General features: G+C 71.2%; 99 protein-coding genes (2 of these 99 running past the window's edge). 50 read left to right on the top strand and 49 right to left on the bottom strand.

The features are described 5' to 3' along the window. Together ACQEU8_RS06860 and ACQEU8_RS06855 are read left to right on the top strand one after the other, a co-directional pair. Window positions 1-1864 carry the 3' portion of a catalase gene (locus ACQEU8_RS06860; RefSeq protein WP_433097887.1) on the top strand. The gene continues 383 nt to the left of window position 1, outside the view, so only the last 1864 of its 2247 coding nucleotides appear in the window; its start codon lies off the left edge, out of view; its stop codon occupies window positions 1862-1864. Between the two features lie 103 nt (window positions 1865-1967). Next, window positions 1968-2870 (top strand): SDR family oxidoreductase, encoded by a 903-nt coding sequence (locus ACQEU8_RS06855; protein WP_433097885.1) that lies wholly within the window; start codon window positions 1968-1970, stop codon window positions 2868-2870. Window positions 2871-2921: 51 nt separating this feature from the next. Here the strand turns inward: ACQEU8_RS06855 and ACQEU8_RS06850 are convergent, their stop codons facing one another. Together ACQEU8_RS06850 and ACQEU8_RS06845 are read right to left on the bottom strand one after the other, a co-directional pair. Then, entirely contained in the window at window positions 2922-3257 is a 336-nt protein-coding gene (locus tag ACQEU8_RS06850) for a CDGSH iron-sulfur domain-containing protein (protein WP_433097883.1), read from the bottom strand. Next, complete coding sequence (locus tag ACQEU8_RS06845) at window positions 3238-3891, bottom strand: HemK2/MTQ2 family protein methyltransferase (protein WP_433097881.1); 654 nt, start codon at window positions 3889-3891, stop codon at window positions 3238-3240. The genes ACQEU8_RS06850 and ACQEU8_RS06845 overlap by 20 nt, the downstream gene beginning before the upstream one ends. A 146-nt stretch (window positions 3892-4037) precedes the next feature. Between ACQEU8_RS06845 and ACQEU8_RS06840 the strand changes: the two genes are divergently transcribed. From ACQEU8_RS06840 to ACQEU8_RS06800, 9 genes are all read left to right on the top strand, one after another. Next, on the top strand, window positions 4038-4604 hold the full coding sequence (locus tag ACQEU8_RS06840) for a hemerythrin domain-containing protein (protein WP_433097879.1): 567 nt from the start codon (window positions 4038-4040) through the stop codon (window positions 4602-4604). Between the two features lie 386 nt (window positions 4605-4990). Continuing rightward, on the top strand, window positions 4991-6433 hold the full coding sequence (locus ACQEU8_RS06835; RefSeq protein WP_433102197.1) for a hypothetical protein: 1443 nt from the start codon (window positions 4991-4993) through the stop codon (window positions 6431-6433). Beyond that, window positions 6405-7010 (top strand): hemerythrin domain-containing protein, encoded by a 606-nt coding sequence (locus ACQEU8_RS06830; RefSeq protein ID WP_433097877.1) that lies wholly within the window; start codon window positions 6405-6407, stop codon window positions 7008-7010. The genes ACQEU8_RS06835 and ACQEU8_RS06830 overlap by 29 nt, the downstream gene beginning before the upstream one ends. Continuing rightward, the gene (locus ACQEU8_RS06825) at window positions 7007-8098 is read left to right on the top strand and encodes a hydrogenase expression protein HypE (RefSeq protein ID WP_433097875.1); all 1092 of its coding nucleotides are present in this window, start codon (window positions 7007-7009) and stop codon (window positions 8096-8098) included. Before ACQEU8_RS06830 ends, ACQEU8_RS06825 begins: the two co-directional genes overlap by 4 nt. An 86-nt stretch (window positions 8099-8184) precedes the next feature. Further along, window positions 8185-10011, top strand: a complete 1827-nt coding sequence (locus ACQEU8_RS06820; RefSeq protein WP_433097873.1) for a nickel-dependent hydrogenase large subunit — start codon at window positions 8185-8187, stop codon at window positions 10009-10011. Continuing rightward, complete coding sequence (locus ACQEU8_RS06815; protein WP_433097871.1) at window positions 10004-10549, top strand: NifU family protein; 546 nt, start codon at window positions 10004-10006, stop codon at window positions 10547-10549. Before ACQEU8_RS06820 ends, ACQEU8_RS06815 begins: the two co-directional genes overlap by 8 nt. Beyond that, window positions 10546-11136, top strand: coding sequence for a DUF5947 family protein (locus ACQEU8_RS06810; RefSeq protein ID WP_433097869.1), 591 nt, complete (start codon window positions 10546-10548; stop codon window positions 11134-11136). The genes ACQEU8_RS06815 and ACQEU8_RS06810 overlap by 4 nt, the downstream gene beginning before the upstream one ends. A gap of 10 nt (window positions 11137-11146) precedes the next feature. Further along, the gene (locus ACQEU8_RS06805) at window positions 11147-11353 is read left to right on the top strand and encodes a hypothetical protein (protein WP_433097867.1); all 207 of its coding nucleotides are present in this window, start codon (window positions 11147-11149) and stop codon (window positions 11351-11353) included. 16 nt (window positions 11354-11369) lie between these two features. Continuing rightward, entirely contained in the window at window positions 11370-11579 is a 210-nt protein-coding gene (locus tag ACQEU8_RS06800) for a hypothetical protein (protein ID WP_433097865.1), read from the top strand. Window positions 11580-11582: 3 nt separating this feature from the next. Here ACQEU8_RS06800 and ACQEU8_RS06795 read toward each other — a convergent pair whose 3' ends face one another. Beyond that, window positions 11583-12650: a YihY/virulence factor BrkB family protein gene (locus tag ACQEU8_RS06795; protein ID WP_433097863.1), complete on the bottom strand. Its 1068-nt coding sequence runs from the start codon at window positions 12648-12650 to the stop codon at window positions 11583-11585. Window positions 12651-13119: 469 nt separating this feature from the next. Next, window positions 13120-13557 carry an SPW repeat protein gene (locus ACQEU8_RS06790; RefSeq protein ID WP_433097861.1) on the bottom strand — a complete coding sequence of 146 codons (438 nt, stop codon included), beginning with the start codon at window positions 13555-13557 and terminating at the stop codon, window positions 13120-13122. Window positions 13558-13925: 368 nt separating this feature from the next. Here ACQEU8_RS06790 and ACQEU8_RS06785 point away from each other — a divergent pair, with 368 nt between their 5' ends. Beyond that, window positions 13926-14192 (top strand): WXG100 family type VII secretion target, encoded by a 267-nt coding sequence (locus tag ACQEU8_RS06785; protein ID WP_433097859.1) that lies wholly within the window; start codon window positions 13926-13928, stop codon window positions 14190-14192. Between the two features lie 140 nt (window positions 14193-14332). Here the strand turns inward: ACQEU8_RS06785 and ACQEU8_RS06780 are convergent, their stop codons facing one another. Beyond that, entirely contained in the window at window positions 14333-18814 is a 4482-nt protein-coding gene (locus ACQEU8_RS06780) for an FtsK/SpoIIIE domain-containing protein (RefSeq protein WP_433097857.1), read from the bottom strand. 235 nt (window positions 18815-19049) lie between these two features. Between ACQEU8_RS06780 and ACQEU8_RS06775 the strand changes: the two genes are divergently transcribed. The 4 genes from ACQEU8_RS06775 to ACQEU8_RS06760 all read left to right on the top strand — a co-directional run bounded on the left by ACQEU8_RS06775 (window position 19050) and on the right by ACQEU8_RS06760 (window position 23643). Next, a complete protein-coding gene (locus ACQEU8_RS06775; RefSeq protein WP_433097855.1) occupies window positions 19050-19361 on the top strand; it encodes a hypothetical protein in 312 nt (103 codons plus the stop codon). Then, a complete protein-coding gene (locus tag ACQEU8_RS06770) occupies window positions 19361-21082 on the top strand; it encodes a hypothetical protein (protein WP_433097853.1) in 1722 nt (573 codons plus the stop codon). Before ACQEU8_RS06775 ends, ACQEU8_RS06770 begins: the two co-directional genes overlap by 1 nt. 226 nt (window positions 21083-21308) lie before the next feature. After that, window positions 21309-21620: a hypothetical protein gene (locus tag ACQEU8_RS06765; RefSeq protein WP_433097851.1), complete on the top strand. Its 312-nt coding sequence runs from the start codon at window positions 21309-21311 to the stop codon at window positions 21618-21620. A 40-nt stretch (window positions 21621-21660) separates the two neighbouring features. Next, window positions 21661-23643 carry a hypothetical protein gene (locus ACQEU8_RS06760; protein WP_433097849.1) on the top strand — a complete coding sequence of 661 codons (1983 nt, stop codon included), beginning with the start codon at window positions 21661-21663 and terminating at the stop codon, window positions 23641-23643. Window positions 23644-23723: 80 nt separating this feature from the next. Here the strand turns inward: ACQEU8_RS06760 and ACQEU8_RS06755 are convergent, their stop codons facing one another. From ACQEU8_RS06755 to ACQEU8_RS06735, 5 genes are read right to left on the bottom strand one after another with little or no spacing between them, the layout of a single operon-like run. Beyond that, window positions 23724-25238 (bottom strand): serine/threonine-protein kinase, encoded by a 1515-nt coding sequence (locus ACQEU8_RS06755; RefSeq protein WP_433097847.1) that lies wholly within the window; start codon window positions 25236-25238, stop codon window positions 23724-23726. Further along, entirely contained in the window at window positions 25235-27754 is a 2520-nt protein-coding gene (locus tag ACQEU8_RS06750) for a DUF3488 and transglutaminase-like domain-containing protein (RefSeq protein WP_433097845.1), read from the bottom strand. Before ACQEU8_RS06750 ends, ACQEU8_RS06755 begins: the two co-directional genes overlap by 4 nt. Next, entirely contained in the window at window positions 27751-28926 is a 1176-nt protein-coding gene (locus ACQEU8_RS06745) for a DUF58 domain-containing protein (RefSeq protein ID WP_433097843.1), read from the bottom strand. Before ACQEU8_RS06745 ends, ACQEU8_RS06750 begins: the two co-directional genes overlap by 4 nt. After that, on the bottom strand, window positions 28926-29933 hold the full coding sequence (locus tag ACQEU8_RS06740; RefSeq protein WP_433097841.1) for an AAA family ATPase: 1008 nt from the start codon (window positions 29931-29933) through the stop codon (window positions 28926-28928). Before ACQEU8_RS06740 ends, ACQEU8_RS06745 begins: the two co-directional genes overlap by 1 nt. After that, window positions 29924-32281 carry a fibronectin type III domain-containing protein gene (locus ACQEU8_RS06735; RefSeq protein WP_433097839.1) on the bottom strand — a complete coding sequence of 786 codons (2358 nt, stop codon included), beginning with the start codon at window positions 32279-32281 and terminating at the stop codon, window positions 29924-29926. The genes ACQEU8_RS06740 and ACQEU8_RS06735 overlap by 10 nt, the downstream gene beginning before the upstream one ends. Before the next feature lie 122 nt (window positions 32282-32403). Between ACQEU8_RS06735 and ACQEU8_RS06730 the strand changes: the two genes are divergently transcribed. Genes ACQEU8_RS06730 through ACQEU8_RS06720 form a run of 3 tightly spaced genes read left to right on the top strand, consistent with a single transcriptional unit; the run spans window position 32404 to window position 35545 of the window. Continuing rightward, on the top strand, window positions 32404-33057 hold the full coding sequence (locus ACQEU8_RS06730; protein ID WP_433097837.1) for a GNAT family N-acetyltransferase: 654 nt from the start codon (window positions 32404-32406) through the stop codon (window positions 33055-33057). Between the two features lie 11 nt (window positions 33058-33068). Continuing rightward, window positions 33069-33827, top strand: a complete 759-nt coding sequence (locus ACQEU8_RS06725; protein ID WP_433097835.1) for an ABC transporter ATP-binding protein — start codon at window positions 33069-33071, stop codon at window positions 33825-33827. Continuing rightward, entirely contained in the window at window positions 33824-35545 is a 1722-nt protein-coding gene (locus ACQEU8_RS06720; protein ID WP_433097833.1) for a hypothetical protein, read from the top strand. The genes ACQEU8_RS06725 and ACQEU8_RS06720 overlap by 4 nt, the downstream gene beginning before the upstream one ends. A gap of 13 nt (window positions 35546-35558) precedes the next feature. Here the strand turns inward: ACQEU8_RS06720 and ACQEU8_RS06715 are convergent, their stop codons facing one another. The 3 genes from ACQEU8_RS06715 to ACQEU8_RS06705 form a co-directional block, all read right to left on the bottom strand. Continuing rightward, complete coding sequence (locus ACQEU8_RS06715) at window positions 35559-36407, bottom strand: metallophosphoesterase family protein (protein ID WP_433097831.1); 849 nt, start codon at window positions 36405-36407, stop codon at window positions 35559-35561. A gap of 168 nt (window positions 36408-36575) precedes the next feature. After that, the gene (locus ACQEU8_RS06710; RefSeq protein ID WP_433097829.1) at window positions 36576-37829 is read right to left on the bottom strand and encodes a PP2C family protein-serine/threonine phosphatase; all 1254 of its coding nucleotides are present in this window, start codon (window positions 37827-37829) and stop codon (window positions 36576-36578) included. A 113-nt stretch (window positions 37830-37942) separates the two neighbouring features. After that, entirely contained in the window at window positions 37943-38443 is a 501-nt protein-coding gene (locus ACQEU8_RS06705) for an STAS domain-containing protein (protein WP_433097827.1), read from the bottom strand. A 552-nt stretch (window positions 38444-38995) separates the two neighbouring features. Between ACQEU8_RS06705 and ACQEU8_RS06700 the strand changes: the two genes are divergently transcribed. Further along, on the top strand, window positions 38996-39418 hold the full coding sequence (locus ACQEU8_RS06700; protein WP_433097825.1) for an ATP-binding protein: 423 nt from the start codon (window positions 38996-38998) through the stop codon (window positions 39416-39418). Between the two features lie 251 nt (window positions 39419-39669). On the opposite strand, the gene ACQEU8_RS06695 is transcribed toward ACQEU8_RS06700, so the two are convergent. Beyond that, the gene (locus ACQEU8_RS06695; protein WP_433097823.1) at window positions 39670-40653 is read right to left on the bottom strand and encodes a Ku protein; all 984 of its coding nucleotides are present in this window, start codon (window positions 40651-40653) and stop codon (window positions 39670-39672) included. 382 nt (window positions 40654-41035) lie between these two features. Here ACQEU8_RS06695 and ACQEU8_RS06690 point away from each other — a divergent pair, with 382 nt between their 5' ends. After that, window positions 41036-42283 carry a polyprenyl synthetase family protein gene (locus ACQEU8_RS06690; protein ID WP_433097821.1) on the top strand — a complete coding sequence of 416 codons (1248 nt, stop codon included), beginning with the start codon at window positions 41036-41038 and terminating at the stop codon, window positions 42281-42283. Here ACQEU8_RS06690 and ACQEU8_RS06685 read toward each other — a convergent pair. After that, window positions 42270-43199 carry a CPBP family glutamic-type intramembrane protease gene (locus tag ACQEU8_RS06685; RefSeq protein WP_433097819.1) on the bottom strand — a complete coding sequence of 310 codons (930 nt, stop codon included), beginning with the start codon at window positions 43197-43199 and terminating at the stop codon, window positions 42270-42272. The genes ACQEU8_RS06690 and ACQEU8_RS06685 overlap by 14 nt on opposite strands. 233 nt (window positions 43200-43432) lie before the next feature. On the opposite strand from ACQEU8_RS06685, the gene ACQEU8_RS06680 reads away from it, so the two are divergent. Next, entirely contained in the window at window positions 43433-44731 is a 1299-nt protein-coding gene (locus tag ACQEU8_RS06680) for a CapA family protein (RefSeq protein WP_433097817.1), read from the top strand. A 260-nt stretch (window positions 44732-44991) separates the two neighbouring features. Here the strand turns inward: ACQEU8_RS06680 and ACQEU8_RS06675 are convergent, their stop codons facing one another. The 9 genes from ACQEU8_RS06675 to ACQEU8_RS06635 form a co-directional block, all read right to left on the bottom strand. Next, window positions 44992-46119: a S8 family peptidase gene (locus ACQEU8_RS06675; RefSeq protein WP_433097815.1), complete on the bottom strand. Its 1128-nt coding sequence runs from the start codon at window positions 46117-46119 to the stop codon at window positions 44992-44994. After that, complete coding sequence (locus ACQEU8_RS06670) at window positions 46116-46922, bottom strand: hypothetical protein (protein ID WP_433097813.1); 807 nt, start codon at window positions 46920-46922, stop codon at window positions 46116-46118. The genes ACQEU8_RS06675 and ACQEU8_RS06670 overlap by 4 nt, the downstream gene beginning before the upstream one ends. A gap of 503 nt (window positions 46923-47425) precedes the next feature. After that, window positions 47426-48838, bottom strand: a complete 1413-nt coding sequence (locus ACQEU8_RS06665; protein WP_433097811.1) for an APC family permease — start codon at window positions 48836-48838, stop codon at window positions 47426-47428. A gap of 283 nt (window positions 48839-49121) precedes the next feature. Further along, window positions 49122-50783 carry a GntP family permease gene (locus ACQEU8_RS06660; RefSeq protein WP_433097809.1) on the bottom strand — a complete coding sequence of 554 codons (1662 nt, stop codon included), beginning with the start codon at window positions 50781-50783 and terminating at the stop codon, window positions 49122-49124. A 276-nt stretch (window positions 50784-51059) separates the two neighbouring features. Beyond that, entirely contained in the window at window positions 51060-52055 is a 996-nt protein-coding gene (meaB, locus tag ACQEU8_RS06655; protein ID WP_433097807.1) for a methylmalonyl Co-A mutase-associated GTPase MeaB, read from the bottom strand. A gap of 4 nt (window positions 52056-52059) precedes the next feature. Beyond that, window positions 52060-54297 carry a methylmalonyl-CoA mutase gene (scpA, locus tag ACQEU8_RS06650; protein WP_433097805.1) on the bottom strand — a complete coding sequence of 746 codons (2238 nt, stop codon included), beginning with the start codon at window positions 54295-54297 and terminating at the stop codon, window positions 52060-52062. Continuing rightward, a complete protein-coding gene (locus ACQEU8_RS06645; protein ID WP_433097803.1) occupies window positions 54294-56195 on the bottom strand; it encodes a methylmalonyl-CoA mutase family protein in 1902 nt (633 codons plus the stop codon). The genes scpA and ACQEU8_RS06645 overlap by 4 nt, the downstream gene beginning before the upstream one ends. 180 nt (window positions 56196-56375) lie before the next feature. Further along, a complete protein-coding gene (locus ACQEU8_RS06640; RefSeq protein ID WP_433097801.1) occupies window positions 56376-57020 on the bottom strand; it encodes a response regulator in 645 nt (214 codons plus the stop codon). Further along, window positions 57017-58249, bottom strand: a complete 1233-nt coding sequence (locus ACQEU8_RS06635; protein WP_433097799.1) for a sensor histidine kinase — start codon at window positions 58247-58249, stop codon at window positions 57017-57019. The genes ACQEU8_RS06640 and ACQEU8_RS06635 overlap by 4 nt, the downstream gene beginning before the upstream one ends. A 262-nt stretch (window positions 58250-58511) precedes the next feature. On the opposite strand from ACQEU8_RS06635, the gene ACQEU8_RS06630 reads away from it, so the two are divergent. After that, on the top strand, window positions 58512-59357 hold the full coding sequence (locus ACQEU8_RS06630; protein ID WP_433097797.1) for a class I SAM-dependent methyltransferase: 846 nt from the start codon (window positions 58512-58514) through the stop codon (window positions 59355-59357). Here ACQEU8_RS06630 and ACQEU8_RS06625 read toward each other — a convergent pair. After that, a complete protein-coding gene (locus tag ACQEU8_RS06625; RefSeq protein WP_433097795.1) occupies window positions 59330-60034 on the bottom strand; it encodes an endonuclease V in 705 nt (234 codons plus the stop codon). The two genes, ACQEU8_RS06630 and ACQEU8_RS06625, sit on opposite strands and share 28 nt — an antisense overlap. Before the next feature lie 21 nt (window positions 60035-60055). Then, entirely contained in the window at window positions 60056-60571 is a 516-nt protein-coding gene (locus ACQEU8_RS06620; protein ID WP_433097793.1) for a hypothetical protein, read from the bottom strand. Between the two features lie 343 nt (window positions 60572-60914). Between ACQEU8_RS06620 and ACQEU8_RS06615 the strand changes: the two genes are divergently transcribed. Continuing rightward, window positions 60915-61688 (top strand): MerR family transcriptional regulator, encoded by a 774-nt coding sequence (locus ACQEU8_RS06615; RefSeq protein WP_433097791.1) that lies wholly within the window; start codon window positions 60915-60917, stop codon window positions 61686-61688. A 1-nt stretch (window position 61689) separates the two neighbouring features. Here the strand turns inward: ACQEU8_RS06615 and ACQEU8_RS06610 are convergent, their stop codons facing one another. Continuing rightward, window positions 61690-62691 carry an ArsR/SmtB family transcription factor gene (locus tag ACQEU8_RS06610; RefSeq protein WP_433097789.1) on the bottom strand — a complete coding sequence of 334 codons (1002 nt, stop codon included), beginning with the start codon at window positions 62689-62691 and terminating at the stop codon, window positions 61690-61692. Between the two features lie 200 nt (window positions 62692-62891). Between ACQEU8_RS06610 and ACQEU8_RS06605 the strand changes: the two genes are divergently transcribed. From ACQEU8_RS06605 to ACQEU8_RS06585, 5 genes are all read left to right on the top strand, one after another. Next, the gene (locus ACQEU8_RS06605) at window positions 62892-63497 is read left to right on the top strand and encodes a peptidase inhibitor family I36 protein (protein ID WP_433097787.1); all 606 of its coding nucleotides are present in this window, start codon (window positions 62892-62894) and stop codon (window positions 63495-63497) included. 62 nt (window positions 63498-63559) lie between these two features. Then, the gene (locus ACQEU8_RS06600) at window positions 63560-64339 is read left to right on the top strand and encodes a hypothetical protein (protein ID WP_433097785.1); all 780 of its coding nucleotides are present in this window, start codon (window positions 63560-63562) and stop codon (window positions 64337-64339) included. Then, entirely contained in the window at window positions 64336-65694 is a 1359-nt protein-coding gene (locus ACQEU8_RS06595) for a nucleotidyl transferase AbiEii/AbiGii toxin family protein (protein WP_433097783.1), read from the top strand. Before ACQEU8_RS06600 ends, ACQEU8_RS06595 begins: the two co-directional genes overlap by 4 nt. An 81-nt stretch (window positions 65695-65775) precedes the next feature. Further along, window positions 65776-66408, top strand: a complete 633-nt coding sequence (locus ACQEU8_RS06590) for a hypothetical protein (RefSeq protein ID WP_433097781.1) — start codon at window positions 65776-65778, stop codon at window positions 66406-66408. 157 nt (window positions 66409-66565) lie between these two features. Then, window positions 66566-68068 carry a hypothetical protein gene (locus ACQEU8_RS06585; protein WP_433097779.1) on the top strand — a complete coding sequence of 501 codons (1503 nt, stop codon included), beginning with the start codon at window positions 66566-66568 and terminating at the stop codon, window positions 68066-68068. 155 nt (window positions 68069-68223) lie between these two features. Here ACQEU8_RS06585 and ACQEU8_RS06580 read toward each other — a convergent pair whose 3' ends face one another. Beyond that, window positions 68224-68613 (bottom strand): ATP-binding protein, encoded by a 390-nt coding sequence (locus tag ACQEU8_RS06580; protein WP_433102195.1) that lies wholly within the window; start codon window positions 68611-68613, stop codon window positions 68224-68226. Between the two features lie 204 nt (window positions 68614-68817). Here ACQEU8_RS06580 and ACQEU8_RS06575 point away from each other — a divergent pair, with 204 nt between their 5' ends. Both ACQEU8_RS06575 and ACQEU8_RS06570 read left to right on the top strand, forming a co-directional pair. Then, window positions 68818-69666 (top strand): helix-turn-helix domain-containing protein, encoded by an 849-nt coding sequence (locus ACQEU8_RS06575; protein WP_433097777.1) that lies wholly within the window; start codon window positions 68818-68820, stop codon window positions 69664-69666. Continuing rightward, a complete protein-coding gene (locus ACQEU8_RS06570) occupies window positions 69663-69911 on the top strand; it encodes a DUF397 domain-containing protein (RefSeq protein ID WP_433097775.1) in 249 nt (82 codons plus the stop codon). Before ACQEU8_RS06575 ends, ACQEU8_RS06570 begins: the two co-directional genes overlap by 4 nt. Window positions 69912-69968: 57 nt before the next feature. On the opposite strand, the gene ACQEU8_RS06565 is transcribed toward ACQEU8_RS06570, so the two are convergent. Both ACQEU8_RS06565 and ACQEU8_RS06560 read right to left on the bottom strand, forming a co-directional pair. Further along, window positions 69969-70517, bottom strand: a complete 549-nt coding sequence (locus tag ACQEU8_RS06565; protein WP_433097773.1) for a hypothetical protein — start codon at window positions 70515-70517, stop codon at window positions 69969-69971. A 102-nt stretch (window positions 70518-70619) separates the two neighbouring features. Next, a complete protein-coding gene (locus ACQEU8_RS06560) occupies window positions 70620-70964 on the bottom strand; it encodes a hypothetical protein (protein WP_433097771.1) in 345 nt (114 codons plus the stop codon). 250 nt (window positions 70965-71214) lie between these two features. Here ACQEU8_RS06560 and paaK point away from each other — a divergent pair, with 250 nt between their 5' ends. Together paaK and ACQEU8_RS06550 are read left to right on the top strand one after the other, a co-directional pair. Further along, the gene (paaK, locus tag ACQEU8_RS06555) at window positions 71215-72525 is read left to right on the top strand and encodes a phenylacetate--CoA ligase PaaK (protein ID WP_433097769.1); all 1311 of its coding nucleotides are present in this window, start codon (window positions 71215-71217) and stop codon (window positions 72523-72525) included. 76 nt (window positions 72526-72601) lie between these two features. Then, complete coding sequence (locus ACQEU8_RS06550) at window positions 72602-74218, top strand: hypothetical protein (RefSeq protein ID WP_433097767.1); 1617 nt, start codon at window positions 72602-72604, stop codon at window positions 74216-74218. Window positions 74219-74258: 40 nt separating this feature from the next. Here ACQEU8_RS06550 and ACQEU8_RS06545 read toward each other — a convergent pair whose 3' ends face one another. Further along, entirely contained in the window at window positions 74259-75449 is a 1191-nt protein-coding gene (locus tag ACQEU8_RS06545) for a zinc-dependent alcohol dehydrogenase (RefSeq protein ID WP_433097765.1), read from the bottom strand. 42 nt (window positions 75450-75491) lie between these two features. Beyond that, window positions 75492-76418: an SDR family NAD(P)-dependent oxidoreductase gene (locus ACQEU8_RS06540; RefSeq protein ID WP_433097763.1), complete on the bottom strand. Its 927-nt coding sequence runs from the start codon at window positions 76416-76418 to the stop codon at window positions 75492-75494. Window positions 76419-76564: 146 nt separating this feature from the next. On the opposite strand from ACQEU8_RS06540, the gene ACQEU8_RS06535 reads away from it, so the two are divergent. Further along, window positions 76565-77524: a TIGR03557 family F420-dependent LLM class oxidoreductase gene (locus ACQEU8_RS06535; protein ID WP_433097761.1), complete on the top strand. Its 960-nt coding sequence runs from the start codon at window positions 76565-76567 to the stop codon at window positions 77522-77524. Window positions 77525-77595: 71 nt separating this feature from the next. Beyond that, window positions 77596-78003, top strand: a complete 408-nt coding sequence (locus ACQEU8_RS06530) for a RidA family protein (protein WP_433097759.1) — start codon at window positions 77596-77598, stop codon at window positions 78001-78003. 64 nt (window positions 78004-78067) lie between these two features. On the opposite strand, the gene ACQEU8_RS06525 is transcribed toward ACQEU8_RS06530, so the two are convergent. Both ACQEU8_RS06525 and ACQEU8_RS06520 read right to left on the bottom strand, forming a co-directional pair. Continuing rightward, a complete protein-coding gene (locus tag ACQEU8_RS06525) occupies window positions 78068-79384 on the bottom strand; it encodes a DUF1266 domain-containing protein (protein WP_433097757.1) in 1317 nt (438 codons plus the stop codon). A gap of 68 nt (window positions 79385-79452) precedes the next feature. After that, window positions 79453-80286, bottom strand: a complete 834-nt coding sequence (locus tag ACQEU8_RS06520) for a helix-turn-helix transcriptional regulator (protein WP_433097755.1) — start codon at window positions 80284-80286, stop codon at window positions 79453-79455. A 111-nt stretch (window positions 80287-80397) separates the two neighbouring features. Here ACQEU8_RS06520 and ACQEU8_RS06515 point away from each other — a divergent pair, with 111 nt between their 5' ends. Both ACQEU8_RS06515 and ACQEU8_RS06510 read left to right on the top strand, forming a co-directional pair. Then, the gene (locus tag ACQEU8_RS06515; protein WP_433097753.1) at window positions 80398-81132 is read left to right on the top strand and encodes an SDR family NAD(P)-dependent oxidoreductase; all 735 of its coding nucleotides are present in this window, start codon (window positions 80398-80400) and stop codon (window positions 81130-81132) included. Window positions 81133-81152: 20 nt separating this feature from the next. Next, window positions 81153-81761, top strand: coding sequence for a DsbA family oxidoreductase (locus ACQEU8_RS06510; protein WP_433097751.1), 609 nt, complete (start codon window positions 81153-81155; stop codon window positions 81759-81761). 71 nt (window positions 81762-81832) lie between these two features. Here the strand turns inward: ACQEU8_RS06510 and ACQEU8_RS06505 are convergent, their stop codons facing one another. After that, window positions 81833-83191: an NAD(P)/FAD-dependent oxidoreductase gene (locus tag ACQEU8_RS06505; protein ID WP_433097749.1), complete on the bottom strand. Its 1359-nt coding sequence runs from the start codon at window positions 83189-83191 to the stop codon at window positions 81833-81835. 336 nt (window positions 83192-83527) lie between these two features. Between ACQEU8_RS06505 and ACQEU8_RS06500 the strand changes: the two genes are divergently transcribed. Both ACQEU8_RS06500 and ACQEU8_RS06495 read left to right on the top strand, forming a co-directional pair. After that, a complete protein-coding gene (locus ACQEU8_RS06500; protein ID WP_433097747.1) occupies window positions 83528-84208 on the top strand; it encodes a TetR/AcrR family transcriptional regulator in 681 nt (226 codons plus the stop codon). 65 nt (window positions 84209-84273) lie between these two features. Continuing rightward, a complete protein-coding gene (locus ACQEU8_RS06495; protein ID WP_433097745.1) occupies window positions 84274-84813 on the top strand; it encodes a TerD family protein in 540 nt (179 codons plus the stop codon). Window positions 84814-85173: 360 nt separating this feature from the next. Here the strand turns inward: ACQEU8_RS06495 and ACQEU8_RS06490 are convergent, their stop codons facing one another. Further along, window positions 85174-87150 (bottom strand): OmpL47-type beta-barrel domain-containing protein, encoded by a 1977-nt coding sequence (locus tag ACQEU8_RS06490; RefSeq protein ID WP_433097743.1) that lies wholly within the window; start codon window positions 87148-87150, stop codon window positions 85174-85176. Continuing rightward, a complete protein-coding gene (locus tag ACQEU8_RS06485; protein WP_433097741.1) occupies window positions 87147-89636 on the bottom strand; it encodes a ThuA domain-containing protein in 2490 nt (829 codons plus the stop codon). Before ACQEU8_RS06485 ends, ACQEU8_RS06490 begins: the two co-directional genes overlap by 4 nt. Before the next feature lie 217 nt (window positions 89637-89853). Here ACQEU8_RS06485 and ACQEU8_RS06480 point away from each other — a divergent pair, with 217 nt between their 5' ends. Both ACQEU8_RS06480 and ACQEU8_RS06475 read left to right on the top strand, forming a co-directional pair. Further along, window positions 89854-90891, top strand: a complete 1038-nt coding sequence (locus ACQEU8_RS06480; RefSeq protein WP_433097739.1) for a multicopper oxidase domain-containing protein — start codon at window positions 89854-89856, stop codon at window positions 90889-90891. Between the two features lie 214 nt (window positions 90892-91105). Beyond that, complete coding sequence (locus tag ACQEU8_RS06475; protein ID WP_030405997.1) at window positions 91106-91309, top strand: cold-shock protein; 204 nt, start codon at window positions 91106-91108, stop codon at window positions 91307-91309. Window positions 91310-91431: 122 nt separating this feature from the next. Here the strand turns inward: ACQEU8_RS06475 and ACQEU8_RS06470 are convergent, their stop codons facing one another. Beyond that, window positions 91432-93123, bottom strand: a complete 1692-nt coding sequence (locus tag ACQEU8_RS06470; RefSeq protein ID WP_433097736.1) for an L-lactate permease — start codon at window positions 93121-93123, stop codon at window positions 91432-91434. Window positions 93124-93268: 145 nt separating this feature from the next. On the opposite strand from ACQEU8_RS06470, the gene ACQEU8_RS06465 reads away from it, so the two are divergent. Then, the gene (locus ACQEU8_RS06465) at window positions 93269-93736 is read left to right on the top strand and encodes a YchJ family protein (protein ID WP_433097734.1); all 468 of its coding nucleotides are present in this window, start codon (window positions 93269-93271) and stop codon (window positions 93734-93736) included. Between the two features lie 12 nt (window positions 93737-93748). Here ACQEU8_RS06465 and ACQEU8_RS06460 read toward each other — a convergent pair whose 3' ends face one another. The 4 genes from ACQEU8_RS06460 to ACQEU8_RS06445 all read right to left on the bottom strand — a co-directional run bounded on the left by ACQEU8_RS06460 (window position 93749) and on the right by ACQEU8_RS06445 (window position 96800). After that, window positions 93749-94165, bottom strand: a complete 417-nt coding sequence (locus ACQEU8_RS06460) for a VOC family protein (protein WP_433097732.1) — start codon at window positions 94163-94165, stop codon at window positions 93749-93751. Between the two features lie 18 nt (window positions 94166-94183). Then, entirely contained in the window at window positions 94184-95389 is a 1206-nt protein-coding gene (locus tag ACQEU8_RS06455; protein WP_433097730.1) for a saccharopine dehydrogenase family protein, read from the bottom strand. 63 nt (window positions 95390-95452) lie between these two features. Next, complete coding sequence (locus ACQEU8_RS06450; protein WP_433097728.1) at window positions 95453-96334, bottom strand: Fpg/Nei family DNA glycosylase; 882 nt, start codon at window positions 96332-96334, stop codon at window positions 95453-95455. 40 nt (window positions 96335-96374) lie between these two features. Beyond that, window positions 96375-96800, bottom strand: a complete 426-nt coding sequence (locus tag ACQEU8_RS06445; RefSeq protein ID WP_433097726.1) for an OsmC family peroxiredoxin — start codon at window positions 96798-96800, stop codon at window positions 96375-96377. A gap of 240 nt (window positions 96801-97040) precedes the next feature. Here ACQEU8_RS06445 and ACQEU8_RS06440 point away from each other — a divergent pair, with 240 nt between their 5' ends. After that, window positions 97041-97610: a glycoside hydrolase family 25 protein gene (locus ACQEU8_RS06440; protein WP_433097724.1), complete on the top strand. Its 570-nt coding sequence runs from the start codon at window positions 97041-97043 to the stop codon at window positions 97608-97610. A 69-nt stretch (window positions 97611-97679) separates the two neighbouring features. Continuing rightward, complete coding sequence (locus tag ACQEU8_RS06435) at window positions 97680-98369, top strand: hypothetical protein (protein ID WP_433097722.1); 690 nt, start codon at window positions 97680-97682, stop codon at window positions 98367-98369. Between the two features lie 4 nt (window positions 98370-98373). Here the strand turns inward: ACQEU8_RS06435 and ACQEU8_RS06430 are convergent, their stop codons facing one another. Both ACQEU8_RS06430 and ACQEU8_RS06425 read right to left on the bottom strand, forming a co-directional pair. Beyond that, window positions 98374-100116: a CoA transferase gene (locus tag ACQEU8_RS06430; RefSeq protein WP_433097721.1), complete on the bottom strand. Its 1743-nt coding sequence runs from the start codon at window positions 100114-100116 to the stop codon at window positions 98374-98376. A 185-nt stretch (window positions 100117-100301) separates the two neighbouring features. After that, entirely contained in the window at window positions 100302-101231 is a 930-nt protein-coding gene (locus tag ACQEU8_RS06425) for a LysR family transcriptional regulator (protein ID WP_433097719.1), read from the bottom strand. Window positions 101232-101316: 85 nt separating this feature from the next. Between ACQEU8_RS06425 and ACQEU8_RS06420 the strand changes: the two genes are divergently transcribed. Then, window positions 101317-102414 carry a LysE family transporter gene (locus ACQEU8_RS06420; protein WP_433097717.1) on the top strand — a complete coding sequence of 366 codons (1098 nt, stop codon included), beginning with the start codon at window positions 101317-101319 and terminating at the stop codon, window positions 102412-102414. 12 nt (window positions 102415-102426) lie between these two features. Here the strand turns inward: ACQEU8_RS06420 and ACQEU8_RS06415 are convergent, their stop codons facing one another. Continuing rightward, window positions 102427-104001 carry an acyl-CoA synthetase gene (locus tag ACQEU8_RS06415; RefSeq protein ID WP_433097715.1) on the bottom strand — a complete coding sequence of 525 codons (1575 nt, stop codon included), beginning with the start codon at window positions 103999-104001 and terminating at the stop codon, window positions 102427-102429. A gap of 649 nt (window positions 104002-104650) precedes the next feature. Between ACQEU8_RS06415 and ACQEU8_RS06410 the strand changes: the two genes are divergently transcribed. Together ACQEU8_RS06410 and ACQEU8_RS06405 are read left to right on the top strand one after the other, a co-directional pair. Beyond that, complete coding sequence (locus ACQEU8_RS06410) at window positions 104651-106261, top strand: MFS transporter (RefSeq protein WP_433097713.1); 1611 nt, start codon at window positions 104651-104653, stop codon at window positions 106259-106261. 307 nt (window positions 106262-106568) lie between these two features. Continuing rightward, window positions 106569-106916, top strand: coding sequence for a VOC family protein (locus tag ACQEU8_RS06405; protein WP_433102193.1), 348 nt, complete (start codon window positions 106569-106571; stop codon window positions 106914-106916). A 118-nt stretch (window positions 106917-107034) separates the two neighbouring features. On the opposite strand, the gene ACQEU8_RS06400 is transcribed toward ACQEU8_RS06405, so the two are convergent. The 4 genes from ACQEU8_RS06400 to ACQEU8_RS06385 all read right to left on the bottom strand — a co-directional run bounded on the left by ACQEU8_RS06400 (window position 107035) and on the right by ACQEU8_RS06385 (window position 110422). Then, the gene (locus ACQEU8_RS06400) at window positions 107035-107838 is read right to left on the bottom strand and encodes a DeoR/GlpR family DNA-binding transcription regulator (protein WP_433097711.1); all 804 of its coding nucleotides are present in this window, start codon (window positions 107836-107838) and stop codon (window positions 107035-107037) included. Further along, window positions 107825-108697: a class II fructose-bisphosphate aldolase gene (locus ACQEU8_RS06395; RefSeq protein ID WP_433097709.1), complete on the bottom strand. Its 873-nt coding sequence runs from the start codon at window positions 108695-108697 to the stop codon at window positions 107825-107827. Before ACQEU8_RS06395 ends, ACQEU8_RS06400 begins: the two co-directional genes overlap by 14 nt. 147 nt (window positions 108698-108844) lie before the next feature. Next, window positions 108845-109738, bottom strand: a complete 894-nt coding sequence (locus ACQEU8_RS06390; protein WP_433097707.1) for an SIS domain-containing protein — start codon at window positions 109736-109738, stop codon at window positions 108845-108847. Between the two features lie 132 nt (window positions 109739-109870). Next, entirely contained in the window at window positions 109871-110422 is a 552-nt protein-coding gene (locus ACQEU8_RS06385) for a DUF1203 domain-containing protein (RefSeq protein WP_433097705.1), read from the bottom strand. A gap of 223 nt (window positions 110423-110645) precedes the next feature. On the opposite strand from ACQEU8_RS06385, the gene ACQEU8_RS06380 reads away from it, so the two are divergent. From ACQEU8_RS06380 to ACQEU8_RS06370, 3 genes are all read left to right on the top strand, one after another. Further along, the gene (locus tag ACQEU8_RS06380; RefSeq protein ID WP_433097703.1) at window positions 110646-111824 is read left to right on the top strand and encodes a CaiB/BaiF CoA transferase family protein; all 1179 of its coding nucleotides are present in this window, start codon (window positions 110646-110648) and stop codon (window positions 111822-111824) included. 8 nt (window positions 111825-111832) lie between these two features. Then, a complete protein-coding gene (locus ACQEU8_RS06375) occupies window positions 111833-112975 on the top strand; it encodes an acyl-CoA dehydrogenase family protein (protein WP_433102191.1) in 1143 nt (380 codons plus the stop codon). 63 nt (window positions 112976-113038) lie between these two features. Beyond that, on the top strand, window positions 113039-113588 hold the 5' portion of the coding sequence (locus tag ACQEU8_RS06370) for an acetyl-CoA C-acetyltransferase (RefSeq protein WP_433097701.1). The gene runs 665 nt beyond the window's last position; 550 of the gene's 1215 nt are visible here — the first part of the coding sequence; its start codon is at window positions 113039-113041; the stop codon falls past the right edge of the window.

The raw sequence follows: 113588 nt of genomic DNA, 5'->3' as shown, positions 1-113588 counted from the left end.
CCGCGGCTACGGCACCGCGTCGAAGATCTGCAAGGCGGCCTTCCTCGGCAAGGACGTCGAGACGCCGGTCTTCGTCCGCTTCTCCACCGTGCTCGGCTCCCGCGGCTCCGCCGACACGGTTCGCGACACCCGCGGCTTCGCCACGAAGTTCTACACCTCGCAGGGCACCTTCGACCTCGTCGGGAACAACATCCCGGTCTTCTTCATCCAGGACGCCATCAAGTTCCCCGACGTCATCCACGCCGGCAAGCCGCATCCCGATCGGGAGATCCCGCAGGCGCAGAGCGCGCACGACACCTTCTGGGACTTCGTCTCGCTGCACACCGAGGCCGCCCACCACACCATCTGGAACATGTCCGACCGAGGCATCCCGCGCTCGTTCCGGATGATGGAGGGCTTCGGCGTGCACACCTTCCGGCTGGTCGACGAGCAGGGCGGCACCACGCTGGTGAAGTTCCACTGGAAGCCCAGGCTCGGCGTGCACTCGATGACCTGGGAGGAAGCCCAGATCACCAACGGCATGGACCCGGACTTCCACCGCCGGGACCTGGCGGACGCCATCGAGGCGGGTGCCTTCCCGGAGTGGGAGCTGGGCGTCCAGACGTTCCCCGACACCCCGGAACAGACCTTCCAGGGCGTCGATCTGCTCGACCCGACCAAGATCGTGCCCGAGGAGTGGGCACCGGTGCAGCCCATCGGCCTGCTGACACTCACCGCCAACCCCTCCAACTTCTTCGCCGAGACCGAGCAGGTCGCCTTCCACCCCGGCCACCTGGTGCCGGGCATCGACATCACCGACGACCCGCTGCTGGCCGGCCGGCTCTTCTCGTACATCGACACCCAGATCACCCGGCTGGGCGGTCCCAACTTCGCGCAGCTGCCCATCAACCGGACCCACGCCCCGGTCAACGACATGATCAGGGACGGTATGCACCAGACCGCGGTGCACAGCGGCGTTGCGCCCTACCGCCCCAACTCGCTGGACGGCGGCTGCCCCTTCCTGGCCGGCGCCGGTGAGGGCGCTTACGTGGAGAGCCCGGTCACCGTGCCCCAGGCGGCGAAGGTACGGGCCGCCCCCGCGTCCTTCAGCGACCACACCAGCCACCCGCGGCGCTTCTACCTCAGCCTCAGCCCCGTCGAGCGGGAGCACGTCATCGCCGCGTACACCTTCGAGCTGAGCAAGTGTTACGAGCAGTCCATCAAGGAGCGCCAGCTGCGGGTGCTCGCCGACATCGATCCGGAGCTGTGCGCCGGGGTGGCGGCCGGCCTCGGCCTGCCGGCGCCCGAGCCCTCCGGCCCGCTCGCCGACGTAGAGCCCAGCCCGGCGCTCTCCCAGCTCGGCCGCAGCTGGCCGACCGACGGCCGGGTCATCGGCATCGTCGCCGACGAGAACAGCGACCTGGCGGCGCTGTCCACCCTGCGCTCCACCGTCCACGAAAGCGGCATGGTCCCGCTCGTCATCGCGCCGCACGGTGGTGAACTCGCGGGCGCGGGCGGGCCCGTCGTCGTCCAGCGCACCTTCGCCAACGCCCGCTCCATCGAGTTCGACGCCGTACTGATCGCCGCGGCACCCGGCGTCGGCGCCGACGCCTACGGCGCCCGCGACGCCAAGGCGGGCCTGCACACCGGCAGCGGCGGCATCGACCCCCGTGTCCTGCTGCTGGTCTCCGAGGCGTTCCGGCACGCCAAGGCGCTGGGTGCGTGGGGAGCCGGCGTCGACGTACTCGCGGCGGCGGGATGCCCGCAGGACGCGGCGGGCGTCGTGGTGGCCGACGACCCGCGGTCCGTGTTCTCCCAGGTCACCGAGGTGCTGTCGGAACACCGCGCCTGGGCCAGGTTCCCCGCCGGAGCGTCCGCCGGCTGACCCGGCCGGACTCGGGGCCAACGCCTCCCCGCCCGCCCACCCCGCTCGGAGGCGGTGGGCGGGCCCTGGCGCCGACCGTGATCCGCGAACCGGAGGAGGAAACATGAGCGCAGACGGCAACGGCACCCCGCCGACCGGCGGCCACCCGGCAGACAAGCACCCCAAGCCGGAGTTTCCGCAACAGGAGCAGACCCATCCGGGTGACACCGAAGCCATGCAGCCGCGCCCCGACCACGGCGAGCGCACCTACCGGGGCAGCGGCCGGCTGACCGGCCGGCGCACCCTGATCACCGGCGGCGACTCGGGCATCGGACGCGCCGTCGCCCTCGCCTACGCCCGCGAGGGCGCCGACGTCGCCTTCAGCCATCTGCCGGAGGAGGAGAACGAGGCGCAGGAGACCACACGGCTGGTGGAGGAGGCGGGCCGGCGCGCGGTGGCCGTATCCTGCGACATCCGCCAGGAGGCCGAGTGCCGCCGCCTGGTGGACCGGGCGGCGGGGGAGTTCGGCGGGATCGACGTACTCGTCAACAACGCGGCCTTCCAGATGGCGCAGTCCGGCGGTATCGACGACATCAGCACCGAGCAGTTCGACCGGGTGGTGCGCACCAACCTCTACGGGATGTTCTGGATCACCAAGATGGCGCTCGCCCACATCCCGGAGGGCGGCTGCATCATCAACAGCACCTCGGTACAGGCGTATCAGCCCAAGCCGTATCTGCTCGACTACGCCATGACCAAGGGCGCCATCGTCACCTTCACCCAGGGCCTCGCGCAGAACCTGGCCGAGCGGGGCATCCGCGTCAACGCGGTGGCGCCCGGCCCTGTATGGACGCCGCTGATCCCCTCGACGCTGCCGGACACCTCCGAATTCGGCGCGAAGAGCCTGCTGCAACGGCCCGCGCAGCCCGCCGAGATGGCGCCGGGCTACGTCTTCCTCGCCTCGGAGGACGCCAACTATGTGACGGCGGAGATCCTCAACGCGACAGGCGGCACCCCGCTGCCTTGAGCCTCCGGCCGCTGCCCTGAGCTTCCGGTGAGGTCAGCGGCTCCGGTGAGGTCAGCGGCGAGGTTCCCGCCTGTGCCCCATGTCCTCCCTGCCCGCCTGGTCCTGCCGACCCTGCCCGTCCTGCCGGTCCGTCGGCTCCTGGGCGTCCCGCGTCCGGGAACCGGGGCGGGGACGGGCGCGGCGGCGGTGGCTGGTGTCGCACCAGGGGTAGGTGCGGCTGCGGCGGCAGGTGCACAGGGCCACCGTGAAGCGGTCCGAGGTGAGTGTCCGCCCGTCGTCGAGGCGGACCTCCACGGGGCCCTCCACCAGCATCGGCCCGCCCTGCTCCAGCGTCACGCGCCGTCGGTCGCGGCGCGGCTGGTTCTCCTCAGCGGGTGAGGTCGGCACGGATGACCACCAGTTCCTCGTGTCGTTGTCCGGGAGCGATCAGTTGCTGCTGCTCCAGCCAGTGCGCCCGCTCGCGCAGCACCGGGCCGAAGGGCTGGGTGCGGCGCGCGGTCACCGCCGCCTTCAGCCCCGCCCGGTGCAGCAGGTCCAGGGTGCGCGGGGGGTCGCTCACCGCGGAGTGCACCACGAGCAGGACGCCGTTGTCGGCGAGCAGCCCGGGCGCGGCCTCGCAGATCCGGTCCAGCACCTTGCGCCCGTCCCGCCCGGCGTTCCAGGCGCGGGCCCGGCGTCCGGCATCGCCGCCCGTCCCCATGTGCGGCACATACGGGGGGTTGGCCGTCACGACGTCGAAGCGGCCCCGGGCGGCTGCCATGAAGTCACCGCGGTGTGCCCGTACGGGCAGTCCGCGCAGCCGGGCGTTCCAGGCCGTGGCCAGTGCGGCGCGGGCCGAGAGGTCCACGGCGTGCACCTGGCGGGCTCCCAGCCGCGCACCGGCGAGGGCGACCACGCCGGTGCCGGTGCAGATGTCCAGCATCCGTGCGCCGCGCGGTACGGCCGCGTCGGCCAGCGCTTCGACCAGCAGTTCGGAATCGCCTTGCGGGGCGTACACCCCTGGCGGTCTCAGGAGCCACACGCGTCACCGGGTTCCATGACCGCTGTCCGCTAAACGCCTTTCCTCCCGCATGTCCGGTCGGCGGCGCCGGAGGTTAGGCGGGTGCGCCCGGTGGGGACCCGGTGGCGGCGAGCCGCGGAACAGCTGCCCGCCCGGGAGGAGACGCCATGGGACACGGTGGAACGGTCATCGAGGAACTCACCGCCGACCACCGCGAAGTGGAGGAGCTCTTCGCCAAGATCGAGGCTCTGCCACCCGTCCACGAAAAGCGCAAGCAGTACGCCGACCAGGCCACGATCGCGCTGGTACGGCACTCCGTCGCGGAAGAGGAATACCTCTACCCGGCCGTACGCTCCCACGTGGTCGGCGGGGAGGCCCTCGCGGCCAAGGAGCTGGCGGACAACGAGGGCACCGAGCGGCTGCTGAAGGATCTTGAGGGCCTGGGCGGCGAGGATCCGGCATTCGACCACATCCTGACCAGCCTGATCCAGGAGATCCGCACCCATGTGAGGGACCAGGAGGGCAATCTCTTCCCCCGGCTCGACGAGGCCCTGCCGCAGCCGGTGCTCGCCGAACTCGGTGACAAGGTCCGGCGCGTCAAAAAGCACGCTCCCACCCGTCCGCACCCCGCAAGCCCCCACAAGCCTCCGGCCGTCAAGCTGGTCGCCCCGGGCATCGGCCTCGTGGACCGCACCCGAGACGCGCTCTCCGGCCGCGGCAAGGTCAAGGACTGAGCGCACTCCGCGGACCCGCTCACGCCACACCGACAGTCGCAGAATGGGCAAACCTTAAAAACTGGTGCAAATATGGACGTCGGTGTGTGCGACGGCGCGGTGGCGCCGGTGGCCCGGGAGGCGTGCGAGTGGACGATCCGGCTCAGACCGATCCGGCACGGGCGGAGTGCTGTGCACCGCCTGCTGACGCGTCCGCGAACGGGTGCGTGCACGAGCCGGCGAACGAGACAGCCGACGACTCCGCGTACGAGCCCGCGCACGCGTCCGCGTACGAGTCGGCGAACGAGCCCGCGCACGGGTCCGTGAACGACCCCGCGAACGGGTCCGCGTACGAGCACGCCGACGAGTCCGCGAACGACGCCGCGAACGAGCCCGCAGACGACCCCGTGGACGCGGACTTCGCGCAGCTCCGTGCCGTCGCCGACGCCGTCTGTTACGAGGGCTATCTGCTCTACCCGTACCGCCGCAGCTCGCCGAAGAACCGGGTGCGCTGGCAGTTCGGCGTCCTCGCTCCGCGCGCCTGGGCCGAGGCGAACGGGGCCTGCGGGGCCGGAAGGCCCGGGGTCTCCGGTGCCGCCGAGTCCTGGTACCAGCAGACCGTATGTCTGTTCGAGGCGGCGCCCGAGGCTGTGCTGCGCGTGCGGGTGCGGTACCTCCAGGCGCAGCACAAGAGCGTGCAGCGGCGCACCGGCGGCGACAGCTGGGAGACCGTCGAAGCGCTGGACCTGGACGGCGAGCTGCACCTCTCCTTCGAGGAAGCGGTACCGCGCGAGACGGACATCGAGGTCCCGCTGGCCGATCTGCCGGCGGGGGAGCGTACGTACCCGGTCGGTGCGCCCGGCGGCACGGACACCGCCCCGCTGCCCACCCGGAACGGCACCGCAGCCCGCACCGTGCGCCACCGCGATCCGGTACGCGCCCGCACCACCGTGCACGCCGAACGCCTCGCCGGCCCCGGCGGGCTGCACCGTTTGACCGTTCGTACGGAGAACACCGACGACTCCGTCCCCGCCCACGCACCCCGCGAAGCGGCCCTGCGCGGTGCGCTGCTCGCCACCCATACCCTGCTGGGCGGCGACGGCCTGGAGTTCGTCTCCCTGACCGACCCACCCGCCCATGCACGGGCGTATGTGTCGGGCTGCGACAACCGGCACACCTTCCCCGTGCTGGCCGGGGCCGGGGACGGGCGGCGGACGATGTTCTCCTCGCCGATCCTGCTCGGCGACCATCCGCGGGTCGCGCCGGAGAGCCCCGGCGATCTGCACGATGCCGCCGAGATCGACGAGATCCTCTCGCTGCGCACCCTGCTGCTGACGGACGAGGAGAAGCGGGAGGCGCGGGCCACCGACCCGCGTGCCGCCGCCATCCTCGACCAGGTCGAGAACATGCCACCGGAGGTCTTCGCCCGGCTGCACGGCGCGATCCGGTCCCTGGAACCCGCCGGGCCCGCGCCCCATGACTCCGTACCGGCGCGCCCCGTGCCCTGGTGGCAGGAGGGCGGGGACGAGGGGGTGGCACCGGCGACGGACAGTGTGCTGGTCGACGGTGTCGCGGTGCGGAGCGGCCACCGGGTGCGGCTGTGCCCCAGGGGCCGGGGCGCCGACGCGCACGACATGTTCCTGGTGGACCGCACCGCGCGGGTCGCCGGTGTCTTCCACGACGTGGACGGCGGCGTGCAGGTGGCCGTCACGCTGGACGACGATCCCGCCGCCGAACTGCACGGCTGGTACGGCCGCTTCCACTACTTCCGTCCGGACGAGGTGCGGCCGCTGGCCGGTTGCCACCAGGAGGAGAGGCCCGATGGACGCCATCGACGTGTTGGAGCATGACCACCGGATGGTGGAGCAGCTCTTCCGCGACTACCACGCCGCCGCCTCCGCACGCCAGCGCCGCGCCGTGGTCGAGACCCTGATCAGGGAGCTGTCCAAGCACGCCGCGCTGGAGGAGCTGATGGTCTATCCGCTGGCCAGGAAGGTGCTGCCGGACGGTCAGCAGGACGTCGATGAGCACCTGGCCGAGCACATGGGGGTGAAGAAGACCCTGTTCGCGCTGGACCGGTTGCCGACAGCCGACCGGCACAGCGACACCTACCCGGACGGACACCTCGGCGGGGAGGGCGACCAGCGGGTCCAGGAGCGGACCGACACGCTGATGGCCGAGCTCCAGCGGGAGATCGAGGAGCACGTGGCCGAGGAAGAGGGGCTGATGTTCCCGAAGCTGCGTGCCGCCCTCGACCAGCAGACCCTGGACGAGCTCGGCCGCTCCCTGGAGAAGGCCAAACAGACCGCCCCGACCCGGCCGCATCCGCACGCCCCCGACCAGCCGCCCGCCCTCGCGATGGCGGCGCCGGTGGCCACCGTCTACGACCGTATGCGTGACCGGCTGCAAGGGAGGCCGCGGACATGACCATCGAGAGCGGTACGACACTGGCCGGCGAGCACCCGAGCAGCGCCGACGAACGCAGTGGCTTCGCGGAGGTCGACATCCTGTGGATCTCGGAGGGGATGAGCTGCGACGGCGACACCGTCTCGATGACGGCCTCGGGCCAGCCCGCCGTCGAGGACATCATCCAGGGCCTCGTCCCCGGACTGCCCAGGGTCAACCTCTACAACAAGGTGCTCTCGCCCACCCTCGGCGGCGAGGAGTTCCTGGCCCCGTTCCGGGCCGCGGCCCGCGGCGAGTCGCGGAATCCGTTCATCCTCGTCATCGAGGGTTCCGTCCCCAACCAGAACATCATCGAGGGCGACGGCTACTGGACCTCGTTCGGCAACGACGAGGAGACGGGCGAGCCGCTGCCCCTCAACTGGTGGCTGGACCGGCTGGCGCCGCGCGCCTGGGCGGTCGTCGCGGCCGGCACCTGCGCGGCGTACGGCGGCATCCACGCGATGGCGGGGAACCCCACCGGCTCCATGGGGCTGGCCGACTACCTCGGCTGGGACTTCAAATCGCAGGGTGCGCTGCCGGTCGTCAACGTGCCGGGCTGCCCGATCCAGCCGGAGAACTTCATGGAGACCCTGACCTGGGTGCTGTACCACGCCGCCGGTGCCGCGCCGCCGCCTCCGCTCGACCACATGCTGCGGCCGCAGTGGCTGTTCGGGAAGACCGTGCACGAGGGCTGCGACCGGGCCGCCTACTACGAGCAGGGCGACTTCGCCAAGGACTACAACTCGCCCAAGTGCCAGGTGAAGGTGGGCTGCTGGGGCCCGGTGGTCAACTGCAACGTGCCCAAGCGCGGCTGGATGGCGGGCGTCGGCGGCTGCCCGAACGTGGGCGGCGTCTGCATCGGCTGCACGATGCCAGGCTTCCCCGACGCGTTCATGCCGTTCATGGACGAGCCCACCGGCGGCAGCCTCTCCTCCATCCTGATCCGGCCCTACGGCGCGTTCATCCGGCGGCTGCGCGGCCTCACCAACATCGCCGTGAACCAGGAGCCCAGGTGGCGCCACAACGAGTCGGCGCTGACCAGCGGTTACGACCCCCACTGGCGCCCCTGACCCAGCGGCACCCACGCCGGACCCGGCCCTCGGCACCCCGGGTCCGCCCCCGGCCCATCGACGGCACCGACCAGGTAAGGACTGATATGACGGCAACCGCGGACCGGGCCATGGCGGGGCGTAGGACCCCGCAGGTGGTCGACATGTCCTGGGACCCGATCACCCGGATCATCGGCAACCTCGGCATCTATACGAAGATCGACTTCGCCAACCGCGAGGTGACCGAGTGCCGCAGCACCTCGTCGCTGTTCCGGGGCTACTCGGTGTTCATGAGGGGGAAGGACCCGCGGGACGCCGGCTTCATCACCAGCCGTATCTGCGGCATCTGCGGTGACAACCACACCACCTGCTCCAACTACGCGCAGCAGATGGCCTACGGCGTCAAGCCGCCGCCGCTCGCCGAGCACATCACCAACCTCGGTGAGGCCGCCGAGTACCTGTTCGACCACACCATCTTCCAGGACAACCTGGTCTTCGTGGACTTCTGCGAGGCGATGGTCCGGGCCACCAACCCCGGCGTCCTCGCCAAGGCCGAGCGGACCGAGGCGCCGCACGGCCATGTCCACGGCTACCGCACCATCGCCGACATCATGCGTGCCTTCAACCCGTTCGAAGGCGCCGTCTACAAGGAGGCGTTGCGGGTCAGCCGGATCACCCGGGAGATGTTCTGCCTCATGGAGGGCCGCCATGTGCACCCCTCCACCCTCTATCCGGGCGGAGTGGGCACGATGCCGTCGCCCACCACCTTCACCGACTACCTCTCCCGGCTGATGCGCACCCTCGACTTCGTCAAGAAGTCCGTCAGCATGAACGACGACGTCTTCGACTTCTTCTACGAGGCGCTGCCCGGCTACGAGGAAGTGGGCCGCCGCCGCATCATGCTCGGCTGCTGGGGCGCCTGGCAGAACTACCAGGCGTGCGACTACCGGTACGAGAACATGGGCAGCTGGGGCAAGCAGATGTTCGTCACCCCCGGCGTGATCGTGGACGGCGAACTGGTCACCAACAACCTCGTCGACATCAATCTGGGCATGCGCATCCTGCTGGGCAGCTCCTTCTACGAGGACTGGGTGAACGAGGAGCCGTTCGTCACCCACGACCCGCTCGGCAACCCCGTCGACATGCGCCACCCGTGGAACCAGACGACCGTTCCGGTGCCGCAGAAACGCGACTTCGAGGGCAACTACAGCTGGGTGATGAGCCCGCGCTGGTACGACGCGCAGAGCGGGCAGCACCTCGCGCTGGACACGGGTGGTGGTCCGCTGGCCCGGCTCTGGTCGACGGCGCTGAACGGCCTGGTGGAGACGCCGTACATCAAGGCCACCGGGCACAGCGTGCGGATCTCGCTGCCCAGGAGCGAGCAGCTGCCGGAGATGACCTTCGAGTGGGAGATCCCGAAATGGTCGAACACGATCGAACGTGACCGGGCCCGCCCGTACTTCGTCGCGTATTCGGCGGCCATGGCGCTGGAGTTCGTCGACCGGGCGCTGAGCCTGGTCCGGGCGGGCGACACCAAGATCTTCAGCGACTACGAGCTGCCGGACGAGGCGATCGGCTGCGGCTTCCACGAGGCGGTACGCGGGGTGCTCTCGCACCATCTGGTGATCAAGGACAAGAAGATCGCCAACTACCACCCGTACCCGCCCACCCCCTGGAACGCCAGCCCCCGGGACAGCTACGGCAACCCCGGCCCGTACGAGGACGCCGTACAGGGCCAGCCGATCTTCGAGGAGAACGACCCGGACAACTTCAAGGGCATCGACATCATGCGCACCGTCCGCAGCTTCGACCCCTGCCTGCCCTGCGGTGTCCATATGTACCTCGGCAAGGACAAGGAGCTCCAACAGCTCCACTCCCCGATGTTCGGCGCGGGCGGGGGCGCGGGCGCCGGGACGGGAGCGGGCCATGGCTGATGCTTCCCGGCTGGCGGACGCGGACGTCGAAGAGCGTCTGCTCCGCCTCGACGAACTCCTCGAACGCGTCGAGAAGATGACCGGTCCGACCGCCGATGCCGCCCTGGAGGCCGTACGCGGACTGACGGAGCTGTACGGCGAGGCCCTGGCGCGGATCCGTGACCTCGCCGGTCCCGAACTGACCGGGCGGCTGGCCGACGACCAGCTCGTGGGCCACCTCCTGGTGCTGCACGAACTGCACCCCGAGCCGGTCGGGCGCCGCGTCGCCACCGCCGTCGACCGCATCGCGGAGGTACTGCGCGAGCGCGGCGCCACCGTCGAACTCGTGGGCGTCGACGGGGGAGTGGCCACCGTCCGGCTCACCACGAAGGGGTGCGGAGGCTCCGCGTCCGGCATCGAGGAAGCCGTGCGCGAGGCCGTACTGGCCGCGGCACCAGAACTCACCGAGGTCCGCCGGGTGGCGGACGAGCCGGCCCCGGCTTTCGTACCGCTGGAGTCGCTGCTGCCCACCGCCGCACCGGCCGCGGGGACGGCATGAGCCCCGGCGCCCTCGCCCGCGTGATGCGCCGGGCTGCCGAGCCGCCCCCGGCGGAGGACGCGGAACGCTGCGATCTGTGCGCCGCCCCCGTACCGGCCGACCATCGGCATCTGCTGGAGACCACGGGGGAGCAGGTGCTGTGCGCCTGCCGGCCCTGCTCGCTGCTGTTCGTACGGGAGGCCGCCGGTGCGGGCCGCTACCGGCTGATCCCGCACCGCCGTCGGCGCCTGGCCCCGGTGCCGACCGCGCCGCTGGGCGTCCCGGTCGGGCTCGCGTTCTTCGTGCCGTACGCCGACGGGAGCGTACGCGCCCACTACCCGGGGCCCGCAGGTGCTGCCCGGTGGGAGGTCGACCCCGGGGCGTGGCACGAGACCGTCGAGCGCTGCCCCGAGCTGGCCACCCTGGCGGCCGGTGTCGAGGCGCTGCTCGTCAACACCGTCCAGGGCCGCGAACAGCACTGGATCGTCCCGGTCGACGACTGCTTCCGCATGGTGGCCGTCGTCCGCCGGGAGTGGCGGGGCCTGTCCGGCGGCAGCCGGGTGTGGCCCGCGCTCGACCGGTTCTTCGCCGAACTGACCGAACAGTAAGGAGGACGCCATGGGCCGGATCCGCGTCGGAAAACCGCAGGTGAAGCCGGACACCCCCAATCACGTCCGGGGCATGCACCAGGGCAACAAGGGTCTGTACAACCGCCAGCCGGGCCACCACGAGGACGGCACTGCCGACGCCCGGCGCTCCACGGGCATCCACTGGAAGAAGCACAACGCCATCATGAAGATCATGCCCAGCATTCCGCCAGGCTGAGGAGTTGAGACCTGCCATGCGGCGACACCCCCTCTCACGCAACACCCACCGGCCGGCCCGGCACCGGCACCGGCCCTGCCGGGCCAGACGCGTACTGATCGGCCAGATGACGGCGATCGGCGTACTCGGCCTGGCGATGTTCCTGCGCGAACTCCCGGGCCTGGTACGCGAGATCCGGATCTGGCGCATGGTCGGCTTCCGCTCCGGCTCCCGCCGCCCGAGGTGACCGTCAGCCCCGATCCTGCCGTTCCGCTGCGGGATCCTCGGGGGGCGGATCTCCCGGGGGCGGGTCTTCGGCGGGCGGGGCGCCCGGGGGCGGCCGCTGGAGGAACTCCACGGTGACGGTCTGGAAGCCCTTGAACGTCTCCGTGGTGGCATAGGAGGCGTACGCCTTACGGTCGGCCCAGTTCAGCCACACCCGGTCGGTGAACGGCGCCAGCAGACTGCGGGGCCACAGCCGATGGGCCCGCACCACGCTCACCTCGGCCGCCACCACGAAGATCAGCGCGCCCAGATAGATCCAGCCGAGCAGACCGAGCACGATCCCGAACATCCCGTACGTCGTGCTCGCGCCGCGCAGCACATTGGTGGCGTAGTACCCGCCGGCCCATTGCAGCAGCTGCCATGCGCAGGCACCACCGAGGGACTCGGCCCACAGCCGGCGCAGCGCCACCTGGTGGTGGGTGAGGAAGGTGAAGGTGGCCAGCAGCAGACCGGCGTTTACGGCCACCGCCACCAGGGTGATCGTCGCGCGCAGCCCGGTGCCCAGGTCCGTGCCGAACGCCCGGGACTCCGAGGTGGCGAGCGAGAGCAGCAGCGTCACGGACAACCCGCACGCCACCGTCATCAGGAACAGCATCCCCTTCAGCCGCGACTTGAAGGGATCGTGCCGCTGGTACCGGGGCACCGCCCAGATCTTGTTGAGGCTGTACTGCGCGGCCTGCGCGACTCCCAGGCTGCCGTAGAGACTTCCCGCCACACCGACCGCGAGGGCGATGCCGTTGCTGCGGAACGCGTGGACCCGCCCCCGCAGCTGCTCGCCGAGCACCGGGAACTCGGCGAGCACCGAGTTCAGCAGCCGCCGCTGGAGCTCCGGATTGTCCTCGAGGAAGAACCCGAGCCCGGAGACGAACAGCAGCAGCGCGGGGAAGATCGACAGGAAGGTGTAGTAAGTGAGCAGGGCGATCAGATAGAGGGCCTGGTCGTCGAAGATCTTGTAGACGACGGCGAGGGGCAGACCCGCCCAGCTGTGCCGCTGCTGAAAGGCGTCGATCCGCTGCGCCGTGCCCATGCCCATGGCCCGTCGGACGCCTCCTTGACTGCCCGTGTGCCGATCGACGGCCTACCGCCTGATTGCCGTGCCAGCCGTGTCGGCGGCCGTGCCGGGTCGCCGAGCCGCCGGGGCTGCACCCCGGGCGCGGGCAGCGGCCCTCACCACTCAAGCCAATCCCAGCTCGGCGCGGGCCGCACCCCCTGGGGGCCATCCGGCGGCGGGTGTGCGGGCCGGGGCACGCGCGCGCCGCGGGCCGGGAGCTGGCGTACGGGGCGCGTCACGGGGCGGTGCGCCGCGAGCCTTGAGCGCGATGAGGCGTCGCGGGAGCCGCATACGAGGCGAGGCGTCGCGGGAGCATCGCGGGGGCGCACACGAAGCGGGCGGCGCGGTCGCATCTCAGACCGCTCCGCCCGTCCGTACGCGCGTCGGATCCCGCGCGTCATCTTCTGTTGGCTCTGTTCGTGTCCTGCGTCCGCGCGTCAGGCGCTGGGCGTCATGTCTTCCGTTTGCCCATGATCGCCAACCCCATGACCGCGAGTCCGCAGACGGCTGCCACACCTCCCGCGACCACATTGTTGACCACGATCTGCGCCGTGTCCGGAGCCCCCTTGATCACCCACTGCGAGATGATCACCCAGACTCCGAGCAGCGGCGCGGTCCAGCCCAGCAGATGCGTCCGCTCGTAAGCGGAACCGAATCCGAGGGCGAGCACCGCGAACGCCAGACCGACGATGAGGTTGCTCGTCGTCAGGGCGGTCGAACCGTTGAATCCGACCACCCACGGTGAGATCGCGATGTAGAGACCGGTGAGGAAGGTCAGCCCCTCCACGATCTGTGCGACCGGCGTGGACCCGGCTTTCTCGTACCGAGCACGCATCTCCACCAGGTCGGGGTGGTGCTCCATGGTGGTACCGGGCGTAGGTGCTGCCATGGTCGTCCTCCTTCCTTGGAGCGCCTGCGGCGGAACGGCCAAGACCGCCCACCACCTACCCCGAGTGACCACGAAACGGAATAAATCACCTCATTCGTTGTGATTTACCTCACATTTTTCAAATCGGTCACTGGTGAGTGCTCTGTGTGATCGGTGCGTGCGGAGCGTGACCGAGGGAGTGGTGGGCGGTGCACCATGCCGACCGGCAGTAGCTTCCCCGTGTATGACGGAGGGTGTTGCCGCGGCGGCACCACCGGTCCGCGTAGGAGGCTGTTGACGGCCTGTGACATGAAGGGGTCCAGCGGGGACGTGAAGTGCGTTACCGTGCTGCAAGACGTGTCAATGCCGGAAAACGGGGAGGGTTCCTTATGGGAATGAACGGTGCCGACCTTGCGCGACTGCGGGAGCTGGCGGGGAAGTTCGACGGTGACGCCAACACGCTGTCCGGGCTGATCACCAGCCTGCAGAGCGCCTGCAACGACAGTGGGGGCTACTGGACCGGTGGCAAGGCGCAGCAGTTCCGTACCGAGTGGGAGGGGCTGAAGCCGACGTTCGACAAGTTCGTGGAGACGCTGCGGGAGGCCGGACGTGCCGCCCGGACCAACGCGGACAACATCGACCACGCCACCAACTGATCCACCGCTGACCGATCCAGCACGGACGGGCCGCAGCCACTTCGGCTGCGGCCCGTCCGCGTGTGCGGGCACCATGTGCAGGGGGGCGGCCGGGGGCGTACGAGGGTCGCATCCCGCGTGCGGGATGCGACCCCCGGGGCTCACTCGTCCGTGACGGCCTGCACCGGCATCATGTCGCCGCTGAGCACCAGCAGCCCGCGCCCTGTCACGCCGGAGGCCGTCGCGCGGGGCAGCCGGATGTTGAACAGCTCGCCTTCCGAGTTGTTCTGCGGCGAGAGCAGCAGCCCGCTGCGGGCGCGCCGGGCTTCCTTGACGAAACCGCGGTACTGCGAGGTCAGCGAGTCCGTGGTGCCGGCCGCCACCAGACCGTGGCCGCCGTCCACCCCGCTGCGCACCACCGCTTCCAGCACGGAGTCCAGCGGTGTGTCGTACACCAGCTCGGCGTCGTCGACGACCACCGCGTACCGGCCTCCCTCGGCGGCCCGGTCCAGCAGCGCCTGCAACGGGGCCGCGTCACCCGTCTCCCGTACCACGCCCAGCACCCCCGGTTCGTCCGCCAGTTCGCGCAGTGGCGAGCGCTTCGGGGTGACGACGACGAGGGGCAGGCCCGCGCGCAGCAGTGACCGGGCCGCCGCGCACACCGTAGTGGAGCGGCCCGACTTGGGCGGGCCCGCGATGACGAAGCCGGGACCGTGCTGGCCCAGATCCACGCCGATCGGGGCGAGTTCGTCGCCGCCCACGCCCACCAGCGCCCACAGCGGGGACGGCGGGGTGAACTCCGGGTCCAGCGCCAGGGCCTCGCTCGTCGTGGCGCGCCCCGGGAGGGCGTCCACCCGCATCGGGCGCAGGGCGCGCGGCGGGCGGCCGTGCACCGAGGCGGCCCGCTCGGCGATACGCCGGATGGCACCCACCTGCGCCTGGCCGGAGGGGTCGGCGTCCAGCAGCGCGATCTGACTCTCCAGCACCCCGTCGTCCCCGGGTCGCAGGGCGCGGCCCGGCGGAAGGTGGGAGGGCACGTCCCGGGGCGTCATACCGGCCGTGGTGTAGTCGTTGTGGTCGGCCAGCCGCAGGATGAGCCGGTCGCCGAAGGAGGACGAGACGACGCCCGACAGGCCGCTGCGCCCCGCGGTCATCACCACCCGCAGGCCGACGGAGGGCCCCTCGCGGAACAGCTGGTTCATGGCGTCGATGAGCTTGCCGTAGTCGTACGGCTCGAAGGTGGCGGTGTAGCTCTCCCAGCCGTCGAGCAGCAGCACCAGCCACGGCAGCCGTTCCTCGGGGGAGACGGCGGAGGCGCGCTGTTCGGCGACGCTCGCGGCGCCCGCCCGGGCCAGGATCTGCTGGCGGCGGGCGATCTCGGCCTGGAGCCTGGCCAGCAGCCGGGTGAGCCGGTCGGTCTGGTCCCGGGTGACGACCGCGCCGCAGTGCGGCAGCACGGAGAGCGGCACCAGCGCGTTGGAGCCGCAGTCCACGCCGTACAGATGGACATCGGCCGGGGAGGCGACATCGGCCAGCGAGGCGGCGATGGTCCGCAGCGCCGTCGAACGGCCCGAGCGCGGCCCACCGACCAGCAGCAGATGGTCGCCGTCCACCAGATCCAGGGTCAGCGCCTCGCGGGCCTGCCGCGCCGGTACGTCGGTGACGCCGAACACGGCGGGCGGCACATCGTCGCGGCGGCCGCCCGTCGGGCGGGGCACCTCGGCCACCGTCACCAGGTCGGACAGCGGCTCCAGCCAGGGCCGGTACGGCTCCTCGCACGGCAGCGCGGCTGCGCTCTCCCCGACGGCCTCGACCAGCAGCGCCAGGTCCGTCAGCGGATCGTCGTCCGGGCGGCCCTGCTGCTTGGGCCGGGTGGGCGCGGGCAGGCCCAGATCCTGCCACGCCACCGGCACGGCCCACGGATCGCTGCTGTGCTCGGCGGCCGTCTGCGGCCTGCGCCCGCCGACGCGGCCCGACTGGAACGGCAACAGCGAGGAGGCGCCCAGCCGCACCAGCGCCCGCCCCGGTGTGCTCTTGGAGATGTACGCCGAGTCGGGCGCGTCGATGACGTCCTGGCTCTCGGAGTTGTCGGTCATCCGCAGCGCGATCCGCAGGTTGGTGTTGGCCCGGATCTCGGGCGAGACCACACCGCTGGGCCGCTGGGTGGCGAGGATCAGATGGATGCCCAGGGAGCGGCCCCGCTGGGCGATGTTGACCAGACCGGTGACGAAGTCCGGCAGCTCCCGGGCCATCGAGGCGAACTCGTCGACGACGATCAGCAGCCGGGGCAGCGGCGCCAGGGACGGGTCCCGGCGGGTGGCACGCTCGTACGCCTCGATGTCCTTGGCGCCGACCGGCTCCAGGATCCGCTCGCGGCGGCGTACCTCCGCGTCGAGGGAGACCAGCGCCCGCTTCACCAGATGGGAGTCGAGGTCGGTCACCATGCCGACGGTGTGCGGCAGTTGCTCGCAGCCCTTGAACGCCGCGCCGCCCTTGTAGTCGACCAGTACGAAGTTCATCGCGTCCGGCCGGTTGGTCACCGCCAGCGACGCCACCAGCGTCTGCAGCAGCTCGGACTTACCGGATCCGGTGGTGCCGGCGACCAGCCCGTGCGGCCCGTCCCGTACGAGATCGATGGTGAACGGCCCGTCGAAGGAGGCACCCACCACGGCGGCGGTCGACCGGCCGCCCGCCGCCCAGCGCGCCGTGATCGCGGCGGCCGACGGCGGCTCCAGGCCCAGCAGGTCCAGCAGCCGGCAGGAGTCCGGCAGGGCGCCGGCCTCCTTCTCGCTCACATCGCGGACCGGCGCCATGGCGCGGGCTACGGACTCGCACCAGACGGGTGGCACACAGTCCGGCCGTACGGACTGCACCGGGTTCTCACCGAACTGCGACACCTGCAACAGCCCGAAGTGGTCCTCCTCCACCAGCGCCCGGCACTCCTCGGGCAGCAGCCCGCGGTCCGCGTCCAGACACACCAGGTGGATACCGAAGCGGGGCCCCTCACGCAGCAGCTGGGTCAGCCCGGGCAGCGCGCGCAGCCTGCGGGAGCCGTCGAGGACGACGAGCATGGACGGGCCGCGCCACTGGTCCTCGGCGCCAGGACGCCGTTCGCCCGCGGCCTCCTGGCGTGCGCCGAGCAGTGCCAGCAGTTCGCTGATCCGGCGGGCCACGCTCTCCATCTCGGTGCCCAGCAGCGCCACCGCGCCGTGGCCCTCGCGGCCGCGGGCGTGCGGCAGCCACCGCACCCACTCCCAGCACTCGCGGCCCGACGGATCGGTCAGCACACAGATGCTGAGGTCCGCCGGGCTGTGCAGCACCGACGCCTGCGCGACCAGCCAGCGCCCGACCGCGCGGGGCAGCTCACCGCGGCCCGCCACGCCGAGGATGCCGTGGGTACGCAGCGGAACGCCCACCGGGACGTCCGTCAGCATCCGCGGCTCGGTACGGCGGTGTTCCTGCTGGTTGGGGTCGTTCACCTCCACCTCGGAGGGCAGCGTGCCGGTGCCGACGCGCAGCACGCCGAAGTCGTCGTCCTCCAGCCGCCGTTCCCACAGCCGCTGCCCTGGCCCGGTGGCGACGGCGTACAGCTCGGCCGGGTCCGGGCAGGCCAGCCGGCGCGCCGCCGTCTCCTCGGCCATCGCCTTGCGCGCCTGGAATTCGATGGAGACCTTGTGCTGCTCGTATTCGCGGCGCTTACGGCGGTGGGACCTTCTGCCGTGCCGGCGGTCGTAGAAGTGGTTGGCGACGAGTGTGACCGGGGTCAGCACCGCCATGATCAGATAGATGGCGCTGCCCAGCAGCACCACCATTGCGATGGCAGCCACCAGAGGTGCGAGCGCGACCGCCCACGGCAGCGGCCGGTTCTCCGACTGCGTGGGCCGGGAGGGGAGTTGGAACTTCGTCTTGCGATCGGACGGCTTGATCCGCGGCGGCCGGTTGTAGTCCAGCCCCGTACCGTCCTGCGAGGGCTTGAGCGCGGCGTCGGGGAAGGTGGGCTCGCGCAGCTCGAACAGCGAGTGCCCGGCAGCGATGACGCCGCGCTGCCGCCACATCTTCGGCTGCTCCAGCTGCCGGCCGTCCATCGTGACACTGCTGCCGAAGGCCGGCTTGACGGTCACGGTGCCGTCGACAGCCACATCGATCTCACAGGCCGAGCTGGGCAGCGTGCTGTCCGCCAGCCGTACCCACGCCTCGGGTCCGCTGCCGACGACGGCGACGCCCGGGCCCAGCCGGTACACCCGGCCGGCGTCCGGACCGCCCACCACCCGCACTTCCACGGTGCCCTGCGCCTCAGGGCCCGGGCAGGCGCCGGGCGCTCCCACGGAGACCGTCGCGCCGTCCCGTACGGGGGAGGCGGCCACCGGGATGTCGGGGTCGAGGGCGTAGCCGTTGACGTACAGGGCGGGCGCACCGTTGTCGCCTCCCGCACCGCCGTTGCCACCCGCGGCGAGGTCGCCTCCCGCCCCGATGCCGCCGCCCCCGGCGCCGCCGCCCGGGAGTCCGCTGCCCGGGGCGCTGCCGCCCAGCTGCCGGGCGACCTCCCGCGCGACGGTCCCGACGGCGGCGTCGGGCTCGACATCCACCAGCAGATCCGTACGCCGCCCTCCCGCGGCGTCGGCGGCGGTAAGCCGCAGTTCCATATGAGCTCTCCCCCGGGGTCGGCCGGTGTCCGTTCCGTGTTCCCGTGCACGTCCCAGATTCGTCGGCCATTGCACTGATGTGCTCTGCACTGCGTAGCAATCATGCAACAGCGCGCTCGACCTGGACAGTTCGACCTAAGATCGAAGCTTCGTCCGACGGCTGAAGTTTCGTCCTACCATCGGGACGGGACGACACCATCATCGGCCGCTGTTCGAGAACGAAACAGGGGGGAACATGTCGGCGATGAGACCGGGGGAGACACCGGAGCAGGCACGGGCACGGGCCGGACGCCTGCGGCAGCACGCGGCACAGGCCCGCACCCTCGCCGGTTCGCTGGGCTCCACGCTGAGTTCAGGAGTGTCCAAGGCGACTGCCGAGGGCGTGTGGCAGGGGCCGTACGCCGAACGCATCACAACAGCGCTGCGCAACTACCAGGGCAAGCTGGAGGGCATGGCCAACGGGCTGCGCACCAGCGCGCAGACCTGGGAGAGCCAGGCCGATCTGCTCGAACAAGAGGCCGCCGCGGCCGGTACAGGGGGTCGCTGATGGGACAGTTCCAAGGCCTCGACCCGGCGAAGGTACGGGAGTTGGCCGGGCACCTGGACACGGTGGCCGGCTCGATGGTGCCCATGCACCGGCAGCTGACGCAGATCCTGCAGTCGGCCGCCGACGATGTGGCGCCGCAGAAGGTGAGCACCAGCCCGGAACTCGACCCGGTGCTCATGACCCTCCAGATGCCGGGTGGGGCGCCGCTGCCGTTGCCGCGGACATCGAGCGTGACCGACTTCCCCGTGGAGCTGTTTCCGCATTCCATGTCGGCAGGGGCGCTGGCCGCCGGGCCGATGCCCGGCTCCATCGATCCGTTCCTCCGCCAGACGGCGGCCGACATCCGTACCCGGTGCGACCGGCTGGAACAGGTCGCACGGGCAGCGCCGCTCGGGGCCCAACTGGATGCGGGCGCCCTGCTCGACTCCATGGTCGATCTCAACGCCGTACCGAAACGGGATGCCGGCGAAGACGCGGTCGCCAAGTGGTGGGCCGGTCTGACACCGGCGCAGCGACAGCAGTATCTGTATCTGAAGCCCGAGGTGCTGGAGACCCTCAAGGGACTGCCCGCGGACGTGCTGGAGCAGGCGAAGAGCCTGGCCTACTACAAGGTGGTGCCGTACAAGACCTCCAGCCACGAGAGCGCGGGCAGCGTCAAGCTTCAGCTCGGCATCTTCGAGATCGGTCAGGGCTTCGCCTTCCGCACCGAGCAGATGAGCGACGGCACCTACCGCGTCACGATGATCAACAACGGCCAGGCCGGGGCCAAGATCGAGGCAGGCGATCTGGAGCTGAGCGGCGCCGTCAAGCTGGAGGTCGGCGACACCTGGGTGTTCAAGAACAAGGCGGAGGCCGACCGGCTCCAGACGGACATCCATCAGGCCTTCATGCTGCGTCAGCAGGAAATGGCGCCCGATATGAACCCCATGGGCGTCGCCACGATGGAGCTTCAGAAGATTCTGGGTCGGATCGGCCAGCCACACATCAGGACGGCATCGGTGGGGGCGGAGGGGAGCGTCGAGATCGGCGGGGGGAACGTGACGCCCAACATCAAGATGGGCGACAACATCTCCAAAATCACCAGCACCATCCCAGGACTTCCCCCCTCGGTGACGGAGAGCCGGGAGTTCATCGTGGAGGGGACGTTCACCAAGGGCGAGGGAGTGAAGACCGAATTCGGGACGGTCTTCAACGGCACGATCCAGGTGGTCCGGGACAAGAACAACCCGGACCCCAACACCAACATCACCGCGGTCCGCCTGATCCGCACGGTGGAGGGGAAGCTCAACGGACAGTTCGGCGGCGAGCTGGACGGCAAGGCCGCAGAGGTTTCCGGCTCCTACAAGCTGGGGGCGACCGGCGCAAATGTGGTGACGGTCAACGTGCCGATCGGCGCCGCATCCGACGAACAGGCCGCCGCCCGCAAGTGGTTGCAGGAGCCGCCCGCTTCCGTCCTGCTGAACGCCGGCGTCCCGTCCGGCCCGCCGCCCCCCGACGCGGACCTTTTCACCAAGCTGGCGCACAGCCGGGGGCAGGTCAGCGCCGTCACCTATCAAGGCAGTGCCTCCGAGATCAAGGCGGGTGCGAAGGTGACGATCGAGGGCATCCCCTTCGGGTTCGAGGGCAAAGTGGGAACCAAGGACGACCGCGTCATCGGTCAGCAGTACCTCGGCGCCCCCGACCCGAAAACCGGCCAACGGCAGTTCGTGCCCATCAACTGAGCACCGGAGCCCCGACCGTGTGAGCACCGGAGCCCGGCCGCGCGCCCTCGTCGGCCCGTGCACCGATGCGCTCCCCGTGCCGCGTAGCAATCCGGCAACAGCACGCCTGAGCTGCCCGGTTCGTCTTAGGATCAGTGGGTGCCGCCGAGGCCGCCGGGCCCCGGCGGCGGCCGGGACCGGCGGGTCCGGTGAACCTTCGGAGCCGGGTGACAGGGACGGGGGCGCGATGGGCGAGCACGACTCCGACAAGCAGATGGTGAACAGTCCGCTGTACGCGGATCTGCTGCAGCTGCGGCAGAGCGTCGCCGCCCAGCAGAGCCACATCGCCGCCACCTTGGACCGGGCCGCGTCCGACATGGGCGGCGGCGGGGTCTGGGAGGGGCCGGTGGCCAAGACGTTCGCCACCGAGATCGAGGGCCGCAAGGGCGAAGCGCACAGCCTGGCCCAGGACATCGTGGACGCGGTGGACGCGGTGCTCAAACAGACGCCGAAGCAGGTCACGGCCGCCCAGGCCCGGGCCTACCGCAAGGCAGTGTGAACGGGCTGTTCCGAGCGAGTCGTACGAGGGGGACACGGCGATGAGTACTCCGCCGGCAGGTGGGCCCGGGTCGGGGACGTTCAGCGGCATCGATCCGGGGCGGCTCAAGGGAATGATCGACTCCCTGGTGAACGGCGCCCACGTACTCAAGGGCGTCAACGGCTGGAGCCAGCGGTTCGGCCAGTTCGGCGTGGACACCAGCGGCCTGAACCGGCTGGTGGCCATCGGGAACTGGGTGGATCAGCAACTGCCCGCACTCAAACGCCGCTTCGACCTGGCGCAGGCCATGGAGCGCAACCACCCGGATCCCGGCCGCAAGATGGTGCAGGTGCCGGACAATTTCCTCTCGCTCCAGGACGCCCAGCGCAAGGGCAAGGAACTGGCCGACCGGATGAACCGGATCAACCATGTCGACGGTTCGGGCGCGGAGGAGATGCACCGTATCGCCGGTGATCTGGCCCGCTACCAGGACGACCCCGAGGTGCTGGCCGCCTTCTACGCGAACCTGGGCCCCAACCGGCTCTCCACACTGCCGACGTTCCTGGCCCAGTCGGGCAGCAGGACCGCCCAGGAAGACCTCAAGACCTTCAGCCGCATGCTCGGCACGGCCAGCAGTGCCCAGTTCCTCGCCACCCCCGGCTTCGACAAGGTCACCCAGATGATGCTGCGCCCGTCGGAGTACCCGGGCGACGCCTGGGGCCGGCTCGCGCTGATGCAGTACGGGCACTTCCCGACCGAGTACATCAAGACGGCGGCGAAGAACCTGGGCCTGGACAAGTTCGTCAAGGACCCGGAGGGCCACGACTGGCGCGGCGCCTCGCTGTCGGACGCCGCCAAGTTCGGCCTCAGCGACGACACCCTGGCACTCGCACTCAACCTGCTCGGGAAGGACGGCGTGGCCGCCCGGGATGTGCTGAACGGCATGCACCAGGGCGACTACAAGAAGACGTACGACCTCTTCCTCAACTACGCCAAGTCCTACGGCTCAGGGGACGACGTCGCCGCCGGACTGGGCAAGGCTATCGAGGCCGGGTCCGGGGTGGGGACCGAGCAGCCGGGCCGGCACAGCCTGGCCGCCGCCCAGTTCGCCTTCAACGCCATGACGCACATGGCGGGCAAGGGCAAGGACGGCACCCCGTGGCCGATGAAGACGTCCATGGCGAATCTGGGCGCCTCCTACATCCACGAGCTGGCGACCGGAGCGCGCGGCGCGGATGCCAAGGGCCACCCGTCGAGCATGACCAAGCCCCTCAACTGGACCGACCTGCCCGGCATCACACCGGCCTTCTACCTCAGTCAGGACGACACCAAGAAGTTCCTGACGACGTTCGCCGACAGCCAGCCGGCGACCGACGTGTTCGACCAGGCCGCAGGGCAGTTCAGCGATCAGGCCCTCAGGGGCGCGGCGAAGATCGACGCCGACGCGGTGCGCGGCGGGGGCAAGGATCCGCAGCAGTTCTCCCGCGTCTCCGAGGCGTTCGGCAGCCTGGCCAAGGCCCAGTACGACGCTGAGCTCGCGGCCGGGAAGGACATGGACGCCCAGCAGGCCGCGATGCGAGGCGTCTTCAAGGACATCATGACGCTCGGTCTGGGCGAGATCACGATTGCCAACACGGCCCTCAACTACGGCTGGAAAGGCGTCAAGTTCGCCCTCGGCAAGGGCGTCGGCACCTGGGCGACCGGTGACAACGCGAATCAGCAGCGGGCGACCCAGGAGTATCAGAACTTCGCCGGGATCCAGGAGTACCGCATGATCCAGTACCTCTACAACGCGGGCTACCCGGCGCAGCCTCCGCCGCCGAAGGAACTCCTCAACCAGGACGGCACCCTCAAGTCCCTCGACCAGCTTCAGCGGGAGGCCCAGAACGAGGCGCAGGGCAAGGACCCCAACGCGGTGTTCCGGCAGAAGCTCAAGGCGCTGAGCGACTGGTCGGACTCCACCGCGGCCGCGGACAACGACACGTTCGACCACAAGGCGGGGAACGCGGGACGGAACGCGGGCGGCATCGATCCCGAAGGGTGACCCCGGATCCGCAAGGTGATCCCGGGCACCGCAGGGTGATCACGGCTCCCCAAGGGTGATCCCGGCCGCCGTGCCGGGACTCATCCCACCGGGCCGCGCGACTCGCCCCTGTCACACACCGACTCCGCCGACGCCAGCCCCACGCTGCCGTTGGCGGTCTGAACCAGTGAGGTGACCACGTAGCAGGAGCCGGGCTTCACGGGTGGGGAGGAGAAGACGACGCTCGGCTCGTCCGCGTTGGTGTTCTTCACCTTCACCGTCTCTCCGTCGCGGGACTGTGCGGTGATGGCGTAGCCGTAGACGGGCTGCGGCTTCTTCGGTTTGCTCCAGACGACCTGGACCTGCCGGCCGACCCGGGTGACCTTCACATCCTGGGCCTGGAAGTCCGGGACCTGGCCCTTGGGCAGCGGGTGCGCCGACTTGGCGGGCTTCTTCGGGGGCTTGTCGGCGCGGTCGCGCTCCGCGTCGTTCGCGGCCCGCACCAGGAACAGCGCCACCCCCGCCCCGCCCACCAGCAACAGTGCGCCGCAGGCGGCGAGCACCCGGTTGCGGGTGCGGCGGCGGCGTGCGAGGGCCTCCGGCGAGTCCGGGTCGTCGTCCGTCTCCGGCGGCGGCTGGGTCAGGGCGTCGTCGGCCGGGTCCCAGCCCGGCAGCGGAACCTCAGGTTCGGCCTCCGGCTGCAGATCCGGGACCCGCGCGGCGCAGGAGACCGGCAGCAGCATCCGCAGGATGCGGTGCACCTCCGTCAGCGGCGGCCGCCCCTCCGCGTGCGGAGCCGTCATCCGGTGCAGCAGCGCGTACAGCGGCTCCGGAACATCGCCGCGCGGCGGCCGGGGCAGCCCGCCGGCCAGCACCGCCTCGTACGCGGCGGAGCCACCACGGCGCACCGCCTCCGCCTGCGCGGGCTCACCCGCCAGCAGGGCGTACAGCGTCGCACCCAGCGCGTACACATCCGCGGCGGGCCCGGGGGCCTCCCAGCCGAACAGTTCCCGCGCCGCGTACGCCGGATCGAAGACGGCGCCCAGGGACGGGACGGCCCGCTGGAGTACGCGGCCGAGCGCGTGCCCGGCCAGCAGCGCGCCGCCGTCGGCGTCGAAGAGGATGTTCGCCGGGCGCACATCCAGGTGCAGCACTCCGCGCCGGTGCGAGGAGTGCAGCGCGAGGGCCAGCCGTACGCCGATCACCAGCACGTCCTCGACGGGGAACGGACCGGAGGCGGTCAGCCGGTCCTGCGCCGAGCCGCCCGGGCAGAACTCCTCGACCACGAACAGCTGTTCAGCGCCGGTCGACCCGGCGTCCATGACCGTGACCGCGCACGGATGTCTGGCGGCCGCACCCGCGGCCAGCAGCTCGGAGTGCGCGGCGAGCCGGCGTGCCGCGTCGCCCACCGTCGGCGGCAGCACCTTCACGGCGACCTCCCGGCCGCTCGACACCTCCCGGCACAGGACGACCGTGCCGCGCGGGCCCGCCGCGAGGACGCGCTGGGACTGGTAGCCGTCGGGCAGGACAGGCAGGACGGCGGTCGGCGCGGCGGCGGCCGCTCGGCCGGCCGTACCGGCTTCCTTGGCGGTTCCCCAGCTCGGGGTGGCGTTCACTGGCGTGCTCCTGATCGGCTGTGACGTAGCAACGTGCGGGGCCGCAGCGCCCGTTTGACCCGCTCCCGGCGCGGTACCGTCCGCGCGACGACCTCCTCGATGGCGTCGCAGTGCCGCCAGGCGGCGTCCGCGGTCGCCTCGTCGGGGGTGCGGCCCCCGTAGCCGACCTCGTTCACCAGCCGGGCCAGGGCGGGCAGTTGTTCGCTGCCGCTGCCGCCGATCCGCTCGACACCGAAGGCCGCCACCTCCGTCGCGGTGTGCGCCGCGGTGGCGGGCAGCCCGATCTCGGTGAGCCGGTCGACGATCTGCTGCCACGCTCCCAGTACCCGCTGTCCCGGATCGCGGGCGCCTCGACGCCTACTGCGGGTGCGGTACGGGGCCCAGGCCGCGTAGCCGCAGTACGCCAGGAGCAACAGCAGCACCGCCAGCGGCGCCACCGCCCACGCGGGCAGCCCGGCACCGTCGGCCGGTGCCGCCCGGCGGTCGCGGTCCTTGCTGTCGTCCGGCTGCTGCGGCGGCACGGACGGGCGGGGCTTCTTGGCGAGGTCCCGGTCGGCCTTCTCCCGCTCCTTGGGCTGGCCGGCAGGCGGGACGGACGAGCCGTCCTTCGACGCCTGTCCCGGCGTCGGGTAGAACGGCACCCAGCCGACGCCCTTGAACCGCACCTCCGGCCAGGCCAGCGCGTCGCGCCCGGTCAGCTGCGCGGTGCCGGCCTTGCCGCTGCCCTGCTGACCGGCGCCGTCGGCGCGAAAGCCGACCGCGACCCGCGTCGGCAGCCCCAGCGTGCGCGCCATGACGGCGAACGACGCGGCGAACTGCTCGGGGGTGCCGTGCTTCCCCGTGGTGAGGAAGAACTCCAGGTTGCGGTAGGCGTGCCCGGGAATCGACTTGGGGTCGAAGCGGTAGTGCTCGCGCAGCCAGGCGGCGAGCTTGTGCGCCTGCTCGTACGGGTAGCTGCTGCCGGCCGTCGCGGTCGCCGCCAGCTTCGAGAACGTCTCGATCGCCTTGATCGGCTTGCCCGTGGCGTCGGTACGGGGCAGCGAGGTGTAGGCGGGCCCGTCCGGCACGGCCGCGTACTGGAGCCGCTTCGCGTCGAACACCGGCGCCTGCGAGACAGCGGTGTACGACAGCCCGCGGTTGATCCGGGTGCCGGTGGCGCCGCCCTTCCCGAGGGCGAGCACGCCGCTGGCGGGATCGACGGCGAGCTGTCTCGCCTCCCGGTCGGCCTTGCCCTTGCCCTCGTTGCCGCTGCCCTTTTTGCTCTTGCCGGTGATCTTCACCGACGAGGGCCGGTCCGCCGCGGGCAGCCAGATGCCGGGCAGGTCCTGGATGGTCACCCGCTGCTCCACCCGCTCGCGGCGGCCCGGGTCGGCGCCCAGCTGCGGGGGCACCCGGCCGCCGGAGCGGGCGAGTTCGGCGTCGGAGGTCCACTTCACGCCGTCGTAGTGGTCCAGCACGGCGAGCCGCCAGTTGTGGTCCTTGCCCTCGGTCCGCGCCGTGAACAGCCGCGTCTCCGGGTGCTGGAGCCAGGCGCCCACCTGGTCGAGGGGGCTGGTGGACTGCGGGTGAACGGTGGGCGGGCGTACATCCTCGCGCAGGTCGAGCGGCTCGCGCGAGGACAGGCCCGGCAGCCGCGGCCCGAGCAGCGCCGCCGCCAGCGCCAGCACCGCGACGACGGGCAGGCCGGTGCTCAGCGTCCGTACGGTGCCGCGCCGGGCCGCCCGCGACCGCAGCAGCACCAGCAGCGCCGTACAGGCCACCAGGCCCGTCGCAGGCAGCGTGTTGGAGCCGGGCCCGGAGACGCCCAGCACCAGCGGAAAGCCGAAGGCCAGCACCGGCGGCAGCGCGGGCAGCAGCGGCGACCGGGTACGCAGCGCCAGCTCGACGGCGGCGAGCGAGGCCAGCCACAGCACCGCGTGCGGCAGTACGAGGAAGTCGGGGCCGGTCGGCGCGGGCAGGATCGTGGTGAGGATCGCGTGCGGCGCGTCCAGCAACGCCGACCAGACCTCGCCCACGGCACCGCCCGAGGCGAGACCGCCCGCCGCGTCGTGGAACAGCGTCACGCGCACCGTCACCAGCCACACCACGGCACTCAGCACCAGCGAGGGCCACAGCGGAGCCGAGCGGCCCTTGCGGCCCTGCGTCAGGAACAGCCCGGCCGCGAGGGCCATCGGCACCAGTACGGCGATCAGCAGCACGGGCAGCAGCGGCCCCACCGGGAACACCCGGTGGAAGCCCAGCCCCGAGGCGGCCAGCAGCCCGGCGACGGGCAGCAGCGACCACAGGCGGCGGCGCAGCGACAGCCGGTGCGGCGCGGGCGGCGCCGCAATCACCCGGGCGCCGTCGGGCCCGCCACCGGCCGCTCCGCCGCCCGCACCCGGGACCGTAGGCGCCGGGCCCGGTGCATCAGGGGCGGTCGGGCGCGGCGGCGCCCAGGAGGGGCCGTCGTGGGTGGCGGGACCGGCGGGGCCCACGCCCGGCAGGGCGGTGGCGCGCGGGCTGGAGGCCGGGCTCATCGCACCGCCTCCCAACGCCAGGCGGCCAGCAGGGAGTCGAGCCCTGTCACCCGCAGCTGCGGAACATCGCTGCCCAGGCCGGGCGGCTCATACGGATCGTCCTCGGCCTGCGCCCCGGCCCGCAGCACCACCGTCCTGTCGAACCGGCGGCGCACCCGCTCCAGCGCGCTCAGCCCGGTGACATCCGCCGTACCGGTGATGACGGTGAGGGAGCCGCGGCGGCGCGCCCGCTCCAGATCGTCGAAGGCCCCCGCAGCGGAGGCCCGTTCGGACCGGTGCACCAGCGCGAGCCGGTCCAGCAGCGCCTCCGCGTCGTTGCCGCCCGCGCCGTCCGTACGCAGCACCGGACCGGTCTCGCTCAGCACGTCGACGGGGAAGTTGGAGCGGGCGGCGGCGAACGCGACCGACGCGGCGGCGTCCACGGCCAGTTCGAAGTCGTCCTCGGTGCGGTAGGCGGCGGCCCGGGTGTCCAGCACCACCGTGGTGTGCGGCAGCGAGACGTCCACCAGCTGCTTGACCATCAGCGTTCCGGTGCGGGCCGTGGACCGCCAGTGCACCCGCCGCAGATCGTCACCCAGCACGTACTCGCGCAGCGCGTGGAAGGTCAGCGACCCCTCGTCCGCGGTGTCCGACGTCGGCCCCTCCACATGGTGCGCCGTACCCGAAGGCAGGACGGGCAGCAGACACACCCGGGGCCGCACCAGCAGGGTGTCGGTGCCGCCCTCACCGGGCCCGAAGACCCGCACCCGGCGGGCCAGTCCGAGCGGGTCCGTACGCTCCAGCCGCAGCGGGCCCAGCGCGATCCGGCCGCGCCGCTCGGTGGGCAGCGCGTAGCGCACCGTGTGCTCGGCGCCGGCGGCGAGCGGCGGCACCTGCAGGGTGAGCGGCAACTCGCCGCACCTGTCGGTGATGTCCACTCCGCGCCGGGTGCGGCGCCCGGTGCTGGTGAGCGTGACGGAGCCCTCGGCGCGGTCCCCGCGCGCCACCTTGCGCGGTGTGACCCGGCGGCGCGCCGTCAACTGCGGTGAGCGCCCTGTCCACACGAGGGCCACGCCCACCGCGAGCAGGCAGCCGACCCCGAGGATCGCCGCTTCCTGGTAGCCGAATCCGTACCCGGCCCCCGTGAGTGCCGCGCCGCCGACCAGTGCCCCCCAACCCGTCGGCGACAGCATCAGCCCTGTGCCCCCGCCTGTGGTACCGGAACGGTGGCCAGCGCCTCCGCGATGACGTCGGCGCCGGAGCGGCCGCTCAGCTCGGCCTCCGGGGTGAGGATGAGCCGGTGCGCCAGCACCGGACCCGCCAGCGCCTTGACATCCTCCGGCAGCGCGTACGTACGCCCCTGCGACGCGGCCCGCGCCCGCACCGCGCGCAGCAGTGCCACGGAACCGCGCGGGCTGGCGCCCAGCCGCACCTCGGGCAGCTCGCGGGTGGCCGCGACCACCCGCACCAGGTAGTCGTACAGCTGGGGCGCCACCTGGATCTGCCGGGCGACCTGGATGAACTCGGCGATGTGCTGGCCCGTCGCGATCGTCGGCAACTTCTCGATGCTGGGCTGGGATCCCGCACCCGAGAGCACGGCGACCTCGGAGGCATGGTCCGGGTAGCCCAGGGTGACCTGCATCAGGAACCGGTCGAGCTGCGCCTCGGGCAGCGGATAAGTGCCGCCCATGTCCACCGAGTTCTGGGTGGCGATCACCATGAAGGGCCGGGGCACCGGATGGGTGCTGCCGTCCGCTGTGACCTGCCGCTCCTCCATGACCTCCAGCATCGAGGACTGGGTCTTGGGCGAGGCGCGGTTGATCTCGTCGCCGAGCACGATGTTGGCGAAGACCGGGCCCGGCAGAAACTCGAACGTGCCGGTGTTCTGCCGGTAGATGGTCACCCCGGTGATGTCCGAGGGCAGCAGGTCCGGGGTGAACTGCACCCGGTGCCAGCTGGCTTCCAGCGAGGCGGCCAGACAGCGGGCCAGCGTCGTCTTGCCGGTGCCCGGCACGTCCTCGATGAGCAGATGCCCCTCCGAGAACAGGCACACCAGCGCCAGTTCGACGGTGTCCCGCTTGCCCTTGACGACCCGCTCGATGTTGTCGCCGAGCGCGTGGAAGCACTGGGCGAGCAGCGCGACGGACTCCGCGGAGGCGGGGGCGGCAGGCGCGGCCGGTTGGTGTTGTTCTACTCGCACGGCCAGACCTCCGGGGAGAACTTTCCTTCTTTGTGGTTACTGGTGCCGACCCACAGGTCGCTGATGTAGGCGGGGCCGCCGTCCCACTCGATGCGGTCCCAGACGTCGCTCTTCCACTTGTATGTGTCGTGCTCCTCCGGGCTGCCCTTGACCTGGCAGATCACCTTCAGCTCAGGCGTCTCCCCGGCGGGAATGCTGCCGCGGCGCGTACCGCCCTGAGTGGTGGGCTCGCTGCGGACGCCCACGTCGTCGCCGTCGGCGACGTTGTCGGCGACGCGGATGGTCTTCGTGTTCGACAGATTCACCGGCTGGACGACGCTGCCGCCCGAACCGGCCGCGTTCTTCGCGGCGATCGTGAGGTTGTACGTCTGGAAGTTCTTCAAGTTCCGCAACCGTGCCGCGGTGTTGCGCGGGTTGTTGTCGGTGTCCGGGCCCCCGCCGGTGACGGTGTACGTGGTGCCGTTCCCCGCGTTGGCGGGCGCCTGCCAGGTCAGGTTGATGCCCTTGCCGCCCTGCGGGAAGTCGAACTTGACGTTCTGCGGCTGCCCCGGTGCCACGCACGGCCGGGCGGGTCCTGAGCGGCCCGACTCCTCGGTGTCGCCGCCGGCGAACTCGGCCACCACGGAGAAGGTGTACTGCTGGTCGCAGGAGCCGCCCTTCACCTCGAAGGTGAACGGGCCGCCGGGGCCGACCTTCGCCGGCTGCACCTCGGCACCCGCCGGTGCGCCCTTGAGCCGGTAGCCGGTCGGCTTCACCCCGGAGGAGGGCGCGAAGGAGACGCGGATGGCGCCGGAGGCGGACTCCGCCTGTGGGACGCCGGGCGGCTGCGGCTTCGCCGGCTCGTCCTCGTCCGGCTTCGAGGGAAGGGGCTTCTTCGGCTTCCGTGCGGGCTTGTCCGCGGGGCCGTCCCCGCCCGGCTTGTCCGCCGGCGCGTCGGGGCCCGAGGGCGTGTCGTCCCGACCAGGACCCGAGGGCCCCTCGGGCAGCGGGTTGGGCGCGTTGGGGCCAGGTGCCGGATCGCGGCTGCCGTCGTTGCCCGGCCGGTCGTTCTCCTTCGGCTTCCGGCCGGAGGGCACATCGGTGTCGTACTTGTGCACGCGGTTGACGTGACCGGAGGAGTTGATCACCACGGCGGTCGCGTTGTCCGCGTCGTTGACCCACAGCAGCCCGTCGCGGACGAACAGGCTCAGCTTGCCCGGCTTGCCGGTCACCTTGACCGGCTTGGTGATCGCGGCCGCATCGGTGTCGTACACCTTCAGCGTCCCGTTGCTCTCGTCGGGCACGTACACCTTCGAGCCCAGCACTTGCGGTGTGCCGTACTCGTGGTTCGAGGAGCCCAGGGACGCCGTCAGCAGCGAGCCCGTACGGGTGTTGACCAGCGCCATCCGGCCCGAGTTCTTCGCCAGCACCGGCACCACGTCCCCGGCGGTCGCCGCGGGGACCAGCACCGAATCGGCCGGCGCCTTGGTGATGTTGCTGGGCAGCTTGAAGCGCATCCCGCGCCCCTTGCGGTTGAGCAGGGTGACCGTGCCGCCCTTGGTGTCGGTCACCACCGGGCGGCCGTCGGCGAGGGTCATCACCAGCGTGGCGGGCTTGCCGCTCTTGCCGGCGACCTTGATGCCCGGCGCCTTCTTGCCGTTCGGGAACGGTACGACCGTGCCCTTGCCCGGCACCGGCACCCACAGCGTGCCCTTGCGGTCCGCCACCGCCTTGCCCAACGGCCCCCGGCCCAGATCGACCGGGGCGCCGATCGGTGTCGTACGCACCGGATCGATGCGCTGCACCCGGGCCTTGACCGGGTCGACCAGATACGCGTACCGGCCGCCGGACACCAGTTGGAGCCCCGTCCCATAGCGCGAGGACTGCTCGACGGTCAGCTGGGAGGGGTCGATCCGGACGAGCTTGCCGGTCTTCTCGTCCAGGACCAGCACGGTCTTGCCGTCCTGCGAGATGGAGACCGGGTGGTCGCCCATGCCGGGCAGCTTGACCTTGCCGTCCACGTCCCCGGTGAGGCCGTTGGCGTGCGCGGCCTCACCCGTGCGGGAACTGGTCAGCCACGCACCGACGTCGGCCAGGTCGGGCACCGCGCCCGCCTTGCCCGAGCCCACCACGATGGACGTACCGACCAGCGCGCTCACCGAACACAGCGCGATGTATCCGGTCGTCCGGCGGCGGTTGGGCCGCACGGCCGTCCACGCGGACCTGGCCAGACCCGCACAGCGCGCCTTCAGCGCCGCGAATCCGCGCCCGCCGCCCTCCTGATCCGTTTCCCCAGCCTCGTCGACCAGCCGCCGCGGACGCAGTCCCGGCGTCCGGCTCTCTTCGGAGCTCCCCCGAGCATCCGGCATCGACAGTCCCTCCCCGTCACCCGCATCCACGCCTTGCCCGCGATGCGCCGCCCTTGCAGGTTAACCAACCAACGGCCTCCATGGTCAGCGCCCTTCGCAGGCTGTGACAGGAGTATGACGTCATGGCCATGCTGTCACCGCCGGGCACGCTGCCGCTGCTGATCAACCTGCCCAGACCATTTGAGAACATGGCCGCCATGTGCCCCATCGAACGAGCTTTCTCCGCGCGCGGCAGCGGGAGCGGTGTCGTCATCGAGACGGAGCGGCTGCTGCTGCGTCCGCTGACCCTGGACGACGTGGACTTCTTCGTCGAGTTGCACAGCGATCCCGAGGTCACCCGCTTCGTGCCCACTTTCACCCGGGAGCAGGCCACCGAACGGCTCGCGGAGGTCGAGCGCCAGTGGGCCGCGCGCGGGCACGGGCTGTGTGCCGTCCAGTCCAAGGAGACCGGGGAACTCCTCGGCCGGTGCGGTCTCAACTACTGGCAGGTCTTCGACGAGGTGGAGGCCGCCTGGACGTTCCGGCGGGAGCACTGGGGCCGCGGATACGCCTCCGAGGCGGCGCGGGCCGTCGTGGAATGGGGCTTCGGCCGACTGGACGTGGAGTACCTCACCGCGATGATCGTGCACGGCAACTCCGCGTCCGTGAAGGTCGCCGAGCGGCTGGGCTTCACGCCGGGGCGGGAGGATGTCTTTCTGGGCAAGCCCGTCACCGTCCACATGCTGCACTGCCCCGACCACCGGGCCGGCTCTCGGCCCGGCCACCCGAAAGGATGACGCGAGCGCCCATGGCGGAGACGGGGGAGCGCGGTGAGCCGCTGCTGCGGCTGGCGGGTGTGAGCCGGCAGTACGGGGAGCGGGAGGCCCTCCAGTCGCTGGACCTGGAGGTGTTCCCCGGCGCTTGCACCGCGCTGTTCGGCCACAACGGGTCGGGCAAGTCGACGCTGCTGCGTATCGCCTGCGGACGGGACCTGCCCACCACGGGCAGCGCCCTGTTCGACGGCAGGCCGGTGGACGAGGACGACCCCGAGGTGCGGGCCCGGGTCGCTGTGGCGGGAGACACCGTCGCGTTCTATCCGGACCTCACCGTCCGCGAACACCTCGAACTGATCACCGTGGCCCATGGAGTGGCCGACGCGGACGTGTGGCTCGACCAGGTGCTGGCCGACCGCCGGCTGACCGGTCACGCCGACCAGCTGCCCTCCGCCCTCTCCTCCGGCCAGACGCAGGCACTGCAACTGGCCGCCGCCCTGGTCAGACCCCGCGATCTGCTCGTACTGGACGAGCCGGAGCAGCGGCTCGACCCGGCAGCGCGCACCCGCCTCGCGGAGCTGCTGCGCGGTGAGAAGGCCGACGGCGTCGCGGTGCTCTTGGCCACCCATCAGGCCGAGTTGGTGCATGCCGTCGCGGACCATGTGGTCGTCCTGGAGGACGGCAAGGTGATTGCCGAGGGCGGGCCGGAGGTGCTGGCCGAGCTGGACGCGGCGACCGCTTCCGGCGGGACCGATGGCGCCGCCGGACCTGCCGCGTCCGGTGATTCCCGGTGAGCGGGACAGCGCAGCGGGACGGTACGGAGCTGACCGATCCGCCCGGCGTCGAGCCCGGTGGCGCCGAGTGGACGGATGCCGACGACCGCACTGATGAGACCCTGCGCTGGCTGCACGTCAGGCGCCGGGCCTACCGGAACCAGCGCAACCGCGACCTGGCCGTCACCGGCTACGCCGTGCTGCTGCTCGGTGTCGGCTACGGCAGCACGCTGGGCTACCGCTTCGTCCAGCAGCTCGGGCACCTGGCCGCGCAGGACAGCACCGCCGAGGCGATACGCCGCGCCCTGCCGGCCGTGCTGGTTCTGCTGGCGTGCGGTTTCGCGGTGCTCGCGGCGCGGGACGCGCTGTGGCGCGGCCCGGTGCTGGTGCCGCGCCACGAACTGTCCTGGCTGCTGGCCCAACCGGTGCGTCGGGTACGGGTGTTGCGCCCCGCGTTCCGGCTGGCGGTGGTGCTGATGACGGTCGGCGGCGCACTGTGCGCGGTGGGCGGTGCGGTGCTGCTGCGGCTGACCGGGCTGGCCGAGCTGGGTCCCGCGCTGCTGCTGTGTCTGCCGCCAGGTGTCTGTCTGCCGCTGCTCGCTGCCGCGCTCGCCCTCCAGGTGGAACGCAGCGCATCACTGGCGCGCCGCGTGCGGGAGCTCACGCCGTACGCCGTACTGCTGTTGGCCCTCCTCGCCGGGCAGGCGGCGTGGGCGGCGACAGGCCGTCGGTCGGCACTTCTGGAGACGGCCGAACTGTGGTCGGGGCCGTGGGGCTGGGCCGCGCTGCCGGTGCTGCACGCGGCCGGTGGGCGGGGCGAGGGCTGGCCCGCGGGGCTCGTGCTGCTGTTCGCCGGTACGGCAGCGGCACTCGCGCACGCCTTCCGGGTGGCCGGGACGATCCCCACCCGGCGGCTGCGGGCACGCGCCGCCACCGCGGCGACCGTTGCCTCCGTGCTGTGGTCGGCCGAACTGCGTGCGGCCAAACTCGCGGTCAGCGAAGCCCTCGCCGACGGCGCGCCCGTCATCCGGCGTCGGCTGCCGATGCCGCGCTCGCGCCGGCTCGTCGTCGTATGGCGGGATGCCGTGGCCCTGCTGCGTGCTCCGGGACGTGCGGTGAGCGCGGCCCTGTGGACTGCGGCGGCATCCGGCACGGCGGGGCTCGCGGTGGCGTTGGAGGGGGCGGCCCGGATCGCCGTACTCGCCATGGCGCTGGCCCTCGGCTGGTTCGCGGTGGGCAGGCTCGCGGAGACCGCGCGGCTGGAGGCGGACGACATACGGCGCTCCTCCTGGTCGCCGTTCCGCCTTGCCGCGCTGATGCTTCAGCACACCATCGTGCCCACACTGGTCGGCGTGGCGCTCGCCCTCGCGGCGGCTGTTCCGTTCGCGCTGCAGGGTGGCGGGTGGGCGTTGCTGCTGATGCCGTTGTGCGTCCCGCCGTTCGCCGCCGCCGCGGCGCTGGCGGCGGTGCGCGGCCCCGTGCGGACAGATCTGTTGTCCCTGGGCTTGGTGACTCCGGCGGGCGACGCCAGTGTGTTCGTCTTCGGCTTCTGGTACGCCGCGCCGTTCCTGACTGCGGTCGGCTCGCTGACCGCGGGGCTGGGGCTGAGCGGTGCCCTGGACCCCGGGGCACCGGCGGGGGCGCTGGTGCGGCCGGTGGCGACCGCGCTCGGGCTCACCTCGGCGCTGCTGTTCGCCACGGTGCGCCGGGCGAAGAAGCTGCACCGTCCGGAGGGTTGAGTGGCTGCTCGGCTCAGCTGTCGTCCGGTGTGGGCAGGATCTGACGCAGCAGTCCGCGTGGATGCCCCCGGCGGCGCCACTCCCTGGGGTAGCCGATGGAGACCTCCTCGAACCGGACCCCGTCGTGGTGGGTGGTGCGGGGGATGTGCAGATGGCCGTAGACGGCGACGGCCACGTTGTACCGCGTGTGCCAGTCCGCCGTCAGCTCCGTACCGCACCACTGCGCGAACTCCGGATACCACATCACGTCGGTCGGCTCCCGCAGCAGCGGCCAGTGGCTGACCAGCACGAGCGGAGTGGCCGCATCGAGGGCGTCCAGCCGCTTCTCCGTGGCGGCGACCCGCTCCCTGCACCAGTCGTCGATCGCGGGATGCGGGTCGGGGTGCAGCAGATACTCGTCCGTGCACACGACACCGGAGGCGTGGGCGCGGGCCAGCGACTCCTCCTTGGTGTGCGTCCCGGGCGCCCGGAAGGTGTAGTCGTACAGCTGGAAGACCGGTGCGATCACCACCTCGCCGTCGGGCCCCGTCCAGCGCGGATACGGGTCCTCGGGTGTCAGCACCCCCAACGACCGGCACAGCTCGACCAGTTGCGCGTACCGCTCGGCGCCCCGCAGCTGCACCGGGTCGCCGCGCGGCGTCCACAGCTCATGGTTGCCCGGCGTCCAGATCACGCGGGCGAACCGCTCGGCGAGCAGCCGCAGCGCCCAGGCCACCTCGTCGAAGTGCTCCGCCACGTCCCCCGCGACGATCAGCCAGTCCTCGTCGGAGTGCGGACGCAGCGCCTCGGTCACGGGCTTGTTGGCCGCCATCCCCACGTGCAGGTCGCTGACCGCGAGCAGCCGCCCCTGGCCGGATGTCATGCGGCTCCCCCTCCATGTCCCCCTCGGCGGCACGCCCCCGCGCTTCCACCGTCCCCGTACGCACCGACGATAACGGCCGCCGCTCGTATCCGCAGGAGAGCTGCCGGTACGAACAGCGCGCATGCGGCGCCTTGACCATGTGCGGGGTTCCCGGCTCCTGACGGCCCGTCACTCGGAGTCGGACTGTTCCTCCGCGCGGGGATGCGCCGGTGCGGTGTCGGGGTGTTCCGGCGCCGTGCCGAGCGCCGAGGCGGGGAGCCGCTGGAGGGTGAGGATTGCGAGGTCGTCCTGTTGATAGGGGTGGGTGAAGGCGCGGACGTCGTCGCGCAGCGCGCGGGCCAGCTCCGGGGGAGGGGCCCCCGGAGCGGATCTGGCGCTCTCCACCAGCGCGGTGAGCCGCTCGGCCAGCGGATAGAAGGCGCCGTCCCCGTCCCGGGCCTCGGAGAGCCCGTCGGTGTACAGCAGCAGCGTCGAGTTCGGCGGAAAGCCGAACCCGGCCGCCGAGCGCTCCTCGCCCACCAGTGAGGCCAGCCCCAGTGGCACGCCCGCGTCGCCGAGCTCGACCAGGCACGGCGGCCGGCCGTCCCGTACCAGGAACGGCGGCAGATGGCCGCAGTTGACCGCCTGCGCGGTCCCCCGGTCGAGCGGATCGACCGAGAGGACCAGGGCCGTGATGAACCGCTCGGGCTCACCCGAGTGGCGGGCGTAGGCGTTGTGCCGGACCACGGATGTCTCCAGCGCGTTCACCAGACCGGTCAGCGTCGGCTCCCGGTGGGCCGCCTCGCGGAACCCGCCGAGCACGGCGAAGGCCGCCCCGACCGCCGACAGCCCCTTGCCCTGCACGTCGCCGATCAGCACCCGGGTGCCGTACGGACTGGCGGCGACGTCGTAGATGTCGCCGCCGAACAGTTTGTCCTCCTGCAACGGTTCGAAGACCCCGTCCACCCGCACCTGGGACGTCAGCTCGGGCAGCGGGTGCAGGATGTGCTGCTGGATGACGGCGGCGGTGGAGCGCAGCCGCAGCAGCTCGGTGTCCCGCGCGATGCGCCAGCGCACCCCGAAGACGGCGAGCACCGCGAACAGCAGCGTGAGCACCAGCGTGATGGCGTCGTCGAGGTGGTAGCCGGGCCTGCGCGCGATGGACACCGCGGCACCCGCTGTCGCCCATACGGACGCGGCTTGCGTCTGCCGTACGGTGCCCACGCTCGCCGCGATGGCTGGGAGGAAGATCAGCAGGCCGACCAGCCGCACCTCGGACCCGGCCGCGAGGCTGAGCCCGATCACCAGCAGCGTGAGGCCCAGCCCCCACAGCAGGAACGCCCGGGTGGACAGCGCTTTGGGCTGCGGATGCTCCACGGGCCGCGGCGCCTGGTCGAAGGACTGCTGCGGCGGCTGATTCACGGCCTGTTGCTGCTGCTCCATGGACCGTTCCTAGGGTGCGGTGCGTGCTGTTCGACCCACCATCCTCACCCGGGCACGGGCCGATGCCCGCCGCGACACCGCGAGCCGCGGCGCCGATGACGCCGCGTCGTGGGCTAGGAGTCCATGCCCTCTGGGTCCCGGGGGAAGTGCGGGTTGGCGTCCTTCTGCCAGGAGGTCTCCAGCGGCTCCGGGCTGTGCAGCGGAATGTCCGGGTCCGCGCTGTCGGTGGGAGGCCAGTCGGGACGCTGGTCGGCGGGGAGGGAGCGGAGCGCCTCGCTGACGCTGGAGAAGACGGGCAGCATCTCCGTGCTCCCGGTGAGGGCGAGGACCGCGGCCAGCCGCCGTCCCACGCAGGCGAGCAGCAGACTGCCCTCCCGCCGCTGGAGCAGCCAGCGCAGGGCCAGCAGACAGTTGAGGCCCCGTGAGTCGCAGAAGACCAGGGCCGTCACATCCAGCACCAAGTGGCGGTACCCGGTGGCGACCACGGCGCCGATGCGGTCCAGGTAGAACTCCTCGGAACCACGGTCCAGTTCGCCGCTGAAGCGGATCACCGCGCACTCGTCCTTGACGGTGAGCGGCGTGATGGCCAGACGGTCGTTTTCCCGCGACCTCACTCCGCCTCCGTCCCCCGGCACGGAGCCGGTGCTCTGCGCGTCCGCCCTGATGCGGACCTGCGGTCTTCGAGTATCCCAAACCCGGTGCCGTGAAAGGCGGCCCACGACGCGCCGCCGGTGTCTCCCCCGCACAGTGATCGTACGTCCTGCCGCCCGGCACGGTGACACCTTCCGGGAGCCGTGGCCGGCCCGCCCTCGGCGGCCGGGCCACCGACCTGCGGACGACCGTCCTCCGTTCCCGCGGACGACCAGCTGCCGATCCCGGGGACGGCCGTACGGCAATCGCGGAGACGGCCGTCCGCGGAGATGATCGCCACTGGTCGCGGAATGGTCTGACCTTTCCCGGTCCGTACCATCCGCGGCGAACTATGCATGAAGACGAAAGCCCCGGGTAACTGACCCTGCAACCGTTCGAGCGTTCACACGGGGCACCGTTCAGCGGACGGTGAGGTATTCGCGCAGGTGCGAGACCTCACCGCGAGAGGAAAGACCCCACATTCGCGGGTCGGGCCGTATTCGGCGGTAACAGCCCTGCGGAGACGGGAGACAGGCATGGAACAGGCAGCGGCCATCCGCGACGAGGAGAGTGTTACAGCCGGCACAGCGCAGACGAGCTGTTTGCGTACCAGTTTCCAGGCGCGCAAGCTCACCCGGAATTTCCTGGCCACGGTCTCGCCGCCGCCCTCGTCCGAAGCCGCCGAGACCGTCCTGCTGGTCGTATCCGAGCTGGTCACCAACGCGCTACGGCACGGCAGGGGGATCCGCGACTTCCGGCTCACCGCCAGGCACGACTCCGTCACAGTCGAAGTCGGAGATTCCACCTCGGCGCTTCCCCAGGACCGCAGTCCACGGGATTTTGCCGAAGGAGAAGGCGGCGGGTTCGGCTGGCCCATCGTCTGCCATCTGGCCCGTGACGTCACCATTCGGCCGACCCCTGACCACGGAAAGATCATCTGCGCCGACATTCCGCTGTAGCGGCGCCATAGCGACATCGGTCGAGCGCTGAACTCCCGTATAGGGACCGCCTGTTCTCGCGTCAACGTCGAGAACGAATGGAGCACGCATACAGCCGGTGCATGTGCCACGGGAATCGACTATGTCGGGGACGCGCCCCGAAGGGGCGCGGGGAACGGCGCGACAAGCCACGACGTACCCGCAGCCCGCGGACAACGGGCAGTGGCACCCCCCCACCGCCACAACGGAGACGGCCGAAAATTTCGCGGAGCTCACGCGGCGCGGGAGCCACCAAGCGCTTCGAGCAACTGCTCGCGGCTCATCTTCGAGCGCCCCTTGACCCCCTCCGCGCTGGCACGCCGATACAGCTCATCCTTGCTGAGCTCGGCGAGCCCCGTGTTGCCGCGCCGCGTGCGCGCGGAGCCCTCGGCCTTGGACTGCCGCTTGCCGGAACGACCGGAACGGCCGGAACGGCCAGAACGCGCACGCTCGATACTGCGGTTGAGCGCTTCGCTGAGGTCCACCACGTTGGTCGCCTCGGGCGGGCCCTCCTCCGGGGCGACTTCCTCGCCCTTCGCCTTGGCCTCGACCAGCGCCCGCACCCGCTCCTCGTAGGTGTCGTTGTAGTCCTGCGGCCGGAAGGGGGTGCTCATGCTCTCGATCAGCTGCCGTGCCGTCTTCAGCTCCTTGCTGCCGGACTGCTCGTGGCGCGGCAGCGCGGGCAGCTCCTCGCGGGGGTCGCGCACCTCGTCCGCCCAGTGCAGCGTGTGCAACGTGAGCGCCTCGTCGCCTGCCCGGAGCGCCACCAGGTACTCCTTGCCGTGCATCACGAACGTGGCGATGCCCGTCATCCCCGACTCGGCGAGGGCCGCCCGCAGCAGCTCGTACGGTTTGCCGTACTGGTCACCGCTGGGCGAGAGGTAGTACGCGCGGACGTAGTAGACGGGATCGATCTGTTCCGCGTCCACGAACCCGCTGACGTCGATGACCTGCGACTTGCCCGGGGCGATCTCGGCCAGCTCCTCCCGCTCGACGGTGACGTACTCGCCGTCGGCGATCTCGTACCCCTTGACGATGTCGTCGTACTCGACGCCCTTGCCGGTGCGCTCGTTCACCCGCTTGTTGCGGACCCGGTCGTTGGTGCCGCGCTGCAACTGGCGGAAGTGGGTGGTGTGGTCCTCGGTCGCGGCGTACATCCGCACCGGAACCGTGACCAGCCCGAAGGTGATCACTCCGCTCCAGACCGGACGTGCCATCGCTTCTCCTGCCCCTTCGTGACTACAAGACGTCACCTGCCCCGCCGACCCCGTCGAGCGCGGGCCGCATGCGCTCTCACTCTCGCCCCGCGCGCCCGCACCCGCATCCGGGAGCCGTGCGTACGTGTCCCGGGTTGCACTCCGCGAGCGCCTCACACCTCGTATTTCGCGCGCTCCGCCGCACCCTGCCGACCCTTGCCCGCGCCGTGCCGCCCCCTGCCGCGCCGTGCCGCCCCCTGCGCCCCCGTGTGCTTCGTACCGGCCCCACAGAGCGGGAGTCACAGGGCTGGAGGGAGGGAAAGCCGATTACTGAGAGCGCACCATTCCCACACGCTTCGCGCTGCTCGGCGCGCCTGGGCCGGAGAAAGGAGAAGCCGCTCCGGTGACGACTCACGACCTCTCCGACGTCCCCGCCGCACCCTCCCTGCTGGCGTACGCGCACGAGCGGACCGAACCCGTGCTGAGGGAGGCCGTCGGCGCGCTCCAGCCGGAGCTGCGGCGGGTCTGCGGCTACCACTTCGGCTGGACCCGGCCGGACGGCAGCCCCACCTACGGCGTCACCCCCGGCCCGTATCCGCACGCGGCGCTCGCCCTGCACGCGGCGGGCGCGGGGGAGCCGGAGCGGGACGGCCGGGCGCCGGAGGACTCCACGGCCGCGGCACTGCCGGGGGCCGCGGCCGTGGAGCTGGTCCACAACTGGGCCGCGCTGCACGACGACGTCATGGACGGCGAGGCGCTCCGCCGGGGCCGCTCGGCCGTATGGGCGGTCTACGGAACGGGCTGGGCGGTGCTGGCCGGTGACGCGCTGCTGGGCGCGGCCACCCGCTGCCTGCTGCTGTCCGGCGAACCGGTGGAGGCGGAAGGCCCCGAGGCCGGGCCGGAGGGCGCGGGCCCGGATGGACCGCGCGCCGGGCCGGACGGCACGGAGCCGACCGCGGCCCAGGACCTGTCCGCAGCCGCGCAGGGCCTGGCCGCGACCGGAGCCCCACACGGGGCGGCGACGGGGGAGGGCGAGGAGGCCGCGAGGGCTGAGCGGGCTGCCGTGCTGCGGATGCTGACCCGTACGACGTCCCGGCTGATCAGCGGCCGCTCGGCCGAGCTGGCGCTGCGCCGCCGGGCCCCCGAGGGGATCAGCGTGGAGGAGTACGCGGCGGTCGCGGCGGCGCGCACCAGTTCGCTGCTGGAGTGCGCGCTGGCGGGCGGTGCGCTGCTGGGCGGCGCCGACGAGCGGGTCGTCGAGACGCTGACCCGGGCCGGTCACCATCTGGGCATAGCCGTGCAGGCGGCCCGCGACATCGAGGACCTCTGGTCGGGTACGGGGCTGAGCGGGCGGCCCGTGATGAGCGGTTTACGGGAGGGCGGCCCGAGCCTCCCGCTGATCGCCGCGCTGCGGGCCGGCAACCCGGCCGCCCGCACCCTCGCCCAGTCGCTGGGCGGCGGCCCCGCGTGCCCGCCGCCCCCGGACGAGCTGGCCGACCTCATCGAGAACGCCGGCGGACGCGCCGCCGCGCACGAGATCTCCGCCTGGCAGCTCTCGGAGGCCTACGCCCAGCTGGACAAGGCCGCGCTCCCGCCCGCCTCGCACGCCGCGCTCCGCGCCCTCTTCCGGCACACCGTCACCCGCGCCTGACCCGGCTCGACACCCGGCGCAGTACGACGAAGGCGCCGGCCGCGACCAGCAGATAGAGCGGCACCAGCAGCGGCGCGGCCGGGTCCTGGTGCACGGTGGACCAGCCCGCGTCCCGGCGGTCGCCCTCCAGCACGATGCGGTTGACGGTGAGAAAGGTCAGATGGGTGCCGATCGCCGCCCACAGCGGCGCCTCGCGCAGGGCGGTCCGGGCGGCGACCAGGGTGAGCCCGAAGAGGGTCAGCAGGATCAGATAGTCCACCGGGTGCTGGCCCTCCGGCACCAGACCCACGTGCGTCCCCTGCTCGCCGAGCAGCCGCGCGGTCACCGCCTCCACCACCGTGGAGGTGCCGGGCACCAGCAGGAAGACCGCCGTCGTACCCAGCGCGGTGGCGGTGCCGCCGAAGGCGCCCCGGAGCGAGGTCCAGGTGTAGCCCCGCAGCGTCGTCTCCTCGGGGAGCGCTTCGAGGAGCAGCGCGACGGCGGCATTGGTGACCAGGAACGTGGCCAGGGCCGCAGGGTCGGGGCTGGACCAGCGCAGCAGTCCGGCGGCCGTACCCAGGCCGAACACCGCACAGGCCGCGGCGCCGGTGACGGCCACCCCGGCCAGCAGCGCCCGCAGACTCGCCGCCGGCCCGCCGAACCCCAGCCGCGCGGGCCCGTGGCCACTCCGGCGTACCGCGCCCAGCACCAGGGCGAGGGCCACCGCGCTCACCAGCGCGGCGGGGACCAGCTTGGCGGCCGTTCCGGAGGGGCCGACTCCGAGGGCGCGGGCGAGCGTGGGGCCGGCTCCGGTGCCGATGCCCAGCGCCAGGGCCATGGCCGCGCCGCCGCCCAGCGCCCGGCGCAGCGCCTGTGACCTCCCGCCGGGCTCCGCCCGCTGTTCTCCGCTGTACCGCGCGAGGCGAAGTTCGGTCACAACCAGCTCCTGAAGGGACGTGAATATCGCTGCTGACCTGCCCATTTTCGGCTGCGGCGGGAGCGCGGGGCCTCGTCGTCAGTGAGGATCCGCGAGTACATCGAACGATTGACCGGGTGCATCTTGTGGGCCGTTCGGCCGTAGACGCGGTGTCGCCGCCGGGGAGCGGGGACGAGTCATCGTCCAGTGCGTTTATCGGACTTATATGACTTTCTCGCCACGGAGGAGCTCTGATGAGCACCAGCCACCTCGCCCTCGGCCACGCTCCCCGACCCACCCGAGCCCGCACCCGGCCCCGCATCGCCGTCCGCCGCGCCGCGGCAGGGCTCGCGCTCGCCGCGCTGCTCGGCGGCGTCGCCGGGTGCGCGGAGAACGACAGCAGCTCGCACTCCGGATCCGGCCGGGAAGGCAGCCGGGCCGGACACGGCAAGGGAGAGCAGGCCGCACAGGCTCAACGCCAGGGTGCACGGCGCGGGTTCTCGCTGTTCGCCACCGGCGACCTGCTCGTACACGACTCGATCATCCGGCAGGCGCGCGCGGACGCGGGCGGCTCCGGCTACGAGTTCGGCCGTATGATCGCCGCCGCCAAACCACTGGCGCAGCAGGCCGACCTGGCGATCTGCCACATGGAGACCATCTACGGTCCGGACGGCGGGCCGTTCACCGGCTACCCGCTCTTCCAGACACCGCCGCAGCTCGCCCGCTCCGTCAAGGACGCGGGCTACGACTCCTGTTCGACCGGCTCCAACCACACGCTGGACGACAGCGCCGACGGCGTGACCCGCACCCTCAAAGCGATGGACACCGCGGGTCTCAAGCACGTGGGGTCCGCCCGCTCGGCCCGGGAACGCAGCAGACCCGCGATGCTGCGCGCGGGCGGCGCCAAGGTCGCACAGCTCGCCTACACCTACGGCACCAACGGCATCTCCATCCCCAAGGACAAGCCGTGGCTGGTCAATCTCATCCAGCCCGAGCGCATCATCCGGGACGCCCGTGCGGCGCGCCGCGCGGGCGCCGATGTGGTGGTGGCCAGCCTGCACTGGGGTACCGAGTGGCAGGAGGCCCCCGACGAACTCCAGCGCTCCGTCGCCAAGAAGCTGACCGCCTCGCGCTCGCACGGACGGCGGGACATCGACCTGATCCTCGGCACCCATGCCCACGTCCCGCAGGCGTACGAGAAGGTCAACGGAACCTGGGTCGTCTACGGGATGGGCGACCAGATCGCCGGGAAGATGAACGACCCGCGCGGAAGCATGGGCACCGCGGCCCGCTTCCACTTCGCGCCCCCGAAGGACACGAAGCGCGGCACGGGCGGCAAGGACAGCAAGCGGAGTACGGGTGAATGGTCCGTCGACAAGGCGGAGTTCACCCCGTTCATGATGCAGACCTCGCCCCGCCACACCTTGGTCAACCTGGCCTCGAAGGCGAGCAGGAGCGCGGGTGACGCGGCGCAGGACGAGGCGTACGCGTCCATCCGCAAGGTCGTCTTCAGCCGCGGCGCCCAACGGGACGGGCTGCGCATGGCGCCCTGACTGGGAGGGACGCGCCCCGAAGGGGCGCGGGGAACTGCGCGCGAAACCACGAAGCACCCGCAGCCTGCGAAAACCGGGCAGGGGCACCCCGTGCCCAGCACACGACAGGGGACGAGCAAGCTCCGCCGGGCAAGCCTTAAGCGCGACCCCGTTCCTGGTGCTGGGAAGGGGCTGCCCCTGGCCGATGTCCGCAGGCTCCCGGTGCGTTGTGGCTTGTCGCGCAGTTCCTCGCGCCCCTTACGGGGCGCTCGGCCGGGCGCCTAGGCCCGGCGGCGGCCAGTTCGGGTGACGATGATTGCTCCGGCGACCATTAGCAGTCCGGCGCCTGCGGCCGACAGGCCGATTGTCAGGAGCGTTGTGTCCATCGGTGGGTGCTGGGTGGCCTTTTCTCCGGTCGGGGACGCCAGATGCGACTTGCCCCGATACTCCGCGGGGGCGGCGCCATCGGTGGGGGGCTTGGAGACGGCGCGTACGGCGGCTGCCGCGTTGATCACGCCGTGGCCGACCAGTGGGCTGTAGCCGCCCGGTGGGTGCGCGGCGGTCTTGGTGAGGATGGCGCGGACCTGCGAGGGCTTGAGGTCCTTGTCCTTGCCGAGTATCAGGGCGACCACGCCGGAGGTGAGGGCCGCGGCGGGTGAGGTGCCGTTGACGGGCTCGTAGCCGCCGGTGTTCTTCGCGCTGACGATGCCGACTCCGGGCGCCGCGACTGTGTTGTACGTCCGTACGGTGGAGAACCCGGCGCGGCTGCCGCCCTGCTTGACGGCGGCGACGGCGATCACGCCCGGGTAGCCGGCCGGGTAGGACGAGTCGTTGAAGACGTCGCCGTCGTTGCCCGCCGAGGCCACCACGGTCACGCCCTTGTACGCGGCGTGGGCCAGGGCCTTGGTCTCGTCCTCGTTGAAGCTGGAGCCGAAGGAGTCACCGCCCAGCGACATGGAGATGACGTCGGCGCCGTGGTCGACCGCGTACTCGATGCCCTGGGCGACGGGGCTGGGACCGTTCTTGAACTCGAGATCGTGGTCCTTCTTGTCGTCGATCACCCGCACCGACAGGATGTCGGCCTTCGGGGCGACCTTCAGTACATCCGAGGCCATCGCCGTACCGTGGCCTCCCCAGCGTGGATCGCCGGGCTGGAGGCCGTCCTTGAGGAAGTCCGGGCCGGTGGTCACCTTGCCCGCGAGGGCCGGATGGTCCTTCTCGACGCCACTGTCCAGGACGGCGACCTTGATGCCCTCGCCCTGGGTGGTGCGCTGCGCTGAGGAGAGGCCGAGGGCCCGTGACTCCCAACTGGCGGGGGTGTCGGCCTGGGCGGGGGTCGCGGTCACCGTGCACAGCAGCGAGCTCAGCCCGGCGGCGGCGACCATGGTGCCGATGCGTCGGCGGTTCATGATGTCTTCTCCAACAGCAGGTCGCCCAGGTGCAGGTTCAGATCGTTGGCGAGGGTGCCGGCGGCCTCCCGCCAGGGCATGCGGTCCGACTTCGCGTCGAACTTCGTCCCGCCCCATTCCCCGGGAAGATGGCCCGCCTTGCGGCCGTCGGCGGAACCGGCGGAGGCCGCGATGGCGTAGGGCAGGTTCATGTCGGTGGCCTGCACGCCATCCGAGCCGTTGCGGTCGGCGTCCGTCCAGCGGGCCGCGACGGTTTTGGGGACCCGGAGCGGCTTGACGCCGTGGCTCGCGGTGTCCTTGTCCTTCTCCGCGTCGAAGAAGGGACCCATTCCGTCCTCGGGGTCCTCGACCTCCGGCAGGACGATCAGTGCCACGGTGGCGACGAGGTTGCCCGTCGGGTCGGCGTACGTGGCGCGCAGCACCGCCTTGCAGCCCCGCTTCTTCGCCTCGGCGGCCAGCGCACCGGTCAGCGCGTCGGCGCAGCCGGTCTCCTCGGATATGCCGAGGCGGTGCCACTCGGCGATCTTCGGATCGTCCGCGCCGGACTGCGAGTTGGTCTTCGGCCCGAGCGTCTTGGGGAAGAGTTGGTCCACCCGCTCGTTGCGCCACATGTCGGGTCCGTAGCCGGAGCGGTTGGGGATGTCCTGGTTGGCGTTGGAGACGGTGTGCGCGGTCAGTCCGCCGCCCGCGAGGAGGGCTAGGGCGCCGACGATGCTGAGGAACACGGTGAGGCAGGTGCGGCCGGTGTTTTTCCGCGGCGGGGGCGGTAGCGGCATCCCGCCGCCGGGGATCCCTCCGGGCATTCCGCCCGGTATCCCTCCGGGGGCTCCGCCGGGTGCGCCGTATTGTCCGGGCCCCTGTGGGTGGGGGCCGCCGCCCGGTGGCATCCCTGTCCCCGGCGGGCCCGGTGGCGGACCGGGTGGCATCGCCGGTGGGGGGCCTGGCTGGTAGCCGAACCCCCCGGGGCTGCCGGGGGGTTCGGGTGGGCTCGGGTAGGACATGGCTCCCCTCCTCGGTGTTCGGCACCCCGGTGTGCGGGTGCAGAGCAGCGGGGGGAGAGCTTGTTTAACGCGCGTGCCCCCGCGTTTGCGTAGGAACACTATCGGCCACGAGTGGCGGCTACGCGATTGGTCCCTCGTCTCGGCTGGGTCACAGATTTGCAGGTCAGCCTGTGCGTCGGGTCAGTCGGGGGAGGGGGAGCGCCGTTGGGGTTGCGGCGGTGGCCGGGTGCGGGTGCGTCGTGGTCGCTCGCGCAGTTCCCCGCGCCCCTGTCGGGGCGCGGACCCGCGCCCTCGGGCGCGTCGGCTCAGGCCGGCTGGAGGTCGTCGTCGCGGACCGGCGGTGTCGGGGCGCGCTCGTCCTCCGGGACGGAGATGACCCAGTGCGTCTGCTGGCGCGGGCGCAGGTAGAGGGCCCAGTAGGCGACCGCGACGAGGATGATGCCGCCCGTGATGGTGAGGCTTTCGGTGCTCTGCTGCCACAGCACCCACAGCAGTACCGCCATCAGCAGTGCGGGGAGCACCGGCCACAGCGGCATCCGCCAGGCCGCCCGGTGCTTGAACGCCGTACGGCGTGCCGCGAGGGCGCCCAGCGCGACGAAGACGTACATCCCCGCCACGGCCACCCCGGTGACCTCGCTCAGCATGTCGAGGTCCACGAAGCACAGCAGCGCGCCCGGTACGCCGACCACCAGCGTGGCCACCCAGGGGGAGCCGAAGCGCTTGCCGAGCCGGGAGAAGGCGCGGTTGACCGGGGCGGGCCAGGCGGAGTCGCGGGCCGAGGCGAAGACGACCCGGGAGTTCTGGATGACCATCACGATCGCGGCGTTGATGATCGCCAGCGCGATGCACAGGCTGATGAACGTGCCGACGGCCGAATTGCTCCACTGCTGCACCATGGCCGCGATGTCGCCGCCCGCCAGGGTGTGCAGATCCGGGGCGCCCAGGGTGATGGCGACGACGGGGATGATGACGACGGCGAACCCGATGGCGAGCGTCCACAGCACGGTGCGGGCGACGGTACGGCGCGGGTTCTCCATCTCCTCCGCCAGATACACGGCGGTCGAGAAGCCCTGCAGGATGAACAGCGCGGTGGCGAGCCCGGCGACGATGAGACCGGCCGTGACCGGCGTGGTGTGGCCGCCTCCGCCGTCCATGACGGGGTTCACCAGTACGGAGGCGGAGCGCTGGGTGTGGGTGAAGCCCAGGAAGGCGACGATGGCGGCGCCCACGACCTCCAGGGTGAGGAAGACGCCGGTGATCCAGGCGTTGGCCCGCAGGTCCAGCAGACCCATGGCGGTGGACAGCAGCATCACGGCGGCGGCCGCGAACTGCGGATCGAGGTCGATGATCGGCGCGAGATAGTCGGCGGTGCCCAGAGCGATGATCGGCGGGACGATCATGACGACGATCAGCGACAGGATGAAGACCAGCCAGCCCGCGAGCCTGCCCAGCAGAGTGCCGACCATGGCGTACTCACCGCCCGAGCTGGGGATGAGGGTGCCCAGTTCGGAGTAGGTGCAGGCGACGCCGACACACAACAGTGCGGCGACGGCGATGGTGAGCGCCGCCCCCGTGCCCAGCGTGCTGAACGAATCCGGCACGATCACGAACAGTGACGAGGCCGGGGTCAGACAGGACAGGGTGAGCAGCGTGCCGCCCACGACGCCGATGGAGCGGGTGAGCTTGGGCTTGCCGTTCTCTGCGAGGGTGTCGGTCATGCGGTTCCGTTCGTACTGTGCGTACTGGGCGGGGAGGGGTATCGCCTCCGGTGAGACACCGCGTTGCGGTGGGGGGAGTCAGAGCGGCGGAAGCGCCGTTCCGGTCAGCGCATACAAGCTGTTGGACGATGCACAGTCAAGACCTCTCCGCAACGGATTCCGTCGCTGATGAGGGGTTCGACTTCCTTTCTTGAGGGTCAATGTGCCGTTGCGGAACGGATTTCTATCGAGTGAGGAAATCGCAGCGACGATCTCAGGGTTTTCCGGTCCCCTCACCGTTCGCTCACATCACCAGGCTCATCGTCTGGATCAGCAGCAGGGCGATCACGGAGGCCGCCGAGACGGTTGCCGTCACCGTCTTGAGCGCTCCCCGTGTCGTCTGGCCCAGCAGGGACTGGAGGAGCCAGAAGGTGTTGCTGGTGGCGTGGATGGCGAACAGCGACCCCGCACCTGCCGCGAGGGCCACCAGTACCGGCTGTACATCCAGGCTCGGCGCCACCGGTGCGAGGACGCTCGCCGCGGTGATGGCGGCGGTGATGACCGAACCGATGGCCATGTGCAGAACGGCGGCGATCAGCCAGACGAGCGCGAGCGGCGCCCAGGTACTGGCTGAGACGCAGTCCTTGACCATGTTGCCGAGCCCCACAGCGCCCACCACCGCCGCCAGCGAGCCGCCCACCCCGCGCAGCACCAGGATCTGGCCGCACGTCTGGTAGCCCTGTCTGAACACCTCACTGACCGTGCCGCAGGGCAGCCGGTGTCGCGCGATCAAGGTGAGGCAGACCAGGCCGGTGAGCAGCCCGGCGACCGGGTTGCCGAGGAAGCCGACGACGGGCGCATGCCATCCGGCGCTCTCGCCGACGGCACCGGTCGCCACCATCGCCAGGGCGAGAAGCAGCGGGAACAGCGAGAGCGCCAACGGCGTCGAGCGGGCGCCGTCCCGAGTCGTCGCCGGCTCCGGCACACCCGCTGAGCCGTCGCCCGACGCGTTCCCTGACCTGTCTCCCTGCCCGTCCCCTGCCCCGTCTCCCGGGACGCCCTCTCCCGGGACGCCCTCTCGCGGGGCGCCCTCCGCGCGCCCGTCGCCCGGCGCGGCCCCGTTGCTCTCCGCGCTCGCGCTGTCCGGCGCAGCCCCGCTGTCCGGCGCGCCCCCGTCGCCCCGCGCGCCCCCGCCGCCCTCCGCAGCCCCGCTGTCCGGCGCGCCCCCGTCGCCCTCCGCGCCCCCGTCGCCCGGCGTGGCCCCGCGGCCCTCCGCGCCCCCGCCGTCCGGCGCGGCGCCCGCCGCAGCCTCCGGCACCGGCGCACTCTCATCCCGCTCCGGGTCCCAGAAGCCGCGCCTGACCAGCGCGCTGAACAGCAGCAGGGTCAGCACGATCGTCACGGAGGCCAGCGGCAGGCCGTACAGCATCATGACGCCCAGTGGGATGTCCAGCAGTCCGGCCAGCGCCAGGGTGCCGATGCCCGGCACCGACAGAGCGACACCCACCTCCAGCCCCAGTGCCAGGGCCGCCGCCATCCGCGCCACGCCGCCCAGTCCGATACGGGCGCCCAGCGACCGGGCCAGTGGCGCGGTCACCACCAGCAGTACGTCGGTGAAGATGAACTGGAGCCCGGTGCCCAGCAGTACGGCGAAGGCGTACGGCAGCAGTTTCGGGCCCAGCCTGCGCAGCAGCCACGCCATCAGCTTCTCGATGGCGCCGAGCGCGGACAGCAGTGTGCCCAGCAGGACGCCGAGCACGATGAGCAGGCCCACCTTGGCCATCAGATCGCCGAAGCCCTTGTTGACGATCTCCAGGGTGTGTTCGGCGCCGAGGCCGCAGACGATGCCGAGGTAGACGGCGCTGAGTATCAGCGCGAGCGCGGGGTTGACCTTTGCCTTGAGGATGAGCAGAACCACCGCCGTGACGGTGATGGCCGTATGCACAAGGGGTGCCAGGTTCCCCATCGACTGCCGCTCCTGTCCGGTCTGCGGAAAAGCGTACGAATCCGTTCCGGACCCGTTCGTTGGCAGCCGGGACTCGTCAACGCGGCATATCGCGAGCGGAATCCGTGTCTCACTGCTCTGACATGCCCAGCGGAGGCGAGGCATGTGCCTGTGGGCTAGGCCGCCCCCCGGACGAGGGAAGTGACCCGGAGTGAGGCTCCCGTACAAGGTGGCGGCGTCTCGCGGAGAACATGCGGGTGCCGGGGCCTCTCGCGCCACGTCGGGGCGCGGGTCGGCTCAGTCCGAGGGGGGCAGGCCGAACGCTTCTACGATGCGCCGGGCCGCCAGCGTCGCCGTCAACGTGCCCTCGCGCACCCGATCTTCGAGCAGCGGTGCGAGCCGACGTACTTCCGGGTGCTGTTCGAGACGGCTCAGCAGATCGTCGCGGACCATCGACCACACCCACTCGACCTGCTGGTCCCGCCGCTTGGCGGCCAGTTCACCGGTCGACTCCAGCACGGCGCGGTGCCGCTCCAGCCGCTCCCACACCTCGTCGAGTCCGGCGCCCTCCCGGCCACTGCAGGTGAGGACGGGCGGCGTCCAGGCGGCGTCGGCCGCCCTCATCAGCCGTAGCGCACCGGCGAGTTCGCGGGCGGCCGAGCGGGCGTCGCGCTCGTGCGGGCCGTCGGCCTTGTTGACGGCCAGCACGTCGGCGATCTCCAGCACGCCCTTCTTGATGCCCTGGAGCTGATCGCCGGTGCGGGCCAGGGTCAGCAGCAGGAAGGAGTCGACCATCTGCGCGACGGTCGCCTCCGACTGACCGACGCCCACCGTCTCCACCAGGACGACGTCGTAGCCGGCGGCCTCCATCACGATCATCGTCTCCCGGGTGGCCTTGGCGACGCCGCCCAGCGTCCCCGCGGTGGGGGAGGGGCGGACGAACGCCTCCGGGTTGACCGCGAGCCGTTCCATGCGCGTCTTGTCGCCCAGGATGGAGCCGCCCGTACGGCTGGAGGAGGGGTCGACCGCCAGCACCGCCACCCGGTGTCCGCGCTCGGTCAGCAGGGTGCCCAGCGCGTCGATGAACGTCGACTTGCCGACTCCCGGCACTCCGCTGATCCCCACCCGCCGAGCGCCGCCCGCGTGCGGCAGCAGCGTCGTCAGCAACTGCTGGGCCAGCTCGCGGTGGTCGGCCCGGCGGGACTCCACCAGCGTGATGGCGCGCGCGATGTACGCGCGGGAGCCCTCCAGGACGCCCTTGGCGTAACTGTCGATGTCGATCGCCTTGGGCACGCGCTCAGCCCTCGGTCTCCGGCAGGTCCTCCAGCTGCGCCAGCTCGTCGTGGCCCAGCTCGGCGGCCAGCTTCCGCACCAGGTCGTACGCCGCGTCCGGGATGACCGTCCCCGGCGGGAAGACGGCCGTCGCGCCCGCCTCGTGCAGCGGCTCCACATCGGCCGGCGGGATCACCCCGCCGACGACGATCATGATGTCGTCCCGTCCCGCCGCCGCCAGCTCGTCCCGCAGCGCCGGTACGAGCGTGAGGTGCCCGGCCGCCAGTGAGGAGACGCCCACGATGTGCGCGTCCGCCTCCACGGCCTGCCGCGCCACCTCGGCGGGGGTCTGGAACAGCGGGCCGACATCGACGTCGAAGCCCAGATCGGCGAAGGCGGTCGCGATCACCTTCTGACCCCGGTCGTGCCCGTCCTGCCCCATCTTGGCCACCAGCAGCCGCGGCCTGCGGCCCTCCGCCTCCTCGAAGGCGTCCACCAGCCGACGGGTGCGCGCCAGGGACGACGACACTCCTGCCTCCTCGCGATACACACCGGAGATCGTACGGATCTGCCCCGCGTGCCGTCCGTACACCTTCTCCAAGGCGTCCGAGATCTCCCCGACGGTGGCCATGGCGCGCGCCGCGTCCACCGCCAGCGCCAGCAGGTTGTTCTCCAGGCCGGGCCCGGAGCCCGCCTCGGCGGCCCGGGTGAGCGCGTCCAGCGCGGCACGGCAGGCACCCTCGTCACGCTCGGCACGCAGCCGCCGCAGCTTCTCGATCTGCTGCGCGCGCACCGCGGAGTTGTCGACCTTCAGTACGTCGATCTGCTCGTCGCTCGCCGCCCGGTACTTGTTGACGCCGATCACCGGCTGGCGCCCGGAGTCGATCCGGGCCTGGGTGCGGGCCGCTGCCTCCTCGACGCGGAGCTTGGGGATGCCCGCGTCGATGGCCTTGGCCATTCCGCCCGCCGCCTCGACCTCCTCGATGTGCTGCCAGGCCCGGCGCGCCAGATCGTGGGTGAGCCGCTCGACGTACGCGCTGCCGCCCCACGGGTCGATCACCCGGCAGGTGCCCGACTCCTGCTGGAGCAGCAGCTGGGTGTTGCGCGCGATGCGGGCCGAGAAGTCGGTGGGCAGCGCCAGCGCCTCGTCCAGCGCGTTGGTGTGCAGCGACTGGGTGTGGCCCTGGGTGGCGGCCATCGCCTCGATACACGTACGGGTGACGTTGTTGAACACGTCCTGCGCCGTCAGCGACCAGCCCGACGTCTGCGAATGGGTGCGCAGCGACAGCGACTTGGGGTTCTGCGGATCGAACCGCTTGACCAGCTTCGCCCACAGCAGTCGCGCCGCGCGCAGCTTGGCGACCTCCATGAAGAAGTTCATGCCGATCGCCCAGAAGAACGACAGCCGGGGCGCGAACGCGTCCACGTCCATCCCCGCGTCCAGCCCGGCGCGCAGATACTCCACCCCGTCCGCGAGGGTGTAAGCCAGCTCCAGATCGGCCGTCGCCCCGGCCTCCTGGATGTGGTAGCCGGAGATGGAGATGGAGTTGTAGCGCGGCATCTTCTGCGAGGTGTACGCGAAGATGTCGGAGATGATCCGCATCGAGGGCTGCGGCGGGTAGATATAGGTGTTGCGGACCATGAACTCCTTGAGGATGTCGTTCTGGATGGTCCCCGCCAGCTTCTCCGGCGGCACGCCCTGCTCCTCGGCGGCGACGATGTAGAGCGCCAGCACCGGCAGCACCGCGCCGTTCATCGTCATCGAGACGGTCATCCGGTCCAGCGGAATGCCGTCGAAGAGCTGCCGCATGTCGTACAGCGAGTCGATTGCCACGCCCGCCATGCCGACATCACCCGTCACCCGCGGATGGTCGCTGTCGTAGCCCCGGTGGGTGGGCAGGTCGAACGCGACGGACAGGCCCTTCTGGCCGGCCGCCAGATTGCGCCGGTAGAAGGCGTTGGACTCCTCGGCCGTGGAGAAGCCCGCGTACTGGCGGACCGTCCACGGCTGGTTGACGTACATCGTCGGATACGGGCCGCGCAGATACGGGGCGATGCCCGGGTAGGTGTCCAGGAAGTCGAGCCCGTGCAGATCCTCCTGCGTGTAGAGCGGCTTGACGGTGATGCCCTCGGGTGTGTGCCAGGCCAGATCCGGCACGCTGTGCCCGGAGCGCTCCTTGACGGCCTCGCTCCACTGCTCCGCGGTGCCCTCGGCGGGCTGCTCGGGGTCCAGGCTGACGGCGGTGAAGTCCGGGATGCTCATGCGTCGACCCCCATGCAGTCGAGAAGGGAGGTGAGGAGGGCGACCGCGTCGCCGCCCGCGTGGACGAAGGCGTCGACCCCGGCGCCCTGGAACTCCTCGCGCAGTTCGGCGTCCTTGGGCCTGCCCGCCAGCAGCACCCGCGTGGCGCCTGCCGCCTTGAGCGCGGCGGCGACCCCGGCCGCCTGCTCGGCGTAGAGCGCGTCGCTGGAGCACAGGCAGGCGACGCGGGCACCGCTGTCCTTGAAGGCGTCCGCCGCGCCGGCGGCGTCCACCGTCACCGGATCGTGTACGGGCTCGATTCCCCCGGCGCGGGCGAGGTTGGCGACGAACGACACCCGTGCGGTGTGTGCCGCGGCCGGGCCCAGCGCCGCCACGAACAGCTTGGGACGTTCGCCTGTCGCCGCCAGGTGCGCGTCGGAGCGGGCACGCAGCGCCTCGTACGCGTCATCGCGCCGTACCCGCGGCAGTCCGCCGCCTGGCCGCCGCGGCGCGGGCTCGCGCTCGACGGGACGCTCGTCCAGCAGCGGGAACTCACTGACCCCGGTGACCGGTTCGGTCCTGCGGGCCAGCGCCCTGCTGCGCTCCGCCCAGCTCTCGCGCAGCCGTTCGGCCACCAGCCCGTCGCGCAGCGCCGCCGCCATCCCGCCCGCGCCCTCGATCTCCTGGAACCAGGCCCAGGCAGCACGCGCCAGCTGATCGGAAAGCTCCTCCACATACCAGGAGCCGCCCGCCGGATCGATCACCCCGGCCAGCCGGGACTCCTCCAGCAGGATGGTGGAGGTGTTTCGGGCGATACGCCGGGCGAACGCGTCCGGCAGCCCCAGCGCGTCGTCGAACGGCAGCACCGTCACCGCGTCCGCGCCGCCGACCCCGGCCGCCAGCGTGGCGACCGTCGTACGCAGCATGTTCACCCACGGGTCGCGGCGCGTCATCATCACCGGCGAGGTCACCGCGTGCTGCCGCTGCGCGCCCGCGTGCGCCGGGCCGCCGCACGCCTGCACCACCCGCGACCACAGCCTGCGTGCCGCGCGCAGCGCCGCGATGGTGGTGAACTGGTCGGCGGTCGCCGCGTACCGGAACTCCAGCTGACCGCAGGCCGCCGCCACCGGGAGCCCCGCCTCGGTCATGTCCCGCAGATACGCGACGCCGGTCGCCAGCGCGCACCCCAGCTCCTGCGCGGGCGTACCGCCCGCCTCGTGGTACGGGAGCGTGTCCACCACGTAGGTAAGCAGACCCGGGTGCTCGTGGTCGCACCGCGCCGCCAGTGCGGCGGCCTCCTGCCGCAGCGCGGGGGCCGCGTCGTGTGCGCCCGTACGCGCCGCGTGCCCCAACGGGTCGGCGCCCAGCACGCTTCCGGGCGCCGGCTCGACGCCGTCCGCCAGTTGTCCCCGCAGCCGCAGCAGTTCGGCCGCGGCCTGCCCGAACTCGGCGCCGGCGTCCAGCGCGAGCGGCGCCAGGTCGAGATAGACGCCGTCCAGCGCGCCCGCCAGCTCACCGATGGGCAGCCCGCCCTCGCCCACCGTCAACCACAGCGAGGTGACGCCGTTCTCCAGATCGCCCAGTACGGCCTCGCGAGTCCTCGCGGTGTCGGTACGGGTGTGCCGCTGCCGTACGTCCCAGCCTCGTGCGGCGTTCCCCTCCGGGCGCGCTCCGCGGGTGAAAGGTGCGAACCCGGGAAAACCGCGCGGACCGCCGTCCCCGTTCCGCCTCGTGTACAGAGGGCGTACTTCGATGCTGTCGGCGAGCGTCGTGGTGAGGGCGGACTCGGGCACGGAGGCGTCCGGGACCTTCGCTCCCGTCTTGCGCAGAACACCGGAGACGAGCTGCTGCCACTGCTCGTACGTGGCCTCCGGGAAGTCCTGCGCGAGGGAGAGCCCTTCTTCAGGCGGGACCGTCATGGCCGCAGATTAGGTGAGGTGACCGGCGAGTAGCACCAGCTCATCGGTGTGACCTTGCCCTCTTCTGAGCGGGGTGGTGCCGCGCTGCGCTTGGGCAGTCTGCTCCCCCAGCCTCCGGCCGGGAGGTGCCCCCAGGGCGCAGGGCTGGCAAGCGCAGCCCCCCTCGCCGGGTACCCGGCGTCAGGGCAGCAAGCGCTGTTCCTTGGCGACGGCCACTGCTCCCGCGCGGGTGTCCACGCCGAGCTTGCTGTAGATCCTGCCCAGGTGAGTCTTGACCGTGGCCTCGCTGATGAACAGCGCGCGGGCGATCTCCCGGTTGCCGAGGCCGCGTGCCAGCTGCTGGAGGATGTCGCGTTCACGCTCGGACAGGGCGGGGCGCGGATTCCGCAGCTGGGCCAGCACCCGGTCGGCGACCGGTGCCGAGAGCGCGGTGCGGCCGGACGCCGCGTTGCGGATCGCCGCGAACAGTTCCTCCGGCCGCTCCGCCTTGAGCAGATAGCCGGCGGCCCCCGCCTCGATGGCGCGGCTGATGTCGGCGTCCGTGTCGAACATGGTGAGCACCAGCACGCGTGGGCCGCCGTCCCCTGCCGACAGGTGCCGGGTGGCCGTGACGCCGTCCATACCGTCGCCGAGTTGCAGATCCATCAGCACGATGTCGGGCCGTACGCGGGCGGCCAGTGCCAGTGCCTCCTCGCCGCTGCCCGCCTCGCCCACCACCTCGAAGCCGTCGGTGCTGGACAGCAGCGCGCGCAGCCCGGCACGCACCACGGCATGGTCGTCGCACAGCAGCAGCCGGATCGGCGGGGAGGAGTGCGGCGGGGTCACGAAGTGGCCTCCATCGGTGTGTCGGGAACGTGCTGGGCGAGCGGAACGGACGCCGATACGACGGTGCCCTCGCCCGGCGCGGACTCCACGGTGAGCGCACCGCCCAACTGTGCCGCCCTTGCCCGCATGGCCGGGAGCCCGTGCCCGCGCGCCCGGTCCGCGCCGGAGGCGGAGGCCGACGGGCCGTGCGCGGCGAAACCGCGGCCGTTGTCCGCGATGTCCAGCGAAATCTGGTCGTCCTGGCACGTCAGGGTCAGCGCAGCGTGCGTCGCCGCGGCGTGCTCCCGCACATTGGCCAGCGCGCCCTGGGCGATGCGCAGCAACTGTGCCTCGACCTGCTCCGGCAACGGGCCGGGGCTGCCGTCGAGCCGGAAGTCCACCGTCAGCCCCGCACCGCTCTCACGGTCCGCGAGGGCGTTCAACGCCTCGGCCAGAGAGCTGTCGGCGAGGTCGGCGGGGGCGAGGTCGTGGACGAAACGGCGCGCCTCGGTCAGGCTCCGGGACGTGATCTCGGCGGCGTCCCGCACATATCCCCGGGCCGCGTCCGGGTCCGTCTGCCAGACGCGCTCGGCGGCCTGGAGGAGCATCTGCTGGCTGGACAGGCTCTGCGCGAGGGTGTCGTGGATCTCCGTGGACAGCCGCTGCCGCTCGGCCAGGGTGCCCGCCCGGCGCTCGGTGGCCGTCAGGTCCCTGCGGGTGCGGATCAGGTCGTCGATCAGGATCCGCTGCCGGGCCGCCTGACGTTGCAGATGCACCAGTACGGCGGTGGCGACAGCGGCGATGGCGGGCGGCGCGACCACCATGTTGGGGTTGAGCGTGCCCTGCGACACCCGCACCTGGGAGGCGACGACCAGCGCGGTGAGACCGGCCACGACCGGCACCGCGATCCGGGCCGGCAGCGTGTGCAAGCCGGCGAACAGCAGCGGCATGGCGCACCATGTGGCGCTGGGCGCGAGGGCGAGCAGCACGATCCAGACGGCCGACACCGTGCCCAGCCAGACCAGGTGCCGGGTGGTGGGCCGGTTGCCCGGTCGCGGTGCGGGCGCGAGTACCCGTCCCAGGACGTAGAGCAGACAGAAGAGGGCGAACAGCGTGACGATCCAGGGGGTGCGGTCGTCGCCCCGGTTGTGGGTCAGAAAGCGGACCAGCGAGGAACCCAGCAGCAGGAAGAAGGCGGCGTGCATGACCGCTGGGAGCCATCGCCCGTCCGGATCCGTCCGCTCACCCATGGGGGAATGCCCTTCTGCCCCTGCCTGGCGCTTGTCGACTGCGGGTATGTCGTGGCTTGTCGCGCAGTTCCCCGCGCCCCTTCGGGGCGCGGTCCCATGCCGGGACCGCAGGGTAAGCCGCACCCCGGACCGCATCAACCGATCGGATGACGCCGGCATCCACCGAACCGTCCCCGGACGGTAGCCGGTCAGCCGCGTCCCGCCGCCGCCCGCGCGGCGAAGCTGGCAGCGAGCCCGGAAATCCGAGAAGAAAGTGATCCGCGTGCCTGCCAAGAACGTGACTGTCAACCGTTCCTCCCTGGGGCACCGCGTCAGCTACGCGCTGCGCCACCCCCAGCGGGTCCCCCGCTATCTGATCCGCGCCACCAGGGACGCGTGGCTGCGCTATCGCTGGCCCGACCACATCTCCTACTACCGGGCGGTGATGCGGTCCGACACCCGCGCCGACCCGGACGCGGCGGTCGGCAGCGCCAGCCATGACCGGTGGCTCGCGCTGGGAGCGATGCAGTTCGACTATCTGCTCGACCACGGACTGCGGCCCGAGCACCGGATGCTGGAGATCGGCTGCGGCAATCTGCGGGCGGGGTGGCGGTTCATCCGGCATCTGGAGCCGGGGCACTACTACGGCATCGACATATCCCCCGACATCCTCGCCGCTGCCCAGGACACGATGGTGCGCATGGAGTTGCAGAGAAAGCTCCCCACCCTGACGCCGGTTCGTGATCTGACACTGCGCTTCCTGCCCGACGCCCATTTCGATGTCGTGCACGCACACAGCGTCTTCTCGCACTCCCCGCTCCCGGTCATCGAGGAGTGTCTGGCGAACGTCGGCCGGGTGCTGGCCCCGGGCGGCTGGTTCGACTTCACGTTCGACCGCACTGAGGGTGAGGAACACCAGGTGCTGCGGGAGGACTTCTACTACCGCACCGAGACGCTCATCGCCCTGGCGGAGAAGTACGGCCTGTCCGCCCGTTTCATGGCCGACTGGGAGGAACTCCCGCACGGCCAGTCCAAGATCCGGGTCACCCACGGATCGGACACCGCCGTCACCGGCGGCACCGACGGCACCTGCGAGGAGCCTCAGGAGCTGCGTCCGGCCAGCCGCTGACGTGCCAAGTGGTCCGCCCTGCGGGTCGTTTCGGGCTGGCGGTAGGCGGGGGCCAGCCGCATGGTGAGCGCGGTGGCGTTGTCGAGGCCGATGCCGCTGCCCACGGAGACGAACACCGGCTTGACCCCGTCCTGGGTGCGCAGCGCACGCCCCACCTGCTCGCCGTCGATGGTCAGCGGCGTCCACGCGCCCCGCTCCCGCCCCGGCTCCGCGTAGTCGAAGAGGAACGGCGTCTTGGCGACTCCGAAACAGGGGATGCCGGTCAGCACCCCGAGATGGACGGCGAGTCCGGCGCGCCGGGGGTGTGCGACGCCGTAGCCGTCGCACACGATCACATCGGGCTGCCGCGAAAGCCCCCGCAACGCGGCCGTGACGGAGGGCAGTTCGCGGAACGCCAACAGCCCGGGGACGTAGGGAAAGTCCGTACGTCCCATGTGTACGGACTCCTCCAGCACCGTCAGCGTGGCCGCGTCCAGCACGACGGCGGCGGCCACCAGGTCGCCGCCGTCCGCGTAGGCGACATCGACCCCGGCCACGGTCCGCACCTGGTCGGGCTCGGGCCCGGGCCCGACCAGGTCGGCGGCCTCACGCAGCCGTTCCTGCGCGGCGACTGCCTCCGCCTCGGTGGCGGGCCACTCGTCCGCTACCGGCTCCGCGCCGCCTGTCCCCACACCCATGTCACTCCGCTGTCGCAGCCGTCACTCAGCACACACGACGTCGTGCAGCTCGATCGGGTGGGAGTCTAGATCGACGTAGGCGGTGAAGGTGCTGGTGGTGCCGTCCGCCCAGTACGCGGTAACCGTCGCCCAGCCGAACCCGGCCGACTGTGCGACCGTCACCGGCCCGACCTCGATGTTCTGTGGCGTGTTCTGCGCGCACAGGATGACGTCGTGGTCGGGGTTCTGCGCCTGCTTCTGCTTGAGGAAGTCCGAGACGAAGTGCTTCCGCTGGGAGTCGCTCGGCCCGTGGTCGCCGTAGAACCAGGTGAGGAAGCGGTGGATCTCGGGACCGGTGTGCCGGTGCTTGGCCACCGGCCCGTCCATCTGCGCGGCGGGTTGCGCCGCCGCGGCCTGCGCTGCCGGTGCCGCCTGCGCTGCCGGTGCCGCCTGCGCGGCCGGAGCGGACAGCGCCAGCGCCGCCACTCCGGCGGCACACAGCGCGAGGGCACTACGGGTACGGGTGGTACGGAGCAGGGCGCGGGTGGTGCGGAGCATACGAACACCTCTTTTGTCGGCGCTGTCCCGGATGGGAACCGGTGCCCGCATCGTCCCCCTTCCGGGGTACTCAAGGGAACGGGGATGCTTCAACGCGCCCCACGAATCCCCCCGTTGGATGACGGCGCCCACTGCCCTCGCCGCAGGAGACGCGCGCGCCCCGCACGCGGATGGCATCCATGCCTTCAAGCGTTTCATTGAAGTTAATGGTTGGGAGTTTTCCGAGCGAGCGGACCCAGAATCCGACAGTACGGCGGCAGTAAGCCACTCGCGCACCATCGCGTAACCTTCAAATCCAGCAGAACCACGAGGATCCAGCAGGACCATGGGGGAGGAGCGGAGCATGGCTGCCGGAGCGTCGCGTGCGAAGACCCTGCGCTCCGTGGATCTCGCGCGGGCCGCCGGGATCTCGACGCAGCAGGTGCGCAACTACGAGGAGGCGGGCATCCTGCCGCCCGCCGACCGCACCGCCTCCGGATACCGCGTCTTCACCTCGCGCCACCGCGCCGCACTCCTCACGTACCGCGCCCTGGTCAAGGGCTACGGCACCGGTCCGGCCCAGCGCATGCTGCACGCCCTGCACGCCGGCGACATACCGGCCGTGCTGGCCCTGGTGAACGAGAGCCATGCCGCCCTGCACGAGCAGCGCCGCTCCCTGCAGGCGGCGAGCGAAGCGCTGACGGCGGTCGCCGAGCGGGCGCCCGAGGAGGCGGCGCCGTCCCGCTCCGTACTGCGCATCGGCGAGCTGGCGCACCAGTTGGGGCTGCGGCCCTCCGCGCTGCGCGTGTGGGAGTCGGCCGGGCTGCTGGCTCCGCGCCGCGAACCGGTCACCGGCTACCGCCGTTTCGGCCCCGCCGATATCCGCGACGCCCGCCTCATCGCCCTGCTGCGCCAGAGCCGGTACCCGCTGCTCCAGATCCGCGCCGTCCTGGACGGCCTGCGCCAGTCCGGCAGTACGGCGGAGCTGCGTGCCGCGCTGGCCCGCCGCGAGGAGGAGTTGACGGCACGGACCACAGCCATGCTGGAGGGCTCAGGACTGCTGCACGCGTATCTCCGCGACTACGGCTCCGATCGCCCCGGCCCTCCCGGCAGCCCCGCCCGGGAGGACCGGGGCTGACTCAGCGAGCGGCGGCAGCCCGCGTCCCGTTCCGCAGCAGCGCGGCGCCGAGCGGGGTGAGGGTGTGCAGTACGGATGTGGTGTGCCGGTGGCTGACGATCAGGCCGGCGTCGCGCAGCGCCGTGGCGTGCTGGCTGGCCGAGGACGCGGAGATCCCGGTGGCGCGGGCGAGTTCACCGGTGGTGGCGCCAGCGGTGACCGCGCGCAGGACGGCGGCCCGGTTGCGGCCGAGCAGGGCCGCCAGGGACGCATCGGACCCGGACTCCTCGGGCAGGCCGGTCCGGTGGGGCTCATGGCTGACCGGATGGACCAGGACTGGGTCCAGCGAGCTGTCGCCGAAAGTCACCGGGGTCCCCCAGCAGAAGTACGAGGGGACCAGGAGGAGCCCGCGGCCGTTCAGGTACAGGTCGCGGTCCTTGGGATAGCGGGCGTGCAGGACGGGGCGCTGCCAGCGCAGGCCGGGCCCCAGATTCCGCAGCACCCCCTCGATCCCACCGTCGAGCACGGCGCGTGCGGAAGCGGAGCGTTCGGCTTCGATACGGGCCTGGAGCTGCTCGCCGTACGGGGCGATGACCGTGCCGTAGTAGGCCCGCATCGCCGCTACCAGTTCCTTGCGCACGTCGGTCTCGGCCAGCCGCGGCGCCCATGCGGGTGCCCCGCAGGCGCGGGCGAGGAGGTCCACCTCCTCCAGAACCCGGTGCTCCGGGGTGGCCAGGACGGCCGCCAACCCGGCGTCGAGTCCTTCGGCCGACTCGGGAGGAGTGAGGAAGTCGGGAAAGTAGGAGGCGCGCGGTACCAGCGGTAATAACAGCGTGCGGAGGGTGTGGGTGAGGTGGGCGGTGTGGAGCCGGGCGCGGGCGGTGCGATGCCAGTCGGCGAATGCCCAGCGACCCTGACGGGTCTGGAAGCGGTGCAGGCTCATGCACAGTTCCCACAGCGGATCCGGTCCGGACGCGACGCGGGTTCTGGCCAGGTCGGCATCGGTGAAGTGGATACGGAGCATTCGTTTCCCCCGGTTTTCCTGGGCTTTTCGGGTCGGGCGAAAAAGCCTGGGTCACCATGCTCGCGTCAGCGAGGCTGTCGGAGCAATCAGCGCTGGGAACGCGCCCCACGATTCGCGACGGGCAGCGCGGCATACCCCGCCCAGCCATGAGAGCCACTCGATCGTGAGACAGAGCCGATACCGGCTCGGACGGAGGAATCATGGCTAGCAGGTACCAGGCCGCGGGACGCTTCGCAGCGGCGGTGTGCGCAGTCGGCGCACTCGCCTTCACCGCCCTGCCGGCGAGCGCGCAGCCACAGGGCGCACAGGCAGCGTCCGCCGACAGCCACGGGGCGCTGGCCTCGTACAAGGGGAAGAAGATCGACCTCTCCGAGGGCTGGCAGGGCGCGCAGGCCTGTGCGGTCTTCTCACCCGACGACATCCGCTGCTACAGCACCCACGAAGCGGCCGAAAAGGCCACCGGCTACAACCGGGCCACTGATCCGCTGGCACGCAAGGCCGCGAACGGTTCCGACGTGAACGTCACCGCTTCGCTCCCCTGCGCAAACGACTGGCTGTGCCTGTACCAGTTCGAGGACGGCGAGGGACGACGGCTCCTCTTCTCGGACAACTACTGGATGAACCTCGACCAGTACGACTTCGACAACAGGACCTCGTCGTGGCGGAACAACCAGGGCGACCATGACTGGGCCTACTTGGCCCGGTACAAGGACGGTGGCGGCTGGAACCTCACCCTCCACCCCGAGAGCCAGTCGTCGGCCATGGGCAACGACTACGACAACAAGGCCAGCTCGGTCCAGGGCTGACCCATGAGGCCGGGCCCCGCCCGGGCCAGCTGCGGGCGCCGGGGATTGAGAGGATCGGACGCGTGTGCGCATCCGTTCCCTCCCCGGCGCCCGCGTGCGCGTCCCCGTCCCCCGACGCGTTCACGGGTGAGTTCGAGATCCATCTGACCGTCGACGGCTCCTGCCCCGCCGTACGCTCCGGCGCGCTCGCCGCGCAGGCGGCCGAACAGGGCTGGAAGTACGCGCACATCGTGCTGGACCGGGGCCGCACCCCCGACCAGCCGATGGTCACCCTCGCCGCCGACGGCACGCTCGGTACGGCCAGGTCAGCAGCTCAGGAGGCGGCGGAGGAACTGGCCGCAGCGGGCTGCCCCGTCGTCCGGGTCAAGGTCGAGGCGGCGCCGTGGGCGTGCGGCGTACCGGCCACCGACGGTGAGGGCGCTGCGCTCGGCCCGGCGTACTACTTCGAGCACCATGTGAAGCTGCTGCTGCCATCCGGTGCCGAAACCGCCCGCCTGGCTGAGCTCGTCGTCGGCCACGCCGCTCATCTGTCCCGCAACGCGCGCCGCGTCCGCGCCGATGGGCAGCGCGAGCAGTTCGTCACCCAGCGCTGCCGGAGGGTGGGCAGCGCCACGGCGGGGCGGCGGCTGGACGCGCTCCTCGCCGCGCTGGCCTCCTTCCCGGACGACGACTCCTCGCCCGACGACCCCTCCCCGTACGACCCCTCGCCGTACGACGTCTCCCCGTACGACTCCTCCCCGTACGAAATCCTCTCGGTCGAGCGGGAGTTCGTGGTGTACGACAGTGCGGAGGTGTTGGACGCCGGGTGGATAGCCGAGGCGGAAGGGGTGGGACAGCAATGAACGAGTCCGCGTGGGAGAGGCTCGGCCCCGGCCCCTGGTCCGCCGAGGAAGCCGTGCCGCAGCAGGGGCCGGACGAGCGGACCCGGAACCTTCTGCGATTGCCGCCCACCCTGCGACCCGTGCGCGGGGAAGCCGTCGTACAGCGTGCCATCTTCGATCCGTCGGCGCTCCACTACGCCAACGCGATGCGGCTGGGGAACCCGGAGTTCGCCGACGCGGAGACTGGTGAGCGCTGGTTCGCGGCACGCCGCCGCGCGCTGGATCTGGTCCTGGCGACCGTCGCCGGTTCACCGTGGGCCGAGCACCTGGTGCTGCGGGGGAGCGTGCTGCTGCGCGCCTGGTACGGGGAGGCCGCGCGCGAGCCCGGCGACCTCGACTTCGTGGTGGAGCCGGCGGATTGGCAGCTGGAGGACGAGCGCACCGAGCGGATGCTGGACGAGCTCGCCCACCGCGCCGACCTCCGCTCCCATGAAGCGGACGGCGACGTCCGGCTGGACTCGCGGGGCGCGGTGCGCGACGAGATCTGGACGTACGACCGGGTACCGGGCCGTCGGCTGGTCATCCCATGGTCCGCCGAGGGCGTGCCCGGCGGCACGATCCAGCTCGACTTCGTCTTCAACGAACCGCTCCCGGCGCCTGCCGCCCGCACCGCCGTCCCGCGCCCGGAGGGAGCGGACGGCGACGCGCCGCTGTCCGTACGGGCTGCCACCCGCGAACTCTCCCTCGCCTGGAAGGTGCTGTGGCTGGCCAGCGATGTGCATCCCGAGGCCAAGGACCTCTACGACGCGGTCCTGCTCGCCGAGGACGAGACGGTCTCGCTCCCCTTCGAACTGCTGCGTGACGTCTTCCTCGGGGTGGACTACGGCTACTACGACCGCAATCCGGTGCTCCTCGACCGATTCGCCGACGAGGTGGGCAGCAGCACCGACTGGTCGGAGTTCGCCAAGGAATATCCGCACCTCACCGTGCCCGACCACGACTGGGGGCAACGCCTCGCCCACGCCCTCGCCGCCACCTTCGCGCTGCCCGCGGAATACGGCGCTACCGGCGAGCCCACCTGCTATCTGGAGTCCGTCCGCTGGCTCGCGCCGCTGATCGACGCGTGCCGCGCGACGTACGCCGAGGAGGGGCTGCCCGCCCTGCTGGAGCGGCTGCTCACCGGCTTCGTACCACCGGAGTCCGCACTGGTCGTCACCCGAGAGGTGCTGGGCCGCGCCGAGCACTCCGTGGCGGACGTGCTGCCGCTGCTGTTCGATTTCCGTCTGCGGCACCGCGAGCACCCCTTGCAGCGCGACCGGTGGGAGGAGCAGTGGCTGGCCGAGGCGGCCAGGAGACTGTCCGGGACTGGCGATTGACGCTCACCTGGGGTAAACCCTCTGTGACAGGGGGTGGTTGCCGTGTATGTATACACACAGCGGCGACGGATCTGGCCGGCAGTGGTCTTTCACACGTTGGGGGCCGTCGTCGCGCCCCTTCTCGTCCTCGGCATGGCCTACGGAGGCGCCCGGTACGCGGCCAACGGGTCGCCGGGCAGCAGCGTGTTCATCGGCAACGCGCTGGTCATCGTCGCGTTCATCACCGCGTTCGGCACGGGATTCCTGCTCGATCCGGACCACCCCTTCCAGCCCCTCGTGGCGATCGTGACCAGCGTGCTGCTCGCGCTGAGCGTCATCGGACTCGCCGACGAGGTGAGCAACAACATCCTGCGCACCCGTGGTGAGGCCACGCGGTGCACGGTGCTCGACGTCGACCGGCAGGTGCACACCAGCACTTACACCGACAGCAACGGGGTGACCCACACGACCACCAAGGTCAACTACAAGCACAAGCTCGACTGCGCCGCCGGGCGCCCGGACTCCATGACCCTCGACAAGAAGCGGGCGGAGAAGGGTGAGCGGATCGAGGTGACCTACGATCCGCGGGGTCGGCTCGACCCCAAGCCGACGGCGATGCTCGCCGAGAAGGGTGCCTGGCGCACCGTCGCTTTTGTGCTCCCTCCCGTGGTGATCGGGCTCCGGCTGCTGGTGCTGATCGCCGCCGCGCTTGAGAGGCGCCGCTATGGCCGATGAGGGGGTGCCCCTGTCTGTCTGATGCGGGCTGCGGGTGCGTTGTGGCTTGTCGCGCAGTTCCCCGCGCCCCTTCGGGGCGCGTGCTCCCGTTGGCGCTTGGCCCACCAGGTGAGGGCGGCGATTGAACCGATCGTTGCCGCAGGGAGTATTACTCCGTATGCGGCTACAACTTCGGAGACCCCGCAGCCGGGTGGCGACCGTCGCCGGCGCGGTGCTTGCCCTGTCCCTATCCCTTGCCCCGGCCCTCGTTCCGCCTTCCGCCGTCGCGGCGCCGGCTGCCGTGACGCTGGAAGGGCCGCAGCCCACCCGCTACCTGGCCGAATACCGGAAGGGAAAGGACCAGCCGGAACAGGGCTTCGGGTTCCTGCTGAAGGGGAACGGGCGCACCCAGCAGGTCACCGTACGGATCGACACCGGCCGCCTCTCCGGCGTCGCCGAGGTGAGCGGACTGAGCAAGCACTGCCATCGCGACGACAAGGAGCGGATCGAGTGCTCCTATCGCGCGAAGGAATCCGGTACGGCCGTGCAGCCGTTCGAGCTCAGTACGGCCCGTGGCAGCAAGGTCAGGGACCGGGGGGAGATCACCGTCACCGCGACGGCAGGCCCGGACGCTGCCCCCGTACGGCGCACGACGGACCTCGTCGTCGGCGTGCCCCGCTTCGAGGTCAGTGGGAAGTTCGAGCGGGAGCGCCAGCAGCCCGGCGGCACGGCGCGGCTGCGGCTCAGCGTCCGCGCCTCCGGGCCCGTACGCGCGGAGAACGGCGTCGGCCTCACCCTGGAACCGAAAGACGGCATGCTCCTCTCGCCCCTGAACCGCAACTGCGGCGCCACCGCCGAAACGCACGAGATGACGCTGTGCAAGCTCGAAGGCCGCGCGCCGGACCCCGGCGAGACGGCGACGGTTGACCGGCCGGTCGGTTTCCATGTGCCACGGGACATCCTCTACACCGTCGTCGACTACCAGGCCTACGCCATCGGCGCTCCGGACGACCCGGACCTCAACCCCCGTGGCTCCTACCGCTCCGAGCGGAAACGCTGGAACGACTGGCGCGACGGCAAGCCCGACGCGCCGACGCTGCACCTCCGCCCGGGGAAGGCCGCCGAGCTCGGCCCCTTCCGCAAGCGCTCGCGCCAGACGGTCAAGGTGGACAACCACCTGGATGTGGCGGCCCTCGGCGCGACGGTACGAGGCAAGGAGGGCGAGACCGTCGACGTCCCGATCCGCGTTCGGGAGCGGTGGCCCAACGGCAGCAAGGCGAAGGTGAGCCCCAACTACCTTGAGTACACCTACCGGTTCACCGCGCCGAAGGGCACGACGGTGGTCGGCGTCCCGGAGGACTCCGGCGAACCTATGTGTTCGCTGCGGGACCGCCGCCGCGCCGTCGTCTGCCCCGGCAACATGGATGGCGAGGAGATCCGGCTCCGCATCGACCGCAAGGTCCCCGGTGCGGTGGGTCGCGTCGCGATCCACCACGATGGCGAGTTCCCCGCGCGCGATCCGGAACGCGCCAACGACACCGATACGGTGCCGCTGCGCGTCTCGGGCGTCACCACGGGATTGCGGGCCCGCCGCGCGTTGCCGTGGGCTGTTGGCTCCACGGGGCTGCTGGTTGCGGCTGGCGCCGCGTACTGGTTCCGCCGCCGGGGTGCCACTGGCTGACGTCTGCGGGCTGCGGGCGCGTTGTGGCTTGTCGCGCAGTTCCCCGCGCCCCTTACGGGGCACGTCCGCGCCCCCCTGCTGCGCTTGGGCAGTCTGCTCCCCCAGACTCCGTCCGGGAGGTACCCCCAGGGCGCAGGGTGGGCAAGCGCAGCCCCCTATGCGGAGCACCGCGCCCACACGGTCTTGCCCGGAGTGCGCTGACGCACGCCCCAGCTGGTCGCGAGCGCAGCGACCAGCAGCAGTCCGCGGCCCGACTCCTGGCACAGGCCCGGCTCCGCACTCGGAATCGGCGCAGCCTCGCCCCTGGTGTCCGTCACCTCGATGAGCAAGGCGCCCGGCGACGGAACGCTGAGCGCGAGCTCAAAGTCCCGCCCAGGTACGCGCCCGTGCAACACCGCGTTCGCGGCGAGTTCGGCGACGATCAGCGCCGCGTTCTCGCTGCGCTCGCTGCCGTACGGGAGGCCCCATGCGTCGAACTGATGCAGCGCGAGAAGTCGCGCCAAACGGGCTCCGCGCCGGGTGGCGGAGAACCGCTGTACGAACATACGCTCGGTAGCGGCCGAGCGAGCCGGGGAGAGTGGCTGACGCTGATGCATGCGGTCACGCTGGCGCTCGGCCTCCACCGATGACCAGTTCAGCAACCCCTACGCTGCGCAAGCGTAGGGGTGCGGAGTGTGGACAGTGCGGTCAATGACACGTAACCCTGGGTGAGTTGGGGATGTTCCCCCGCCACAGGGAGGTGGCTCGAATTGCCCGATGAGATCGAGGAAGCCGAGGGCTGCGGCGGGAGGGAGCCCGAACGCTCCGACAGTCTCCGCACGTTCGGCGCCGTTGTGAAGCAGTTGCGTAAACGAGCTGGATTCACGCAGGAAGCCTGGGCCGAGCGGTCGGGGTATTCGCTGAGTACGTGTGCCGGGGTTGAGCAGGGACGGAGGTTTCCGCCGCCTCGCTTCATCGAAGTGGCGGAGATCGAGTTCGATGCGGGTGGCGCATTGCGGGAGGCCGCGAAGCACTTGACGCGGGGCAATGGCATCGCGGCCTGGTTCCGCCAGTGGGCCGAGATGGAGCTCACCGCGCTCAGCCTGTACACCTACGAGTGCCGAGTGATTCCCGGTCTGTTGCAGACCGAGGCGTACGCGCGAGCGGTGATGCGGGATGTGCCGCCGATGCCGTCCCAGGAGCAGGTCGAAGAGCGGTTAGCAGCTCGGTTGGACCGACAGGAGCTGCTTCACAGGCATCAGCCGGTGATGTTCAGCTTCATCATCGAACAGGCCCTCCTGGAACGGCGAACGGGCGGAGAAGAGGTCACGCGGGAACTGCTGGACCACCTCATCGCGTGCGCTGCGCTGCACAACGTGGAGTTGCAGATCATGCCGCTTGTCCAGGTCAAGCATGCGGGCATGGATGGGCCGTTGCAGCTCCTGGAGACGCCGGAGCACCAGTGGTTCGCCTACTCCGAGGGCCAGCAGACGGGCCAGTTGATCTCCGATCCGACAGCGCTCAGCAGGTTGCACATGGTGTATGCAAAACTGCGCTCACAGGCTCTGACCCCAGCAGATTCCCTGAGCCTGCTGAAGCGAATGCGAGGAGCGCTATGAGGAACGACGCCGAGCTGAGCTGGTTCAAGAGCAGCTACAGCGGCTCGCAGGGGGACAGCTGCGTCGAGGTCGCGCTGGACTGGACGAAGAGCAGCTACAGCGGCTCCCAAGGCGATGACTGCGTGGAGGTCGCCTCGCTCCCCGGATGTGTCCACGTCCGCGACTCCAAGGACCCCTCCCTGCCCACCCTCTCCCTCCCACCGACCGCCTGGTCGGTATTCATCGCGAACGCGGCCCGCGACTGAGCGACAGCGCGTTCTGTACGGCCCCAACAGGGGCCGTACAGAACAACGGTGGGCGGCCTACTTGTGGTCGATGAACCAGCGCCCGCACTGCGACTGCTCCCCGTCAGGGTGCACGCAGGCGCGTACCGCGTAGCTGTGTGAACTGTCGCTCTGCAACCACACCGTGTCGGTCGTGGCCTTGTCCTTGACGCCCGCCTCCCACCAGGTCACGTCGTGGTCGCAGGACTTGATGCCGCCGCCCTCGCCGGTCACTTCGACGGTCGAGGGGTACCGCGGCTTGTCACCCATCTTGAAGGGCTTCAGGCTTCGCTGGACCGAGATCGCGTCGCCCCACGCGACGTTCTTCGCGGTGGTGATGGCGTGCCAGTCCGGCGACCTCTCGGTCAGGAGGCTGGTCTTCCGGCCCTTGTGCTTGAAGGTGTCGGTGGTGCCGTAGATGCCGAACAAGAGATCGGCGTCGCAGCCGCGCTCGAATTCCCCCGTTGTGCTGGGAGCCGTCTTGTCGGGTGCGGGCTGAGCGCCGGCCGGTGAGGCGGCCAGGGCGAGCCCGCTGGTGGCAAGTAGCAGCGAGGTGACACTGATCGCCGCTGTGCGCATCTTGAGCATGTGGTTTCCCCCTCGGTTTGCCTTCTGCGGCGCTCATGCTCGTCGCTCCAGATGCGTCAGCTCCAGCACTTTCGGCGCTCCCCGAAACACCCCGAGAGGCCATCACCGGGCAAGGGGGTAACGCTCCAATACCCGCTCCTCCTCGAAGGGCGCCTCCGACAGAAACGCGGCCAGGGCGTCAGTGGTGTCGATGCCCTCCGGGGTACCGGACTCCTCGTTGCCGGCGAGCAGGAAGTACCCGGGCTTGGGGGCGTTCTCCACCTCCCGTACCAGCCCCGCAAGGGTGCCGTCCGCCAGCCGGAAGACGAACGTGTTCCAGGGGCCGAGGTCGTCCCAGGTGATCTCGGGCTCCCCCCAGCGCCGGATCGCCTCCTCCGTGCTCAGGTCGAGATACGCGACTTGCACGTTCCGCCGCAACAGCGAAGCGTCGACGCGCTCCATCGTCATCTCACCTCCGTCCCGTTGTGGAAGGTGCACATGGGACATTCCTGCCGACTCGACCGAAGTGTAGAACTCGGTTCCCGGCCGCAGGTGAGAGCGGTCCGGCTCCCGGATGCAGCTCTCTTGACAGTGCGGACTCCGCGCTGGATTACTGGGCACACCGAATGATCGGTCGGTTCCCGAGGGCGGGAGGTCCCGCAGGTGGGCACCGGCGATACGGGGCCGGGGCCGCGCCGTGCGAGGGACGGGGGCAGGGATGACGGACGAACTGCTGGACGCCGGTGAGCGGTTGAGCGCGGATGAGCTGCGGCATCTCCAGCTCACCCGGCTGCAAGCCACACTTCGGCACGCGTACGAGGACGTGGAGCTGTACCGGAAGAAGTTCGACGCGGCAGGGGTGCGGCCCGAGGACTGCCGGACGTTGGATGACCTGGCCCGGTTCCCCTTCACCACCAAGGCCGATCTGCGCGACACGTACCCGTTCGGCATGTTCGGCGTGCCGATGGAGGACGTACGCCGTATCCACGCCTCCAGCGGATCCACCGGGCGCCCGACAGTCGTCGGGTACACCGAGCGTGACCTCGACACCTGGGCGGAGCTGGTGGCGCGCTGCATCCGCGCGGCAGGTGGCCGGCCGGGGCACAAGGTGCATGTCTCGTACGGGTACGGGCTGTTCACGGGCGGGCTGGGGGCGCATTACGGCGCCGAACGCGCGGGCTGCACCGTCATTCCGGCGTCCGGCGGGATGACGGCCCGGCAGGTGCAGCTCATCCAGGACTTCCGGCCCGAGATCATCATGGTGACGCCGACCTACATGCTCACGCTGCTGGACGAGTTCGAGCGGCAGGGCGTCGACCCGCGGAGCACCTCGCTGCGGGTCGGCATTTTCGGGGCCGAGCCGTGGACGGAGGCGATGCGCCGCGAGATCGAGGAGCGGTTCGCTCTGCACGCGGTGGACATCTACGGGCTGTCGGAGGTGATGGGGCCAGGCGTCGCCCAGGAGTGTGTGGAGACCAAGGACGGGCTCCATCTGTGGGAGGACCACATCTACCCGGAGATCGTCGACCCGCTGGGGGAGGAGCCGTACGCCGCAGGGGAGCGGGGCGAACTGGTGCTGACGACGCTCACCAAGGAGGCGCTGCCCGTCATCCGCTACCGCACCAGGGATCTGACCCGCCTGCTGCCCGGAACGGCACGGCCGACGTTCCGCCGTATCGAGAAGATCACCGGCCGCAGCGACGACATGATCATCCTGCGCGGCGTCAACGTCTTCCCCAGCCAGATCGAGGAGATTGTGCTGGACATCCCCACCGTCGCACCCCACTTCCAGCTCCAGCTCACTCGCCAGGGTCGGCTCGACCACCTAACCGTGCTGGTGGAGGCCCGTCCGGCGGCGACCGGCGCGGAGCGCGAGGCAGCGGCAGCCGCCATCGTCCGCCGTATCAAGGACGGTATCGGCGTGACAGTGGAGGCCCACGTCGTCGATCCGGAGACCATCGAACGCTCGGTGGGGAAGTTCCGCCGCATCCGGGACCTGCGAGGGGAGAGCGCCGCTGCACCGGCGTAGCGGCGCAGGGCCTGCCGTCACCCGGACGTGTCACCTTCCGGGGGCGGCCGGGTGAAAAGTCCGGTTCACTCGGTTCATGAGCGTCATACCTGGCCGCCGCGCCCGTAACCGTCCGCGCCGTCTCGCCCTTCCGGTGCGAGCGCGGCCGCACCGGGTCGGAGTGCGGTACTTCCAGCAGGTGGAGGATGCGCTGTGCCGTGCCGCCGCCCCCGACGGCGTCCCGGAGGACAACGAAAAAGGCGTCCTGGGCTGGGGCACCTCATGGCGGATGCAGGGGTATCTGCTGATGGCCGAGCGAACTGGGGACCCGGGCTACGTCACCCGATTGGCCGACCTTGTCGACAGGGTGCTGGCCGCGCGGGACGACGAGCGGGGCGCGGTCGACCATCGCGGGCGCAGCGAACCGGTGTGGAGCACGGCGCACAAGTTCACCGCCGCGACAGCCGCCGTCCCGGACGAGCGGGGCGTGACCGCGCTGGAGGTGACCGTCTGCCCGCCGCGTGCCCTGCATACGCAGGTGACGGTCCGGCCGGAAGGCGACGGAGACGGCAGCCGGTTCTCCCTCACGGTGACCGGCCCTGGCAGGCCACCGTTCACCGTCAGCGGCCTCAGCCTGGACCCGGCGGACCCGCACCGGGCGGACCGCGCGCTGTACGCGGCGTACGACCAGCGCAGCGCGGTCACCGGGCGGCTGGTCGGGCCGGAGGCGGCGGTGGGGCCCGGCGCGGGGCCGCGGCCCGCTCCGATTGCCGGGTCGGGCCCCCGACGCCGGGTGCGGGCCGGTGAGTACGCCGTACGGCCCGCGAGGGTGGCGCTCGCCGCCCAGACGGGAATGATCACGTATCCGATGGCCGGGCTCATCCGCCTCGCCCGTGAGAAGCGGACCGGCCGCACCGTCCCGACTGCCGTACGCGCCCGCCTGGACGGCTACTTGGACGCCGTCGTACGGGCCGTCCGCGTCCACGACGAGCAGTGGCAGCAGCTGTCCGACGGGCGCGGCTGCTACCGGTGGCTGCCCGACGAACCGGTCTCCTTCGCGGGTGCGGAGCTGCCGACCAACGAGTTCCTGGCGATGGCCCGCACCCTGGTGCACCTCGCGGCGCTGACGGGAGACGCCGAACACGCGGAACGCGCCGCCGCGATGGCCCGCTCCCTGCGCGCCGACCTGGCCGACCGGGAGGGCTGCGCGGTGTGGCCGTACTGGCCCGGCTTCGGCCGCGTCCACAACGGCTGGGCCGCCACCGGCGACCCGGCGACGGACGGCTCCCACTACCGGCCCTCCTATGCGCCGGTCACCGTGCCGGAGGACGTCACCCACGCCCTGATAGACCTGGACTTCCTGCACCTCTACCACCGTCAGCCGCCCGGACTGCTGCCGCCCGTCTTCACCGACGGCGACCTGCGCGCCGTGGCAACCACCTTCACCCGCAACGTCGTCGAGCGTGCGAGCCTGCCCGACGCGCTGCCCGACGCGCAGCGCAGCCGTCCCCGAATGCGGCACGACGTGGGCGGTGACGGGCGGCCCGGCACCGACCGGGAACAGGCCCACGTCGCCGCCTGGCTGCCGCTGCGGGGCTGGTCCCCCGACCGCGACTTCGCGGGTCTGATCGCCGCGATCCATCCGGCTGCCCCGCCGCCCCCGGCGATGGGCGTCGACGCGTACTGCGGGGCGCTGCTGGCGCGTTGGGGCTGAGTCCGCTCAGGCCGGCCCGCGTTGGGGCTGCTGAGCCCGCTCAGGTCGCCGACGGCTTCAGCAGCGCCTTGACCATGCCGTCCTCCTTGCGCTGGAAGGTGCCGTACGCCTGCGGGGCCTTCTCCAGCGGGAGCGAGTGGGTGGCGAAGTGGTCGACGCCCAGCGGGTCCTCGTCGGTCAGCAGCGGGATGATGTCGTCCACCCAGTTGCGCACATTGGCCTGCCCCATGCGCAGCTGGATCTGCTTGTCGAACAGCTTCAGCATCGGCAGCGGATCGACGGCGCCCCCGTAGACGCCGGAGACGGAGACGGTGCCGCCGCGCCGTACGACGTCGAACGCCGCGTTCAGCGCCGTCAGCCGGTCGACGCCGGCGCGCTGCATCATCTTGGCGCCCAGCGACTCCGGCAGCAGACCGACCGCCTGGTGCGCGGCCTTGGCGACCGGCGCGCCGTGCGCTTCCATACCCACCGCGTCGATGGCCGCGTCCGTGCCCCGGCCGTGCGTCAACTCCCGTACGGCGGCGCCGAGATCGTGGTGCTCACGCAGGTCCAGCGTGTGTACGCCGTGCGCACGGGCCCGCTCCAGCCGCTCGGGCACCAGGTCCACGCCGACCACCAGTTCGGCGCCCTGGTGCCGCGCGATCCGACACGCCATGTCGCCGATGGGGCCCAGACCCAGCACGGTGACGCTGCCGCCCCGGGGGATGTCGGCGTAGGCCACCGCCTGCCACGCGGTGGGCAGCACGTCGGACAGATACACGAACCGCTCGTCCGGCGGTCCGTCCGGCACCTTCACCGGCAGATGGTTGCCGAACGGCACGCGCATGAACTCCGCCTGGCCGCCCGGCACTTGGCCGTACATCTTGCTGTAGCCGAACAGCGCGGCGCCGCTGCCGTACTCACGTACCTGCGTGGTCTCGCACTGCGACTGGAGCCCGTCCCGGCACATCCAGCAGGTGCCGCAGCTGACGTTGAACGGCACCACGACCCGGTCCCCGGGGGAGAGCGCCGCGACTTCCGGCCCGACCTCCTCGACCACCCCCATCGGCTCGTGCCCCAGGATGTCGCCCTCGTCGAGGAACGGCCCCAGCACCTCGTACAGGTGCAGGTCCGACCCGCAGATCCCGCTCGTGGTGACCCGCACGATGACATCGTCCGGCTCCGTGATCTCCGGATCCGGCACCGTCTCGACGCTGACGTTCCGCTTCCCTTGATAGGTGAGAGCCCTCATGTGTCCTCCAGGTTCTTTGCGGGCGTCCCCCCGGGCCGCAACCTACGCGCCGGTCTGATTGAGCCGCTTCGCCGCGCGGTCGTTCAGCGCACTGACCGCGGACTGCCAACGCGAGCGCCCCTCCCGACCGGAGTCGTCCGGCTCCGGCATCAGCCGGGACACCAGCTCATTGGTACGGGTCACCAGCGTGGGGGCGACCCCGTACGCCTTCGCCCCCAACTGGGCCGCGGGTGTCAGAACCACCCGCGTCCGGCGCTGCTCCAGCGCCCGGACGATCCGTTCGGCGGCCCGCACGGCGTCCATGGACAGGCCGGGCAGCCCGGCCAGGGTGGCGAACCAGGCGTACTCCTTGCCCTTGTCCCCCGACAGCTCCACCTGGATGTGCGACCCCGTCCGCATCAGGCCCGGATGGACGGCGGTGACGCTGATCCCGTGCTCGGCCTGCTCCGCGTGCAGCCCCTCCGCGAGCGCCGCGATGGCGGACTTCGCGCACGAGTACGGCAGCAGATGCGGCACGGGCAGCAGTCCGCCCACCGAGCCGATCAGCCCCAGCCGTCCGCCCGCGGGGCTCTCCCGCAGCTGCGGCAGCGACTCCATGGCGGTGTACAGCGAACCGAAGAACATCGTCTCCATCGCGCTGCGGAACCCCTCGATGCCCGACTCCTCGGCGGGCCCCACCTGGATGTTGCCGGCGTTGGCAATCACCACGTCGAGGCCCCGCTGGTCCGCCGCGGTGCTCTCCACCAGCTCGTGGACGGCGGCACGGTCGGTCACATCGCACACCCGTCCGGTCACGCTGGTGTCGCGTGCCCTGCGGCGCAGCAGCGCCACGGCGCGGTCCAGCTCCTCCTCGTCCCGCGCCGCGACAGTCACGTCGCAGCGCCGCTCCACGCACTGCCGGGCGAGCAGCAGCCCCAGCCCTCGTGAGCCGCCTGTCACCAGCACCGACAGATCCGAGAGTGCGTCCATGCCCGGTCTCCTTCGGACGGAGGTGTCGGTACCCGGCGGTTCCCCGCATCCGCCGTGTCACACCCCTCGCAGGTCGCGGGACGGTGCGAGTGTGCGAGAGGAAGCGGAGGTACCCGAGGGGGGAGAACGACCAAGGAGCAGAGCACATGCAGATCGGTTACAAGCTCGCCACCGAGCAGTACGGTCCCCAGGAACTGATCCGCCAGGCCATCGCCGCCGAGGCCGCCGGATTCGACTTCGTCGAGATGAGCGACCACTACCACCCGTGGCTGGACGACCAGGGCCACTCCGCCTTCACCTGGAGCGTGCTCGGCGCCATCGCCGCCAAGACGGAGCGGATCCAGCTGGTCACCGGCGTCACCTGCCCCAGCATGCGCTACCACCCGGCCATCGTGGCCCAGGCCGCCGCGACCATGGCGCTCGTCTCCGAGGGCCGCTTCGTCCTCGGCGTCGGCTCCGGGGAACGGCTGAACGAACACGTGACCGGCAGCGGCTGGCCCTCCGTGTCCGAACGGCACGCCAGGTTCCGGGAGGCGCTGGAGATCATCCGGCTGCTGTGGCAGGGCGGCTACCGCTCGTACGAGGGCAAGTACCTCCGCCTCGAGGACGCCCGCGTCTTCGACCTGCCTCCCGAGCCGCCCCTGCTGGCGGTCGCCGCCAGCGGTCCGGCGTCCTGCCGGATCGCCGCCGAGCTCGGTGACGCGCTGTTCGCCACCGAGGAGAAACCCGAGATCGTGCGCGCCTACCGGGAGGCGGGCGGCACAGGGCCCGGCTACGCGGAGGTGCCGATGGCCTGGGCGGAGAGCGAGAGCGAGGGCGCCCAGTCCGCACTCAAGTACTTCCGCTGGGCGCTCACCGGCTGGAAGGTGATGAGCGAACTCCCCAACCCGGTCAACTTCGAGGCCGCCACCGCGCAGGTCCGCGAGGAGGACATCCGGCAGCGCTTCGCCTGCGGCAACGACCCGCGGCGTTTCCTTGAAGTCGCCAGGCCCTTCACGGAAGCCGGCTACGACCGCCTGGTCCTGATGAACGCGGGCCCCGACCCCAGGGGCTTCCTGGACTTCTGCGACGCGGAGCTGATCGGCCGCCTCAAACGGGGGGAATAACCGGTTGCGCGGACCGCGGCGCTGCGCTGGGGTACCGGAGGACCCAACTGACGCCCCCGAAGGGACCCCTCGTGGCGCGAGCCGTGACCCTGATCCGCTCCCAAACCCTCTCCGACGTGGCCGAGTACGCCTACGCGGCCGCCGCACCGCCCGAGGCCCGGCTGATCTTCCTGGCGGGGGCCTGCCCGCTGGACGCCGACGGCACCGTGACCCCCGTCGGCGACTACGCGGGCCAGGCGGCCCAGGCGGTGCGCAACCTGCGCACCGCACTCGGCGAGGCCGGCGCGGACCTCGGCGATCTGATCAGCACCCGCGTCCTGGTGGCCTCCAGCAGCCAGGACGACCTGGTGGCGGCCTGGGAGGTCTACCGCGACGCCATGGGCGCCCACGACGTCCCCAGCACCCTGATGGGAGTCACCGTGCTCGGTTACACCGACCAACTGGTCGAGATCGAGGCGGTCGCCGCCGTACGGGACTGACCGGGGGCTGCTGCGAGGCCCGCCGTCGGCCGCGGCCCGGCGCGCTCAGTCCGGCAGGTGACGCTCAGTCCGGCAGATGGAACGGCACCGTGTTCCAGGGGCTGCTCGGCGCCCGCAGCAGCGCGTGGTGGGCCTCCAGCACCTCCGTGTACCACTCGCCGAACCGCTCCTCGTCGAAGTGCAGACAGCGGCCCATCACATAGGCCGCGGAGAACTCCGACCAGGAGCGGTAGGTGCTCCGTACGCCCGCGCTGACCCGCTCGATCGCGTCGTACATCTCGGCGCGGGTCGCGTAGCGGGCGCCGCGGCCCCAGCGGGCCATCTTGGAGGCCCGGCCCAGATCCCAGGCCGCGATCGTACGGACCACCTCGTCGGGGCCGAGCAGTTCGTCGGCCCGGAACCGCGCCTCGTAGCGCAGGATCTTGCCGACCAGCTCCCGCATGTCCGCGATGAACGTCTCGAACTCCGGCCCGGGCGGCGCGTCGACGACGTGCCGCAGCGTCGCCTCGACGCTGTCCCGCCACTGCCCCGCGTCCACCCGACCGCTGTACTCCCTCTCCAGCGCGTGCCGGGCGCCCAGTACGAAGTCCCAGAACCACGGGCTGATCTCGCACTCCAGCAGCCGCTGCTGGGTCTCCAGCCAGTCCTCGCGGCTGTTCACGCCCCAGCTCTCCGCCAGCCGCTCGACCTCGGCGCTGTAGCCGGCGCCGTGCCAGTCCAGGGTGTTCCACGGATCGCCGTTGCCGTAGCACAGATGCGCTCCGCAGGCGAGGCCGTGCAGCAGCGGGCCCTGTTGCGGGGCCCCGGTACGGCGGGTGACGAGGCGGTCGGTGAGCGCGTGCGGGTCGAACAGCTCCTCGTGCAGGTCCGCCCATACCTCGCGTTCCTCGTCGTCCACCTGGAACATCTCCTGGCAGGGCGTCGCCGCGTTGACGACCAGCACATCCACCTCGGGCGGCAGGATGTCGGCGAGGGTGCCCAGCGTGATGAACTCGAAGACGACGTACGGGTGCGGACGCGGCAGCACACCGTCGGTGTACACCTGCGTGATGGTCCTGGTGACGCCGTCGGTACCGGTGACCTCGCTGGTGAACAGCTCCCGTTCGGCGGGGTTCCGGTTGGCCTGCTCGATCGGGACCGCGTGGTAGAGGCCGTGCTCGGCGAGGGTGCGCAGATAGGTGTAGCTCTCCTCGACCTGGCTCAGCTTGTACAGCCGCCGCTCCAGATCGGCCGGAGCCTCCCAGTGGCCGTCGCCCTCGTGCTCGATGACCGGGAAGATGTCGTCGTGTTCGTCCTGCTCGCCTACCGCGTACACCTTCGCGCCCCGTTCCTGGCCCCGCCGCTCCCGTGCCGAGGCCCCTGACCATGATCGAACGGTCACGCTACCGCTCATGGCGGGGTGCGTGGACGCCGGGGCGGAATCCTCCCTCCCTCCGGGCCCGTTACGCGTTACGCCCAGAGCCGCTGGAGCCCCACCACGTTCAGCAGCGCAAGCTTCTCCGCCGCGTCCGTACCCGGCGCCGCCGTGAACAGAACCACCCGCAGATCGCTGTCGGGCGCGACCAGGACATCGCAGTCCAGCACGACCGGGCCGACCTCCGGATGGTCAATCGTCTTGGTGTCCATGGTGTGCGCACCGACCGCGTGTTCCTCCCACAGCCGCAGGAACGCGGGGCTCAGCTCGGAGAGTTCGGCGACCAGACCGTGCAGTCCGCGGTCGGACGGATAGCGGGCGGTTGCCGCGCGCAGATCCCCCACCGCGGCCGCCTCGAAGCCCGCCGCCTGTTCGGCGCTGTGCCGGATGCGCGTGGGCTGCCCGGTGAAGTGCTGCCACAGGATGTTGCGTTCCCGCCCGCGCAGCGGCGAGGGATCGCCGACCAGCGCGGCGAACAGCGGATTCCACTCCAGTAGCGTCCACGCCGCGTCGTACACGCTCACCGGCGCGCCCGCCAGCTGCTCCAGCAGCCGCCGCACACCGGGCGACAGCTGGGAGGGCATCTGCCCGGTGTCCGGCAGCGCGCGGCCCCCGAGGAGGAAGAGATGGCGCCGCTCGTCCTCCGACAGCCGCAGCGCCCGCGCCAGCGCCGCGAGCACCTGCCCGGACGGCGAGGTGGCCCGGCCCTGCTCCAGCCGTACGACGTAGTCCACCGATATGCCCGCCAGCGCGGCCAGTTCTTCGCGCCGCAGCCCGGCCGCCCTGCGCGCCCGGCCGGTGGGCAGCCCCGAGCCGGCCGGGTCCGCCCGGTCCCGCCACCGCCGCAACGCGCGGCCCAGCTCGCTCATGCGTCCAGTCTGCGGGCCGCCCGGTGCCAGGCAAGAGCTGATCCTGGTACTGCCGTTCCCAGGAAGAATCGGCTACTCCCTGTGCGCGCCGCCCCGCACCAGGGTGGAGCCATGAGCAACACACCGACACCAGCAACAGGGCCGGTCACCTTGATCACCGGCGCCACCAGGGGCCTCGGCCTGGAGACCGCCCGGCAGCTGCATGCCCTGGGGCACACCGTCCACCTCGGCGCCCGCGACCCGGAACGCGGCGAGCGAGCGGCACAGCAGACCGGCGGACACATGCTCCCCCTCGACGTCACCAGCGAGGACTCCGTACGAGCCGCCGCAGAGCTGTTCCGCTCCCGTGAGCAGCACCTGGACGTACTCATCAACAACGCGGGCATCTCCGGACCGCACGCGACCGCGGAGGAGACGACTGCCGACGACATGAGCACGGTCTACGACACCAACGTGTTCGGCGTCGTCCGCACCACCCGCGCCTTCCTCCCACTGCTGCGCGCTTCGCGAGCACCTGTGGTGGTGAACGTCAGCAGCGGGCTGGGCTGCATCAGCGCGGTGGGCGACACCGAGACGCGTGCGGTCGCCGTGCCGGACTGGCTGCCGGCGCTGGGCTACGCCTCGTCGAAGGCGGCCTTGAACATGGTCACGGCCCAGTACGCGCACGCCCTGCCCGGCTTCCGGATCAACGCCGTCGACCCCGGCTACACAGCCACCGACTTCAACGGCCACAGCGGCCGCCGGACGGTCGCGCAGGGCGCTGAGATCATCGTGCGGATGGCCCGTATCGGCCCGGACGGACCGACCGGCGGCTTCTTCGCCGACCATGGACCACTGCCGTGGTGAGCGGCCCGGAGGTGCACAGCGTGACCCGGCTCGAACTCGTCCACGACTTCGTCTGCGCCCGCTCCTACCTCGCCTTCACCCGGCTGCGACGGGCCCTGGAGCGCTATCGCGCGGAGGGCGGAGCGGCCGAACTGGTGTTGCGCCCGTACCAGATCCGGCCGGACGCCCCGGTCGAAGGCGAGCCGGTGTTCGAGGTGCACCGCAGGGAGCGCGGTGAGGAGGTCGCCCGCGCCATCCGCGCGGACCGCAGCCTGGGCGCGGCCGACGGCCTCACCTTCCGGTTCGACCGCGCGGTGTTCACCAACACCCGCGCGGCACACCACCTGACGGCCCAGGCCGCAGCCCAGGGCCGCGCGCTCCCAATGGCCGCCCGCCTCTTCCGCGCCTACTTCTCGGACGGCCTCCACCTCGCCGACCCCGCCGTGCTGGCCACACTGGCAGCCGAGGAGGGCGTACGGCAGGAACCCGATCTCGGCGACCAGTTGGACACCGAGCTGTCCCGCACACGGCTGCTCGGCAGCCAGACGGGCCCGGTCTTCCTCCTCGCAGGGCGCCAAGTCCTGCACGAGGAACCGACGGAGGCCGAACTGCTCAGCTTCCTGAGGGAGGGCGGCGGACGCGCCCCGTAAGGGGCGCGGGGAACTGTGCGACAAGCCACAACGAAACCCGCGGTCCGCAAGCGACCGGCAGAGGCACCCCCTCACCGGACCGACGGAGGGACCGTCTCATATTGGGGGCTGCGAGCGAGGGCCCGCCTGCGGCGGTCGTCCGCGGCCAGCCGGACGACCTCCCGCAGTACGCCCACCCGGCCCCGGGCCAGCAGCCGGCCGACCGCCGCCAGCAGCCGGGGCCGGGTGACGATATCGGTGGGCATGGCCCGGTGGTTGACCATCTCGAAGAGGCTGTCGGCCACGCCCGCGCGGCGCATCCCCCGCAACACCTCCGGCAGGACGGCGGGCAGCGGCGCGAGACTGCCGATGTCGGCCGCGAACCAGTACGGTTCCACGAACTCCGCGTCGCGCCACGCGCCCCACCGGCGCAGCGCCTCGTCCAACTCCGCCGTGTTCCCGCCCAGCTGCCCGGCGAGGGTCTGCGCCAGCTGATCCGCCTGGAGGAAGGCGTCGCCGATACCGCGCCCCGCGGTCGGGTCCTTGAAGTGGCCCGCGTCGCCCACCAGCACCCAGCCGGGGCCGGTCGGTTCGCGGAAGTAGCCCTTCCAGTGGGTCGTCCCGCGCGGCTCGCCGACCAGCCGGGCTCCGGCCAGCGCCTTGGCCACCGGCTCGGAGGCCCGCGCGTACTCCAGCAGGCTGCCCGGCAGCTGGGCCCGGAACTCGCGCAGCCGGGCCGGATCGACCCCCACCTGCACCTGGTAGAGCCCGTCGTCGGTGGGGAGGCCGAGCACCACGCGGTCGGCCCAGCGATGGAAGACGAACGTCGGCTCGCCGATCTCCGCGCCCTCGAAATAGCCCCAGAACAGCGCGAACTGATTGGGCGTCACGTGGTACGAGCGGGCGCCCGCCAGCCGCGCGACGGTGGAGGCGCGGCCGTCGGCGCCCACCACCACCCGGGCCCGCAGCACCCGTTCGCCCCCGGCCTCCTCGCCTCCCGTGGCCGAGGAGACCCGCACCCCCGTCACCCTGCCGTCCTCCGCCCTGACCAGGTCCGTCACCGCGGTACGGGTCAGCAGCCTGGCGCCCGCGTCCTGGGCGGCCCTGGCGAGTACGGGATCGAGCCGGAAGCGGCGTACCGACATCACTCCGCCGGGATCGCCCGTGCGCACCGGCCAGTCGGCCGGCCAGCGCACATCGCCCACGCGTGCGTCGGCCCGCGCGATCAGCGGGGCGCCTGTCGTACGCAGCTCCTCCAGGACGCCGAGCGAGTCGAGGAAGGCCAGCGCGTCGGCCTGGAAGATATGGGTCGAGGGGGTGTCGGAGGGCAGCTCCGCCTTCTCCACCAGGCACACGTCGAGCCCCTGCCGGGCCAGCAGGGCCGCCAGCGGCGCCCCCGCGCATCTGGCCCCGACCACCACCACGTCGTACCGCTCGTCACCGCTGCTCATCGCTGCCCCTCACGCCGTGTCGGGCACGCCTTGGCGGTGTGCTCGGCGGGCCGTAGCCTGACGGTAACCTAGTCACCGCTAGGTTCCCGGATCAGGCTAAACCTAAGGACCGCTAGGTTGTCAACGGACAAGCCCCGCAAGCACATCGGCACGGAGCCGCGCAAGGGCGAGGGCCCAGGGCCTCGCAAGCGTGCGAGCGCTGAGCCGCGTGAACGTGCGGGCGCCGAGCCCCGCAAGCGTGCGAGCGCGGAGCCGCGGAAGCGCGCGAACGTCGAGCCGCGTAACCGCGCGAGCGCGGATCCCCGTAGCCGCCCGAGCGCGGAGCCGCGGAAGCGCATGAGCGCGGAGCAGCGCCGCACCGTCATCGAGGAGGCCGCCACCGAGGTGTTCGCCGCGCACGGCTACCAGCGCGCCTCGATGGAGGAGATCGCCCGCCGCTCCGGCGTCTCGGTACCCGTCGTCTACGACCACTTCTCCTCCAAGCGCCAGCTTCACCGCCGCCTGCTTGAGCGGCACTTCGCCGAACTGAGGCAGCTGTGGCGCGAGCGGCTCCCCGGGCCCGGCCGCCCCGGCGCGCCGGACGAGCTGGGTACCGAGGAGGTGACGCGGGCCTTCGACGCCTGGTTCGGCTACATCGAGACCCACCCGTACGCCTGGCGGATGCTCTTCCGCGACACCACGGGGGACGCCGCGGTGCGCGCCGACCACCAGGCCGTCATCGCCGAGAGCCGCGACGCGCTGCTCCCGTTCTTCGCCCGGCTCGTCGGCATCCCCCTCGGCGCGGGCCCCGGCAAGGCTCCCGACGAGGCCCTCGACGAGGTTCCCGACGAGGAGACGCGGATCGAGGCCGAGCTCGCCTGGGAGGTGTGCCGCAGTGTTCTCCAGGGGCTGGCCCTGTGGTGGCTCGACCGGCCCGAAGTCCCCCGCGAAAGAGTGGTGTCGGCGGCGGTGGACGCCGTATGGACCGGCTTGGAGCGCTCCCGCGTCAGCAGGTCCGGGTACCGTGAGTTCAGCTGATCCGGGCGAAGTTGACGTGGCACGATGGAGCCTGCGTGCAGGTGGTAGCAGGAGGAGGGGGCAGGATGAGCAATCTCAACAAAGGGCTCGGCAAGGTGGAGGTCACCCTCAAGTGGGACCCCAGCCCCATGGGTGAGCCGCCGCACGATCTCGACATCGTGGCCGCCACGTACACCGCGGAAGCCCCCTACGGCGAGCCTGCCTACCTCGTGCACTTCGACAGCCGCTCCCCGGACGGCACCATCACCCTGAACCGGGACAGCAAGACCGGCCAGGGCTTCGGCTCCGACGAGGTGATGACCATCGAACTGGAGCGGCTGGCCGAGAACTACGCACGGGTCGTCGTCGGCGTCGCCATCCAGCAGGGCGAGGGCCACAAGACATTCGACCAGGTGCCCAACACGGCCGTGCGGATCCGCGAGGGTTACGAGGAACTGGCCGCGAACGACTTCTCCGGCGTCGCGCGGTCCACCGCGGCCACCGTCGCGGAGTTCGTCCGCGGCGAGGCGGGGGAGTGGCGCCTCAAGACGGTGCTGCGCGGGTATGACGGGGCCCCCGAAGACTTCGCCGCCCACATGGGCACCCCGGACCAACCCACCACCTGACCCCCCGCACCCTGCGCCGCGCCGCTTTACGGCTGCGCCGCGAACAACCTGCTGCGCTTGGGCAGTCTGCTCCCCCAGCCTCCGGCCGGGAGGTACCCCCAGGGCGCAGGGTGGGCAAGCGCAGCACCGACCACCGGGCCGCAGCCGGCAACGGTCCGCACCCCGCGGCGGGGGCCGACGCATCGTCGCCGGGTGCGGCCCGGTGGGCTGCGCTTGCCAGCCCTGCTCCCCCAAGCTCTTCGAGCAGGGGGTACCCCCACGCGCAGACCTCCCAAGCACAGCCGGGCGCAACCCCCTATGCGCAGCGGGGCGGCGCGCGCCCAAGCGGCAGCAGGGCGCAGCCCTCAAGTGCGGCGGGCGCTACAGTTCCTTGATCCGCACGTTCCGGAACGACACCACGTCAGTGGCCCCGTGGACTTGGAGGCCGAGGTAACCGGAGGCGTAGCGGCGACCATCGGTGCCGGGGTCATCATCGCGGGGCGGCTCGAAGAGCTGGCCACCGTCGTTCTGGAACTCGTTGATCAGCCTGCCGTTGCGGTAGATCTCATAGTGCTGGCCGATCACCCGGATCTCGTAGTCGTTCCAGGTGCCCTTAGGAGTGACGCCCGCGCCCGCCAGGCCGACGCGGTCGAACCCGTAGACGGAGCCGGTCTTGTACATGTCCCCGTCGGGGCGGTCCAGAATCTGCAGCTCGTGGCCGTACTTGATGGCCACCCACTCCGGACGCGACTCCTCCGGATGGTCGTGCACCTCGGGGAACCGGACGAAGACGCCGCTGTTGGCCCTGCCCTCACCCGGCGCGTCGTCGCGGAACTGGAGCTTCAGCGAGAAGTCCGCGTACTTCCGCTTCGGGTACCACAGCATCCCCATGCCGTCGACCTTCGCGTCGCTGGTCATGGTGCCGTCGTCGTTCAGCCCAAACCTGCCGCCGCCGACCTGCTCCCAGTTGGCGAAGGACTCCTTGCTGCCGTCGAACAGATCGCGGTAGCCGGTGTGCTGGCCCGGGGTGCCGATGCCGGAGCTCTTGGCGGCGCGGTTGATGAGCGTCTGCTCGCGGGCGACGATCACTCCCTCCTTGACGAGCTGCGCGGTGACGCCGCGTACGTGCTTGAGGAACAGCGCCTGTGACGTCCACTCCTTCTCGTCCTCGATCAGCTCGTTGACGGTGCAGCGGCGCTTCGTCATCCGGTTGGGTACGCCGGTGTCGACGGTGCCGACGATCACCGTCTCGCGCTCGTCGTACTCCGGACAGTCGGGCGCGGGCACCCCGCCGCCCGCCACGACGCGGAAGGACACCTTCTGCGGCGCGGAGGTGTTCCCCGCCTTGTCGGTGGCCCGGTAGGACACCGCGTGGTGCCCGGCCCGGTCGACGACCAGCGGTCCGGAGTAGGTGACGTACGGCGCGCCGTCCAGCGAGTATTCGATCTTCGCCACGCCGGACTTGTCGTCCGTCGCCGTCACCGTGACCGTGGCCTTGCCGACGAAGTTGCCGTCGGAGTTCTTGCTGCCCTCGGCCTTGCCCTGGGTCGTGGGCGGCGTGGTGTCCACATCGGGCGGTTCGACGACGGTGAAGGTCACCGCCTTCTCCTCCGCCGTGTTCCCCGCCTTGTCCTTGGCCCGGTAGCGGACGGTGTGCGTGCCCGGGTCGGTGACCGTCACCGGTGCGGTGTAGGGCTGGAAGTCACCGCTGCCGAGGGCGTATTCGACGGTGTCGACGCCGGAGTCCGCGTCGGAGGCCGTCACCGTGACCGTCGCGCTGCCCAGATAGTTGCCGGCCTCGTCCTTGTCACCCGCCACCGTGGCGGAGGTCTGCGGCGGGGTGGTGTCCTCACCGGGATCGCCCCCGGTCACCACCAGGGTGCCCTGCATCTGCTGATGCCCCGGGATGGTGCAGTGGTACTTGTAGGTCCCCGGGGTCAGGGTGACCTCCGCCGTGTGCTTGCCGCCCTGCGCATCGTTGGGCGAGGCCAGGATGTTGAGGTCGACGTCCTGGTTGTAGGCCGGGTCGGAGGTGACGAAGGTGAGGGTGTGCGACATGCCGGTGGTGTTGCCGGTGGCCGCGCTGTTCTCGAAGACGATCGTCGCCTTGCCCGCCACCGCGGTCGTCGGCGCGGAGGCGTACTTCGTCATGTCGTCGTCGGCGGTCCAGGTCAGCACCTGCTCCGCCGCCCCGGCCCCGCCCCGCTGGACGTTGGATGCCTGCGCCGGTGCCGTGTCCTTCCCCCACGCCGTGGCGGAGGTGAGGCCGAGCACCATCAGCAGCGCCGCCAGCACGGCCGTCATCAGCCGGCGCCGCTCCCGTCGTTGCCTGCGCTTCCCGCGCTCGCTCGCCCTCATCGGCCCGTCCCCTTCCGCAGCGCCGGTTCGGCCATGTCCGCAGGGCTCGGCGTCGGCTCGCCGCCCTTGTACGTCACCCGCCACAGCGCGGACTTGTCGTCGGAGGTGAAGAACCCGCGCCCGTAGTCGAGGACGTACAGCGCCCCGTCGGGACCGAACTTCCAGTCCATGAGGTTGCGGATACCGCCCTCGCCGTCGGGGACGATCCGATCCAGGCTCTCCGCGTGGGCCGGCAGCGCGCCGACGGTGTCGCCCTCGGGCATCACCAGCGCGTGCCGTGGCTGGTCACCGTCGTAGAAGTCGCCCACGAACCATTTGCCGTCCCAGTAGGAGGGCCACTTCTGCTTCGACGGGAGTTCGGCGTCGTACCGGTAGAGCGGCCCGGTCATCGCCGCCTGGCCGCCGCCCTTGAGCCAGGAGAGGGTGAGCTTCTGCTCGTCCATCTTGTAGCTCGGGACGCCGTTCTCGTCGCGCGGGAAATCGGGACCGCCGCCCTGCGGGGAGTACCAGATGTTGTTGTTCCGGGCCGGCGGGATGTTGACCAGCCCGTCGTTGTTGGGGGACTCGTTCTTCAGGTGATCGCAGTCGTACCAGCCCAGCGGCTTGCTCGGGTCGGGCAGATTGCGGTCGCGGTAGGGCTGCTTGTTGCCCATGCAGTACGGCCAGCCCTGGTTGCCCGCGCTGGTGATCTTGGCGAAGGTGTCGTACTTCGCCGGGCCCCAGGTCGGGCTCGGCGTCTGCGCGTCGGGGCCGACCCAGCCCGCGTACAGGGTGTCGGTCTTCTTGTCGACGGCGATCCGCGCGGGGTTGCGGACGCCCATCACATAGATCTCCCCCCGGGTCTTTCCGCCGCCCTCATCGGTCTCCTCGCCGGTGAAGAGGTTGCCCTTGGGAAGGGTGTAGGTGCCGTCGTCCTCCGGGTGGATGCGCAGGATCTTGCCGTTGAGGTTGTTGGTGTTGCCCGACGTACGGCGCGCGTCGGCGAAGGAGACACCCCTGAATTCCGGCTCCGGGTTGTTGCCGGAGTAACCGTCGCTGAACCGGGAGGAGTTGTTGTCTCCTGTGGCGATGTAGAGGTTGTCCTTGGAGTCCCAGGCCATGCCGCCGCCCGCGTGGCAGCAGCTGTGGATCTGGACCGGCCACTTGAGCAGCACCTTCTCCGACTTCAGGTCGAGCTTGTCGGTCTCCTTGTCCAGCGTGAAGCGGGAGACCCGCCGCTCGGCCATATGTGTCTCGCGGTTGATCTCGCTGTGCGGGGTGTAGTGCAGATAGACCCAGCCGTTCTCGGCGAAGTCCGGGTCCAGCTCGATGCCGAGCAGCCCTTCCTCGTTCTTGACCAGCTCGTCGCCGCCGCCCTTGTTCCCGAAGACGGTGAGCTCGCCCGCGAGGGTGACCTGCTCCGTCTTCGGGTTCCAGATGTGCACCTGGCCCTTGCCCTTGCCGATGTCCGGGTCGTTCCAGTCGGTGACCACCGGCTGGGCGGCGTCCCCGCCGCCGCGGCCGATGTAGAAGACCCGGCCGTCCTTCGCGGTGACCACGCCGTGCGGTTCACCGATCTGGTCGGACTGCCCCGGCTGGTTGGGCTTGGTCAGCCGTTTCGCCTCGTAGTTGGACGAGATCGCCGCCTGGCAGTCGGCACGCGCCAGCCGCGTCGTCCACATCAGCGCACCCCGCAGATGGCCGCGGAAGTCGGTCTCCGCAAAGCTGGAGCGGGTGCCGCCCATGGCGGTGTAGAACGAGCGGCCGCCGTCGTAGTCGCGGCACCAGGAGACCGGATGGTCCCAACTGCCCGCGTCCTGGCCCGGGTCGTAGCTGTTGGTACGGACCCGCGCGACCGTGTGCACCTTTCCTGAGGGGTTCTCCCGCCAGTTGAGCCACTTGTCGGGCCGCTTCCACTCGACGGGCAGCTCCTTGGTCGCCGGGTGCTGCCGGTCGCCGACCTCCACGACGGCACGCTGCACCTTCGCCGGGCTGTGCTCGGCGGGCCGGGTGCCGATCAGCCCGGTGAACCAGTCCGAGTACGGTTCGGCGCGCGCCGCGTCGTGGATGCCGAGGAAGCCGCCGCCCGCCTCCATGAAGCTCTCCAGCCCGGCCTCCTGCTCGGGGTCGAGCACATCACCGTCACCGGTGAGGAAGACGACGGCGTTGAAGCGGCCCAACCGCGGTTTGGTGAAGATCGCCGGATCGTCCGTGGCCTGGATGGTGAAGCGCTCCTGGGCCGGGCCCTGTTGCCCGATCTCCTCGATGGCCTCGATCGCGGCATTGACGGTGGGCGACTCCTCGCCCGTCGCCCCGTGGAAGACCAGGACGCGCACATCCTCGCTGCCCGGCGGGCTCGGCAGTGCCAGCTTGGGCGCGGGTGCCCCCGGCGGCGGCGCCGCGAGCGCGGGCGCACCGAGCAGACCGGCGGCGAGCGCACCGGCCAGGAGCGTGGCAATCCTTCTGCGCCGGGATCTCGCCCGTTTTGGGTGCGCTTGGAGCCGCATGCGTGATCCACCCCTCTTCTGTCACAGAAACGTGGCAGAAGCTAGACCTCTTTCGGCGGTCCGCCAAGGTCTATGACCGCAACTCGACGAACTTTGTCCTGAGTGTGGATAAACCGTGCGGTCGGCGCTACCGTCCCCTCAGCCGACCCCAACTCGCCTCGCACCGCGCACCGTTCAGCACTCCGCCCGCCTCACGTCTACGGGGAGAACGAGAACGATGACCGGACACCCCAGCACCCCGAGCCGCCGCTCCTTCAGCAGAGGTCTGCTGGCCTCCGGCGCCGTCGCGGCGGTCGGCGGCAGCGCACTGACAGCCTCGACCGCGCCGTCCACCGCCGCACCGGCCCGCTCCGGCGCGATACGCCGCGCAGGCAAGGGCGGCGAGACCCGGCGGATCAAGATGTACGCGGAGAAGCTCTCCGACGGGCAGATGGGCTACGGCCTGGAGAAGGGCAAGGCCACCATCCCCGGCCCGCTGATCGAGCTGATCGAAGGCGACACCCTGCACATCGAGTTCGAGAACACCATGGACGTCGCCGCCAGCCTCCACCCGCACGGCGTGGACTACGACATCGCCGGCGACGGCACCAAGATGAACAAGAGCCACGTCGAGCCCGGCGGCAAGCGCACCTACACCTGGCGCACCCACAAGCCCGGCCGCCGCAAGGACGGCACCTGGCGCCCCGGCAGCGCCGGCTACTGGCACTACCACGACCATGTCGTCGGCACCGAACACGGCACCGGAGGCATCCGCAACGGGCTCTACGGGCCCGTCATCGTGCGCCGCGAGGGCGACATCCTGCCCGACGCCGACCGGCAGTTCACCATCGTCTTCAACGACATGACCACCAACAACCTCAAGAAGGGGCCGGACTTCAAGGCGACGGTGGGCGACCGCATCGAGATCATCATGATCACGCACGGTGAGTACTACCACACGTTCCATGTGCACGGTCACCGCTGGGCCGACAACCGCACCGGACTGCTGGAGGGCCCCGAGGACACCAGCCGGATCATCGACAACAAGATCACCGGCCCCGCCGACTCGTTCGGCTTCCAGCTCATCGCGGGGGAGGGCGTGGGAGCGGGTGCGTGGATGTACCACTGCCATGTCCAGAGCCACTCCGACATGGGTATGGCGGGCCTGCTGCTGATCGCCAAGCCCGACGGCACCGTGCCGGGCCACGGGGATCATGGAGGACACGGGGACCACGGCGATGACGGGGGCCACGGTGATCGCGGGGACCACCACTGACCGCTCCGCGTCGAGGCCGCTGAGCTGCGACAACGCACCGTCGCGCCGGGCGTGGTAGGGTGAAGTTGTTGCAGTTTTGGTACCCATACTTATGCGCGCCTGAGCTTTGTGGCTCGGGCGTGTTTTGTCTTCCGGAGCCTTTCTGGAAGGGGTCATTGCGGCGACGCGGAGCGCGCGAGGTGTGCGTTTCCCAGCCACCCTGAAGGAGAAGAAGATGGCATCCGGCACCGTGAAGTGGTTCAACTCGGAAAAGGGCTTCGGGTTCATTGAGCAGGACGGCGGCGGCGCCGACGTCTTCGCCCACTACTCGAACATCGCGGCCCAGGGCTTCCGTGAGCTCCACGAAGGCCAGAAGGTCAACTTCGACGTCACGCAGGGCCAGAAGGGCCCGCAGGCGGAGAACATCACTCCCGCCTGATCGCTTGACGCGTAGTACCAACACTGAGGCCCGCACCGAAAGGTGCGGGCCTCAGTGCCGTTCCCGGGTGCTCCCGGCCGCTGCTGCGGGGCTGTTCCCGGCCGCTGCTGCGGGCCGACCGGCTACGGCAGCATCCACGCCAGCACATGCGACTGCAACAGCACCAGCAGACAGATGGCCAGCAGGAGCAGCACGCTCCAGCCGATGGCCTTACGGAAGAGCACGGCCTCTTTGCCGAGCAGCCCCACAGCGGTAGCCGCGATGGTCAAGTTCTGCGGGCTGATCATTTTGCCGACGACCCCGCCGGAGGTGTTCGCGGCCACCAGCAGCGTCGGGTCCAGCTCCGCCTCGCCGGCCGCGGTCTGCTGAAGGGTGGCGAACAGCGCGTTCGCCGAGGTGTCCGAGCCGGTCACGGCGGTGCCGAGCCAGCCGAGGAGCGGCGAGAGGAAGGCGAACGCCGCACCGGCGCCCGCGATCCAGGTGCCGATAGTGATCGTCTGGCCGGACAGATTCATCACATACGCGAGCGCCAGCACCGAACCCACCGTGAGCAGTGCCCAACGCATCGTAAGTACCGTACGGGCGAACTCCCGCACCGCGTCCCACGTGGGCACCCGGTAGACGGCGGCCACCAGCACCCCGCACAGCAGGAGCAGCGAGCCGGGTGAGGACAGCCACGGGAAGACGTACGTGGTGGTGGACGACTGCTCGCCGGAGGCAGTCAGCACCTCTCCGTCGAGCCCCGGCCACGGCACGGACACATCGCTGTCGGCGAGGAACTCCTTCGCCGGGTCCCACAGCTTGGCGACCGAGAAGACGGCGATGACGACGAGATACGGCACGAAGGCCAGCAGAATCCGGGCCCGGTCCACGGGCCCGTTCCCACCGGCCCAGTCCTCCTCTCCGGGCACCGCGCCGCCGGACGGCCCGGCACCGTCACCCGCCTCCTGGCGCTCCCGCTCCGCCGCCCGCCGCAGGTCCTCCCGTACCCGCTCGCCCTCGGCCGGCCGCCAGACGCGGAGAAACGCGACGACGGCCCCCAGCGCGGCCAGCGAGGCGATGATGTCGGTCAGTTCCACCGAGATGTAGTTGGCGCTCACGAACTGCGCCACCGCGAACACGCCCCCGCACACCAGCGCCGCGGGCCACGTCTGCCGGATGCCCCGCACCCCGTCCACCAGCGCCACCAGCAGCAGCGGTACGAACAGCGCCAGCAGCGGCGTCTGACGGCCGACGTACGCGCCGATGTCCTCGTAGTCGATGCCGGTGAGGGTGCCCGCGGTGATGATCGGCGTCGCGATCGCCCCGAACGCCACCGGCGCGGTGTTGGCGACCAGCACGGTGACGGCGGCCCGTACCGGCGAGAATCCGAGCGCCATCAGCATCACACCGGTGATCGCCACCGGGGCGCCGAACCCGGCCAGCGCCTCCAGCAGCGCGCCGAAGCAGAAGGCGATGATGAGGGCCTGGATCCGCGGATCGTCACTGACGAGGTTGAACGCGCTCCGCAGATCCGCGAACCGGCCGCTGGTGACGGTGAGCTGGTGCACCCACAGCGCGGCCAGCACGATCCACATGATCGGGAACAGCCCGAAAGCCGCCCCCTCCGTCCCCGCGAGCAGCGCCAGGTCCACCGGCATGCCGTAGGCCCACACCGCCACCACCACGGAGGTGCCCAGCGCCGCGAGCCCCGCCCAGTGGGCCTTCAGCCGCAGACCGCCCAGCAGCACGAACAGGGTGAGCAGCGGCAGCGCCCCCACCAGCGAGGAGAGCGCGAGGCTGTCACCCACAGGGGAAAGGTCCGGCCGATACATGTCTCCCCCTCGCCCTCGAACAGGTGCGTCCCGAACACTGCGAAGCGAACTGCCGAAATCTCGAACTGCCCAACTGCCGAACTGATCGTTCCGCAAGGTTGGTTCGAGAACAGCCCGCTGTCCAGAGGTCCGGCATCATGAACACATGGCCCGACGCAAACTCGCCAGAAGCAGACCCGCCGACTCCAGCCGCCGTCCCACCCGCCCGGCTCGCCCCGGACGCCGCCCCGCCCCCGCCGCCTGCCCCTGCGGGAGACCGGCTGTCCACGCCGAGTGCTGTGGCCGCTTCCATCGCGGCGATGCGGTGCCCGGCACCCCGGAGGAGCTGATGCGCTCGCGCTACGCCGCCTTCGCGCTGGGGGAGACGGCGTATCTGCTGCGCACCTGGCATCCGGACACCCGCCCCGCGACCCTGGACCTGGAGGGCAGCCCCCGCTGGACGGGCCTGGAGATCCTCGCCACCTCGGGTGGCAGCGCCTTCCACGACGAGGGAACGGTCACCTTCCGTGCCCACTACCGCGGAGCCGACGGCGAGCCCGGCGTGCAGGAAGAGTGCAGCCGGTTCACACGGGTGGACGGTGTCTGGATGTATGTGGACGGAACGGTGACCTGAGGCGCCGCCCCCTCAGTCCCCCGTGGCGTCCTGCGGATACCAGCGCAGTTCCACGGTGTTGCCGTCCGGGTCCCGCACATAAATCGACTGGGCCGAGCCCCGGGCACCGAAGCGGCTGACCGGTCCCTCCAGCACCTCGAAGGCGCCAGAGTCGATCACCGTCTGCCAGTCGAGCGGCTCGACGACCAGACAGATGTGATCGACGTTCGACTCTCCGCCGGCCTCCGGTCGGGAGGTGCCCCCAGGCGGCCGGTCCAGCAGATCGATGATCGTGGTCGGGCTGACCCGTACCGAGGGGAACGGGACCTCACCGGCCCGCCACTCCTCGACCCGGACCGGCTCCAGACCCAGCGGCCCGCAGTAGAACTCCAGCGCGCGCTCGACGTCCCGCACATTGAGCACGAGATGGTCGAAATCCTTGACTCGCATGAGTGGCCCTCCGACGGCTCAGTCCTCGGAATCTTCCAGTACGCGAAACTCCAGCCCGGCGCGGACCAGCCGCCCGGTCAGCGCCTCGCCCATCGCCACGGAGGTCGTCACCTGGCCCGAGGTGGGCGGCAGATCGTCGTGGGCGAGGCAGAGTGCCCCCTCGGCCAGCATCTTGGCCGACTCGTCGTAGCCGGGATCACCGCCCGCGACCTCGGTCACCACCCGGCGCCCGCCGCCCCGGCCGAGGAAGCGCACCGTGAACCAACTGCGCGCCCGCCGCCGCTCGTCCGGGCCCTCACCGGCGGCCAGCCGCGCGGCGAGGAAGCGCCGCAGGGGCGGCAACTGCGCGGCGGCGAACAGGCCGCCCACGCCCACGATGCCGCCGACCGCCACCGGCAGCCGCCGTACGGCCGCGTAGTGGCGGTAGGTGAAGGCCGGACCGTACCGCTCCAGCGCGGCGGCCGAACGCCCCACGATCTGCGGGTCGATCGTCGGCAGCGGAACGGCCCACAGCCCCAGCTCGTCCTCGCGCCGCACCCCGCCGGTCGGTGTACGGATCCTCCGGTGCGCCGGACGCGGATCGGCGGCGTGCCGGGCCTTGGCCGTGCGGGCCATCCGGTCGGCACGGGAGAAGGCGAGCAGTGCGCTTTCCAACGTGCCGCCGGAGGGCGCCGCGTTGGTGCGGACGAACGCGTCGACGCTCAGCGGCACTCCCTCCGGCAGCCGCTCCACCGTGAAGCGGGCACCCAGATCGTGCGGTACCGAGTCGAAGCCGCAAGCGTGCACGAGTCGCGCGCCGGTCTCCCTGGCGCGGGAGTGGTGCCGCAGATACATCAAGTCCACGAACTCCGGCTCGCCCGCCAGATCGAGATAGTCCGTACCGGCCTCGGCGCACGCGGCCACCAGCCGGGTCCCGTACCGCAGATACGGACCCACGGTGCTGGCCACCACCCGCGAGCGGGCCGCCAGTTCGGCCAGCGAACGGGAATCGTCGGCGTCGGCGGTCACCAGGGGCACATCGGCCGCGTCCGGGTGCGCGGCGGCCAGCCGCTCGCGTACGTCCTTCAACTTCTGCTGACTGCGCCCCGCCAGCGCCCAGCGGCACGTACGGGGCGCGTGTGCGGCCAGATAGCGCGCGGTCAGTTCACCCACGAAGCCGGTCGCCCCGAACAGGACGACATCGAACTCCCGCGAGCCGCGCTCCGCTGTCTCGGTGTCAACCACAGCAACCTCTCCGGGCCGAAGAGCCCTCACCGGCCTTACCGACGGGTAGTACGGGTACGGCCCTCATTTCAGCAGACGCGACAGCCGTCGGTCCGCGAGGGGCTTGCCGCCGGTCTGGCAGGTGGGGCAGTACTCCAGCGTCGAGTCGCGGAAGGAGACCGACCGGACGGTGTCCCCGCACACCGGGCACGGCTCGCCCGCGCGCCCGTGCACCCGCAGCCCGAGCCGTTTACCAGCCTTCAGTTCGGCGGCCGACAGCCCCCGCGCCCGCTCCACCGCGGAGCTGAGGACTTCATGCAGCGCGGTGTAGAGGGTGGTGACCTCCTCGTCCGACAGATCGGCGGCGAGCCGGAACGGCGACATCTTCGCCGCGTGCAGGATCTCGTCCGAATAGGCGTTGCCGATCCCGGAGATCACCGACTGGTCCCGCAACAGCCCCTTGATCTGCTGCCGTCGGGCGTCCAGCACAGCGGCGAACGCCGCACGGTCGAACGCGGGGGAGAGGGGGTCGGGGCCGAGCCGCGCGACACCGGGCACCTCCTCCGGGTCCCGTACGACATGGACCGCGAGCCGCTTCTGGGTGCCCGCCTCGGTCAGATCGAAGCCCTCGGCCGGCTCGCCCGCCAGCTCCAGCCGGAGCGCGAGCGGGCCCTTGCCCGGGCGGGGCGGCTTCGCGGGCAGCGTGTCCTGCCACCGCAGCCACCCCGCCCTGGCGAGATGGACGACCAGATGCAGCCCGTCGTCCCGCTCCCCGCCCAGCGCCAGGTCGAGGAACTTCCCATGCCGTACGACCCCGGTGAAGGCCCGGCCTTCCAACGCGTCCAGCGGCGGGTCGTACGTCTTGAGCACACTGATCGCGACCGGCAGAACCCGCCGGACCGTGCGCCCGGTCAGCCGTTCGGCCAGGAAGCCGCGCAGCGCCTCGACTTCGGGAAGCTCCGGCATGCTGTCTCCTCCCGGACGTACCGGGCCAGGACGCGGGTCGTCAGACCAGCTTGGCCTCATGGGTGATCGGCGTCGCCTTCAACGCCTGGCTGACGGGGCAATTCTGGGCGGCCCCCGCGGCGGCAGCGGCGAACGCGGCCTGGTCGATGCCGGGCACCTCGCCCTCAACGGTCAGATGGATACCGGTGATGCCCGTGCCCGGCTGGAAGTCGACGGCGGCCTTCGTGGTCAGCCTGGTGGGCGGCGTACCCGCGCTGTTGAGGCCGTTGGAGAGCGCCATCGAGAAGCAGCTGGAGTGCGCGGCGGCGATCAGCTCCTCCGGGCTGGTCCGGCCGCCGGGCTCCTCCGCGCGCGACGCCCACGAGACCGGGTACTGGCCGATTCCCGAGGAGTCGAAGGTGACGGTGCCCGACCCCTCCGTCAGATTGCCGTTCCAGACCGTGTGGGCGGTGCGTGTGGTGGCCATGGTGTTTTCTCTCCGTAACGTCGGTGTCAGCAGTCCCGCAAGTCTCGCAGTACCCGATCCTGCGCTCCCGCCACGTCCGCCGCACCTCCTGACGCGCCGGGCGCCCGGATCTCGCGCAACGCGTTCTACAACTTCGGGCCGGACGGCGGCCTGTGCAGGGGTACGGTGTGACGCTCAGCGGGTATCAAAGAGTAATCACCGTCGTGCAGAGAGTGAAAAGAAAGTGGGTGGCGCACAGTTATGATCAAGGGGATCGATGTGTCCTCGTACCAGCCTGAGGACTACAGCACTCGGGGCATCGAGTTCGTCTTCATCAAGGTCACCGAGGGAAAGTCCTACACCAACCCCAAGTGGGTCGAGCAGCGCAAGACCGGCCGCGACGCGGGCCTGGTCACCGGCTTCTACCACTTCGTCAGGTCGGGCAGCATGAAGGCCCAGGCCGACTACTTCCTCTCGAAGATCAACCTCGTCGCGGGCGACATGCTGGCGCTGGACTGGGAGGACCCCAAGGTCAGCAACGACGAGAAGGACGAGTGGATCAAGTACGTGCAGGGGAAGGCCGAGGGTCACAAGGTCCTGCTGTACTGCAACCGTGACTTCTGGCTGAACCGCGACAAGACGTCGTTCGCGGGCGACGGTCTGTGGATCGCGCAGTACAACGGCAAGCCCGGCGAGCCCGACATCAAGCACCGCTGGCGCTTCCACCAGTACACGAGCGACCCGATCGACACCAACCTCGGCGAGTTCGACAGCCGCGAAGCGCTGCGCACCTGGGCGGGCGGCAAAAAGGGCGACTCGAACGAGAAGTGAGGAGGGTGCGGTCTTCGCGGGTGGTGGCCTAGGGTCCCGCCCGACACCGGGGAGGGTTACGCTCCCGGCATGCCGGAAGCCAACTCCCCCTCCTCCTCAGCCCGCGTCCGCACCGAAGACCGCGTCAGCACCGACGCCCGCGACCGTACCGATGACAGTGCTGGTAGCGATAAGAGTGCCGGTACCGACGACACCGGGACCGCAACCGATCGCGAACCGAACCGGTCGTCCCAGCGGTCGGGCGAGCCGAACGAGGCGAATCGCCCGCACGAGCCGGGCGAGTCGGACGAGCCGAGCGAGCCGGGCGATGTGTCCGGGTCCGGGGCCGGGGCCGACAAGCGCTCCGAGATGAACGAGCAGCCCGGGCAGGCGGAGCCTTCCGGCCGGGATGAGCCCTCCGGGCGGGGTGAGCCTTCCGGTTCGCATGGGTCGAACGCGCAGTCCGGGCCGGGTGAGCCGTACGGGGACGAGGACGGGGAGGAGGAGCGGCCCGCGCTCACGCCCCGGCAGGCGCGGCGGATACGCATAGTCCTCTCCGCCGTCGTCATGCTCGCCGTGGCCGTGGCCCTGGTCGTCCGGCTGGAGTCGGCGCCCTCGGTGCTGACCGTCGGCTTCTACGGCATCGCGTTGATCCTCTCGGGTACGGCCATCGCGCTCAGCCGCAGGGGCCGTACCCGAGTGGCGACGGCGGTACTGGCGCTCGGCTTCGTCCTCGTCGTGTTCGGCGAGTGGCTGCTGGGTTTCTCAGGCGGTCCCTGACCCGTCAGATCCACTCGGTGGCGTCGCCGCCCACCGGGCCGGTGACCCGGGCCCAGTCGCGGGGGCTGCCCGCCGCGTTCGGCACGGCGGAGCCCGCCGGACCGAAGCCGACCGGGGAGAGCGCGTACCGCAGCCGTCCCAGCGCGCTGTCCGCCTCGGTCAGCCACGGCGTCTGGTCGAACGGCGGCTCCTTCGCCTCTGCGGCTTCCCGCGGCTCGGCGCCCGCAGTGGCGCGCGGTTCGGCGCCGGGTTCTGCGGCGGGCAGGTCGTGCAGCAGCCAGTGCGCGGTACGGGCCAGTGAGACCCGCACCAGCCGGGAACCGGCCGCGCCGGTGCGCTGTTCGGTGAGCGCCCGGAGCAGTCCGGCGGCCAGCAGATAGCCGGAGCCGTGGTCGAGTGCCTGGGCCGGCAATGCGCCGGGGGCGAGAGCCGGCGAGCTGGTCACCTTGCCTGCTGCGCCCGCCTTGCCCGCCGCCTCCAGGCAGGCGATCCCGGTGGCGGCCTGCACCAGGCTGTCGAAGCCGCGCCGGCGCTGCCACGGCCCGCCGCCGCCCCAGGCGCTGAGCTGGCCCACCACGAGCCCGGGCCGACGGTCCATCAGCGACTCGGGTGCCAGTCCGAACCGGTCCAGCGCGCCGGGCCGGTAGCCGGTCACCACCACATGCGCGGAAGCCAGCAGCTCCTCGAAAGTGGCCTGCCCCGCACGGCTGGACAGGTCGAGCAGCGTGGAGCGCTTGCCCAGGTCCGAGTCCGCGTGCGTGTCCAGGAACTCCGGCCGCTCGGGTGCGTCGATGCGCAGCACGTCCGCGCCGAGCAGCGCGAGCGTACGGGTGGCGACCGGGCCCGCCAGCACCCGGGTGAGGTCCAGAACACGCAGGCCGCGCAGCCCTCCAGGCCCTGGCGGGCCGTCCAGCGGCAGCGTCGGAGCCCCGTCCAGTCTGCTGAGGGCCACCAGCGGGGTGGGGGCGACGGCGGCCCGCTGCGGGTGCGCCGCCCACTCCTCGGGGGTCCGGACGGCAACGGCCAGCCCGCCCTCCGCGTAGACCGTCTCCTCGACGTCCAGCGCCTGACGGCCCGCCAGCTCGGTGGCCACCCGCCCCGCCGCCGCCTCGTCCTCGGCGGGGCCGTGGTCGGGCATGCCGAGAGCCGACAGCAGCCGGGCGCGGTGGTGCGGGTAGTTGGCGTGGGTGCGTACCCAGCCGTCGGCCGTACGCCAGAACCGGGACAGCGGTGCGAACGTCACCGGGGCCCGGCCGTCGATACGTACCAGTCGGCCGCTGTGGAACGCGGTGGCCACCGCGCCGTCGTCCACCCGGACGGGCGGCAGCAGCGCGCTGCGGGCCCGTACGCAGGAGAACTCGGCCGCCGCCAGCGAGCACACCGTCACGGTGGCGGAGGCGAGCTCCAGCACGGGCAGCGCGGAGGGGAGCAGCCCTGGGCGGTGCTCGCGCGAGACCCGGGCCAGCAGCGCCGGATCTCCGCCGAGCGCCGTCCAGGCCTGCGCCGTACCCGGCTGCTGTACGTCGCGTCCTGCGGCGGCCGGGTCCTCGGGGACCCGCGGCCCGTCCGTGCCGGAGGCCGCCGGGCCGGTGTCTCGCGCGGCCCCGCCGGACCGGCCGCCGCCGGGCTCGAATTCGCCCGGTACGAACTCGGTGTCGGACTTCGGGACGCTCGCGGAGTCGCGCGCGGCGAAGTCCCGAGCCTCCCTCGGCTTCCCAGCCCCAGAAAACTGATCCATAGCGCGCATTTTGGCACTCGTGGGCACCGGATCGGGTGACGGCGGGGCTGGTGGGCTCAGGTTGCGGCGGCCGGTTGTCGGCTGCTCGGGGACGAGTCGCTAGGCCCTCTCCGTTTTCCGGTGAGGGGGTGCCCCTGGCTGATGCTTGCGGGCTGCGGGTCCGTTGGGGCTGGTCGCGCAGTTCCCCGCGCCCCTTACGGGGCGCAGCCCCCATTGCCGGGTACCGCCTCTTGGAGTGCGGACAAGGCGCGGGCGATGAGAGGTTGCTGTTCCGAGCCTCTGCGGACGCAGGTCAGGATGCGGCGTATCGGCGCGTGCGGCCCTGACAACGGGACGCGGGTCACCGGCAGACCGGTCGGTACGGGGGCCAGCCGTGGGATCAGGCAGATGCCGAAGCCGTGTGCGACGAGGGAGGCGACCGCCGTCCAGTCGACGGCCGCCTGGGCGACCCGCGGTGTGAACCCGGCCGCCGCGCACGCGGCCAGCAGCAACTGGTGCTGGTCGTTCGGGTCGCCCGCCCGGATCCAGGTCTCCTCGGCGGCGTCGGTCAGCCGCGTGCCGCCCTGACGGCGGGCCTGCCGTGCGAGCCGGTGCCCTTCGGGCACCAGCAGGTCCTGCGGTTCGGTGAGCAGCGGACGCTGGAGGAACTGCCGGTCGTTCGGAGGCGGGCTGTCGGGCGACGGCAGGACGACGGCGATGTCGGCAGCCCCGCTCAGCAGCAGGCCGTAGCGATCCTCCGCGGGATCCTCCGAGACCTCGACCGTTGCCTGGGGCCACTCCTGCCGCAGGCGCGCCGCGGCAGGCGCGACCAGTGTGGCCAGCGCGGTGGAGATCGAGGTGAAGCGCAGCCGTCCCGCACCACCGTGCCGGTGCGCGGCCAGTTCGGCAGCCGTCGCCTCCCATTGGGCGTGCAGCGCGTCGGCGTGCTCCAGCAGCGCCAGCGCGGCAGGGGTGAGCCGCACCCTGCGGCCGACCGGCTCCAGCAGCCGCAGGTCCAACCTCGCGGCGAGCTGGCGCAGTTGCTGGGAGATGGTGGACGGCGTCAGATGCAGCGCCTCGGCTGTGGCGGTGACCGTGCCGCACCGGTGCAGCACCCGGAGCGTCTGGAGACGGGGATCGATCATCTCTCCATCATGTCGTTCTGCCGAACGATCCGGTGCGGAAACTTTCGATGGACTCGTACGGTCTGCGGCGGCGAAGCTGCGAAGCATGACGCACTCGCTCGTTCTTTCGGCGAACGCCGGGGCAGCCCCGGCAGCATCCTCCGTGTCGGACGCGGTTGTCGCGGGGCTGGTGGCCGGATACGCCGTCGCCATCCCGGTCGGGGCGCTCGCCGTGCTGCTGGTGAGCCTGACCGCCCGTACCTCGCTGCGGGTCGGTGCGGCGGGCGCACTCGGCGTGGCGACCGCCGACGGCGCCTACGCCACCGTGGCCGTACTGGGCGGGGCCGCCGTCGCCCACGCCGTCGCACCGATCGCGACCCCGCTGCGCTGGACGGCCTCCGCCGTACTGGTGCTGATGGCCGCCCGCAGTGCCCATACGGCCGTACGGGCACTGCGAGAGACGCGAACGGCCCGGCTCCCGGAACCCCAACCGGCCGCGACCGGCGGCGGGACCGCTGACCGGATCGTCGACGGACCTTCCCGCGGGTCGGACACCCGGTCGTCCGACCGACCGGACGGTCTGCCCGGCGACCGGCTCCACGATCGGCCGTGCAACCCGGCAGGCGAACGGTCGCCCGACCGATCCGACGGTCGGCTCCGCGATCGGCCCTGCGACCAGCCCCGCGGTCTGTCCCGCGATCGGCCCGGCGACCGGCCCCGCAGTCGGTCCGGCGATCGGCTCCGCGACCGGCCCCGCGATCAGCCGTGCGGCCCGGCGGGCGAACGGTCGGGAGACGGTCCGCCCGGCGATCGGCCCGGCGACCGATCCCGCAACCAGCTGTGCGGCCCGGCGGCGACGGAGTCCGCCCGGTCGCTCCTTCCCGGTGACGCGGCGCTGGGTACCCCCTCCCGGGCCTACCTCGGGCTGCTCGGGCTGACCCTGCTCAATCCCTGGGCGATCATCTACTTCTCCGCGCTGACGCTCGGCAACCAGCGACTCGGCGGCACCGATGGGCTCAGCCGCGCGGCCTTCGTCGCCGGGATCGTCTTCGCCTCGGTGACCTGGCAGTTGCTGCTCGCCTCCGGCGGGGCGGCACTTGGCCGCGCCCTCACCGGCCCGCGCGGGCGTGCCGTCACCGGGCTGGCCTCCAGCGCGATCATCGCCGCCCTGGCGGTGGCTCTGGCAGCCGGGGCCGGGCCCTGAGCGCCGCCCCGGTCAGCGGCTGACAGCCGCAGTCGAGCCCCGGCGCTTCAGCACCCCCTTGGCGAGCTTGCCCGTGGGGGTGCGGGGCAGCCGGTCGGTGAACTCCACGGAGCGCGGGACCTTGTATCCGGCGAGGTGCTCCCGTACGTACTCCAGCAGTTCGCGCTCCAGCAGCGGCCCCGCCGCGGGGGCGGCGTCCGGCTCGGGCTGGACGACGGCATGCACCGACTCGCCCATCTCCGCGTCAGGTACGCCGATCACCGCGACGTCGGTGACCTTCGGATGCAGCGTCAGACAGTCCTCGATCTCCTGCGGGTAGATGTTCACTCCGCCGGAGATGATGGTGAAGGCCTTGCGGTCGGTGAGGAAGAGATAGCCGTCCTCGTCGACGTGGCCGATGTCGCCGGTCGTAGTCCACGTCGGATGCCGGGGATGCTGTGCCTCGGCGGTACGCGCGGGGTCGTTGTGGTACGTGAACGGCAGCTCGTCACGGGCGAAGTAGACGGTGCCGGTCGTCCCGACCGGTACCTCGCTGCCGTCGTCCGCGCAGATCCGGACCTCGCCCAGCGGCCCGGACCTGCCGACCGAGCCCGGTTTGCGCAGCCACTCCTGCGGGGTGATGGCGGTGAGCCCATTGCCCTCCGTCGAGGCGTAGTACTCGTACAGCACCGGCCCCCACCACTCCATCATCCGCCGCTTCACCTCGGTGGGGCAGGGCGCGGCGGCGTGGATCGCCACCCGCAGCGAGGACAGGTCGTACCGGCTCCGTACCTCCTCGGGCAGCTTCAGCATGCGGACGAACATCGTCGGCACCCACTGACTGTGCGTGACCCGATTGCGCTCGATCAGCTCCAGAGCCGGCACGGGCTCGAAGCTGTCCATCAGGACGACGGTGCCGCCGGTCGCGGTGACCACAGCGCAGAAACGCAACGGCGCCGCGTGGTAGAGGGGCGCGGGGGAGAGGTAGACGGTCGAGGTGTCGAAGCCGTAGAGCGCGGAGAACAGCGTGACGAGCGGGGAGGGGGCCGCGGTGAGTTCCTCGCCGGAAAGCGGGGGCTGAATGCCCTTGGGCCGCCCTGTGGTGCCGGACGAGTAGAGCATGTCCGCACCCCGGGGCTGGCGCGCGGGCCGCTTGGGCGAGGAGCCGGCCAGCGCCTCCTCGTAGTCGTCGTACGAGTCGTACACCTGCGCCGCGCCCTGTGAATTCCCGTACGCCAGCCGCACGGTGACCCCCTGGATACGTGGCACCAGCGCGGTCGCCAGCTCGGGGAGGGCAGCCGAGACGATCAGTGCCCGGGCCCCGCAGTCCCGCACGATGTAGGCGGCCTCATCAGGCGTCAGATGGCAGTTGACGGCGGTGATGTAGAGGCCCGAACGCAGCGCGGCCCAGTACACCTCCAGGCAGCGCGCATCGTTGTCGGACAGCAGCGCGAGATGGTCGCCGGGGCGCAGTCCCGCCGAGTGCAGCCGGTTCGCCAGCCGTACGGAGCGCTCCTCCAGCTGCCCGTAGGTGAGCACCTCACCGGTGCGCGCCGTGCGGACGGCAGGCTTGTCCGGATCCGCGGACGCGTGGACTCCGGGGTACATGGCTGATGTCCCTCCCACGGTGTTGCTGCTGCAGAGTTGCTGACGGCGTATCAGTGGAAGTGTCACCCTGGCCCCGGCCTTCCGTATATGGCGCGACCGCGCACGAGCCGCCCCATGCGCGGTATGCGGCGCCTCCGCCTGTGGCTGAGCATTTGATTCGGCGAGTTGAGCGGGGGATCGACTTGGAGGCCGAGAGCGGCTTCCGCAGCGGTAGTCGGCACTGGGCCGAGGAGGGAGAACCCCGGCCGAGTATGTCCCGGAGCGGACCACGCTGACCGAGCGGCGGCTCGCCAAGGTGGCCGAGCTGGAGGCTCTGAGGAGCGGGCCTCCCGGACGGTGCGGGAATGGTGCTCGGTAAAGCGTCGGGTAAGTGCCAGTGTTCCGGCGGCCTTGGGTGTTGGGCGGACAGGAGCTGCGGTTTGGCGTGGGCACCGAGCCGGGGTTGCAGGGCGCGGTGCGACAGCTCACTGGAGGGCATGAAATCCGCTCCGGCGCAACTCTCCGGAAGTCATGAAATTCTTCAACTCGCAAATCCGCCGGAGGGCACAGAATTATTCAGCCCGCAAATCCGGCAGAGGGCATAAAGTCCGTTCAGCGGCAACAGTTTTGACGAGAAAATCTGAGCTTGACGGCGTCGTGGAGTGTGCTTATGGTCCAGGTCGTTCAAGTTCCCGCCGATCGATATCCGAAGGTGTTCATGACCGCGCCTCCGACGTTGCCGAAGTCCAGGCAGCAGTTGATTCTTTCCGTTCTCATGTTGTGTTCGCTGCTGATTTGGCTAGAGAACACTGTCCTGAGTACTACGCTGGAAACCCTTGCAGACCCGGTCCATGGACTGGGGGCCAATCCCGGTCAGCTGCAATGGGCGACCGGTTCGTACACTCTGGCCTTCGCCACATTGATGTTCACCGCAGGCGCATTGGGCGATCGGTTCGGTCACCGGACTGTGTTTTCCAGTGGTTTGGTGATCTTCGCCGGGTCCTCGCTGTGGGCGGCGTACGCAAGCGATGCGGACCAGCTGATTGCAGCTCGAGCTGCGATGGGGGTGGGCAGCGCGCTGATCACGCCCGCCAACTTGGCCATCCTCATGTGGACCTTCACCGGCCCCGCGCGGGCTGCCGCGATCGGCATTTTCTCGACGTCGGCCGGTGTCGGAATGGCTGCCGGCCCGGTGCTGGCCGGGTTCCTGCTCGATCACTTCTGGTGGGGCTCGGTCTTTCTGATCAATATCCCGGTCGCGGCATTGGCGTTCGTCGGGCTCGCCGTGCTGGTTCCGAATTTCCGCAGCCCCACGCTGCGGCCACTGGACCCCGCCGGAATGTTGCTGTCGATCAGTGGGCTCGTGGCGTTGGCCTACGGGCTGATCCGGGCGGGGCAGGTGGCTGTGTGGAGTCGTACCGACGTCTGGGCGCCGATCGTTGTCGGTCTGGTCCTGCTGGCCGTTTTCGTACTCGTCGAACTGCGCGTCAAGATGCCCAGCTTTGATCCGCGACTGCTCGCGCAACGCACATTCGGCGGCGGCAATCTGGCGCTCGGATTGCTGCTCTTCGGCGTGGCCGCCATCACCTTCTACAACGCCTTCTATCTGCAAGGCGCGCTCGGATTTTCGCCGATGAAGGCGGGTTTGGCCAATATCCCGACCGCATTCGGCGCGCTCGCGGGAGCGCCCCTTGCCTCCCGCCTGGTTCGCCGCCTGTCGCTACGCCTTGTCTCCGTGCCGGCGCTGACCGTGGCTGCGTTGACCATGGGCGGGTACGGTTTCCTCGGACTCCAGACTCCACTCGTCTGGATCGAGGTCCTGTTGTTGATTCAGGGTCTCTCGATCGGCATGGTGATCGGCCCCGTTACGGCTGCATTGCTCAGCAACCTGCCATTGGAACAGGCCGGTGCGGGATCGGCCGTCACCAACACCGTGCGACAAACCGGCAGCGTGATCGGAATCGCAGTAGGCGGCACGATCATGTCGATCATGTACCGACGTGCGATCGAACCTTCGCTGGAGGGTGTACCGGGTCCGGTGCAGGATCAGGCGCGAGTTTCCGCCGAACAGGCCCGCCACGCCGCCACCGCTGTCCACCGCCCCGCTCTTGCTCAGGCTGCTGATGATGCGTTCGTCCATGCCATGCACGTTGGCGCGGCCTGGATCGCGGTCATCGCACTCCTGGGAGCAGCTGTGCTGCTGATTACCTTGCCTGCTGTCGAAAAGAAGAAGAGTCCGATACCGGAGCCGGACTACGAAGAGGCCCGCAGCTCCGCCTGAGAGTGTGATCTGCCTGAGAGTGTGATGGCAGAGTTGATCTCGAGTCAGGCAGGGACGGCTGCGCAATGCGCTCGGTCACCAGCCAACTCTCTTGTTGCCGGCCCCGCCTGCCGCCCCGACGCCGGCTCCAACTCCCGTGGCCAGGTTCCAACTACCGTGTCCCGCATCCCCGAACCGTCGTCGCCGCCCGCTCCAGTCGCCAACTCGCGCGCGCTCACCACAGCACTCAGTCACACTCCGCCCCTCATGTGCCACGGTGCTCTATGCTCACTGCTGATCGAACACAGACTCGAATTTTGGAGCCATGATGACCATCCGCCGAGTCGTCCCCGACATCACCCCCGAAGACCTCGACAAAAGCCGGGAGTTCTACACCCGGCTGGGCTTCGAGGAGGTCATGAACCTGGGCTGGGTCGTCACCCTGGCCTCCCCCACCAACCCGAACGCACAGGTCATCCTGATGACGAGCGACCAGACGGCGGATGTGCAGCCCGATATGAGCATCGAGGTGGAGGACGTCGACGCCGCCTACGCCGCGATGGTCGAAAGCGGCGCCGAGATCGTCCACGACCTCCGCGACGAGCCATGGGGAGTACGCCGCTTCTTCGCCGTCGACCCCGACGGGCACGTTGTCAACATCGTCAGCCACCGCTAGCCGTGTCCGGCGGCTGTTGCCCTCCTCTCGGGGAGGGGGTGCCCCTGTCCGCCGCGCGCAGACTGCGGGATTGTCGTGGCCGAGCGCGCAGTTCCCCGCGCCCCTTCGGGGCGCCCGGTCAGTCGTCCGGGTCCGGTTCGGCCAGGGTCACGGTCAGGCCCTGGTCCTCGAACTTTCTGCGGGCGGCGTCCGGGAGGGCGCTGTCCGTGAGGAAGGTGTCGAAGAGTTCTGGGCCGCCGATACGGGCGAAGCAGCGGACGCCGACCTTGGAGGAGTCCGTGACGACTACGGCCCGCTCGGCGCGTTCGGCCATCAGCCCGTTGATGCGCCCCTCCGACTCGTCGTACACGGTGGCGCCCTCCTGGGGGTCCATACCGTTGGCGCCGATGAAGGCGATGTCCAGGGTGATCTCGCCCAGCATCAACTCGCTGTAGGGGCCGGTCAGTTCGAACGTCCGGGACTGCGCGACCCCGCCCGTGAGCACCGTTTTGATCTGTGGGCGTACTGCCAGCTCGTAGGCGATGTTCAGCGCGTTGGTGACGATCGTCAGATGCGGCTGCGGACCCGGTTCGGCCAGATCGGGGCGGGTGGTCAGCGCGCGGGCGATCTCCGTGGTCGTCGTACCGCCGCTGAGCCCGACGACGCTGCCGCGGTCCACCATGGCGGCGGCGGCCCGGGCCAGCGACAGCTTCGCTCCCACGTGGTGCCCGCGCTTGTAGCGGATCGGCAGATCGTAGGTCACCGCGCTGAGCACCGCCCCGCCCCGGGTGCGGGTGAGCAACTGCTGCTCGGCCAGTGCGTCCATGTCGCGCCGCATCGTCGCCGCCGAGACCTCCAGCGCGGTGGCCGCTTCCTCGACCTCCACGCTGCCGCGCTCACCCAGCAGTTCGAGCAGAGCGTTCATCCGCTCATGGCGCTTCACCTGACGTCTTCTCCTTCTCCCGCCCCTCGCCCCCGAGCACGTGCAGCAGCCGCGCTGCCTCGCTCCGGACCGCGTCCCGCGCCGGGGCGACGTACTTGCGCGAGTCGATGAGCGCGGGGTCGCCCTCCAGTACCTTACGCACGCCCTGGGTGAAGACCGAGACGAGATGTGTCGATATGTTGATCTTGGTCATGCCCGCCGCCACGGCGGCTCGCAGCTCCGCGTCCGGAACGCCCGAGGAGCCGTGCAGCACCAGCGGCACCGACAGCTTCTCGCGCAGCTGCCCGATCAGCTCCAGGTCCAGCTTCGCCGTGCGCTCCCGCATAGCGTGCGACGAGCCCACCGCGACAGCCAGCGCGTCCACACCCGTGGCCGCGACGAACTCCAGCGCCTCGTCGGGATCGGTGCGCACCCCCGGCGCGTGCACCCCGTCCTTGCCGCCGACCTCGCCCAGCTCCGCCTCGACGAACACATCCCGGTCGTGGCACCAGGAGGTCAGCCGCGCGGTCGTCGCCACGTTCTGGGTGTACGGCAGCGTGGAGGCGTCGATCATCACCGAGCCGACCCCGGCCGCGACGCCCTGCCGAACCAGCTCGGCGTCGGTGACATGGTCCAGGTGCACCGAGACATCGGTCCGCGCGGCCTCGGCCAGGGCGAGGGTGGCACGGGTGATCGGCAGCAGACTGCCGTGGTAGCGCACGCAGTTCTCGCTGATCTGGAGGATGAGCGGGCGGCCGGTGTCGTCGGCCGCGGCGACCAGCGCCTCGGCGGTCTCCAGATGGATGACGTTGAAGGCGGCGGCGCCGATGCCCGCCGCACGGGCGTCGGCGAGGATCGAAGCGGTGGGAACGAGGGGCATCGGGGCTCCTTGAGCAGGAGAGAGAGGGAGCGACAAGGGGGCGGGGCGGCCGCAGAGGGCGGGCAGACGCGGGATACCGGCAGCCGGCTCCCCGGTCAGCCGTCCAGCATCACCGAGCCGGTCAGCCGTCCAGCATCACCGGCCCGGTCAGCCGTCCAGCATCACCGAGCGGGTGAGGCTGCGCGGGTTGTCCGGGTCGAGGCCCCGGACCCGGGCCCGCTCCAGCGCGACGCGGTGGATCAGCACCAGATCGGCCAGCGGGTCACGGGCGTGGCACACGAACCGGGCACCCGTCGCGGCCACTTCGCCCTCAAGTCCCTCCGGTGCCTCGCCGAACTGCCAAGTGACCCGCCCGGGCGCGGCGATGGCTATCGGCCCGTGCCGGTACTCCATGGCGGGGTAGGACTCCGTCCAGCTCTGGGACGCCTCCCGCATCTTCAGCGCCGCCTCGTTGGCCAGGCCGAAGGTCCAGCCGGTGCCGAGGAAGGTGAACTGCTCGGCGTCCAGCCACTCCTGCTCCAGCGGGCAGGCCAGCGCTTCCTCCGCGTCGCTCACCGGGCCCGCCAGGTCCTCGCCCAGGTGTGCGCGCAGCAGTGCGAGGGCCGAGGTGGCGAAACGGGTCTGCACCACGGACTTCTCGTCGGCGAACGGCAGCGCGACCGTCGCGTCCGACAGCGCTGTCGCCGGGGTGTCCGGGTCGCCCAGCACCGTCACGGTGGGGACCCGGCCCCGCACCGCCTCCAGCACCCGCAGCACCTCCGTCGTGGTGCCGGAGCGGGTGATCGCGACCACCGCGTCGTACCCCCTGGTCTCGCCGAGGAAGGCTTCCGAGGCGGCGAACGCGTCCGTCACCCCCAGTCCGGCGCCCTCGCGCAGCGCCGCGTAGGACTGCGCCATGAACCACGAGGTTCCGCAGCCGACCACGGCCACACGTGCGCCCGCCGCCGGGAGGGGGGTGTCACCGGAGCCGATCTTCGCCGCGGCCCGCCATGTCTCCGGCTGGCTGCGCAACTCCTGCTCCATGTATGCGGTCTCGCCCATGCGTGGGACCCCCTCCTGGACCGGAGCCCCTCGGCGCCGGTGCGTAAAGCTGCGTGAAATCTCTGACTTTCACGCAACTTTACGCAGCTCCGCCATGGCTGTCCATCCCACTCCTGGGTGAACGCCGCTCGCTCACCGCGCGACAGTCCGCCGCGTCTCCACCTGGAAGCAGCCGAACTCGACCGCCCGCAGATGCACCACGGCGACCTGCGGATCGCTGTACAGCCGGGCCAGACCCTCCTCCACGGTCGGTGTCCCCTCCCGCTCCCGGTCGAGCAGGAGTCCGCCGAGGATGCGGCCCTCCGTCGAGTAGGCGCGCAGCACGCGCCGGTCGCCGCACATGGTTTCCGGGAAATCGCCCGCGGGGTCGCCGGCCCAGCCGCCGCAGTCGTGCGGGTGGATGAAGACCGGGCCCATCTCGTCGTACGCACCGGGGTCCGCGCCAGTCTCGTGTGCCCAGCGCCGCAGCGGCGCGTACGAGACCAGGGCGAGGGTCTCGCCCGGCTTGCTCCGTTCCATGCAGCAGCGCAGCGGGTTGCCGCCCTCCTCGTCCACCAGCGTGCGCGGCGGGGCGCCCGCGTCGTCCCGGGTGCGCAGCCCGGCCAGCGTCGCTGCCGGGATCGGCCGGATCTCGTAGTCCGCCCGGTGGTTGGTCCTGTGACTCGTCTCGTGACTCATGTCCATGGGACCAGGCTGCGCCTGCGGGGCGGGCGGTTGCTGGCGGCTTTCGGCCGTGGCGTTCGGCAGGCGCTCAACGCGGCCAGCGACTGCCCAGCCCCCGGCTCGCGACCGCCCACGGGAGACCGGGCGGACGCCCCCGGAGAGACCCGCGGGGGCTTGTGGATTGGCGGCGGCCTCCATAGCATCGCTGGTGTTACATCAGTTGTGTCACAGTGCTGGGGGCCCGATGGCAGCAGCGGAAGCACACGCCGGAGCCGCCGCCGGGGGCCCACTGGCCGGGGTACGCGTCGTGGAGCTGGCCGGAATCGGACCGGGTCCGTTCGCCGCCATGACGCTGGCCGACCTCGGCGCCGATGTCGTCCGGGTCGACCGGCCCGGCGGCGGCGCGCTCGCCGTCGCGCCGGAATACGACGTCACCAACCGCAACAAGCGCTCCGTGGTGCTCGACCTCAAGCAGCGGGCCGGAGTTGCCGCCGCCCTCTCACTCGCCGAACGCGCCGATGTGCTCATCGAGGGGTTCAGGCCCGGCGTCGCCGAGCGCCTCGGCGTGGGCCCCGAGGTGTGCCTCGCCCGCAACCCGCGGCTGGTGTACGGCCGGATGACCGGCTGGGGCCAGGACGGCCCGCTGGCCCAGCGGGCCGGGCACGACATCGGCTACATCGCCGTCACCGGAGCCCTCGGCATGACCGGGCCCGCCGAGGGCCCGCCCGTCGCACCCGGCAATCTGCTCGGCGACTACGCGGGCGGCTCCCTCTACCTCGTCATCGGCGTCCTGGCGGCGCTGCACCACGCGCGCGGCCCGCAGGGCGCGGGACAGGTCGTGGACGCGGCGATCGTGGACGGCACCAGCCACCTCACAGCGATGATCCAGGGCCTGCTGGCGGCGGGCAGCTGGCGGGACCGGCGTGCCGCCAACCTGCTGGACGGCGGCTGCCCCTTCTACGGCACCTACGCCACCTCCGACGGCGGTTTTATGGCCGTCGGTGCCCTGGAGCCCGCGTTCTACTCGGAGTTCGTCCGGCTGCTCGGGATCGCCGACGAGGCACCGCCCCGCGAGGACCTCGCCGCGTGGGGGGAGCTGCGGGAGCTGATCGCCGCCCGGTTCGCCTCCCGTACGCGGGCCGAGTGGACGGAGGTCTTCCAGGACACCGACGCCTGTGTCGCCCCCGTCCTCTCCCTGACCGAGGCGCCGTCCCACCCGCAACTGGCGGCGCGCGGCACCTACCTGGAACACAGCGGTATCACCCAGCCCGCGCCCGCGCCCCGGTTCTCCGCGACGCCCACCCGCGTCGCCTCGGGTCCGGCCAGGCCCGGCGCGCACACGGCCGACGTCGCCCGCGACTGGGATGTCCCGGCCCTGACCGCACCCGCCGCAGCGCCCGAAGGAGACCACCCCACCTCATGAAGCAGCAGATGAAGCGGCAGATCTTCACCGAGGACCACGAGGCGTTCCGGCGGACCGTGCGCACCTTCCTGGCCAAGGAGGTGGAGCCGTACTACGCGCAGTGGGAGCAGGACGGCGTCGTCTCCCGTGACGTATGGCGGGCCGCGGGCAGGCAGGGGCTGCTCGGCATCGCGGTGCCCGAGGAGTACGGCGGCGGGGGAGAGCCGGACTTCCGCTACGCGGCCGTGCTCGCCGAGGAGTTCACCCGCGCGGGCGCCCCCGGTCTGGCGATCGGGCTGCACAACGACATCGTCGGCCCCTACCTCACCGGGCTGGCGACCGAGGAGCAGCGGCGCCGCTGGCTGCCCGGGTTCTGCACCGGCGAGACCATCACCGCCATCGCGATGACCGAGCCCGGCGCCGGTTCCGATCTGCAGGGCATCCGCACCACGGCTCAGGACAACGGCGACCACTGGCTGCTGAACGGCTCGAAGACGTTCATCTCCAACGGCATCCTCGCCGACCTGGTCGTCGTCGTGGCCAGAACGACGCCCGAGGGCGGCGCGCACGGGCTGAGCCTGCTCGTCGTCGAGCGCGGCACGGCGGGCTTCGAGCGGGGCCGCAACCTCGACAAGATCGGGCAGAAGGCGCAGGACACCGCAGAGTTGTTCTTCACCGATGTACGCGTGCCCAAGGAGAACCTGCTCGGAGAGCTCAACGGTGCCTTCGGGCATCTGATGACCAATCTGGCGCAGGAGCGGATGGCCATCGCCGTCGCCGGTATCGCCGGAGCCGAGCACCTGCTGGAGCTCACCACCGCGTACGTCAAGGAGCGCACCGCGTTCGGCCGGCCGCTGGCCAAGCTACAGCACATCCGCTTCGAGATCGCCGAACTGGCCACCGAGTGCGCCGTCACCCGCGCCTTCCTGGACCGCTGCATCGAGGAGCACGCCAGGGGCGAGCTGGACGCGGTGCACGCCTCGATGGCCAAGTGGTGGGCCACCGAGTTGCAGAAGCGTGCCGCCGACCGCTGCCTCCAACTGCACGGCGGCTACGGGTACATGACCGAGTACCCGGTCGCCAGGGCGTTCACCGACGGCCGGATCCAGACCATCTACGGCGGGACCACCGAGATCATGAAGGAGATCATCGGGCGGTCGCTGCTGAACTGAACCGTCGCGCCGGCCTCGCCGAACCCCTCCCCGCACCCCGTATCCGTAAGAAAGGCACCCCTCGTGAGCTCAGAAGCGTTCGTGTACGAGGCCATCCGCACCCCGCGCGGGCGCGGCAAGGCCAACGGTGCCCTGCACGGCACCAAGCCCGTCGACCTGGTCGTCGGCCTCATCGACGAGCTGCGCCGCCGGATGCCCGGCCTGGACCCGCAGGCCGTCGACGACATCGTGCTCGGCGTCGTGAGCCCCATCGGCGACCAGGGCTCGGACATCGCCAAGATCGCCGCCATCGCCGCCGGACTGCCCGACACCGTCGCCGGCGTCCAGGAGAACCGCTTCTGTGCCTCCGGTCTGGAAGCGGTCAACATGGCCGCCGCCAAGGTCCGTTCCGGCTGGGAGGACCTCGTGCTGGCGGGCGGCGTGGAGTCCATGTCGCGGGTGAAGATGGGCTCGGACGGCGGCGCCTGGTTCAACGACCCGATGACCAGCTTCGAGACCGGCTTCGTACCCCAGGGCATCGGCGCCGACCTCATCGCCACGCTGGAGGGCTTCAGCCGCCGCGACGTGGACGAGTACGCGGCGCGCTCCCAGGAGCTGGCCGGGCACGCGTGGA

Source organism: Streptomyces sp. CA-250714 (assembly GCF_050936705.1).
Classification (GTDB): Bacteria; Actinomycetota; Actinomycetes; order Streptomycetales; family Streptomycetaceae; genus Streptomyces.
The sequence above is the reverse complement of the archived record's forward strand: the minus strand, read 5'-3'. Positions and strand labels throughout refer to the sequence as shown.

Coding starts and splice junctions, on each gene's coding strand:
- ACQEU8_RS06855 (WP_433097885.1), top strand. CDS start 1,968: ATGAGCGCAGACGGCAACGGCACCCCGCCGACCGGCGGCCACCCGGCA.
- ACQEU8_RS06840 (WP_433097879.1), top strand. CDS start 4,038: ATGGGACACGGTGGAACGGTCATCGAGGAACTCACCGCCGACCACCGC.
- ACQEU8_RS06830 (WP_433097877.1), top strand. CDS start 6,405: ATGGACGCCATCGACGTGTTGGAGCATGACCACCGGATGGTGGAGCAG.
- ACQEU8_RS06825 (WP_433097875.1), top strand. CDS start 7,007: ATGACCATCGAGAGCGGTACGACACTGGCCGGCGAGCACCCGAGCAGC.
- ACQEU8_RS06820 (WP_433097873.1), top strand. CDS start 8,185: ATGACGGCAACCGCGGACCGGGCCATGGCGGGGCGTAGGACCCCGCAG.
- ACQEU8_RS06815 (WP_433097871.1), top strand. CDS start 10,004: ATGGCTGATGCTTCCCGGCTGGCGGACGCGGACGTCGAAGAGCGTCTG.
- ACQEU8_RS06810 (WP_433097869.1), top strand. CDS start 10,546: ATGAGCCCCGGCGCCCTCGCCCGCGTGATGCGCCGGGCTGCCGAGCCG.
- ACQEU8_RS06805 (WP_433097867.1), top strand. CDS start 11,147: ATGGGCCGGATCCGCGTCGGAAAACCGCAGGTGAAGCCGGACACCCCC.
- ACQEU8_RS06800 (WP_433097865.1), top strand. CDS start 11,370: ATGCGGCGACACCCCCTCTCACGCAACACCCACCGGCCGGCCCGGCAC.
- ACQEU8_RS06795 (WP_433097863.1), bottom strand. CDS start 12,650: ATGGGCATGGGCACGGCGCAGCGGATCGACGCCTTTCAGCAGCGGCAC.
- ACQEU8_RS06790 (WP_433097861.1), bottom strand. CDS start 13,557: ATGGCAGCACCTACGCCCGGTACCACCATGGAGCACCACCCCGACCTG.
- ACQEU8_RS06785 (WP_433097859.1), top strand. CDS start 13,926: ATGGGAATGAACGGTGCCGACCTTGCGCGACTGCGGGAGCTGGCGGGG.
- ACQEU8_RS06780 (WP_433097857.1), bottom strand. CDS start 18,814: ATGGAACTGCGGCTTACCGCCGCCGACGCCGCGGGAGGGCGGCGTACG.
- ACQEU8_RS06775 (WP_433097855.1), top strand. CDS start 19,050: ATGTCGGCGATGAGACCGGGGGAGACACCGGAGCAGGCACGGGCACGG.
- ACQEU8_RS06770 (WP_433097853.1), top strand. CDS start 19,361: ATGGGACAGTTCCAAGGCCTCGACCCGGCGAAGGTACGGGAGTTGGCC.
- ACQEU8_RS06765 (WP_433097851.1), top strand. CDS start 21,309: ATGGGCGAGCACGACTCCGACAAGCAGATGGTGAACAGTCCGCTGTAC.
- ACQEU8_RS06760 (WP_433097849.1), top strand. CDS start 21,661: ATGAGTACTCCGCCGGCAGGTGGGCCCGGGTCGGGGACGTTCAGCGGC.
- ACQEU8_RS06750 (WP_433097845.1), bottom strand. CDS start 27,754: ATGAGCCCGGCCTCCAGCCCGCGCGCCACCGCCCTGCCGGGCGTGGGC.
- ACQEU8_RS06745 (WP_433097843.1), bottom strand. CDS start 28,926: ATGCTGTCGCCGACGGGTTGGGGGGCACTGGTCGGCGGCGCGGCACTC.
- ACQEU8_RS06735 (WP_433097839.1), bottom strand. CDS start 32,281: ATGCCGGATGCTCGGGGGAGCTCCGAAGAGAGCCGGACGCCGGGACTG.
- ACQEU8_RS06730 (WP_433097837.1), top strand. CDS start 32,404: ATGGCCATGCTGTCACCGCCGGGCACGCTGCCGCTGCTGATCAACCTG.
- ACQEU8_RS06725 (WP_433097835.1), top strand. CDS start 33,069: ATGGCGGAGACGGGGGAGCGCGGTGAGCCGCTGCTGCGGCTGGCGGGT.
- ACQEU8_RS06715 (WP_433097831.1), bottom strand. CDS start 36,407: ATGACATCCGGCCAGGGGCGGCTGCTCGCGGTCAGCGACCTGCACGTG.
- ACQEU8_RS06710 (WP_433097829.1), bottom strand. CDS start 37,829: ATGGAGCAGCAGCAACAGGCCGTGAATCAGCCGCCGCAGCAGTCCTTC.
- ACQEU8_RS06700 (WP_433097825.1), top strand. CDS start 38,996: ATGGAACAGGCAGCGGCCATCCGCGACGAGGAGAGTGTTACAGCCGGC.
- ACQEU8_RS06695 (WP_433097823.1), bottom strand. CDS start 40,653: ATGGCACGTCCGGTCTGGAGCGGAGTGATCACCTTCGGGCTGGTCACG.
- ACQEU8_RS06680 (WP_433097817.1), top strand. CDS start 43,433: ATGAGCACCAGCCACCTCGCCCTCGGCCACGCTCCCCGACCCACCCGA.
- ACQEU8_RS06675 (WP_433097815.1), bottom strand. CDS start 46,119: ATGAACCGCCGACGCATCGGCACCATGGTCGCCGCCGCCGGGCTGAGC.
- ACQEU8_RS06670 (WP_433097813.1), bottom strand. CDS start 46,922: ATGCCCGGAGGGATCCCCGGCGGCGGGATGCCGCTACCGCCCCCGCCG.
- ACQEU8_RS06665 (WP_433097811.1), bottom strand. CDS start 48,838: ATGACCGACACCCTCGCAGAGAACGGCAAGCCCAAGCTCACCCGCTCC.
- ACQEU8_RS06660 (WP_433097809.1), bottom strand. CDS start 50,783: ATGGGGAACCTGGCACCCCTTGTGCATACGGCCATCACCGTCACGGCG.
- scpA (WP_433097805.1), bottom strand. CDS start 54,297: ATGAGCATCCCGGACTTCACCGCCGTCAGCCTGGACCCCGAGCAGCCC.
- ACQEU8_RS06645 (WP_433097803.1), bottom strand. CDS start 56,195: ATGACGGTCCCGCCTGAAGAAGGGCTCTCCCTCGCGCAGGACTTCCCG.
- ACQEU8_RS06635 (WP_433097799.1), bottom strand. CDS start 58,249: ATGGGTGAGCGGACGGATCCGGACGGGCGATGGCTCCCAGCGGTCATG.
- ACQEU8_RS06625 (WP_433097795.1), bottom strand. CDS start 60,034: ATGGGTGTGGGGACAGGCGGCGCGGAGCCGGTAGCGGACGAGTGGCCC.
- ACQEU8_RS06620 (WP_433097793.1), bottom strand. CDS start 60,571: ATGCTCCGCACCACCCGCGCCCTGCTCCGTACCACCCGTACCCGTAGT.
- ACQEU8_RS06615 (WP_433097791.1), top strand. CDS start 60,915: ATGGCTGCCGGAGCGTCGCGTGCGAAGACCCTGCGCTCCGTGGATCTC.
- ACQEU8_RS06610 (WP_433097789.1), bottom strand. CDS start 62,691: ATGCTCCGTATCCACTTCACCGATGCCGACCTGGCCAGAACCCGCGTC.
- ACQEU8_RS06605 (WP_433097787.1), top strand. CDS start 62,892: ATGGCTAGCAGGTACCAGGCCGCGGGACGCTTCGCAGCGGCGGTGTGC.
- ACQEU8_RS06595 (WP_433097783.1), top strand. CDS start 64,336: ATGAACGAGTCCGCGTGGGAGAGGCTCGGCCCCGGCCCCTGGTCCGCC.
- ACQEU8_RS06585 (WP_433097779.1), top strand. CDS start 66,566: ATGCGGCTACAACTTCGGAGACCCCGCAGCCGGGTGGCGACCGTCGCC.
- ACQEU8_RS06580 (WP_433102195.1), bottom strand. CDS start 68,613: ATGTTCGTACAGCGGTTCTCCGCCACCCGGCGCGGAGCCCGTTTGGCG.
- ACQEU8_RS06570 (WP_433097775.1), top strand. CDS start 69,663: ATGAGGAACGACGCCGAGCTGAGCTGGTTCAAGAGCAGCTACAGCGGC.
- ACQEU8_RS06565 (WP_433097773.1), bottom strand. CDS start 70,517: ATGCTCAAGATGCGCACAGCGGCGATCAGTGTCACCTCGCTGCTACTT.
- ACQEU8_RS06560 (WP_433097771.1), bottom strand. CDS start 70,964: ATGACGATGGAGCGCGTCGACGCTTCGCTGTTGCGGCGGAACGTGCAA.
- paaK (WP_433097769.1), top strand. CDS start 71,215: ATGACGGACGAACTGCTGGACGCCGGTGAGCGGTTGAGCGCGGATGAG.
- ACQEU8_RS06550 (WP_433097767.1), top strand. CDS start 72,602: ATGAGCGTCATACCTGGCCGCCGCGCCCGTAACCGTCCGCGCCGTCTC.
- ACQEU8_RS06545 (WP_433097765.1), bottom strand. CDS start 75,449: ATGAGGGCTCTCACCTATCAAGGGAAGCGGAACGTCAGCGTCGAGACG.
- ACQEU8_RS06540 (WP_433097763.1), bottom strand. CDS start 76,418: ATGGACGCACTCTCGGATCTGTCGGTGCTGGTGACAGGCGGCTCACGA.
- ACQEU8_RS06535 (WP_433097761.1), top strand. CDS start 76,565: ATGCAGATCGGTTACAAGCTCGCCACCGAGCAGTACGGTCCCCAGGAA.
- ACQEU8_RS06520 (WP_433097755.1), bottom strand. CDS start 80,286: ATGAGCGAGCTGGGCCGCGCGTTGCGGCGGTGGCGGGACCGGGCGGAC.
- ACQEU8_RS06515 (WP_433097753.1), top strand. CDS start 80,398: ATGAGCAACACACCGACACCAGCAACAGGGCCGGTCACCTTGATCACC.
- ACQEU8_RS06505 (WP_433097749.1), bottom strand. CDS start 83,191: ATGAGCAGCGGTGACGAGCGGTACGACGTGGTGGTGGTCGGGGCCAGA.
- ACQEU8_RS06500 (WP_433097747.1), top strand. CDS start 83,528: ATGAGCGCGGAGCAGCGCCGCACCGTCATCGAGGAGGCCGCCACCGAG.
- ACQEU8_RS06495 (WP_433097745.1), top strand. CDS start 84,274: ATGAGCAATCTCAACAAAGGGCTCGGCAAGGTGGAGGTCACCCTCAAG.
- ACQEU8_RS06490 (WP_433097743.1), bottom strand. CDS start 87,150: ATGAGGGCGAGCGAGCGCGGGAAGCGCAGGCAACGACGGGAGCGGCGC.
- ACQEU8_RS06485 (WP_433097741.1), bottom strand. CDS start 89,636: ATGCGGCTCCAAGCGCACCCAAAACGGGCGAGATCCCGGCGCAGAAGG.
- ACQEU8_RS06480 (WP_433097739.1), top strand. CDS start 89,854: ATGACCGGACACCCCAGCACCCCGAGCCGCCGCTCCTTCAGCAGAGGT.
- ACQEU8_RS06475 (WP_030405997.1), top strand. CDS start 91,106: ATGGCATCCGGCACCGTGAAGTGGTTCAACTCGGAAAAGGGCTTCGGG.
- ACQEU8_RS06470 (WP_433097736.1), bottom strand. CDS start 93,123: ATGTATCGGCCGGACCTTTCCCCTGTGGGTGACAGCCTCGCGCTCTCC.
- ACQEU8_RS06465 (WP_433097734.1), top strand. CDS start 93,269: ATGGCCCGACGCAAACTCGCCAGAAGCAGACCCGCCGACTCCAGCCGC.
- ACQEU8_RS06460 (WP_433097732.1), bottom strand. CDS start 94,165: ATGCGAGTCAAGGATTTCGACCATCTCGTGCTCAATGTGCGGGACGTC.
- ACQEU8_RS06450 (WP_433097728.1), bottom strand. CDS start 96,334: ATGCCGGAGCTTCCCGAAGTCGAGGCGCTGCGCGGCTTCCTGGCCGAA.
- ACQEU8_RS06445 (WP_433097726.1), bottom strand. CDS start 96,800: ATGGCCACCACACGCACCGCCCACACGGTCTGGAACGGCAATCTGACG.
- ACQEU8_RS06440 (WP_433097724.1), top strand. CDS start 97,041: ATGATCAAGGGGATCGATGTGTCCTCGTACCAGCCTGAGGACTACAGC.
- ACQEU8_RS06435 (WP_433097722.1), top strand. CDS start 97,680: ATGCCGGAAGCCAACTCCCCCTCCTCCTCAGCCCGCGTCCGCACCGAA.
- ACQEU8_RS06430 (WP_433097721.1), bottom strand. CDS start 100,116: ATGCGCGCTATGGATCAGTTTTCTGGGGCTGGGAAGCCGAGGGAGGCT.
- ACQEU8_RS06425 (WP_433097719.1), bottom strand. CDS start 101,231: ATGATCGATCCCCGTCTCCAGACGCTCCGGGTGCTGCACCGGTGCGGC.
- ACQEU8_RS06420 (WP_433097717.1), top strand. CDS start 101,317: ATGACGCACTCGCTCGTTCTTTCGGCGAACGCCGGGGCAGCCCCGGCA.
- ACQEU8_RS06415 (WP_433097715.1), bottom strand. CDS start 104,001: ATGTACCCCGGAGTCCACGCGTCCGCGGATCCGGACAAGCCTGCCGTC.
- ACQEU8_RS06410 (WP_433097713.1), top strand. CDS start 104,651: ATGGTCCAGGTCGTTCAAGTTCCCGCCGATCGATATCCGAAGGTGTTC.
- ACQEU8_RS06405 (WP_433102193.1), top strand. CDS start 106,569: ATGACCATCCGCCGAGTCGTCCCCGACATCACCCCCGAAGACCTCGAC.
- ACQEU8_RS06395 (WP_433097709.1), bottom strand. CDS start 108,697: ATGCCCCTCGTTCCCACCGCTTCGATCCTCGCCGACGCCCGTGCGGCG.
- ACQEU8_RS06390 (WP_433097707.1), bottom strand. CDS start 109,738: ATGGGCGAGACCGCATACATGGAGCAGGAGTTGCGCAGCCAGCCGGAG.
- ACQEU8_RS06385 (WP_433097705.1), bottom strand. CDS start 110,422: ATGGACATGAGTCACGAGACGAGTCACAGGACCAACCACCGGGCGGAC.
- ACQEU8_RS06380 (WP_433097703.1), top strand. CDS start 110,646: ATGGCAGCAGCGGAAGCACACGCCGGAGCCGCCGCCGGGGGCCCACTG.
- ACQEU8_RS06375 (WP_433102191.1), top strand. CDS start 111,833: ATGAAGCGGCAGATCTTCACCGAGGACCACGAGGCGTTCCGGCGGACC.